We start from the raw sequence: 113063 nt of genomic DNA, 5'->3' as shown, positions 1-113063 counted from the left end.
TGCTACCGCCGGCGCCGTAGAGGGTCTGACGACCGCAAGCGGGGCCGGACGCGGCGGCGCGTCGTTCAATTCCTCGTCGAAGCGCTCGGCACCGCCCGCTGCGGCCCTGTCACCCTCGTCCCACTGCGCTTCCGGGGGCAGCTCCTCCCACGGCGGAACGTCGCCCGCCGGCGGGGAAACCGCCGGCCCCTCGGGCGGCGCCACCGGCGCTGCGGGCGCAGGAGGCGCGGCGGAGGAAGACGGTGCCTGCGGCACAGGCGCGGCCGACACAGGGGCCGGGGCGGCCGTCGTCGCCGCGGGCGGAACGGGCCGGTTCGTCGCCGCGACCGCATTTGGCGGCATCCCGGCGCCGGCGCTTTGCATCTGGGGCGTCACCGCGGCGGGAGCCGGCGCCCGCGCCGGCAGCGGCCGGCGCTCGCCCCCCGCGCCCCCGTCCGCGCCGGTCGGCGTGCTTCCCAAGGCCGGCGGCTGCTCCGGGCGGAACGCGTGCAGACGCAGCAGCGTCATCGTGAAGCCGGTGTATTCGTCCGGCGCCAACGGCAGCTCTTCCCGGCCATGGATCGCAATCTGGTAGGCGAGCTGCAGAAACTCGGCGTCGAAGGCCGCGGCGTGGACTTCGACCCGGCTTCGTTCGAGCGGGTCGGTAATCGCTGCCGGCGCAAACTGATAGAGCGCGACCCGGTGCAGCAGTGAAGCCAGCGCCTGCAGCGCGGCGTCGAACGAGAGGCTGCGCGCCTCCATGCCGTCGGCCACGGCGAGCAGCGCCGCCATGTCGGCTGCGGCGAGCGCCTCCAGCACGGCGTGCAGGTGATCATCACCGACGGTGCCGAGCATGTGCGTGACCTGCTCTTCAGCCACCTTGCCGGCGCCGTGAGCGATCGCCTGATCGAGCAGCGAAAGGGCATCGCGCATCGAGCCGTTGGCCGCTTTGGCGATATGCCGCAGCGCGGGCGGCTCGAACGGTACCGCCTCGGCGGTCAGGACGCGGTCCAGGTGCTCGACGATATGCCCCTGCGGCATCTGCTTGAGGTTGAACTGCAGGCAGCGTGACAGCACCGTCACCGGGATCTTCTGCGGATCGGTGGTGGCGAGGATGAACTTGACGTGCTCCGGCGGCTCTTCGAGGGTCTTCAGCATCGCGTTGAACGCATGCCCGGTGAGCATGTGCACTTCGTCGATCATGTAGACCTTGTAGCGGCCCTGCACCGGCGCGTATACCGCCTTGTCGAGCAACGCGGCCATGTCTTCCACCCCCCGGTTGGAGGCGGCATCCATTTCCACGTAGTCGGGGAAGCGGTCCGCATCGATCGCCCGGCAGGCTTCGCACTGGCCGCAGGGCTCCGCCGTCACGCCGGTTTCGCAGTTGAGCGCTTTAGCCAGGATGCGGCTGATGGTGGTCTTGCCCACCCCGCGCGTACCGGTGAACAGGTAGGCGTGGTGCAGGCGGCCGGTGGCGAGCGCGTGGCTCAGCGCACGGACGACGTGCTCCTGACCGACCAGCGTGCCGAAGGATTTCGGCCGCCATTTGCGTGCAAGGACCTGGTAGCTCATGGGTGGGGATTCTAGCAGAGCCCCCCTGCCCGTTCCCGGCGCGCTCCGCCGATGATTCGAATTGCCAATCGGCGCGATTGGCTCAATCCATTTGGTCTATCTCCGGTCGCTGCCTATCCTTCAGTCGTCGGCTCCGCGCCGCCTCAGGGGAGAACGCAATGGAACACCTAGCCGAAGAAGTTCGCGCGTGGATCGACACACTGTGCGCCGTTTGCGCGGAAATCGCCGAAGTGTCTTGACCCGGGTGTACGCCGTCGCCCGCCCGGGCCGGACGACGCGCTTGCGCTAGAGGAGCGTGCATGAACTCTGCCGATACAGACCGCGCCGCCTCCCGCCCCGTGGCGCCCCCTGCGTACTCCCGCGCCCACCGTGGCACCGCGGCCCGGCGCGGGGGCGACGATGGCGCGCGGCGCGCCTTCGCCGAACTCCTCGCGCTCGCGGACGTCAGCGTGGACGGCGAGCGGCCCTGGGACATCCAGGTGCATCACCCGGACACCGCCGCCCGCGTGCTCGCGCAGGGCAGCCTGGGGCTGGGTGAAGCCTATATGGACGGCTGGTGGGATTGTGCCCGGCTCGACGAGTTCTTCCGCCGCGTACTGGGCGCACATCTGGACGAAAAGGTCGGCACCACCTCGCTGATGGTCCAGAGCCTGCGCGCGCGCCTGTTCAATCTGCAGAACCTGCGCCGCGCCTGGCATGTCGGCCAGACCCATTACGACCTCGGCAACGACTTCTTCGAGGCCATGCTCGACCCGCACATGGCCTACACCTGCGGCTACTGGGCCGGCGCGGGTTCGCTCGAGGAAGCGCAGCGCGCCAAACTCGACCTGGTCTGCCGCAAGCTCGAACTGCGCCCCGGCATGCGCCTGCTCGACATCGGCTGCGGATGGGGCAGCCTGATGAAGTTCGCCGCCACGCATTACGGCGTGCAGTGCGTGGGGCTCACCATCTCGCGCGAGCAGGCCGAATTCGGGCGCGCGCGCTGCGCGGGTTTGCCGGTGGAGTTCCGCCTCGCCGATTACCGTGAATTCCGCCCGGCAGAAGGCGAGCACTTCGACCGTGCGGCCTCGCTCGGCATGTTCGAGCACGTCGGCCACAAGAATCATCCCGCGTATTTCGATGCGGTACGGCGCTGCCTGCCCGATGACGATACGCAGGCCCTGTTCCTGTTGCACACGATCGGCAAGAACCTGCGCCGGATGCCGACCGATCCGTGGATAGACCGCTACATCTTTCCGAACGGCGACCTGCCCACGCTCGGACAGATCACCGACGCGGCGGAAGACCGCTTCATCATCGAAGACGTCCACAACTTTGGCGCCGACTACGACCGCACGCTGATGGCCTGGCACGCACGCTTCGAGACCGCCTGGCCCCGCTTCGCCGAACGCTATGGCGAACGCTTCCACCGGATGTGGCGCTACTACCTGCTCGCCTGTGCCGGCACCTTCCGCGCCCGCACCACCCAGCTGTGGCAGATCGTGATGTCGCCAACGGGCACGCCCGGCGGTTATCGGCGCCCGTTGATTTAGCCGATACCTATCGAATAATTAAAATCATTCAATTGGAACTATAAATACCGGACAGCCATAGTCGACTCATCGGAAGCGTCGCTTCACACCCCGGAGTCGAACATGGTTGCCAAGGTCGCCCGTCTGCACTTCATGCCCGCCAGCCCGGCCAGCGCAGCGCGCGCACTCGCCGGCTGGTTGATCGCCCTGACCGGTCTGGCGCTGCTGGCCACCCGCCTCGCCGGAGAAATCGGCGGCGGCGCGATCGGCGGCCCGATCGGCGACGCGCTTGCAGGTGGCGCCATGTCCGCAGCAGCAACCGCGCTCGGCGCCCTTCCCTTGCTCGTGATGCGGCGCATCGGCGCCGGCGTGCAAGGATTGCTGCTCGGCTTCGGCGCCGGCGTGATGCTTGCCGCAAGCGTGTTCTCGCTGTTGCTCCCGGCCTTCGATGCGGCCCATGCGCTCGGAACCACCGGTCCCGCCGCGGTCGGCGTCGTGGCGGCGGGCCTCGCGCTCGGCGCGGCCCTGCTCCTCGTCATGGACCGCGCCCTGCCTCACTCGCACGCCCCCGACGGCACGCGGAGCGCCACCGCGGTATGGCTCTTCGTGTTTGCGATCGCGGTGCACAACATTCCTGAAGGGCTTGCGATCGGCGTCGCCACCGGCATGAATGTCACCGAAGCGGGCAGCGCGAATGCGGTCGCCACCGGGATCTCGCTGCAGAACGTGCCGGAAGGCCTGATTGTGGCGATTGCGCTGGCCGCCGCCGGCTACGGCCGCCTGTTCGCGTTCGCGGTCGCGGCGATTTCAGGCCTCATCGAACCAGTCGCCGCAGTGGCCGGCTCCATGCTCGTCTCGACCGCCACCGCGCTGCTCCCTTGGGGTCTCGCCGGTGCCGCGGGGGCGATGTTGTTCGTGGTCAGCCACGAGATCATCCCCGAGTCGCACCGGCGCGGGCACGAAACGCTCGCCACCGCGGGCTTGGTGGCCGGCTTCATCGCGATGTTGATGATGGATCGCCTGCTCGGCTGAAACGCCGCGCGCAACAAAAAGGGCGCCCCGCCAGGGCGCCCTTTTCATGTGTTCAGGGTGGCGAGCCTGACCCCCGGCACTTGCAGGGAACGGCTGTGGCTGCTGCCTTCCGGCCCTGACCAGGTTCACCGCGCTGCAATGCGGGGAGACCCGCCACGGCCGGCATTGTAGCAGTTCGCCCCTGCCGCGGGGCGCCCGTCGATGCAATAAGCACGCCCGAATTGAAGCCGGCCCTTGGCAAGGCGCTTGCTTTATCTCTCCCGAACGCAGCATGCGCTCACCGCCGCGGCGGTCCCATCCACGCGGCGCTACGCACCGTCACTTACTGAATGAAAGGAAAAAAGCCATGTCCCGCATCGGTATCTTCTACGGCAGCAGCTCCGGCGTAACCAAGGCGGCAGCCGAAAAGCTGGCCGGATTCCTCGGCGAAGACCGTTGTGACCTCTACAGCATGGAAGAGGACTTCGTCGACTTCGACGAGATGCTCGACTACGACTTCCTGCTGTTCGGCTGCTCCACCTGGGGCTCGGGCGAGGTGCAGAACGACTGGCGCGATCCGCTGCTGGACCTCGACAACGACAAGCCGGACTTCTCCGGCAAGACCATCGCCGTGTTCGGCGCCGGCGACTATGTGTCGCATGGTGAACAGTTTGTCAGTGCGCTTGGTATTCTTTACGACAAATTCAAGGCCCGCGGCGCGACCCTGGTCGGCAGCTTCCCCACCGAGGGCTACACCTACAAGTACTCCTTCGCGGAACGCGACGGTCAGTTCGTGGGTCTGCCGTTCGACGACATCAACGAAGCTGACAAGACCGAAGCGCGCCTGCAAGCCTGGGTCGAGGTCCTGCAAGCCTACCTGCCGGAAGCCGAAGAGGCCTGATCACACCGGCCCGCGCAGGCCGCCACCACGGCGGCCGCGCTCCGCCGGCATATACTCGGGCTTCGTTGATTTTCCGGCTGCGTGCCGCCCTTCCCCGGAGCCCCGATGAACCAGCCCGACACCCTGTTCCAGACCCGCTATGGCGACGCGGCCGCGCGCGCGCCGGCGGCCTGGTCTCCCGTCATCGAACACCTGCTCGGCCACCGCTCGGTCCGCGCCTACCTGCCCGACCCGGTCTCGGAAGACGAACTGGTGGCGATCGTCGCCGCTGCACAATCGGCGGCGAGTTCGTCCAACCTGCAGGCATGGAGCGTGGTGGCGGTGCGCGACCCGGCCACGCGCGCCGCGCTGGCGGAATGCGCAGGCGGCCAGGCCCACGTCCGCGATGCGCCGCTGCAACTGGTGTGGCTCGCCGATCTCGCCCGCCTCGAACACCTCGCGCTTGCCAACGAAAGGCCCTCGGCGGCACTCGACTACCTCGAGATGTTCCTGGTCGGTGTCATCGACGCCGCGCTCGCGGCGCAGAACGCCGCCGCGGCGGCAGAATCGCTTGGCCTTGCCACCGTGTATATCGGCGGCATGCGCAACCAGCCCGAACGCGTGGCCGAACTGCTGCGGCTGCCGTCCAAGGTCGTGGCGGTGTTCGGCATGTGCGTAGGTCGGCCCGATCCCGCTCAGCCCGCCGAGATCAAACCGCGCCCGCCGCAGTCGGTGGTGCTGCACCACGAAACCTACACGCCGCTCCCCGCCCAGGACGAAGGCATCGCCGCCTACAACGGCGCGATGGCGCAGTTCTACGAGCGCCAGAACATGAAGGTGCACGGCACCTGGGCGGTTCACTCGGCCAAGCGCGTCGCCGGGCCGGAAAGCCTGTCGGGGCGCGACCGCTTGGTCGAGGCGCTGCACAACCGCGGCTTCACGCTCAAGTAGCAGACGCGGGCGCGGCCGCTCGCCTCAGCCCGCGCCGCGCATCGGCAGCAGGCCGCGGCAGCGCGGATAGGTACTGCAGCCCCAGAACGCGCCGCGCTGACCCTTGCGCGCAGTCATCGGCGCGCCACAGCTGGGGCAGGTCGGCGTCGTCCAGTCGCCGGCAGTGGCAAAGTCGAGCAGGCGTTGGGCGGACTCCGCCGGCAGGCGCTGCAACATCGCCAGGAAAAGCTTGCCATCGAGCAGCGTGATCCGGTTTTCCGCGGCAAACGCCCGCGCCTCGTCGGTGAAACCGCGCGGCGCCATGAAGAAGGCCTTCTCCACCTTTTCGTGCGCCATCACGCCGCGCAGCTCGCGTACCGGCTTCACCCCGACCTGCCGGCTGTGCGCCTTGCACTGCACGATCGCCGTAAGCCGGGCCGGGTCGGCGTCGTCCTGGAACAGGCGCACATCGACGCCTCCGTCGGCGCCCAGCCGGGTGGTCTCCGCCCGGATCCCCTTCTCGCGGTAGAACGCGCAGCACAGGTCCTCGAAACGCTTCCACTCCATGCGGTCGAGCACCTCGGCCGACCAGGCGGTCGGGCGTGGAGGCCGCGTCTCCGACAGCGGAGGTGACGGATATACCGACGCGAGTGCGCGATCGAGTTCGTCGGGCTCCGGGCCGCGGCTTCCAGGCGAAGCAGTGGGTTCGCGACGTGAAGTGGTGATCTCGACGCCGCCGTCCTGCGTCTCCCTCGGTCCGCCTGTCAGGACCGCGGCGAACAGCAGAAGGGTCAGCGTCACCACCGCTACCGCGAGATACGCCCCGCTGATCGCCAATACGGCCAACACTGCTGCAGCGACGAGCCCGCCCAGAACGAACAGGACCGGAGCCCCACCCGGAGCGCCACCCTTCCGTCCTGCCTCATGCGGCTCCCGATCCCGACCCGCCATCTCCGCACCCGTCCTCCAAAACGACCGGCCGTAGCGCAATCGCTCCAGGTCCGGTTAGCCAGGATGATGGTACGGGGGCGAAATTATTTACCTCGAATAACTAATTCACACCCCGGTCCGTACCGGCATGCCGGGCGGTCCCCAGGCGGCGCTATTCCAGCAACTCCGTGTCGGAATGCGCATAGGCCGGGCTGCAGCAGCACAGGATGTGCAGAGCCGCCGCTTCACCGGCCTGGATGCAGTGTGCGGTACCGGGGGGAATCAGCACCGTGTCGCCCGCCTCGACGGCGAAGCGGTCCTCGCCCAGGGTCATGATCCCGCTGCCCGCGGTGACGTGGTACAGCTCCTCGCTGCGCCGATGGCGGTGAAGCACGGTGCGCATGCCGGGCGCAACCACCGCTTCAGCCAGACTCTGGTTGCGCGCCCCGTGCAAAGCCGGGTGCAACAGCTCGCGGATCTCGGAACCGTCCTTCGTGACATAGGCGGGACAGTCGGCAAGACGGGTCTTCATCGGCACGCACTCCTTGCAACGGGACGACGGATTGTGCCGCCTCGCCGGCCTTCAGCCCACGGCCGCCAGCGCCGGCGCGCGCCGGCCCCCGCGGTAGCTGGCGAGGAAGTCGCGCAGCGCCGCAGCCGGCATCGGCTGCGCGTAGAGATAGCCCTGCAGCTCGTCGCAGCCGTGGGCGAGCAGGTAGGCGGCCTGGGCCGGACGTTCGACGCCCTCGGCCACCACGCGCAGACCCAGACTGCGGCCCAGCGACAGCACCGCACCGGTGATCGAACGCGCATCATCCGCGCGGTCGCATTCGCCGACGAAGGAGCGGTCGATCTTCAGCACATCAACCGGAAAGCGCTTCAGGTAAGCGAGCGACGAGTAGCCGGTACCGAAGTCGTCGATCGCGATCGTGACGCCCAGCGCCTTCAGCTCGCCCAGAATCGCCACCGTTTCCTCCACATTGCCGACGAACAGGCTTTCGGTCAGCTCCAGTTGCAGCCGCCCTGGCGGCAGGCCGCTTTGCTCCAGCGCCGCGCGCACCAGCGCCGCCAACTGGCCGTCGCGGCGGAAGTGGCGCGCCGAAATGTTCACCGCCACGCCAGGGGCCGCGCCGCCCTGCCCCGACCAGCGCACCGCCTCGGCGCAGGCGGCGTGCAGCACGCGCGCGGTCAGCAGCACGATCAGGCCCGTCTCTTCCGCCAGCGGAATGAAGCGGTCTGGCGCGACCGTGCCGGATTCCGTGCTGTGCCAGCGCGCCAGCGCCTCGCAACCGCAGACGTCGCCGCTCGCATCGAACTTGGGTTGATACGCCACCTGCAACTCGTCGCTATCGTTCTCCAGCGTGCGCCGCAACGCCGACTCCAGCGCCAGCCGCTCCTGCACGGCGGCATTCAGACCCGCCTCGTAGAAGCGGAACTGGCCCTTGCCCGCCGCCTTGGCCTGGTACATCGCCGCATCGGCGTGGCGCAGCAGGGTTTCCAGATCGGCGCCGTCGCGCGGATAGACCGCCACGCCCATCGAGCAGCCCACGCTGAGGTCGCGCCCTTCCAGCGCCAGCGGCTGGCGCACCGCATCGTGCACGCGTTCGAGCACCTGCACCGGGTCGGCCTGGGCGGCCGCGCTACTGATGATGAGCACGAACTCGTCGCCGCCGTAGCGCGCCAGCGTATCGGTCTCGCGCACGCAGGCCTGCAACCGCCGCGCCATCTCCACCAGCAGGCGGTCGCCCACCGCGTGGCCCATGCTGTCGTTCACGAACTTGAAATTGTCGAGGTCGATGAAGGCCACCATCAAACGCTCGTCACGGCGACGTGCCGCGCCCATCGCGCGGTCGAGGCGGTCCTGCAGCAGATAGCGGTTGGGCAGGCCGGTGACCGGGTCGTGGGTGGCCTGATGCTCAAGCTGGGTGCGGTGGCGGCGGCGCTCGGAGATATCCTCGACCGAACCCTCGTAGTACAGGAAACGCCCGTCGGCACCGTGCACCGCGTGCGCGTTCTCGCTGATCCAGATGCGCTCGCCGTCGCGGCGATACACCTCGGATTCGAAATCGACCACGCGCGCCCGCGCCCGGATCAGCGCCTTGAAGTCGTCGCGCCGGCCGCGTTCCACATAGAGCCGGCCGGCGATATCGGACAGTCCGGCCATCAGCGCGGCGGGCGTGGGGTAACCGTAGAGGTCGGCCAGCGCCTGGTTCGCGGCGAGGTAGTGGCCGTCTTCCGTCGTCTGGTACATGCCGAGCACGGCGTTGTCGAAGATGCTGCGAAAGCGGAGTTCCGCTTCGGCGGCCTGCGCCGCGGCGGCATCCCGTTGGCGGTGCAGTGCCCTCAAGCGCAGCGCAAGCCCCAGCGCCAGCGCGCAGGCGCCCGCCAGCAGGGCGGGTAACAGCAGAGCGGCCACCCTCAGCCCCGCACGCCGGCGCGCTCACCCCAGCGCGGACGGGCGGAGGGCAGGCCGTGCAGGGCGTGCTCGATGCCGGAACGCTCCTGCGCGAGCCACACGTACACCGCATCCACCGCCTCCGTGCCGAGGCGGAAGCAGGTCGCCGCGTCCATGCCGACGCGCTCGCCCTGCAGCACGCGCTCTCGCAGGGCCTGCAGGAACGCGCCGACCGGACGCGCGGCGCCAGCGCCGGCGCCCTGCGCCGCGCGCGCAAGCAGGCCGCCCGCGCGTGACACCAGGAAATGCAGCCGCACCCGCGCCACCGGGGCGCAGCGGCCGCGCGCCGCCACCGCGCTGCCCAGCGCGCGTGCCTGGCCGAGACATTCGGCCAGCGCCGGCAGATCCGCCACCGCCTTGCGCACCGCGGGCGCCAGATTGGCCGCGCCTTGCTGGGCGATGCGGGCCTCGCCCAGCGCTCCCAGCCAGCCGAGCACCACGGCGATCAGCCGGCAATGGCGCAGGAAGCTCTCCTCCGGGCTCAAGCGCGGCAGTTGCTCCACCAGCTGTTGCCAGTCGCGCTGCAGAGCCTCGAGTTCGGCGCTGCCGAAGCACGGCAGGCGCTCGAAGTCCTCGCGCGTGGCGTCCTCGACCAGCGCATCGAACAAGGCCGCCACCGCCGCCTGGCGGGCTGGCAGGCGGTTGGCGAAGCTCGCATCGCCTGCCAGCCAGGCGCCGCTCATGCCGCGGTGCTGCTGCACCTGGGCGATCAGTTCGGTCAGCCGCCCGACGCTGCCGAGCGCCGCCAGCGCGCGGCGGCCGCCGGCGGCCGCGCCGGCCCCGAACACCCGGTGCAACGCCCACAGCGCCGCCGCGCCGCCCAGCGCCGCGGCCATGCCCATTTGCCATTCCATCATTGCTGCGTCCCGTTGCTGATCCTGTTTCCACCGCCGCCCGGCCCAGGCGCGGCCGATAGAGCGCGCCGCGACTATTCGTAGCGGTACGCGCCCAGCCGCTCTTCGAGCCGGCCCACCAGTTCGTCCTGGTAGCGCGCGAGTTCACCACTTTCGCCGATTCGGAGCGCGTTGTCGTCAGCCAGCCGCGCGACCTGTTCCACATCGCCCGCAATCCGCTCGCCGGCGATGCTCTGCTCGGCGCTCGCCTCGGCGATCTCGCGGATGCGCAGCTGCGTCTGGCCGGCGGCGTCGCGGATGGTCGCGAGCAAGCTTGCGGCGGCCTGCGCCCGCGCGCAGCTGTCGCCGGCACTGCGGCGGGTGTCGCCGATCACACGCGCCAGCCGGTCGACCTCGGCCAACACCTCCTGGATCAGACTGCCGATCTCGGCGGTCGCCGCAGCGCTGCCGTCGGCAAGCTGGCGCACTTCGTCCGCCACCACGGCGAAGCCGCGCCCCGCCTCGCCCGCCCGCGCCGCCTCGATCGCGGCATTGAGCGCGAGCAGGTTGGTGCGTGCGGCGATGCCGCCTATGGTCGCCGCGATACCCTCGATCCGGCGCGAACGCTCCGCCAGGGCCGTGGCCACGTCCGCTGCGGCATCCACGTCGGCAGCCACCGCCCCCATCGCGGCGGCAACGGCGCCCGCCTCCGCTTCGCCGCGTGCCGCCTCGCGCGCAGCGCCTTCGGCCGCCTGGGCGGCGTCGGCCGCCGCATCGCGGGTGGCGGCCAGACTGGTGATCAACTGTTCCAGCGTCGCCGCGGACGACACCGTGATGTCGCGCTGGCTGCGCACGCCGGCCTCGCCGGCCGCCACATCGGCCAGCGTTTCGCGCGAGACGTTGCGCAGTTCGGCACCGGCGCGATCCAGTTCGGCCAGCACCTGGGCAATGCAACGCACGGCCGCGTTGAGGTGCTCGGCGAGCGGCGTCAGCGCGTCATCGGCCGGCGTAGTGAGCCGGGCGGTGAAGTGGCCGCCGGCGCAGGCCGCGGCAAAGGCATCCAGCTCCGCGAGCCGGCGCTCGAACCGCCCCCCCGCGCGCAGCGCCGCCACCAGTGCGGCCAGCATGCCGAGTGCGCCCACGGCCTGCAGCGCGATGCCCTCGGCGAGGAACAGAACACTCGTTGCGGCCACCGTGGCACCCCACAATCCGAGCAGCCCGCGCGCAGGTCGCCACGGAACTGCGCGGGCGCGCGCCGCCGTCGCCATCGCCATCGTCGTCATCCCTTGCTCCTGTGGTGTGGCGGGCGTACCCGCCGGTTTCACGCGCCAGCGACCTCCGCGACAGCCCCTTCCGCCACCATGCGCCGCAGCGCGGGCAGACAGGAGCCGCAGGCGGTACCGCACTTGAGTGCGCCTTGCAGCGCGTCGAGGTCGGCGCCCCCGCCGATCGCCTCGCGGATCTGCTGCTCGCCGATGCCGAAGCAGTTGCACACCGTGCGCTCGGCCCTGGCAAGCCCGGCGGGCGGGCGCGACAGCGGCGCGAACAGCCACGGCCGCAGCGGCTCGGCGGGTTCGCCTGCAACGATCGCGGCAATCAGCCAGTCGGCCGCCGCCACTTCGCCCACGAGGCGGATAGCAACCAGCGTGCCATCGGCGATGCGGGCGCGCTTGTCGATGCCCCGGCGGCTGTCGCGGAAGGCGAGCACCGCGTGGTCGTCGGCCACGCAGCCGAACAGCTGGTCGATATCGGCGAGCCGTTCGGCGGGTGCCGGCGCGGTGTCGGCGACCTGCAGCACCACCACGCTGCGCTCGCGGCCCGCCAGCGACAGCGCGGCATAGCCGAAGGCGGCCAGCTGCGGCTGCAGCGCCGCCATCCATGCCACCGCCTCGGCGCCGTCGCGCGCCTGCGCGGCCCACGCCGCGCGCCAGCCGAAGTCCACCGGGGCGATCGACACCGCCGCCTGCTTCAGCGCTGGCTGCTTGGACACCGGATCGGTTGCCGCCGAGGTCACCAGGTTGGTGCCCGACTGTGCCAGCGTGGCGCCGCCCCAGTGCATCGGAATCCATGCCTGGCCGGGGGCCACGCCGCTGTCGGCGGCCACCGGCAGCACCAGCGCGCCGCGCCGGCTGGCGACCTTGACCAGCTGGCCGGCGGCGAGGCCGCGGCGGTCGAGATCGGCCGGGTTCACCGCCACCTCGGCGCGCGGGGTGTGGCCCCACAGCGCGGCGACCTTGCCGGTGCGGCTCATGCCGTGCCACTGGTCGCGCAGGCGGCCGGTGGTGAGCACGAAGGGGTGAGCGGCATCGGTCGGTTCCGGCAACGGCGCGTGGCGCACCGGGAAGCCGACCGGATTGAAGCGGGCGCGGCCGTCGGCGGTGTTGAAACGGCCGTCGGTAAAGAGGCGCAGCGTGCCGCCGCCGGCGCCTTGCGGGTACGGCCACTGCTGCGGGCCGAGCGCTTCGAGCACGCCGTAGGACAGGCCGCTCATGTCGCAGTCGCGGCCGGCGGACAGGCTGACGTGCTCGGCGAACACCGCCGCCTCGTCGGCCCAGTCGAAGCCCGCCGCAGCAGCAGGCGCGAGGCGGGTCTGCAGGCGGCGCGCGAAATCGGCGGCGATCGCCCAGTCGGGGCGGGCTTCGCCGGGCGCCGGCACCACGCCGCGCACGCGGCTGACGCGGCGCTCGGAGTTGGTGACCGAGCCGGACTTCTCGCCCCAGCTCGCCGCCGGCAGCAGCAGGTCGGCATAGGGCACGGTTTCGGTGTCGGCGAAGGCTTCCTGGACGACGACGAATTCGGCCTTGTCCAGCGCGGCGCGCACCTTGTCCTGGTCGGGCAGCGATTGCGCCGGGTTGGTGCACGCGATCCATACCGCCTTGATCCGGCCTTCGCCGATCGCGTCGAACATCTGCACCGCGGCCAGGCCCGGCGCTTCCGGCAGTGCCGGCACGCCCCACAGGCGGGCGAGATCAGCGCGGTCGTCGGCGTTGGCGGGGTCGCGGTGGGCCGGCAGGATGGTGGCCATGGCGCCGACTTCGCGGCCGCCCATGGCGTTGGGCTGGCCGGTGAGCGAGAACGGGCCGGCGCCGGGGCGGCCGATCTGGCCGGTGGCCAGATGCAGATGGATCAGCGCGCTGTTGTTGGCGACGCCGTGGTGCGACTGGTTGAGGCCCTGGCACCACAGCGACACCGCGCCGCGCGCCTTGCCGAAGCGGCGCGCCGCCTCGACGATCTTGTCGGCGGGCACGCCGCACAGGCCGGCGACCTTGGCCGGCGAACAATCAGCGAGTTGCTCGCGCAATGCGTCGAAGCCGCTGGTGTGGTCGCGGATGAAGTCGCGGTCGATCAGGTCTTCCCACAACAGCACGTGCAGCATCGCGTTGTAGAGCAGCACGTCGGTGCCGGGAGCGATCTGCAGATGCAGGTCGGCGAACTCGGCGGTTTCGGTGCGGCGCGGGTCGATCACGGTGATGAAGAGGTCGGGGTTGGCGCGCTTCGCCTCCTCGATGCGGCGGAACACGATGGGGTGGGCCCACGCGGGGTTGGCGCCGGTGATCAGCAGGTGGTCGGCGAGCGCGAGGTCTTCGTAGCTGGCCGGCACGCTGTCGGTACCGAGCGTGCCCTTGTAGCCGGCCACCGCGCTCGACATGCACAGCCGCGAGTTGGAATCGATGTTGTTGGTGCCGACCAGCGCACGCGCGAGCTTGTTGAAGACGTAGTAGTCCTCGGTCAGCAGCTGGCCGGAGATGTAGAAAGCGACCGCGTCCGGGCCGTGCTCGCGGATGATCGCGGCGAAGCGGTCGGCGGCGGTGTCGAGCGCCTCGTCCCAGCCGACGCGGCGGCGGCTGTCGGCGCGGGTGCTGCGCAGTTCGGGGTACAGCGCGCGGCCGCCGGGCGCGGCGGCCAGGTGCAGCGTGGAGCCCTTGGTGCACAGCCGGCCGAAGTTGGCCGGATGCGCCGGGTCGCCGCGCACGCCGGTGATGCGGCCGCCGTCGCGCTCGACGATGACGCCGCAGCCGGTGCCGCAGTAGCAGCACACCGAGCGGGTTTCGTTGGCCTTCAGGCCCAGGTCGGCCAGGTTCATGTGGGGCTCCATGTCTTCATTCCTTTGCGTCTCGCCGTCGCCGCGCGCTCAGCCCGGGCAGGCGGCGCCCGCCAGCTGGGACTGCGTGAAGCGCTGGCCGAACATCATGTGGTCGCGCAGCGCCGAAACGTCGCCGCCCTCGCGCACCAGCTGGAAGTACCAGGCGCCGTCGGCGGTGTCGCCCACCATCACCGCGCCGGCAAGCCGGTTCTCCTTGAGCACCAGCTTCTTGTAGATGCCGCCGGCACGGTCGTGCAGCACGATCTCGTCGCAGCCTTCGCCGCCCATGAAGTCGCCGGCGGAGAACACATCGACGCCGGTGACCTTGAGCTTGGTCGAGGTTACCGAGCCGGTGTAGCGGCCGATGCCGTGGCCGGCGAGATGGTTGGCGCAGACGCGGGCCTGCTCGAACAGCGGCGCCACCAGGCCGTAAGCGGTACCGCGATGATTGACGCATTCGCCCACCGCATAGATGCGCGGATCGGTCACTGTCTGCAGCGTGTCGTGGACGACGATGCCGCGTTCGCAGCGCAGCTTGGCCGCTTCGGCCAGCGCGGTGTTGGGGCGGATGCCGGCGGCCATCACGACCAGATCGGCCGGGAGCGTGCTGCCGTCCTGCAACTGCACGGCAGCAACGCGCCCGCCCGCCCCCGGCAGCAGCGCCGCGGTCTGTGCCTGCAGGCGGAAGCGCATGCCCTTGGCTTCGAGCGAAGCCTGCAGCAGCTCTGCCGCCGGCTGGTCGAGCTGGCGATCCATGATCCAGCCGCCCAGATGCACCACCGTGACGTCCATGCCGCGCAGCACCAGGCCATTCGCCGCTTCGAGGCCGAGCAGGCCGGCGCCGATCACCACCGCGTGGCGGTGCTGGCGGGCCGCGTCGATCATCGCCTCGGTGTCGGCGATGTCGCGGTAGGCGATCACCCCGGGCAGTTCGCGGCCGGGCACCGGCAGGATGAAAGGCGCCGAGCCGGTGGCGAGCAGCAGGCGGTCGTAGGCGGCCTCGGTGCCGTCGTCGGCGCGCACGATGCGGCGGGCGCGGTCGATCTCCACCACGCGGCGGCCTGCATGCAGCGTGATGCCGTGGGCGCGGTACCAGCCGATGTCGTTGAGCATGATCTCCGGCAGGCTCATTTCGCCCGCCAGCACCGGCGACAGCAGGATGCGGTTGTAGTTGCCGTGCGGCTCGGCGCCAAACACGGTGATCTCGAACGCATCCGGCGCGTGCTTGAGCAGCTCTTCCAGCGTCTTCACGCCGGCCATGCCGTTGCCGACCATGACGAGTTTCTGTTTGCGCATTGCGCTCTCCTGGCTCACGCGGCGAGCGCGCGCACGTCGGACTCATCCATCGCCAGTCCGGGCACTCGGGCAAGCGCGGCGACCTCGCCGACGACGATGATGGCCGGCGAGCTGAGGCCTTCGGCAGTGACGCGCAGCGGCAGGTCGGCCAGCGTGCCCTTGACGTGGCGCTGGCCCGGCAGCGTGCCCGAGGCGATCGCCGCGGCCGGGGTGTCCGGCGGCATGCCGGCGGCGATCAGGCGCGCAACGATGTTGAGCAGCCGGCCCAGCCCCATGTAGATCACCAGCGTGGTGCCGCACTTGGCCAGCGCCGCCCAGTTTGGCTCGTCGCGGCCGTCGCCGGCGGTGCCGGTAACCAGCGTGACGCCGTGGGTATGGGCGCGGTGGGTGACCGGAATGCCGACCGCCGCCGGCACCGCGATGCCGGAGGTGAGACCCGGCACCACCTCGACCTCGATGCCGAGCGCTTCGAGGTATTCGGCCTCTTCACCGCCGCGGCCGAACAGGAAGGGGTCGCCGCCCTTGACGCGCGCCACCGCGCAGCCGCGGCGGGCGTAGCGCGCCATCACGCGGTGGATGAAGTCCTGCGCGGTGGACTTCATGCCGCCGCGCTTGCCGACGCGCAGCACGCGCGCACCCGGCTTGGCGAGTGCCAGCACTTCCTCGGTCACCAGCGCATCGGCAAGCAGCACATCGGCCTGGCCAATGGCGCGCACCGCACGAACAGTCAGCAGATCAGCCGCGCCGGGCCCTGCCCCGACAAGCGTTACCTTGGCCATGATCGAACCCTCCAACGTCAAACTTGAGGCGAAAAAAAACGGCGTCTCGCCGTTTCCACAGGTTCCGCAGAACCGGGAAACGGCGGACGCCGTTGTCCGCATGCCTTGCATCAGCACAGTGCCGGAGCCTCGTTGCCCCGGCCTTTGCGTGTGTGAATGCAAGAGCGGTGCCAGAGTGGGAATCAACCGACAACTGATTGATTCTATTTAATATTTCAGACACAAACGGACAGCCTGAGGGCTCTCTGGCATGCCCGCGCAGCACCGGGCTGGTGCATCGCCCGCGATGCTGCACCACAACATCGCATGGCCGCGTAAACGACAGGCGGCCGGCCCCCGCAGGGAACCGGCCGCCAGTGGGTCGGGGTGCTCAGGCCGCGACGCGCAGCTGCTTCTGGTACAGGAACTCCATGATCGCGGCGCGGCATTCGCCGAACTGCGGGTCGTGTGCCAGCGCCAGGCGGTCGCGCGGGCGCTCCAGCTTGACCTCGAGGATCTCGCCGATGGTGGCCGCCGGGCCGTTGGTCAGCATCACCACGCGGTCGGACAGCAGCACCGCCTCATCCACGTCGTGGGTGACCATCACCATGGTGGCCTTGGTGGCGGCGAGGATCTTCATCAGCTCGTCCTGCAGGTTGGCGCGGGTCAGCGCATCGAGCGCGCCGAACGGCTCGTCCATCAGCAGGATGCGCGGCTGCATCGACAGCGCGCGGGCGATGCCGACGCGCTGCTTCATGCCGCCGGAGATCTCGTGCGGATACTTGTTCTCGGCGTGGGTCAGGCCGACCAGCGCGAGCGCCTCGTGGGTGCGCTGCTTGAGCTTGGCCTTGCCTTCCTTGCGGGCGAAGACGCGTTCCACCGCGAGATAGACGTTGTCGAAGCAGGTCAGCCACGGCAGCAGCGAGTGGTTCTGGAACACCACCGCGCGCTCCGGGCCGGGACCGGCGATCTCGCGACCGTCGCACAGCATCACCCCCGAGGTCGGCCGGGTGAGACCGGCAATGAGGTTGAGCAGCGTCGATTTGCCGCAGCCGGAGTGGCCGATCAGGCTGATGCTCTCGCCCTCGTGGATGTCGAGGTGGATGTCGCGCAGCGCGGTGAACTTGCCCTTCTTGGTCTCGAAGGTCTGGCCGACCTTTTCGATCTGGACGATCTTCTTGCTCATGGTCGCGACTCCTTAACGGCTTTCGTAGTTGAAGCGGCGCGCGATCAGCATCAGCGCCTGTTCGAGGATGAGGCCGACGGTGCCGATCACGAAGATGGCGATGATGATGTGCTCGACCTTGAGGTTGTTCCATTCGTCCCACACCCAGAAGCCGATGCCGACGCCGCCGGTGAGCATTTCCGCGGCGACGATCACCAGCCACGCGGTGCCGATCGACAGGCGGATGCCGGTGAGCATGTAAGGCAGCACCGCCGGGAACAGGATCTTGGTGAAGACTTTCCACTCCGACAGGTTGAGCACGCGGGCGACGTTGAGGTAGTCCTGCGGCACGCGGGTGACGCCCTGCGCGGTGTTGAGGATCATCGGCCAGATCGAGCAGATGAAGATGGTCCAGGTCGCCGCCGGGTCGGCGCGCTGGAACACCAGCAGGCCGATCGGCAGCCAGGCGAGCGGCGACACCGGGCGCAGCAGGCTGATGATCGGGTTCATCATCTGCGACAGCACCGCGAAGCGGCCCAGCATGAAGCCGGCCGGAATGCCCACCAGCGCGGCGATGCCGAAGCCGATGCCAACGCGCTGCAGCGAGGAGAGCACGTTCCAGCCGATGCCCTGGTCATTGGGACCGGCCTGGTAGAACGGGTCGGAGAACAGCACCACCGCCGCGTTCCAGGTCTTGGCCGGGCTGGGCAGGCCGCCACCGTTCATCGTGCCCAGGTGCCACAGCCCCACCAGCAGCGCGAGGCCGATGACGGGCGGCAGCACCGCGCGCACGATCGCGCCCAGCCATTCGCCGGCACGGCTGGTGCGCGGCTCGGCGGCGGGTGCCGCCTGCACCGGCGCGGGCGCCGGTTTGTCGTTGCGGGCCGCCACGCTACGCGCCGGACCGCTCTCCAGCGGGGCCGCCACGGCCGCCGCCTCTTCCACCGTCACAGTTGCAGTCGCCATTTGCTCGCTCCTTGACTCAGGCCTTGATCTTGAAACCGGCGGCGTACTTCGCCGGATCCTTGCCGTCCCACACCACACCGTCGATCAGCTTGCTGCTGCGCATGTCGCTCTTGGGCAGGGCCACGTTGGCCGCGGTGGCGGCCTGCTTGTAGATGTCGATGCGGTTGATCGCCTTGGCGACGCCGAGGTAGTCGGGGTCCTTGTCGATCAGCCCCCAGCGCCGATGCTGGGTGAGGAACCACATGCCGTCCGAGAGATAGGGGAAGTTCACCGCGCCGTCGTTGAAGAATTTCATCGCGTTGGCGTCGTCCCAGGTCTTGCCGAGGCCGTTCTCGTAGCGGCCGAGCATGCGGCCCAGGATCACGTCCATGTCGGTATTGACGTAGGAGCGTGCCGCCACCGTTTCCGCGGTGGTGCGGCGGTTAGCGATCGACGCATCGATCCAGCGCGAGGCGTCCAGGATTGCGGCGGTGAGCGCGCGCGCAGCGTTGGGGTTCTTGGTCACCCAGTCGCCCGTGGTGCCGAGCACCTTCTCCGGGTGATCGACCCAGATATCCTGCGTGGTGACGGCGGTGAAGCCCACGCCGTCGACAATGGCGCGCTGGTTCCAGGGTTCGCCGACACAGTAGCCGTGCATGTTGCCGACCCGCGCGTTGGCCACCATCTGCGGCGGCGGCACCACGATGGACTTCACGTCCTGCAGCGGGTTGATGCCGTTGGCCGCCAGCCAGTAGTTGAGCCACATGGCGTGGGTGCCGGTGGGGAAGGTCTGCGCGAAGGTGTAGGTGCCGGCCGGGCTCGCCGCGACCACCTTCTTCAGCGAGGCGCCGTCGATGACGCCCTTCTCCTTCAGCTGGTTCGACAGCGTGATCGCCTGGCCGTTGTTGTTCAGCGTCATCAGCACTGCCATGTCCTTCTTCGGCCCGCCGATGCCGAGGTGCACGCCGTAGACCAGGCCGTACAGCACGTGCGCGGCGTCGAGTTCGCCGGAGACCAGCTTGTCGCGCACCGCGGCCCAGCTCGCTTCCTTGCTCGGCACGATCTTGATGCCGTACTTCTCGTCGAACTTCTGCGCCGCGGCCATCACCACCGACGAGCAGTCGGTCAGCGGAATGAAGCCGACCTTGATTTCCTTCTTCTCGGGCGCGTCGGAACCCGCCGCCCACACGCCACCGGGGAAGAGCCCGGACAGCAGCGTCGCGGTACCCGCCGCGGCGCTGGCCTTGAGAAAGCCCCGGCGGGACAGTTCGGGGGTGGTGAAGGTCTGCTTGGTCATCTCGCGCTCCTAGGCGAAGTCCAAAAAACAAAAAGGCGTCCATTTCCGTCCCCACATCCGTGCGGAGAAGAAATGGACGCCGTTGTCCAGTGTTCGGTCATCGAACGCCGAACCGTCGTTGGTTCAGCTTGCTACCTCTTTAGCAGCAAGCGTGCCAACCGCGTGGTGCACAGCAAAAGCGCGCAACCACGCGGTTTTAAGGGAGATTTTGAGGAAGCACCGACAACCGGGGCGCACTGCTGCAGTGCGACAAGTCGACAATTCGCACAATGCGAGTGCGGTCAATCGGAGGATCTGCACCACAGGCCGAAGGCCCGCGGCGCAGCGCGATCGCCTATTCGGATCGCAACACGTCGGCGAGCGCCAGCGTGGCTTCGGCCACCTCGACGAGGCGGCGGTTCTGGTTCATCGCGGTTTGCCGCAGCAGCTTGTAGGCCTCTTCTTCGCTGAGACCGCGGCTTGCCATCAGCAGGCCTTTGGCGCGTTCGACCACCTTGCGCTCGTTGAGCGCCGCGCGCACGGTGTTGAGTTCGTCGCTCATGGTCTGCAGGCGCTGGGCCTGATCCTGCATCAGCTCGAATACCGAGCGGCCGAGCTGCGGCCCCAGCCCATCGGCCGCGTGCAGCGCTTCCGGCGCGGCCGGCGCGCCTGCCGGTGCCGTCACACCGGCGCGCTCCACCAGTGCCGACAGCGCCGCCGGCGGCAGCACATCCGGTCCGCCGGCGGCCTCGAGGGTGTCGAGCAACGCGGCGTGCTCGGCGAGTTCGGTGCGCGCGGCAGCCAGCGTGTTCTCGCACAGCTGCAGCAGCGCGTTGGTGGCGCAATCCTCCACCTGGCGCATCACGTCGATGCGCGCGGTGGCGCAGTCGAACCAGCGCTGGCTGGTGTCGTCCACCGGGCGCCCGGCGGGCGTCGTCGTGGCGATGCGGCGCATGCGCTCCAGTTCGGCGATCTCCGGCGCGACCTGGGCGTTGCGCCAGATCGTGCGCAGCGTGGGATCGGCGAACTCGATGAAGAGCTGGAAGCAGCGCTCCTGCGCCTCGATGAGGTGCAGCATGCGCTGCTGCTCGCCGGCCTCGAAGCGCCCGGCGGCCAACGCGGCGGCACCGACCGCGCGCTCCTGCCCGGCCAGCTCCTTGCCCTGCATGAAATTGAACAGCGACACCAGCGCACGCGAAATCGCCGGGTCGACCGCGGTGTCCGCGGCCTCGAACACCACCGCCAGCAACCCGGCGATCAGTTCGCTGAACGAATGCGTGGCCTGCTCCGGCCCCAGGCGCAGCCCTTCGATCTGTTCGCGCAGCGCCGGCAGGGCGTTGAGCGCGTGCAGCACGTAGGCGATACGGCTGAAAAGACGCATGCCGCCGGCCATGCGTGCGGAATCCGTGGCGAGGCGGTCGAACAGGTCGCGCACCTGGATCTCGACCGCCTCGGTGGCGGCAACCTGTTCGCTGCGCTTGTCGGCGAAACGGCTGCCGCGCGAGGCCAGGAACACATTGGAAGCGCCACGCTCCTTCTGCAGCATGTGCACCAGCTCGCTGACACCCTTGACCAGGCCGCAGGTCACTTCGAGCTGCTCCAGCCCGTGGATCTCGCAGCGCTTGGCCGCGACCAGGAAACCCAGCGCGGACTTCATCGCTTCTCTCCTTGCTTCAGCATCATAGGCAATCCCGGCGCGCGCTCCGGGCGCGTATACGCCCTCGGGCCGGGAACGACAACGGTAACCTTGCGGCCAAGCGTGCATGCAGGTTGCATGCCACCCATAGTGGCCGTGCGTCCCCCCGCCGCCCGCGCGGGGCTTCAGGCGCTAACGTCGGCGCGCTGGCGGCGGGCCTCGAACAGGCAGATGCCGCTCGCCACCGACACGTTGAGGCTTTCGACCGAGCCGTGCATGGGAATCTGCGCCAGCTCGTCGCAGGTGTCGCGGGTCAGGCGGCGCAGACCGTCGCCTTCGGCCCCGAGCACCCATGCGAGCGGGCCGCGCTGGTCCACCTGGTAGACGGATTTCTCCGCCTCGCCGGCCGCGCCCACCACCCACACGCCGGCTTCCTGCATTTCGCGCAGCGCGCGCGCCAGATTCGTCACGGTGATGTAGGGGACCGTGTCGGCCGCACCGCTGGCGACCTTGGCGGCGGTGGCGTTGAGGCCGACCGCGCGGTCCTTGGGTGCGACCACCGCGTGGGCGCCGGCGGCATCTGCCACGCGCAGGCAGGCGCCGAGGTTGTGCGGGTCCTGCACGCCGTCGAGGACCAGGATCAGCGCGTTCTCGTCGAGGTTGTCAAGCACGTCGGCGAGCTTGATCTCACGCCGGGTGGCGTCGATGCGCGCCACCACGCCCTGATGGCGCCGCGTGCCCACCAGTGCGTCGAGCCGCTCGTGTTCGCTCGGCACGATGCGGGTGCCAACCGCCTCCGCAGTCGCGAGGAATTTCTTGACCCGCGCGTCCTTGCGGTCGCCGGACAGATAGACCTCCAGCACCGCCTCGGGCGCGTGGCGGAGCTTGGCCGATACCGCGTGAAAACCGTAGATCAGGCGCGTGGCCGAGGATTCTGCTGGTTTAGCCAATGCGCTTACCCTTCTTTGCTGTTGCCGGCTTGGCGGGCTCCGCCTTGTCGCCGGTTTCGGTTGTCGTGGTGGCCCTGGCCCTGCTGCGCGCAGCGGCCTTCGCGCCCGTTGCCGCGCCGGCGGCTACGGCTGCCGGCGCCTTGGCCTTCGCGCCTTTCTTGGTAGTCAGTGCCTTCGGCGTCGGCGCGTCCTCCGCATCGGGCCGGGCCGCGGCGGTCGTCTTCGGCGCGGCACGCTTGCGCGGCGCCGCCCCGGCGGAGGGCGCTTGTTCTGTCGCCGGTGCCTCCGCCGGCGCAGCAGGCTTGGCGGCACGCGTCCTGGTCGCAGGCTTCGCCTTCGCCTCGGGTACCGGCGCGGGCGCCGCAGTCTTGCGACGGGTCTTGGCCGGCGCGGCGGGCTCCGCCGGCACACTTTCGCCTGCCGACGCCACGCCGTCTTCCTGCCCGGCCCGCTTGACCGTCTTCCTGGTCTTCGCCTTGGGCGCCGACTCGGCGACCACCGCGTCCGCCGGCGTCTCCGCCTGGAAAGCAGCCGTGCCGGCCGTCACCGCGGCGGTTTCGGCCACAGCCCCTGCGCTGCGGCGCCGGGTCCGCGTCGCGGAGGCCTTCGCCGGCTCTGCCGCGGCCGTCGGGGTCGCCTCCGCTGCCACCTCGACGACCGGCGCCTTCCGCGCGCGCTTCGTCTTCGCCGCCGCCGTCTGCGGGGGCGGCGATTCTACCGTTTCCGTGGCGCGCTGCGGCGCCTTCTCCACGGCCGGTTTGCGCTTGCGGCCGCCAGCGGGGGCGACGGGAGCAGCGGCGTCCTGCGGCACCTCGACGAGCGCTTCGGTTGCAGGGGCGGCTGCCTTTCGCGCCGGTTTGGCAAGCAGCGGCCCCTCGACCAGGCGGAAGTCGATCTTGTTGGTTTCCATATCGACCCGCACCAGTTGCACACGCACCCGATCGGACAGGCGGAACTGCTTGCCGGTACGCTCGCCCAGCATCGCGTGGCGGGCTTCGTCGTAGTGGAAATAATCGGCGCCGAGTTCGGACACATGCAGCAGGCCTTCGATGAAGATGCCATCGAGCGCGACGAACAGGCCGAAGGGCACGACCGCCGAGACGCTGCCTTCGAACTCCTCGCCGACCTTGTCCTGCATGTAGTAGCACTTGAGCCAGGCAACAACGTCGCGCGTGGCTTCGTCGGCGCGGCGTTCGGTCGTCGAACAGTGCAGCCCGATGTCGTCCCAGTCGCCCGCGGCGTAGTGCTCGCCGGCGAGCACGGCCTTGATCGCGCGATGCACGAGCAGGTCGGGATAGCGGCGGATCGGCGAGGTGAAGTGGGTGTAGGCCTCGTAGGCGAGGCCGAAGTGCCCGACGTTGTCGGGGCTGTACACCGCCTGCCGCAGCGAGCGCAGCATCACCGTCTGCAGCAACTGGGCATCGGGCCGGTCCTTGACCTTGTCGAGCAGCGCGGCGTAGTCCTTGGCGCGCGGTTCGTCACCTCCGCCCAGCGGCAGGCCGAATTCGGACAGGAAGGTGCGCAGCTTTTCGAGCTTTTCCGGGGTCGGTCCTTCGTGCACCCGGTACAGCGCGGGATGATCGTTCTTGTGCAGGAAATCGGACGCGCACACGTTGGCCGCGAGCATGCACTCCTCGATCAGGCGGTGGGCGTCGTTGCGGGTTTCGGGGACGATGCGCTCGATCTTGCCGTTGTCGTCGAAGATCATCCGCGTCTCGGTGGTCTCGAAGTCGATCGCACCGCGCTTGGCGCGCGCCTTCAGCAGCACCCGGAACAGCTTGTCCAGGTTCTCCAGGTGCGGCAGCAGCCCGCCGATTTCGTCGAGCGCGGTGGCGTCGTTGTCGTAGAGCGCCGCGGCAACCTTGGTGTAGGTGAGGCGCGCGTGGGAGAACATCACCGCAGGATAGAAACGGTAGGCCTTGATCTCACCGGTCATCGAGATGCCCATGTCCGCGACCATGCACAGGCGTTCGACCTGGGGGTTGAGCGAACACAGTCCGTTGGAGAGCTTTTCCGGCAGCATCGGAATGACCCGGCGCGGGAAGTACACCGAGTTGCCGCGCTCGTACGCATCCCGATCGAGCGCACTGCCTGCTTCGACGTAGTGCGAGACATCGGCGATCGCGACCACCAGGCGGAAACCGCGGCCCTGGCGTTCGCAATACACGGCGTCGTCGAAATCCTTGGCAGTCTCGCCATCGATCGTCACCAGCGGCAGCGCCGTGATGTCCTCGCGCCCCGCCCAATCCTTCTTGCGCACAGCGGTCGGCAGCTTGCGCGTGTCGGCCTTCGCTTCGCTGGAGAATTCGAACGGCAGGTCGTGCTTGCGCAGCGCGATCTCGATCTCCATGCCGGGATCAGCGTAATTGCCCAGCACCTCGGTAACGCGGCCGATCGGCTGCGCGTACTTGGTGGGCTGCTCGATCAGTTCGACCGTGACCACCTGCCCCGGCTGCACCTTCTTGCCGCCGGGCGCCACCAAGATGTCCTGCGCCAGACGGCGGTTTTCCGGCACTACGATCATCACGCCGTGCTCGTTGAGCACGCGGCCGACCACGCGGCTGTTGGCGCGCTCCAGGATCTCGACGACCTTGCCTTCCGGTCGCCCGCGACGGTCCTGGCCCGCGATGCGGACGATGGCGCGGTCGCCATGCAGCACCTCGCGCATTTCCTTGGGGCCGAGGAAGATGTCGGGCTGTCCATCATCCCGGACGAGGAAGCCGAAACCGTCCGGATGGCCCTCCACCCGCCCGCGGATGAGATCCGCCTTGTCCGGCAGCAGGAAGGCGTCGCGCCGGTTGCGCATCAGCTGGCCGTCACGCTCCATCGCGCGCAGCCGGCGTTCGAAATGCTCAAGCTCGTGCGGCTGGATGTCGAGCGCGCCGGCAAGTGCGGCGAAGGACATCGGCACGCCCTGTTCTGCCAGCGTCTGCTCGATGTACTCGCGACTCGGCAACGGGTAGTCGTACTGCAACGACTCGCGCTCGAAAAAGGGGTCGGCCTGGCGGACGCGACTCAGGGCCCGGGCGCGCGGAGCCTGTCCAGCGAATCTCGGTTTCGGCGCCGCAGCGGGCGCCCCCGAGCGGGGTACGCGAGGCGGACGGACCCCGGTGTTTTCGTGCTTGGTCGTCTTGCCCTTGGCGGTATGCGATTTTTTTCTGTTCTTGCTCATTGACATTCTTCTATTGGTACTTATAATGCGCGGCTCTTGCCCAGATGGCGGAATTGGTAGACGCACTAGTTTCAGGTACTAGCGCTGCGAGGCGTGGAGGTTCGAGTCCTCTTCTGGGCACCAGTTTCACAGGAAAGCCGCTCTTCGGAGCGGCTTTTTCTTTGTCTGCCTCCTGCGCAGCGCGAGACGCGAAACGTGCGCAGGCCAGGAAGGCGCGGTCAGCGACCGGCCAGACGCCGTCGGACAGCACGAACGGCTTCCAATCTGGAGAGTTTGCAGCTACAATCTTTGCTCTTGCCCAGATGGCGGAATTGGTAGACGCACTAGTTTCAGGTACTAGCGCCGCGAGGCGTGGAGGTTCGAGTCCTCTTCTGGGCACCAGTTCTTCGCAAAGACCGACCTTGAGTCGGTCTTTTGCTTTGTAGCGTCCATTTGCGGCGACGCGCGACTCCACCCGCACGTAACAGCACCGCCCGAGGCAAACCGCCCCGCAAAACAACAAGCCGGTCTCGCGACCGGCTTCGACTGCATCGAACTCAGGCACCGAAGGGATGGCGCCGCAGGATGGTTTCGTCCCGCTCCGGTCCGGTCGAGATGACGTCGATCGGAATTTCGCAGATTTCCTCGATCCGGTGGAGATAGGCGCGCGCCTCCTGCGGCAGCGCGTCCCAGCTCTGCGCACCGAAGGTGGTGCCCGACCAGCCCGACAGCGTTTCGTAGATCGGTTCGCAGCGCGTCACTTCTTCCGACCCCATCGGCAACAGGTCGATCCGCTTGCCGTCCAGCATGTATCCGGTGCACAGCTTCAGCTCGGCCAACCCGTCGAGGACGTCAAGCTTGGTGATGCACAGCCCGGTCACACCATTGATGATGATGGAACGCTTGAGCGCGGCGAGGTCGAGCCAGCCGCAGCGGCGCTTGCGCCCGGTGACGGTGCCGAATTCGCGCCCCTTGGTCGACATCTGCTGGCCCGGCGTACCCGGGGTTTCAATGTCCAGTTCAGTCGGGAACGGGCCGCCACCGACGCGCGTGCAGTACGCCTTGGTGATCCCAAGCACATAATGGAGACGGCCAGGCCCGACGCCGGACCCGGCTGCCGCCTGCCCCGCCACGCAGTTGCTGGAAGTGACGAACGGATAGGTGCCGTGGTCGATATCGAGCAGCGTGCCCTGGGCGCCTTCGAACAGCAGGCTGCCGCCCGCCTTGTTCACCGCGTACAGCTCCGCGGAAACGTCCGCCACCATCGGCAGGATTTCCGCCGCGTCGGCCATTGCCTCGTCGAACACCTCGTCGAAGCCCACCGGCTCCGCCCCAAGGTGCTGGGTCAGCACGAAGTTGTGGTATTCGAGGTTCGCCTTCAGCTTGGCTGCGAAGCGTTCGCGATCGAAAAGGTCGTACACCCGCAACGCGCGGCGGGCGACCTTGTCTTCATACGTGGGGCCGATGCCCTTGCCCGTGGTGCCGATCTTGTCGCAGGCGGCCTTTGCAGCCTCGCGCGCCCGGTCGAGCGCGGCATGGTAGCCGAGGATCAGCGGACAGCCCGGACTGATCCGCAGGCGCTCGCGTACCTTGATTCCGCCCGCCTCCAGCACGCGGATTTCGGACAGCAGATGGTGGGCGTCCAGCACCACGCCATTGCCGATGTAACACGCCACGCCTTCCCGCACGATGCCCGACGGCACCAGGTTGAGCTTGTACTCCTTCTGCCCGATCACCAGCGTGTGGCCGGCATTATGGCCGCCCTGGAAACGCACGACACCGCGCGCATGATCCGTCAGCCAGTCGACGATCTTGCCCTTGCCCTCGTCGCCCCACTGGGTGCCGACGACCACTACGTTCTTTGCCATTCCTTACTCTCCCTGAAGCGGCTCGACGACCCACGCGCCTTGCCGCATCACCAGCTGCCGATCGCAGCCAGCGTCATTCCATGTTCCTTCGTGTCCCGGCAGGCGGGACATCACCGCCTCACCGGCGGCGCGTAATCCCTCGACCGCGGCCGCGAGACCCGCGGCACCTTCCAGCGGCGCGAGAATGGCCCCGGGCACGACTGCCGCCGGCAGACGCAGCGCGAGTTCCCGCAGATCAAGACTGAAGCCGGTCGCCGGGCGGGCGCGACCAAAGGCTTCACCGACGCGGTCGTACCGCCCGCCGAGCGCCAGCGCCGCGGGCGAGCCACCGCCATACGCGGCGAACACCACCCCGCTGTGATAGTGGTAGCCCCGCAAGTCGGCCAGATCGAAACTGATCGGCAGGTCTTCCAGCGCCGCGGCGAGCCGCCGCAGGTCGTCGAGCGCGGCGCGGATCTCCACCGACTCGGGCATGCACGCTGCCGCCTCGTCTATGACCTCCGCCCCGCCGTACAACGCAGGCAGGCGCAGCAGTGCGGTCCGGACCGGCTCGGCAACACCGACGGTGATCTCCTTGAGGCCCGGCACGTCCTTGGCCTGCAGCAGATCGAACAGCTCCTCTTCGCGCTCGGGCACCATCCCCGCCAGTGCCGCCAAGGCATGGAACAGACCGACATGACCGATATCGATGCGACTCGCCGGCACTTCGGCCAGGCGCAGCACGTCCGCCAGCAGGCGGACGATTTCGATGTCGGCATCGATGCCTGCGTGGCCGTAAAGCTCCGCCCCCAGTTGCAGGGGCTCGCGCGTCGCCGTCAGCGTCGATGGAAGCGTATGCAACACGCTGCCGCAGTAGCACAGACGGGACACGCCAGCGCGGTTGAGCAGGTGCGCATCGATGCGCGTGACCTGCGGCGTCATGTCGGCCCGTACGCCCATGGTCCGGCCCGATACCTGATCGACCAGCTTGAAGGTGCGCAGCTTCAGGTCCTGACCGGCGCCCGTGGTCAGAGAGTCCAGGTACTCGAGCAGCGGCGGCATCACCAATTGATAGCCCCGGACGCGGAATGCGTCCAGCAGGCGGCGGCGCAACGCCTCGAGGCTGGCTGCCTCGGACGGCAGCGCGTCCTGAATGTGATCGGGCAATACCCAGCGCATGTAAGACTCAGTTGAAAACGAACAGGAGAACGAGCCCGAGCAACATGGACGACAATCCGATGAAGCGGATTTGACCGTCAGCCATGCTGGCGAGCCGCAAAAAAGTTTCGCGCCAGGCGGCTGGCGCGACAAAAGGCAGGATGCCTTCGATGATCAACATCAGCGCGAAGGCCATCATCACACTGGAACCCATCCGGCGATCAGTTCCTTCGCGCGCCTCCGGAGTTCTTCATGAACTTGAAGAAGTCCGAACTCGGATCCACCACCATGACGTCGTCCTTGCCATCGAAGCTGGCTCGATAGGCCTCGAGGCTGCGATAGAAGGAATAGAAGTCGGGACTCTGGCCAAAGGCCTCGGCATAGATCTGGGTAGCCTTCGCGTCGCCCGCACCCTTGACCTGCTGCGCTTCGCGGTAGGCTCCGGCGATCAGCACCTCGCGCTGGCGGTCGGCATCGGCACGGATCTTCTCCGCCTCGGCCGCACCCTGGGAGCGCAGTTCGTTAGCCACCCGTTTGCGCTCCGCCTCCATGCGCCGATACACCGACTCCGAGACCTCGTTCGGCAGATCGACCCGCTTCAGGCGCACATCAAGAATCTGGACACCGATCTTGCGTGCATCCTGGTCGGCCTTGGCGCGCATGTCTTCCATGATCTGGTCGCGCGCGCCCGACACGACGTCGTGCACCGTGCGCTTGCCGAACTCTTCGCGCAGACCGGAATTGACCGTCTGGTTAAGGCGCGTCCTGGCGCGGGTTTCGTCACCCGCCACGGATTCGTAATACAGCCGCGGATCGATGATGCGCCACTTCACGAAGTGGTCGACCAGCACGTTCTTTTTCTCCGACGTGATGAAACGCTCCGGCTCCGGCGTGTCCATCGTCAGGATGCGCTTCTCGAAATAGCGCACGTTCTGGATCAGCGGCAGCTTGAAGTTCAGGCCCGGGGCGTCGATGACCTCCTTGACCTGGCCGAGCTGGAACACGATCGCGTACTGGCGCTGATCGACGGTAAACAGCGACATCGACGCCAGCACGATGGCAAAGAGCACCACACCGGCAATCACGGAAAGCTTGTCGCGCATCAGCGTTCTCCCCGGTCGCGGTTGCGGGTCAGTTCACGGGTCCGGGTATCGGGCAACCCGGAAGACGGGGATGGCGGCGGCACGGAGGCCGTCGGCTCACCCGCGCCTGTGGTGCCCGCGGCCGCCTGCTGAACGAGCTTGTCGAGCGGAAGGAACAGCAGGTTGCCGTTACCCTTCGCGTCGATCATGACCTTCGACGTGCTGGACAGCACCTGCTGCATGGTTTCGAGGTACAGGCGTTCGCGGGTCACGTCCGGCGCGCGCTTGTACTCGGCGAGGATCTGGCTGAAACGACTCGCCTCGCCCTCTGCGTTGGCAACCACGCGCGCCTGGTAGGCGTTGGCTTCCTCGATCAGGCGCGAGGCCGTGCCGCGCGCACGCGGAATCACGTCGTTCGCGTAGGCTTCGCCTTCGTTCTTCTGGCGCTCCCTGTCCTGACCCGCCTTCACGGCGTCGTCGAAGGCGGCCTGCACCTGCTCCGGGGGCTGCGCATTCTGCATCGTGACCCGGCTGATCAGGATGCCGGTCTGGTAGCGATCGAGGATGCGCTGCATCAGTTCGTGCGCGGTCGCGGCAATCTCTTCGCGCCCTTCGTACAGCACGAAGTCCATCCGGCTCTTGCCGACGATTTCGCGCATGGCCGTCTCGGCCGCCTGCGCGACGGATTCGTCGGGGAAACGGTTGTTGAAGACGTAATTCTCCGGACTGTTCAGCACGTACTGAACGGCGAACTGGATGTTGATGATGTTCTCGTCGTCGGTGAGCATCAACGACTCGCGCAGGACCTTGTTGCGCTCCGATCCGCGATAGCCCACCTCGACGGTACGCACCCCGGTGAGGTCGACGATCTCATGGGTTTCGAACGGATAGGGCAAGCGCCAGCGCAGGCCGGGCTCGGTTGTCTCGGTGAACTTGCCAAGACGCAGGACCACGCCGCGCTGGTTGGCGTCAACGGTGTAAAGCCCGCTCGCCAGCCACACGATCAGCACCAGCGCGACGAGCGCACCGAGGCCACCACCGAACTGCCGAAATGAAAAATTGGGTAGTTGCGGGCCGTCTCCGCCCCCGCCGCCAGAACCCCGGCCCTGACGCTTTCCCCCGAACATGCCAGAGAGACGCTGATTGAAGTCGCGCCAAACTTCTTCCAGGTCAGGAGGCCCCTGATTGCCACCGCGATTGCCGTCGCCGCGGTCGCCATTGTTACCGCCCTGGCCACCCCAACGTGGGTCGTTAAGAGACATGAGAACGCCTGTTAGCACTATTGAATAGGTTGGTTGCCGACTGGATCTGCCGCACCGGAACCGGGCGGCGCGTCGCGGCACGCAAGCTCGGCCAGCGCCTCGCGGAGCAGTTCGAGCCCTTCGCCCGTCCTGGCGCTCAAAAAAACGCGCCTGATTCTATCACAGTCCCCCCGCTCGACCGCCGGAGCGGCATGCGTGAGGTCTATCTTGTTCCACACCAGTATCTGCGGCACCTCGGCGGCACCAATTTCTTCCAGCACGCGATTGACAGCCTCGATCTGCGCATCCCGATCCTCGCTTGCCGCATCGACCACGTGCAGCAGGACGTCCGCATGCGCCGTCTCTTCAAGCGTGGCTTCGAACGCCGCCACCAACGCATGCGGCAGGTCGCGGATGAATCCGACCGTATCGGAAAGCACGACGTTCCCGCCGCCGACAAAAAGACGTCGTGACGTCGTATCCAGCGTGGCAAACAACTGGTCCGCCGCGTAGGCGCCCGCCTTTGTCAGCGCGTTGAACAACGTCGATTTGCCGGCATTGGTATAGCCCACGAGAGACACCGTCAGCGCATCGTTACGCTCGCGCGCGCGACGCCGGACCCGACGCTGCTTTTCGATCTGGGCGAGCCGCGACTTCAACAGCTTCACACGGCCACCGAGCAACCGGCGGTCGGTTTCGAGCTGTTTTTCGCCCGGGCCGCGCAGGCCGATACCGCCCTTCTGGCGCTCCAGGTGGGTCCAGCCTCGCACGAGGCGGGTAGACAGATGCTGCAACTGGGCAAGCTCGACTTGCAGCTTGCCCTCGTGACTGCGCGCACGCAGGGCGAAGATGTCGAGGATCAGTGCCGTGCGGTCGATGACCCTGCAGGAGAGCGAACGTTCGAGGTTGCGCTGCTGGGCCGGGGAGAGCGCGTGGTTGAAGATGACGAGGTCGCCGCCGTGCGCCTGCAGCGCCTCGGCGATCTCCTGCACCTTCCCGCTACCGGCAAACAGCGCGGAATCCGGTGCGCTGCGCCGTCCGCGCACCACCGCCTCGACGGTGGCGCCGGCGCTGGTGGCGAGCAGTTCGAGTTCGGAAAGCCGTTCCTCGATGGCGCCTTGCCCGAGGTCCAGCTGCACAAGCACGGCGCGCTCGCCGGTCGCTGGGCGATCAAACATCAGGGGACATTCCGGCGCCCGAAGAAATCACACGGGCCGGGCGGGCACTCCGGCTAGAACTCCGCGGCGCAATGCCGGAAATCAGTTCCCGCCCTCGCCATCCTGCTGCTGGATGGTGACCGGGCGCGCCGGCACCACGGTGGAAATGGCGTGCTTGTACACCATCTGGGTAACAGTGTTCTTCAGCAGGACGACGTACTGGTCGAACGACTCGATCTGCCCCTGCAGCTTGATGCCGTTTACGAGGTAGATCGAAACCGGCACATGTTCGCGCCGCAAGGTGTTGAGAAACGGGTCTTGAAGCAGTTGGCCCTTGTTGCTCATCGTTGAACCTCTATAGTTGTGTTTTTATGAATGTATAGGATTTCATGCTGCACCGCCACAATGACAATGCATCAATCATCCCTGGTGTGGAAATATTCCTCGACAATCACGCCTTTGTCGCATAGGGATTGTGCGCGGTCCGGAACTGGATCCGCAAGGGCGTCCCCTGCAACTTGAAGGCCTCCATGAAGGTCCGCTCGAGGAAGCGGACGTAGGAGTTGGGAATGTGATCGAGCGCGTTGCCGTGGATCACGATGACGGGCGGGTTCATGCCGCCCTGGTGAGCGTAGCGGAGTTTGGGCCGGGCGCTGCCATGGCGGGGTGGGGCCTGCTTGGCGACCGCGGCTTGCATGGTGCGCGTGAGGCGCGGTGTCGAGAGGTTGGACATCGCGGCCGCGTAAGCCCCGTCCACCGACTTCAACAGCGCGGCGATGCCCTCCGCGCGCAGGGCCGAAATCTGATGGAAGCGTGCGAAGGACAGGAACGCGAGCTTGCGCGCCATATCCTCCTTGAGACGCGCGCGGCGATAGTCATCGACCGCATCCCACTTGTTGATCGCGACCACCAGCGCGCGCCCGGTATCGAGTACGAAGCCCGCGATATGCGCGTCCTGGTCCGAGATATCCTGAGCCGCGTCGAGGACCAGCACCACGACATTGGCTTCCTGGATCGCCTGCAGGGTCTTGATCACCGAGAATTTCTCGACGGCCTCGAACACCTTGCCGCGGCGCCGCAGGCCGGCGGTGTCGATCAGCGTGTACTGCTTGCCGCCGCGCTCGAAGGGAATCGCGATTGCATCGCGGGTGGTACCCGGCATGTCGAAGGCGATCACACGCTCTTCGCCCAATAGGGTGTTCACCAGGGTGGACTTGCCCACATTCGGGCGGCCGACGATGGCGACGCGCGGACCGGCATCTTCGGCGGCTTCGACCTCGTCGTCAGCCGGGAACGGCGCAAGCACGAGTTCGACGAGCGCCTTGACGCCGTCGCCGTGCGCGGCGGACACCGCCAGCGGCGCACCCAGGCCAAGCGCATGGAAATCCGCCGCGACGGTCGCGCGGTCCAGCCCTTCCGCCTTGTTCACCACGACCACCACGGGGCGGCCGGCGCGGCGCAGGTGCGCGGCGATCTGGTCGTCGTGCGGGGTACGCCCCGCGCGGCCATCCACCAGGAACAGCAGCACATCAGCCTCGGCGATGGCCTGTTCGGCCTGCCGCGCCATCTCGTGCATGATCCCGTCCTTGGCCACGGGGTCGAAACCGGCGGTATCCACCACGAGGTAATCACGGTCGCCAACGCGGCCGACACCGTAATGGCGATCGCGCGTCAGGCCCGGCTGGTCGGCAACGAGCGCGTCGCGCGTCTTGGTGAGCCGGTTGAAGAGGGTCGATTTGCCGACATTGGGCCGACCGACGAGGACGATCGTTGGTTTCACTTCGGTGTATCCGCCTTAACGCACTTCATAGGCCACTACGTCGCCCGACCGGGTCTGGACGACGAAGCCGCGTCCATAGCCGCGCAGATCGGCGACGATGGGACTGCTGTCGGCGCGATCGCGCGCCGCAAATGCGCCGTCTTCACGGCGCAGGACATGAACGTAGCCTTCGACGTCGCCGACCGCCACGTAATCCCCCACGATCAGCGGACGCGACACGCCGCGCCGGGCGAGCGCATCCTGTTTCCAGACGCTCGCACCGCTATAGACATCCAGCGCCTGCACCGCGTCCTTGTCATCGGTGATCACGGCGAAGCGCGTGTCCCGATCCATGCCGACGCTGCTGGAAAACTCCCGCGTCCACAAGGCGTTGCCATTGCTGGCATCGAAGCAGGCCGCGCGCCCCTGGTAGGTCACCGCGCAGACCTCGCGCCTTCCCACCACCGGAACACCAGCGACATCCGCCACGCGCTCAAGCTCGGTAGCGCCGCGCGGGGAAGCCACCGTCAGCTCCCACAGCGCGCCGCCATTGGTCAGATTGACCGCGACCAGCTTGCCGCCGGGGAAGCCGGCAAGCGCCACGCCGCCTTCCATGATCACGCCGGAGAAACTCCGCAGCGCCAGCGGAGGGTTGGCCCGCTGGTATATCCAGCGACGCGCGCCATCCTTGGCCGCCAGCGCAATCAGCCGCTGATCGGAGGCGCGGACCAGCACCAGGTCGTCGCTGACGGCCGGCGCCGCCAGCACCTCGGCACCCACCGGGGCGCGCCAGCGCTCGGCACCCGTCGCACCGTCGTAGGCGATGACCACGCCGGCCGTGCTGACCACCACGGCGAGTTTGCCGTTGCTGCCTACACCGGCAGAGAGACGGGTGTCCGCGTCGGCGCGCCACACTTCCTTGCCGCCTTCGATACGGACCACACGGCCCTTGTGACTGGCCGCGAACACACTGCCATTCGCCACCGCAGGCTGGAAAACGTAGGGGCCGCTATCGCCCACGCCCACGCTCCACGCGGTGCGCAGATCGGCGCTCGGCTTCAGGTCGGTGAGCTTTGCGGGCTTGGGCGTCGAAGACGCGAAGGGATTAAGCGAGGAGCAGGCCGTGGTCAGCAGAACCGCGGCGAGCACAGGCAGCATACGCAGGGCGCGCACTTTCATTGATCAAGCTTCCAGCGATTCGAGTTTGACACGGACGACCTCGCGCAGCATTGCCGCCTCGTCGCCCTCTGCTTCCAGCGCGGTGATAGCCGCCTGATAGGCCGCACGCGCATCCGCCGCCTTGCCCTGGGCCGCGAGCGCATCGCCGCGCAGGTCGGCGAACCGGGCACGATATGCCTTGCCGGGTTCGCGCTGCAGTTGCGCCAACGCCTGGTCATGCGCGCCCTGCTGCAGCAGCACGGCGGCAAGCCGCAGGCGGGCGAGATCGCGCAGGCTCTCGTCCTTGCCCTGCCCCGCCGCCCACTCCAGCGGCGCGCGCGCGTTGTCGAGATCACCCTTGGAGAACTGCAGCCCGGCGGACACCAGCGCACCCAGTTGCGCGTACACCGTTCCACCGAACTGGTCGATCAGCCGGCCGGTCAGTTCGCGCGCCTTTTGGGCGTCCTGCTGGGTCACCGCCTGCTGGACGGCGAAGTAAAGGCCGCCGGCCTCGGCCGCCTGACGGTTCTGGTACCAGCGCCAGCCTTGCCACGCCACCGATGCCACCGCGGCGGCCACCGCCAGGGCGGTCACCAGCTTGCCATACCGCGCCCACCACGCCTTCAGCTCGGAGATCTGTTCCTGCTCTTCGAGGTCATACACCGCCATCGTCATCTCCCTGGTCGGAATACAGCACGCCGCCCACCGCTTCGGCCAGGGCAGCAAGAGTCACGCGCTGCTGGCCGCCAGGGCCGCGCAACGGCTTCACACCCACTTCGCCGGCGGCCGCTTCGTCCTCACCGATCACCACCGCGATCGAGGCGCCACTACCGTCCGCCTTCTTCATCTGCGACTTGAAGCTGCCGCCGCCGCAGTGCAGCACCGCGGAAAAGCCGTGGCCGCGCAGCGCTTCAGCCGCCTGGAAGGCAAGGCGTTGGGCCGCCTCGCCGAGATGCACCACATAAACATCGGGCGCCTGGCGCTCGGGTTCGCCGCCACTTTCCTGCCACAGCGCCAGCAGGCGCTCCACCCCCATCGCAAAGCCCGCGGCAGGCTGCGGCTTGCCCCCGAGTTGCGCCACGAGGCCGTCGTAGCGTCCGCCTGCGCAGACCGTGCCCTGCGCGCCCAGCCGTGTGGTGACCCACTCGAACACGGTGCGGTTGTAGTAGTCCAGCCCCCGCACCAGGCGGTGGTTGATGCGATACGGAATACCCGCGTCCTTGAGGAACAGCTGCACGGCGTCGAAATGCGCGCGGCTTTCATCACCGAGATAATCGGCAAGGCGGGGCGCGGCTTCGACGACCGGCTGCAGATCGGGGTTCTTGGTGTCGAGGATGCGCAACGGATTGGTATAGAGGCGCCGCTGACCGTCCTCGTCCAGCTTGTCGCGGTGCTGTTCCAGGTAGGCAATCAACGCCGCGCGATGCTGGGCGCGCTCCTCGGCGGCGCCGAGCGAGTTGATCTCGAGGCTGACATCCTCGAGGCCGAGGTCGTCCCACAGTCGGGCGCACATGATGATGTGCTCGGCATCGATGTCCGGGCCGGCAAAGCCGAGCGCTTCGACGCCGATCTGATGGAACTGGCGGTAGCGGCCTTTCTGCGGCCGTTCGTGGCGGAACATCGGGCCGTGGTAGTAGAGCCGCTGCGGCCCGTGGCCAGCCACCAGGTTGTGCTGGATGGCCGCGCGCACGCAGGACGCAGTGCCCTCCGGGCGCAAGGTGAGGTGCTCGCCGTTGAGCGCATCCTCGAAGGAATACATCTCCTTCTCGACGATGTCGGTGACCTCGCCGATGGCGCGCTTGAACAGCGGCGTCGGCTCGACCAGCGGCATGCGGATCGGCCGGTAGCCGTAGCTCTTCAGCCAGTCGCGGACGATATCTTCGAAGTGTTCCCAGGTTTCGGCCTCGTCGGGCAGGATGTCGTTCATCCCGCGCACGGCCTGCAGCGTCTGACTCATCGTGTGATCGTTGTCGGTGTTGTTGTCGCGGGCCTCAGCCCGCCTTCTTCTGGTAGCGGGTCGCCACGTAGTTGTCCACGATGGCCTTGAACTCCGCCGCGATGTTGTCGCCGCGCAGGGTCACCGTCTTCTCGCCATCGACGAATACCGGCGCCGCCGGGCTTTCGCCGGTACCCGGCAGAGAGATGCCGATGTTGGCGTGCTTGCTTTCGCCCGGGCCGTTGACCACGCACCCCATCACAGCAAGGGTCATGGTCTCCACGCCGTCATACTGCTCGCGCCACAGCGGCATCTGCTCGCGCACATACCCCTGGATGCCGGACGCCAGCTCCTGGAAGAAGGTGCTGGTGGTGCGGCCGCAGCCCGGGCAGGCGGTCACCATCGGCGTGAACGCGCGCAGGCCCATGGTCTGCAGGATTTCCTGTGCCACCACCACTTCCTGGGTGCGGCTGCCGTTCGGTTCCGGCGTCAGCGAGATCCGGATCGTGTCGCCGATGCCGCCCTGAAGCAGCACCGAGAGCGCCGCGGTGGAAGCCACGATGCCCTTGCTGCCCATGCCCGCCTCGGTCAGCCCGAGATGCAAGGGATAATCGCAGCGGCGCGCCATGTCGCGATAGACGGCGATCAGGTCCTGCACGCTGGACACCTTGGCCGACAGGATGATGCGGTCGCCGGCGAGGCCGTACTCCTCGGCCTTGGCCGCGGACTCCAGCGCCGACACGACCAGCGCCTCACGCATCACGGCGCCGGCATCGCGCGGCTCTGCCCGGGTGGCGTTCTCGTCCATGATGCGGGCCAGCACCGACTGGTCGAGGCTGCCCCAATTCACTCCGATCCGCACCGGCTTGTCGTACTTGCAGGCCATCTCCACGATGGCGGCGAACTGCGGGTCGCGCTTGGCGCCAGCGCCCACGTTGCCGGGATTGATGCGCAGCTTCGCGAGCGCCTCGGCACACGCCGGGTTGTCCATCAGCAGCTTGTGGCCGTTGTAGTGGAAGTCGCCGACCAGCGGCACGTCCATGTTCAACGCCAGCAAGCGGTCGCGGATGTGGGGCACGGCCTTGGCGGCGGCCTCGTTGTTCACCGTGATGCGGACGAGTTCCGAACCGGCGCGCGCGAGTTCCGCGACCTGCATCGCGGTACCCAGCACGTCGGCGGTGTCGGTGTTGGTCATGGACTGCACGACGACCGGCGCAGCGGAGCCGACCGAGACGCCGCCGATGCGCACCTGCCGCGTCGGCCGGCGCGGCAGCGAGCCGAAGGGAAAAGCCTGTTCCACCATCATTGCACCGTGAGCCGGGCAACCGCGACGCGCGTATGCGGCTGCAGGTCAATCTCGCGGCCGTTGAATTCCAGCCGCACATCCTTGGCATTACCCACCACCAGCGCGAACGGCGGGCGCCCCTGCACGGAACGCGTGCTGCCGGTCGACCCCAGCCCCGAGTAGATCACCGCACCACTGCCATCACGGACCTCCACCCAGGACTCGCCGCCAAAGCGGAACAGGAGCTGAGGTGTCGCCGGCTGGGCGCCGCCATCGGCGGCGCTGAGCGGGGCGGACGCGGGCGCCGCGGAGGCCGGCGCGGCGGAGGCCGGCGCAGGCGCAGGAGGCACAGGCGCGGACGCGGGCGCGGAACCGGTGCCGGGTTGCTGCTCGACGGGCGCGGGCGCGGGCGCGCCGCCCGCCGGAACCGGCGCAGGCTCCGTCGGCACGGGCTCGACCGCCACATCGCCGGCGGGAGGCAAAACGGTCTCGCCGACGTCGGAGTTCAATCCCGGCGGCGGATCGGTGCGGAACCAGTCGAAATACCACCCGGCCAGCACCGCGAAGAGCAGGATCACGGCCAGCGTCGCACCGAGGCGGGAAGCGCGCCGCTCGGCGCCGCCTTGCGGCATTTCGCCCGCGGCGTTGGAGACCAGAGCCAGTTCCACCGGGGCACCGGCCTCGGCGCCGTCCAGTGTGGCCAGCAGCGGCGCCGGGTCCAGCCCCAGGTGCCGCGCATAGTTGCGCATGAAGCCGCGCACGAAGGCCGGCCCCGGCAGGGCCGTGTAATCGCCCTGTTCGAGCGCCTCCACCTGGCGCAGCGACAGTTTCAGCGACTGAGCCACCTCGGCCCGCGACTCGCCGCGCGACTCGCGCGCGAGGCGCAACTGCTGGCCGGGTGCCGGCACACCTTCGGGCGCCGGATTGATCGGATCGGCGTTGCTCACTCGTACTTACCTTGCGACATCAACTGGAATTCAGGCGACTTCGAAAAGCGGCTGCGCAATTGGGCCGCATAGCTCGCCTCGGCGTCGCGGTTGCCAAGGCGGCGCTCGGTTCGCAGCCCCAGCCAGGCCGAAGCGGCCGTCGGCCCCTTCATCTGGTGCAGCCGGACGAGGTGGCCGCGCGCAGCCTCCAGATCGCCGCGCCGGTAGGCGAGCGTGGCGAGCTGGAACAGCGCCTCGCCGTTCTGGGGATCGGCCTGCACCGCACGGACGAACTGCGCCTCCGCCGCGGCATCCTGGCCCAGCCGGAGATGGCACAGGCCGGCGTTGTTGTACGGACGCGTGGGGTAGCGGTAATACGGGTTGCGGGCAGCGCGGGCGAGATGCTCCAGACCTTCCTGCTCGCGCCCCTGCTGGCACAGGAACCAACCGTAGCTGTTGTTGAAGTCCGGATCGCCCGGCGCGGCCGAGAGCGCTGCCTGGAAGTTCTCGCGCGCCGCGGCGACGTCGTCGATCGCCATGTAAACAAGGGCGCGCAGGTGGTAGGCGGGGGCGTAGCCCGGCTTCTCGTGCAGCGCAATCGCGGCTTCATCCAGCGCCACGTCGTTGCGGCCCACATCGAAGTACGCAATGCCGAGATCGACGTGAACTTTCGCTCGCGACTCAGCCTCGCTGGAAGGTGGCAACTCGGACAACGGCCGGCTCGCGCCGGTGCCCGATCCGGAACTCACGGCCGGGCCGGGGCGCGTCGTCGACGTCACGCACCCGGAGAGCGCGAGCATCATCAGCAGCAGGGACGCGGCTTTACGCGCCATCAGCGAACCTCCATCGACTGCTTGAGGCGCACGGTGCGCCGGGTCTTGTCCTGCACCTGACCAGCCAGCTGGCCACAGGCCGCATCGACATCGTCGCCACGCGTCTTGCGGGTGGTGGTGACGATGCCGGCGTCGAGCAGGATACCGGCAAAGCGCCGGATGCGTTCCGCATTCGAGCGCTGGAATCCCGAGTTGGGGAAGGGATTGAACGGGATCAGGTTGAACTTGCAGGGCACGTCGCGCACCAGTGCGATCAGTTCGCGGGCGTGCGCTTCCTGGTCGTTCACGCCATCGAGCATCACGTATTCGAAGGTGATGAAGTCGCGCGGCGCGCGCTCGAGATATCGCTGGCAGGCCGCCATCAGCTCGCGCAGCGGATACTTCTGGTTGATCGGCACCAGGCGGTCGCGCAGCGCGTCGTTGGAGGCATGCAGCGACACCGCCAGCGCCACCGGGCATTCATCGCGCAGGCGGTCGATCGCCGGCACGATGCCGGAGGTGGACACCGTCACCCGCCGGCGCGACAGGCCATACGCGTGATCGTCGAGCATCAGCCGCAGCGCGGTGACGACGTTGTCGAAATTGGCGAGCGGCTCGCCCATGCCCATCATCACCACGTTGCTGATGATGCGGCCGTTGTCCTTTTCGCCGGCTTCCAGATCCGCCGCGGCATCACGCGCGGCACCCAGCAGTTTGTTGGCCAGCCACAGCTGGCCGATGATTTCCGCCGCCGTGAGGTTGCGGTTGAAGCCCTGTTTGCCGGTGGAGCAGAACGCGCAGTCGAGCGCACAGCCGGCCTGTGAGGAGACGCACAGCGTGCCGCGGTTGGTTTCGGGGATGAACACCGTTTCCACCGCATTTGCATTGCCGACGTCGAGCAGCCACTTGCGCGTGCCGTCGCTGGAGACCGAATCTCGCACCGGCACCGGCGGCCGGATCACCGCGATCTCCTTGAGCTTGGCCCGCAGCGACTTGGCCACGTCCGTCATCTGGTCGAAATCGTCGCAGCCTTCCCGGTGCATCCAGCGCATCACCTGACGGGCGCGGAAGGGCTTCTCGCCCAGACCGGCGAACCAGTCGACGAGACCATCGACATCGAAATCGAGCAGATTGACGGGGGTATTCATGTTTGCCTCCAACGCAAACGGCCCGCCCGCGCCTTTCGCGGTGAAATTACCGCGAAGCGGGCGCGACGGGCCGTCAGGATGGACCGCTTAGCGGGAATAAACGTTCATGCCCGGGAAGAAGAAGGCCACTTCCACGGCAGCGGTTTCGGGGGCGTCGGAACCGTGCACGGCGTTGGCGTCGATGGAGTCGGCGAAGTCGGCGCGGATGGTGCCGGCGTCGGCCTTCTTCGGGTCGGTGGCGCCCATCAGTTCGCGGTTCTTGGCGATGGCGTTCTCACCTTCCAGGCACTGGATCATCACCGGGCCGGAGGTCATGAACGAGACCAGATCCTTGTAGAAGGGGCGCTCCTTGTGCACGGCGTAGAACTGGCCGGCTTCCTGCTCGGACAGGTGCACCATCTTGGCGGCGATGATCTTCAGGCCGGCGTCTTCGAAGCGCTGGTAGATCTTGCCGATCACGTTCTTGGCAACGGCGTCGGGCTTGATGATGGAAAGAGTGCGTTCGATGGCCATGGAAAAACTCCGAGGGTGTTTGACAAAACGCGGAATTTTAGCAGGTTTCCGCTACACCTCGGCGACAGCCTGTCGCGCCGGCCGGGTCAGGCGCTGGCGCGCCCGGCCTGCTGGCGCAGCCAGCCGATGACCAGGGGCATCAGCGACAGCACGATGATTCCCAGCACCACGATGGACAGGTTGTTTTTGACCACCGGCAGGTTGCCGAACCAGTAACCGGCCATGATCAGCGGACCGACCCACAGCGCCGCACCGAGGACGTTGAAGGCGATGAAGCGGCGGTATTCCATCTGCCCCATGCCGGCGACGAAGGGCGCGAAGGTGCGGATGATGGGCATGAAGCGCGCGATCACGATGGTCTTGCCGCCGTGCCGTTCGTAGAACGCGTGCGTGCGCTCGAGCGCCTTGCGGTTGAAGAAGCGGCTGTCCGGCCACTGTGAAATGCGCTGACCGAAGCGGCGTCCGATGGTGTAGTTCAGCGAATCGCCCAGCACCGCGGCCACGAACAGCACGCCGATCAGCACGGCCGGATCCATGCCGCCGCCCGCAGCCAGTGCGCCCGCCATGAACAGCAGCGAATCACCCGGCAGGAAAGGCATCACCACCAGGCCGGTTTCGCAGAACACGATCAGGAACAGGATCGCGTAAATCCAGCTGCCGTAGTCGGCTAGCAACTCGGCGAGGTGTCGGTCCAGGTGGAGAAAGAGGTCGATGAAGGAAGCGAGGAATTCCATATAGCGCCAGCAAGGGAGTTTCCGTCGATGTTACCCGAGCGGCACACACAAACGCACGGGGATACACGGCGAAACAGCAAGCACGTTCCCCGTGGACAAAAAAGCCCGGCCTAAGGCCGGGCTTCGAAATGCAAACGTCGGGGGCGTTACATCATCCCCAGCGTGCGGGGCAGCCACAGGGAAATGGCGGGCACATAGGTAACAAGCACCAGGAATACCAGCATGGACAGAAGCCACGGCCATACTGCGACTGTGAGTTCCGTGATGCCCATCTTGGTGATGCCGGAGGCCACATAGAGGTTGAGGCCCACCGGGGGGTGGCACATGCCCACTTCCATGTTCACCACCATGATGATGCCGAAGTGAACCGGATCGATCCCGAGCTTGATCGCAATGGGGAACAGGATCGGCGCGAGGATCAGCACGATGGACGAGGGCTCCATAAAGTTGCCCGCGATCAGCATCAGGATGTTGGCCATGATCAGGAAGCCGATCACGCCCACGCCGGTGCCGATCATGAAGTCGGCCATCTGCTGCGGGATGTTCTCGTGCGTCAGCAAGAAGGAGAACAGCACCGCATTGGTGATGATGTACAGCAGCATCGCGCTCATATTGGCGGAGTTCAGCAGGACCTTCGGCACGTCCTTCATGCTGAGATCCTTGTAGACGAACACCGCCACAAAGAAGGCGTATGCCGCGCTCATCGCCGCCGCCTCGGTCGGGGTGAAAATGCCGGTATAGATACCGCCCATCACAACAACGATCAGGAACAGGCCCCAGGCCGAATCCTTGAACGCCTTGGCCCGCTGACCCCAGGTGGCCTTCGGCATGCGCGGATAGTTGAAGCGGCGCGCGCGATTCCACGTCACGAAACCAAGGAACGCAGCCAGCAACAACCCCGGGATGACGCCCGCCATGAACAGCGCGCCCACCGAAGTGTTGGTGGACACCGAGTACATGACCATGACGATGGACGGCGGGATCAGGATGCCGAGCGCCCCCGAAGTGGTGATGACGCCGGCGCCGAACTTGTTCGGGAACCCCTGCTTCACCATTGCCGGCAACAGGATTGCACCGATCGCAACGACCGTCGCCGGGCTGGAGCCCGACACCGCTGCAAAGAGCGCGCAGGCGAGCACGCCGCCCAGGCCAAGACCGCCGTGCCAGTGTCCGACCATGGCCGTGGCGAAGTTGATCATCCGCCGCGCCACGCCGCCGTGGGTGAGGAAGTTGCCTGCAAGGATGAAGAACGGAATCGCCATGATCTCGAACTTCTCGATGCCAGTGAAAAGCTTCAGGGCGACCGACTCGATCGGCACCTGCGTCATGGTGAAGAGGAAGGTCAACACCGTGAGGCCGAGCGAGATGGAGATCGGCATGCCCGTCAGCATCAGGACGAGCAGCAGGACGAAGATGATTGCGGCGCTCATTGCTTGCCTCCCTTGTCGCTGTCACGGCCCTCGCCGATCTGCGGATGCTTGAGGTCGTGCGGGTGCAGGTTGTCACCGAGTTCATAGGGATTGGCGTCGGCGGGGAGATGCTCCTCATCGATCCCCTCGACATGGCCGTGATCGTGGTGCGGCAGCTCCCCGGTCTTGATGAAGGACGCCATCACCTGCAAGAAGCGGAAGCACATCAGGTAGGAGCCGAGCGGAATCGCCGAATAGACAATCCAGGTCGGCCACTCCAGGTCGGGCGTGGTCGGCCCCTCGTACAGGTCCCCGGTATCCATCCCGAACCACGTGAGGAACTGGTAATGGGCGCCGTTTTCAAGAACGAAGGCTGCGCCAAGCGTTCCGACAATGCCCGTAAACAGGGCGCCTGCACCCAGACCGATGACGATGAACTTGGCACGGTTTCGGTCCGACAACCGGTTGATCAGCACATCTACGCCAACGTGGATGCCGGTGCGCACACCGTAGGCAGCACCGAACTTGGCCATCCACACGAACATGATGATGGTCAGCTCCTGCGCCCAACCCAGGTTGAGGGACAGCAGCCAGTCCTGCAGGCCGGGGATGTCGAGGCCGGAACCGTAGCGGTGCACCACCGATACGAAGATGATCGCCGTCGCCGCCCCCATGAGGAAGGTGATGAGCCATTCCTCGAGGTGATCGAGAATTTTCAGCATGAGAGGTCTCCCGTCACGAAAACGCCCGCGAGCGCACGAGGAGCCAGCGGGCGTCCGATGATGGACAGCGAGTTGATTACAGCTTGGCCGGATCGAAGCCGGTTTCCTTGTAGATGGACTGGATCAGCTCGGCACCGATCCGCGACTCCATCTTCTTGTGCACCGGAACCAGCGCCTTCTTGAAGGCAAGGCGTTCATCCGCGCTCAGCTGGGTGACCTCGGTCTTGCCGGACTTCTTCACCATTTCGAGCGACTGATCGTTCTCTTCCTTGGCGATCTTGTTAGCGTACTCGGTCGACTCCTTCATCGCCTTCTCGAGCGAAGTGCGCACGTTGGCGGGCAGGCCGTCCCAGAACTTCTTGTTGGTGATGACCGCATAGCCGAGATAGCCGTGATCGGTGATCGCCAGATGCTTCTGAACCTCGTGCATCTTCTGGGTGTACAGGTTGGAGATCGGGTTCTCGGTGCCGTCAACCACGCCGGTCTGCAACGCCTGGTAGACCTCGGAGAACGCCATCACCTGCGGCAGCGCCTTCAGCTCGCGCATCTGCTCTTCCAGCACCTTGGAGGACTGGATGCGCATCTTCTTGCCCTTCAGATCTTCAGGCTTCTTGATCGGCGAGTTGGCAGAGAACGACTTGAAGCCGTTATCCCAGTACGCCAGCCCCTTGATGCCCTTGGGCTCGAGCTTGGAGAACAGCTGCTGGCCGACCTGACCGTAGGTCACCTTGTGCAGGTCTTCGTAGCTGTCGAAGATGAAGGGCAGGTCGAAGACCTCGAACTCGCGCACGCCCAGCGGGCCGAACTTGGCGAGCGAAGGCGCCAGCATCTGCACGGCGCCGAGTTGCAGCGCCTCCATTTCTTCCTTGTCCTTGTACAGCGTGCTGTTCGGGTAGACTTCCACCTTGACAGCGCCAGCGGTGTATTTCTCCGCAAGTTCCTTGAACTTGTCGGCCGCCTTGCCCTTGGGGGTGTCCTGGGCGACGACGTGGCTGAACTTGATCACGATGGGATCGGCGGCAGCGGCAGTGGTGGACAGGCCGACGGCCACCAGGCCGAGCAACAGGGCGCGGACTTTCATGAGTCTCTCCTCCGGATGAAGAATCTGGCTTTGACTGCTTATTGATCCGGCGCTACCTGCGGTGTTGCCGGATACACCCGGACAGCGGAAGGGCTGCCGAAGTATTCGACAAGTATCGAACCCGTCCGATCGCAGCTGCTATTGTGGAAGTCCGCAAGAACCAACTTACGCCAAACAGGTTATGCCATCGCGTCCGCATACTGCGTCGCAACATACCCTTTCACGCCGATGCCCACGCCGCCCCCTCCTCAGCCAGCCGCACCGCCCTCCGAGGAGGGCCGGCGCAGCCGCTGGGTTGCGCGCCTTCCCTACCTCGCCCTCGCGCTGTTCCTGGGGGCCATCGCGGCCCTCGTCTGGCTGACGCGCGAATACGACGAAGAGGAGCAGCGCGCCACGCTCATCAATGATGCGTTGTGGATGGAGCAGAATCTGCGCTTCCAGCTTGACCGCAATGCAGCACAACTGCAGCAGATCGCACCCGATTTGCTGCGCACGGAACGGCTTTCCGGCCCCACGGAAGCGCAGTTGCGCCAGCTTCTCAGCCCCGACCGCGGCCTCGTCCAGATTCTGTGGCTCGATGCGGAGGGGCGCGTTCGCAATTCGATGCCGCCCCAGTCGGAAGACAAGCTGATCGGCGAAACCAGCGGCGCGGTGCCCTCCCCGGACATCTCGCGCCTCGCCCGCGCCGTCGGCCGACCCGTGTACGGCCCCGCCTACCCGGTGCTGGGCGACCAGACGCAGTTCGAGGCCCACGTCCCGGTCTGGGGCGACGAAGGTTTTCTCGGCACCGTCGTCGGCGTGTATTCGCTATCCGACCTCGTCGTGCGCGAGCTGCCGTGGTGGTTCTCCGAACGCTACCGGGTTGCAGTGCTCGACCCCGACGGGCGCGAAGTCGCTTCGAAGTCCAAGGTCGCGCCGCTCGACCCGGGCCGCGCCTACACCATTGCTTTCGATCCGCCCGGGCACGGCCTGACCCTGCAGATCACGCCCTACAAGGGTGAAACGCGCTGGATTCCGGTGCTGCTGTCGGCCTCGATGCTGCTGTTCGCGGTCATCATCGTCTGGAGCGTCTGGCAGCTGCGCCGCCAGCTCGCCGCGCGCCAGGCGGCCGAACAGGCGGTACGCGCCGAATCGGCCTATCGCCGTGCGATGGAGGACTCGCTCATCACCGGGCTGCGCGCCCGCGATCTCAGCGGCCGCCTCACCTATGTGAACTCCGCGTTCTGCCGCATGACCGGCTATACGGCAGAAGAACTGGTCGGCTGCAAGCCGCCCATGCCCTACTGGGACCCCGACCACATCGCCGAGACGCAGAAGCTGCACGAGCAGATCATGGCTGGCGGCACCTCCCCCGAAGGCGTGGAGGTGCGCCTGCGGCGCCGGAACGGCGAGCGGCTGGACGCGCTGGTGTTCGAGGCGCCGCTGATCGACGCCCACGGCCGTCACACCGGCTGGATGGGCTCGGTGCTCGACATTACCGAGCAGAAGCGGGCGCGTGAACTCGCGCTGCAACAGGAAGAACGGCTGCAGGCAACTTCCCGGCTGGTGACGATGGGCGAAATGGCCTCCACACTCGCCCACGAGCTGAACCAGCCGCTCGCGGCGATCGCCAGTTACAACACCGGTTGCCTGAACCGCCTCGAGGCCGACGAATTCGACCGCGACGAACTGCGCGACATCCACGAGAAGATCGGCCGTCAGGCGCGCCGCGCCGGCGACATCATCCGCCGCGTGCACGATTTCGTGCGCCGCGCCGAGCCGCGCCGCGAGGCGCTCGACCTCAACGAGGTGATCCGCGAGGCGCTCGGTCTCGTCGAACCGGACGCGCGCAAACGCCGCATCCATCTGGTGGCCGACCTCGCCGCCGATCTGCCGGTGGTGCACGCGGACGCGGTGATGATCGAGCAGATCATCGTCAACCTGGTGCGCAACGGCATGGATGCCATGCAGGACACGCCGGAGCCGAACCGCAGCGTGCGGATCGGCACGCGCAGCGCGGGAGCCGTGGTGACGGTACGGGTAACCGATCACGGCACCGGCATCGACGCCGAGACCGCGCGCCACCTGTTCCAGCCCTTCTTCACCACCAAGCAGGAGGGGATGGGCATGGGTCTCAACATCTGCCGCTCGATCGCCGAGCTGCACCACGGCCGCCTCGGTTTTGAGCCAGCTCCCGACGGCGGTACCATCTTCACCCTTACGCTCCCGGTGGACTCCTGAATGACCCAGGCCTGCGCCCACATCATTGACGACGACGAAGCCATCCGCGACGCGCTGCAATGGTTGTTCAAGACGCGCTCGGTGAACTGCCGGGCCTGGAGCAGCGGCGAGGCTTTTCTGGGGGCATGGCGCCCCGAATGGCGCGGCTGCATCGTGCTCGATATCCGCATGGACGGGATGAGCGGGCTCGAATGCTTCGACGCACTGATCGAGCGCGGCTGCCAGTTGCCGGTCATCTTCATCACGGGCCATGGCGACGTGCCGATGGCGGTTGGCGCGCTGAAGAAGGGCGCGTTCGACTTCATCGAGAAGCCGTTCAACGACAACCAGCTTGTGGACCTGGTCGAAAAGGCGATCCAGCGCGACGCCGAGCGTCAGCGCGTGGCGGCCGACCGTGAAACCGTCGCCGCCCGGCTCGCCACGCTGACCGCGCGCGAGCGCGAGGTGATGGACCTCATCCTCGAAGGCAAATTCAACAAGGTCATCGCCGACGACCTGCAGATCTCGATGCGCACCGTCGAAGCCCACCGCTCGCGGGTATTCGACAAGATGGAAGTGCGCTCAGCGGTCGAACTGGCCCAGATGCTGACCCTGCTGCGCAGCTGACGCCGGCACCCACGCCGGCACCACGCCCTGCTCCCCCTCCGCGCACTGGAACTGCGCGGCGATGCCAATACCGCCGATCCAGGCCGGCTCGCCCGCCACCCACAACACCGGCAGCCGCGGGCGCAGCCACGGCGGTATGCCCGCCTCCTGGCACAGGTTCTTGAAGCTGCGCGTGGGCCGCGCTGGCCCGAGGCGCATGCGCAGACCGGGTGCGGGCCGCGCCAGCATCGCCTCGCCGGCTGCCACGCGAAGCGCCGCACCCCCGCCCCCCTGACTCAGCCTCACCTGCCCCGCCCCCCAACCCAGGCTGGGTTCGCCGCACCACAGGTGCGCGCGCAGCGGCGCTTCATCATCACGCTCCAGCCACACCCGGCCCTGATAAGCGCAACACCACAGATCACCCAGCGGGAGACGTAGCGGGCCCGGTGCCTCGCGCAGCTGGCGCAGCGTCTCGCCCAGGCGGGCCCTCGACGGCGCCCGCGCCCCCATCCGCGCGGTCTGCCAACGCAACAGATTGGCGGCCCGCGCCGCCGGCAACGACGCGAAGACGTCCGCGGCAAGCACCGGACCGCCACACGCGTTCTCGTCCAGCCGCGCGAGATCGTCCAGCAGGTCGGCGCCTTCGCGCAGCAGCGCCGCGGTCCGCGCCAGCGTGGGCGCCACAGCCGGAAACTGCGCCTGGACGACCGGAAGCACCTTGTGTCGCAAGGCGTTGCGGGTGAAGCGGCAGTCGGCGTTGCTTTCGTCCTCGATCCACTCCAGGCCGGCGGCCCGCGCATAGGCCACGATCCCGGCGCGGCCGATGTCGAGCAACGGGCGCAGCTTGCCCGGCATTGCGTGCTGACCGGGCTCCACCGCCGCCATCGCCCCCAGTCCCCGCAGGCCGCTGCCGCGGAACAGGCGGAACAGCACGGTCTCGGCCTGATCGTCCTGATGGTGGCCGAACACAAGCCAGTCGCACGGCTGGGCGACGAGTTCTGCATGGCGCCGCGCACGCGCGGCCGACTCCAGCCCCTGCCCGGTGTCCGTGGGCACCTCGACCCGCCGTATCGCCAGCGTAAGCCCGCGCGCGGCACACAGCTGCGCACAGAACTGCGCCCAGGCGTCGGCATGCGGACTGAGACCGTGGTGCACATGCACCGCGGTGAGGGTGAAACCGAAGCGGGGTTGCAGCCGCGTCAGCAGATCGAGGGTGACGACCGAATCCACGCCTCCCGACAGCGCGCAGCACAAACGGCTCGCCGGACCGATCGCCGCGGCGCGCAGCACCTCGGCAAACGGTCCGGCGAGTTCCACGGCCACGGCCGGGAGAGTCAGGCGGCGATTTCCTTGAAGCGGCCGTAACCCATCAGCTTTTCCATCCGCTGCTCGACGAGTTCCGACGGCGACAGCGTGTCGACCTGGCGCAGGGCTTCGGCCAAGGCCCGCTTGAGAGATTGCGCTGCGGCGCGATGGTCGCGGTGAGCACCGCCGACCGGTTCGTTGACCACCTTGTCGACCAGGCCGAGCGACTTGAGCCGGGCGGCAGTGATACCCATCGTTTCGGCCGCCTCGGAGGCCTTTTCGGCACTCTTCCACAGGATGGAGGCACAGCCCTCGGGCGAAATCACCGAGTAGGTGGAGTACTGCATCATCATCACCTGGTCGCCCACCGCGATCGCCAGCGCGCCGCCGGAGCCACCCTCGCCGATCACCGTGCAGATCAGCGGCACTTTCAGTTCGGCCATCACGTACAGGTTATGACCGATCGCTTCAGACTGCCCGCGCTCCTCGGCGCCGATGCCGGGATAGGCGCCGGGCGTATCCACGAAGGTAAAGACCGGCAGGCCGAACTTCTCGGCGAGCTTCATCAGCCGCATCGCCTTGCGGTAGCCCTCGGGACGCGGCATGCCGAAGTTGCGCGCGATCTTTTCCTTCGTATCGCGCCCCTTCTGGTGGCCGATGATCACGCAGCTCTGGCCGTTGAAGCGGGCGAGGCCACCGACGATCGCCTTGTCGTCGGCGTAGGCGCGGTCACCGTGCAGTTCCTCGAAGTCGGTGAAGATGTGCTGCACGTAATCCAGCGTGTAGGGGCGCTGCGGATGGCGGGCGACCTGGGCGATCTGCCACGGGGTCAGCTTGGCGTACAGATCCTTCGTCAGCGCCTGGCTCTTGACCTCGAGGCGTGCGATTTCTTCAGAGATATCGACCGCGGAGTCGTCCTGCACGAAACGCAGTTGCTCGATCTTTTCCTCGAGCTCGGCAATCGGTTGTTCGAAATCCAGAAAGGTGGTCTTCATCGACCGTCCCAGCAAAAAAATGAGCGGTATTGTAACGCCTGCAACCAAAAAGCCGTCGCAGGCGTTACAACTCACCGTCAGGCGGCCCCACCCTCCGCCTGCGCCGCGCGCCGCATGCTGAGCCACACGGTCACCGCGAGGATGGTGGCAACGACGCCGAGCGAGACCGCGACGGGGATCTTGATCCACTCGACGATCAGCATCTTGGTGCCGATGAACACCAGAATCAGTGCCAGCCCGTACCGCAGCAGCGAGAAGCGGTTACCCAGGTCGGCCAGCAGGAAGTACATCGCGCGCAAGCCGAGGATGGCGAACAGGTTCGACGTCAGCACGATGAAGGGGTCGGTTGTGATCGCGAAGATGGCGGGAATGCTGTCCACCGCGAAGATCACGTCCGAGACCTCCACCAGCACCAGCGCCAGCAACAGCGGCGTGGCATGGCGCACACCCTGGCGGACGACGAAGAAGCGCTCACCCTCGAGTTGCTCGGTGACCGGGTAATGATTGCGGATCCAGCGCACCAGCGGATTGCGTGCGAGGTCGGGTTGATGCTCCGTGACCCAGGCCATCTTCACGCCGGTGACAACCAGGAAGGCGCCGAAGATGTACAGCACCCAGTGGAACTGCGTGATCAGCCAGCTGCCCCCGAAGATCATGCCGGTCCGCATCACGACTGCGCCCACGATGCCGTACAGCAACACCCGCCGCTGCAACTCCAACGGCACCGCGAAGAAGCTGAAGATCATCATCCAGACGAAGACGTTGTCGACCGCCAGCGACTTCTCGACCAGGTAGCCCACCAGGAAAGACAACGCCTTGTCGTTGGCCACCGCCCGGCCAGCGGTGGCGTCCAGATACCACCACAGTCCGGCATTGAAGATCAGCGCGACGGTCACCCACGCGAGCGACCATGCAGCAGCCTCGCGCAGCGACACCCGATGCTGATGCCCGCTCTTGAAGACCACCAGGTCCACCAGCAGCATTGCCACCACGATGAAGGCAAAGCCCGCCCACATCCACCACGTACCGATTGATTCCATTTGCGACTCCGTGCAAGAAACGAAAAAGGCCTGCTCCCGAAGGACACAGGCCAGCCTCGCATCAAGCAGACAGTCGCGGCGCACCTTGCCCTTCGGCAAGGTCTCGCTTGCAACGTAAGTTGCCCGGAGCACCGGGGGATGTATCCGATCCGGACACACCCACCGTGATGACGGTACCGCGGCGAAAAGCTACTCCCCTTGATGAATGGGAGTCTATTGCGGCGCGGCGCAATGTCAAGGCCGCGCGCATGACAGGCCGGCGCGATTCGTGCATGATTGCATTCGTTCCAACACAAGAAAGGCCACGCGAGGCGCCTTGCCTCGCTCTATGAGTAAGCACTCCACCCCGCTTCCCTGGTCCCGCTCCTTCCTTCCGGTCGACCCGCTTTCCGGGCACCGCGCCGCTTCTCGCCGCGCCCCCACCCTCACCACCCCTGCCGCCACTCGCTCGCACGCGCCCGCACCGGCCCTGCGCAGCAGCCGGAATGCCAGACTGCGCGCGCCGAACCGCGCCGCACTGAGCTGACGGAGCGCACATGGAAGTCTTCATCCTCATCGCGCTGATCATTCTCAACGGCGCGTTCGCGATGTCCGAAATCGCCCTCGTCACCGCGCGTCGCGCCCGTCTTGCCAAGCTGGCCGAAGAGGGCGACGCCTCGGCCGCAGTGGCGATCAAGCTCGGAGAAGAGCCCACCCGTTTCCTCTCTACGATCCAGATCGGCATCACCTCGATCGGCATCCTCAACGGCATCGTCGGCGAGGCCGCCCTCGCCGCCCCGCTGGCCGCCTGGCTGCAGGACCTGGGTCTGGCCCAGCGCCCCAGCGAGATCGGCGCCACGGTGCTGGTCGTGATGGTCATCACCTACATTTCGATCGTGGTGGGCGAACTGGTGCCCAAGCGCGTGGGGCAGCTTAACCCGGAGGCGATCGCGCGCCTGGTGGCCAAGCCGATGAACACCCTGTCCATCGTCTCGCGCCCCTTCGTCCGCCTGCTGTCGGGATCGACTGCGGTGCTGCTCCGCATCCTCGGCCAGCGCGACGAAAGCGCGCCGGGCGTGACCGAGGAAGAAATCCACGCGCTGCTCGAAGAGGGTTCGGTGGCCGGCATCATCGAGAAGAACGAGCACGCGATGGTGCGCAACGTGTTCCGCCTCGACGACCGCCAGATCGGTTCGCTGATGGTGCCGCGTTCGGATATCGTCTGGCTCGACGTGACCCGTCCGCTGGAATCCAACCTCGCCCGCATGGCCGAATCGGATCACTCCCGCTTCCCGGTCTGCCGCGGCGGCCTCGACGACATCCTCGGCATCATTTCGTCAAAGCAGCTCTTCAACCAGACGCTCAAGGGCGGCAAGGCGGATCTGACCCGCCATCTGGAGACGCCGGTCTATGTGCCCGAGTCGCTGACCGGCATGGAACTGCTGGACCAGTTCCGCGCCTCCAGTTCGCGCATGGTGTTCGTCATCGACGAATACGGCGAAGTGCAAGGCATGGTGACGCTGCAGGACGTGATGGAAGCCGTCACCGGGGAGTTCCAGCCGCACCGTCTGGAGGACGCCTGGGCGGTTCAGCGCGAAGACGGCTCATGGCTGCTCGACGGCCTGATTCCGCTGCCCGAGCTGAAGGATCGCCTTGAGCTGAAGAGCGCTCCGGAAGAGGAGAAGGGGCGCTATCACACGCTGAGCGGCATGATCATGTGGCTGCTCGGGCGCTTGCCCCGCACGGGGGACGTCACCGTATGGGAACAGTGGCGGCTGGAGGTGGTTGACCTCGATGGCAAGCGCATCGACAAGATCCTCGCCACCCGGATTCCGAACCCCGAAGCGGGCGCGCCGCCGCAACCGGCAACGGACACGCCCGAAGCGCCGTAACGCCCCTCAGGCGTGCTGCGCCGGCCGATGCGTGGCCGGCGCAGGCGCAAACCGCGCCACCACGTGGCCGGCCATGCCTTTGGCGAGTTCCTCTTCCCCAAAAAAGACGCGGCCGATGTTCTCCCGCACCAGCAGTTCGGCGTCGTCTTCGCTGTGCGTGCGCAGGATGATCTCGATGCCGGGGTTCAGGGTCCGGGCGGTCTCTGCCATCTTGCGCACGTCGATCGTCTTCGGCGTGGCAACGACCAGCATCGCCGCATGTGCAATGTGCGCCTGGATCAACACCGCGGGGTCGGCGGCATCTCCGAACACGGCGGCAACACCGCTCTTGCGCAACTGGTCTACCCGCTCGCGGTTCTGCTCCGCCACCACGTAGGGGATGTCTCGCGCCTGCAAGGCCTCGGCAATGCGGCGACCAACCCGCCCGTAGCCGACCAGTACCACCTGCCCTTCCAGAAAATCCCGCTCGGTGCTCATCGGCAATTCCGTCAGCGGGTCGGCGCGAAGCGCAAGCCGCCGCGCCACGCTCCAGTTGTCGAGCATCCACTTTCCGGCCGGCCGCACGGTGGCGAACACGAAGGGATTGGCTGCGATCGAGATCAAGGCCCCCGCCAGGATCAGGCTCTGCCCGGCGGCGGGCAACAGCCCAAGCGCCATGCCAAGGCCGGCCAGGATGAAGGAGAACTCGCCGATCTGGGCAAGGCTGGCGGCAACCGTGAGCGCGGTGTTAAGCGGATAGCGGAAGGCGATCACGAGCGCAGCGGCGGCGATCGACTTGCCTACGATGATCACGGCGACCACGCCCAGCACGTGCAGCGGATACTCGACGAGCACGCTGGGATCGAACAGCATCCCGACCGAAACGAAGAACAGCACGGCAAAGGCGTCCCGCAACGGCAGCGACTCCTGCGCCGCGCGGTGGCTGAATTCCGATTCGCGCATCACCATGCCGGCGAAGAAGGCACCGAGCGCAAAGGACACGCCGAAGAGCTGCGCCGCGCCGAACGCAATGCTGACCGCAGCGGCAATCACGCCCAGCGTGAACAGTTCGCGCGACCCGCTACCGGCCACCTGCCACAGCAACCAGGGCAACACGCGCCGGCCGACAAGCAGCATCAAGGCCACGAAAGCGCCAACCTGCAGCAGGGTCAGTCCCACGGTGCGCCACAGCGGCTGCGAGGGCTCGACTTCGGCGGCACCGCCGAGCAAACCGGCGAGGGGTGGCAGCAGCACCAGCACCACGACCATCGCGAGGTCTTCAACCACTAGCCAACCTACCGCGATGCGGCCATTCACGGTCTCGAGGATGCCCCGCGTCTCCAACGCCTTCAACAAAACGACGGTGCTGGCCACGGAAAGCGAGAGTCCGAATATCAGCCCCGCCCCCAGATTCCAGCCCCACAAGGCGGCCATTCCCATCCCGAGCAGCGTTGCCACCGCCATCTGGACCACCGCTCCGGGCAGCGCAATGCGGCGGACCGCGAGCAGATCTTCCAGCGAAAAATGCAAGCCGACGCCGAACATCAGCAACATCACGCCAATCTCGGCAAGTTGCCCCGCGATCCCAACGTCGGCGACGAAACCCGGAGTGGCCGGACCGATCAGGATGCCTGCAAGCAGGTATCCGACAAGGGCGGGCAGGCGCAGGCGGTCGGCAATGAAGCCGAGCAACAGCGCAAGGCCGAAACCAACGGCGAGGGTTGCGATCAGCGAGACGTCATGGGGCATGGGCAACGGCACCGGTGAAGCGCCCCGTCACCGGCACGCCAGGGAGCCCGGCGTGGCGCAACGAACGAAGCGGCTAGCAGAAAAAGAAAGGGCAGGTGCCGCAACGGCACCTGCCCCTGGCGACGGACGACGATCCGATCGATCAGTCGTTGCTGGCGAAACCCAGCAGGTGGAGCAGGCTCGTGAAGAGGTTGTAGATCGACACGTACAGCGACACCGTAGCCATCACGTAGTTCGTTTCGCCACCGTGGATGATGTTGCTCGTCTCGAACAGGATCAGGCCCGACATGAGCAGCACGAACATCGCCGACACTGCCAGCGACAGGCCCGGCATTTCGAAGAACACCGCGCCCAGGCCCGCCAGGAAGGCAACCAGGATGCCTACCATCAGGAAGCCGCCCATGAAGGAAAAGTCCTTCCGGGTCGTCAGGGCGTAAGCCGACAGGCCGAGGAAGATCGCTGCGGTACCGCCCATGGCCTGCATCACCACCTGACTACCGTTGGGCAGCGCCAGGTAGTACGACAGGATCGGGCCGAGTGTATAGCCCATGAAGCCCGTCAGCGCGAACACGAACAGCACGCCCAGACCGCTGTTACGGAACTTGGTGGTCAGGAACAGCAGCCCGAAATAACCCACCAGCGTGATCAGGATGCCCGGGTGCGGCAATCCCAGCGAAAGGGACACACCCGCGGTGAGCGCCGAGAACGCGAGCGTCATCGACAGCAGCATGTAGGTGTTGCGGATGACCTTGTTGGTCGACAGCGTCGAGGCTTCCGACCGGCCAAGGGCAGTTACACGGTTTTCCATGGAAATTTCACCTCCGAAATCAGTTGCAGTCTATCGGTTGCCGGACGTTGTCAGAAGCGCATCAGGCCGGCGCCTGCGAAATTGCCAGGGCAGCGCGCGGGTTTCGCTGCCGTCTCAAGCGTTGCGCCAGCACCCGACCCACCCGGTCGGCCGCCTCATCTACCGCAGCACGAACGTCGAGCTGGGTGATGGCGAACACCACGTCGGGCAGGTTACGCAGGCGCAGCTGGACCACGCACCGTTTGTCTGCCCCGCCGCGCGGGCCGTTCACATCGGCCAGCTTGATGCGTGCCCACTGGATGTGGTCGCGAAAACGCCCGATCGCGAAACTCATCCGTCGGGTCACATACTCCTGAAGGCCCGGCGCCGCCTCCACACCGTCACAACGCAGATCGATTCGCATGAGGTTCTCCTTGTCTTGCACTCGTCGGCCTACGTAAGACACAGGCCGGATGCTAAGCCTGTGACTGTTCGATAAAATCCGAGTTCAACAGAATTTCAATCCGTTTTTCTCGAATAAAACCGTGCTGAACTACAAGCAGCTTCACCACTTCTGGACCGTCGCCCGCGCGGGCGGCGTCGTGCGGGCCAGCGAGCGCTCCGGACTTGCACCGCAAACCCTGTCCGGGCAGATCGCGACGCTGGAAGCCTCGCTCGGCGTGACGCTGTTCCGTCGCCAGGGGCGGGGGCTCGCCCTCACCGAAACCGGGCGCATGGTACTCGATTATGCCGAAGAGATTTTCCGCCTGGGCGCCGAACTGGAGGACGCGCTGAGCAGCCGAGCGGCCGGGAGAGCGGTGCCGTTCCGTGTCGGCGTCGCGGACGTGGTGCCGAAGGCGATCGCCTATGTGCTGCTCGCACCGTCGATGCATCTGCCGGAGCCAATGCGCATCGTCTGCCGAGAAAACAAGCTCGATCAGTTGCTGGGCGAACTCGCCACCCACAAACTCGACGTCGTACTGGCCGACAGCCCTCTGCCACCCAACATGGACGTACGGGGGTACAGCCACAAGCTGGGCGAATCTCCGCTCGGTTTCTTCGCCACCCCGGCGCTTGCCGCGACGCTGCAGGGTCCGTTTCCTGCCTGCCTCGACCGCGCACCGCTGCTGGTGCCGGGCACGGAAGCCGCGGTGCGAGGTCCGCTGCTGCGCTGGCTGGAGACGCACAAGGTGCGCCCGCGCATCGTCGGCGAATTCGACGACGCGGCGCTGATGCGTGCTTTCGGAGAAGCGGGCGCGGGCGTTTTTCCCAGCGCGATGCTGATCCACGACGAGGTGTGTCGCCAGCACGGCGTGAGTTGCCTGGGAACCGCCAATGAAGTCACCGAGTCCTTCTACGCCATCTCGGTGGAGCGGCGCCTGACGCACCCCGCGACGCGCGCGATCAGCAGCGCATCGCCGCTGGCCGGAGAAGGCACCACAACGGAGGGCTAGCGGGGCTGACGGACTGGAACTGCTAGAATGCGCGCCTTTTACGCACGCGGTGCAGTGGTGCCGGGAGTGGGACTCGAACCCACACACCTTGCGGCGGCGGATTTTGAATCCGCTGCGTCTACCGATTCCGCCATCCCGGCACGGGAAGGACGCGCATTATTACTGATCCCCCTGCTGCCCGGCAACCTGCCCTTCTTAGCATGACGCTTTCGCTTCAAGATTTCGACTACGACCTGCCGCCGGACCTGATCGCGCAGGCGCCGCTGGCTGAACGCAGCGCCAGCCGCCTGCTGGTGGTGGATGGCGACGCCCTCGCCGACCGCCGCTTCGTCGACCTGCCGGACTTCATCCGGCCGAGGGATCTCCTCGTGTTCAACGACACGCGGGTGCTGCATGCACGCCTGTTCGGCGTCAAGGCGACCGGCGGCCAGGTCGAAGTGCTGGTCGAGCGCCCGATCGGTGCCCACGAGGCGCTGGCCCAGATCCGCGCCAGCAAGTCCCCCAAGCCCGGCAGCACGCTGCGGCTTGCGGATGCGGTGGACGTGACCGTGCTCGGCCGCAGTGGCGAGTTCTTTCATCTGCGCTTTCCCGACGACGAGAACGTCGTGGACGTGCTGGAACGCTACGGGAAGCTGCCGCTGCCGCCTTACATCCAGCGCGCCGCGGGCGACGCCGACGAGGCGCGCTACCAGACGGTGTTTGCCCGCGCGCCCGGATCGGTCGCCGCGCCCACCGCGGGGCTGCATTTCGACGACGCGGTCCTCGACCGACTGCGCGCGCGCGGTGCCGGCTGTGCCTGGGTCACCCTGCATGTCGGCGCCGGCACCTTCCAGCCGGTGCGCGTGGACGATCTCGCCCAGCATCGCATGCACAGCGAGCGCTACGTCATTCCGCAGGAAACCGTGGAAGCGATTGCGCGGACGCGGGCGAACGGCGGCCGTGTCGTCGCGGTCGGAACGACCAGCATGCGGGCGCTGGAAGCCGCCGCCCAGGCCGGCCCGCTTGCCGCCGGCAGTGGCGAGACCGACATTTTCATCCTGCCGGGCTTCCGCTTCCGGGTGGCAGACATGCTGGTCACCAACTTCCACCTGCCGAAGTCCACGCTGCTGATGCTCGTGTCCGCCTTTTCCGGCACCGACGTCATCCGCCGCGCCTATGCCCACGCGGTGGCGTCGCGCTACCGCTTCTTCAGCTATGGCGACGCCATGCTCCTCACGCGCAACGATCATGCAATTTGAACTTCTCTCCACCAGCGCCGGCGCACGTCGCGGCCGCCTGACTCTGGCTCACGGAGCCGTCGAAACGCCGGTCTTCATGCCCGTCGGCACCTACGGCACCGTCAAGGCGATGACGCCCGCAATGCTGAGCGACGTCGGCGCGCAGATCTGTCTGGGCAACACCTTCCACCTCTGGCTGCGGCCCGGGCTCGACATCGTGGGCGCCCACGGCGGCCTGCACCGCTTCATGGGCTGGGACAAGCCCATCCTCACCGACTCCGGCGGCTTTCAGGTGTTCAGCCTCGGGGCGCTGCGCAAGATCAGCGAGGAAGGCGTCAAATTTGCCAGCCCGATCGACGGCGCCAGGCTCTTCCTGACGCCCGAAATCTCGATGCAGATCCAGACCGTGCTGAACTCGGACGTGGTCATGATCTTCGACGAATGCACGCCCTACCCCGCCACCCGCGACGAAGCAGCGAAGTCGATGCGGCTGTCGCAACGCTGGGCACGGCGCTCGCGCGACGAGTTCGACCGGCTGGAAAACGCCAACGCGCTGTTCGGTATCGTGCAGGGCGGCATGTACGAGGACCTGCGCGACGAATCGCTCGGCGCGCTGCAGGACATCGGCTTTCACGGCTTCGCCATCGGCGGACTGTCGGTCGGCGAACCGAAGGACGACATGGCCCGCATCCTCGCCCACACCGCACCGCGGCTGCCCGCCGACAAGCCGCGCTACCTGATGGGCGTCGGCACGCCCGAAGACATCGTCGAGGGCATCGCCAACGGGATCGACATGTTCGACTGCGTGATGCCCACGCGCAACGCACGCAACGGCTGGCTGTTTACCCGCTACGGCGACCTCAAGATCAAGAACGCGGTCCACAAGGCCGATACCCGCCCGCTCGACCCGTCCTGCAGTTGCTACACCTGCCGCAACTTCAGCCGCAGCTACCTGCATCACCTGCACCGCGCGGGCGAAATCCTCGGCAGCATGCTCAACACGGTGCACAACCTGCACTACTACCAGACGCTCACCGCGGAACTGCGCGATGCGATCGCCGCGGACCGCTTCGCCGACTATGTCACCCGTTTCCGCAGCGAGCGCGCCACCGGAGCGCACTGAGTCCGCCCGGCGTCACGCGCCGGCGATCTCGAAGCTGTCGCGCACGTCGGCCAGATAATCGGCCAGTTCGTCCGGGTGGATGCCGAGTTCGCGCACCACCTCGGCGCCGATGCGCGGCCACTGCGCGTCATGGACGCCGTGCAGCAAGTGGTAGCAATGGATCGCCATGTGCAGGATGGCGACCAGGCTGCGCACCGCGCCCAGCTCCTCGCGCGGCACCTCGCCGTAGTGCAGGATGGCCTGGGCGACGAAATCCGGTAGCCCCCAGTGACGCGCGACCAGGTATCCGATGCTCGCGTGGTCCACGTTGTAGCGCTGGTCCTCCTCGCGCAGGCTGGGCAGATCGAGCCCTTCGTTCTCCATCAGCTTCTGGCAATAGCTGGGAAAGCGCTGCATCAGCACCGGCACCCCGCAGTCGAGGAAGATGCCCGCCATGTAGGCCTGGTCGGGGAAGATGTTGCACACCGAGACGCGATCCTCGGCAACCACCGCGGCAAAGCGGGCGATTTCGCGCGCCCGCACCCAGAAGCGCTCCAGCGGCGCCGCCCGCTCCGCCGGAAACGCGGTGGTGAGCGCGACCACCCGGACCAGGTTCACCGTCTGCTTGAGCCCCAGCCGCACCAGCACCTGCTCGAGGGAATCCGGCGAACGGCCGGTGTGGAACAGCCCGCTGCGCGCCACCTTGAACAACATCGCTGCGATGCCGGGGTCGCTTGCCACCAAAGCCGCCAGCCCGCGCGCGTCGTAGTTTCCATCCCGCAGGCGCTCCGCCAGCTCCACCAGAACCCGCGGTTGCGGCGGAATGCGGATGCCGCGCGCGACCAGCTCCTGCAGTTCCTTCTCTTCATCCATCACGACCCGGCTCCACGATTGTGCAGTGCACATTGTGGACCGGACAGCGCGCGAGGCAAGCACGGAAAACCCGGCATCCGCCCATCTTGCCCGCCGCCCCGCGGAGGCGGGACGGGGGCCGTCCCGGACCTGCAATGCGCTGCTGCTATAATCGCGGACCTTTCGCAATCCCCCGGAGTACATGGTGCTGATTTCCAACGCATACGCACAGGCCGCGGCCTCGCAGGACCCCACTGGCGGCCTCATGGGCATGCTGCCGCTGATCCTGATGTTCGTGGTGCTCTACTTCCTGATGATCCGGCCGCAGATGAAGCGCGCGAAGGAACACAAGTCGATGGTGGAAGCGCTCGCCAAAGGCGACGAAGTGGTCACCCAGGGCGGCATCGCCGGCCGTGTGGCCGAGATCGGCGAGAACTTCATCCACCTCGAAGTCGCCGACAAGACCAACATCGTGGTCCAGAAGCAGGCCGTCGCTACCGTGCTGCCGAAGGGCACGCTGAAGACCCTCTGAGGATCGCCACCCGGAGCACGGCCATCCTGCAACCGCAGGGCCGCGCTCCGCGCCTCCTCCCGGCCGCGCCGCGGCCTCACCTCTCCGTCTCCCTCCGACGATGAATCGCTATCCGCTCTGGAAGAACATCCTCATCGGTCTCGCCCTGCTGTGGGGCCTGATCTACACCTTGCCGAACTTCTACGGCGAGGTTCCGGCGGTCCAGGTCTCCAGCGCAAAGGCCACTCTCAAGCTCGAACCGGCCAGCGTGACCGACCGCGTCGCCGCGATCCTGCAGGGTGCCGGCATCGAGCACGACGGCATTTTCGCGGACGCCAACAGCGTGCGCGCCCGCTTCGCCAGCACCGAACTCCAGCTGCGGGCCAAGGACGCGATCGAACGCGCGTTCAACACCGACCCGCAGGATCCCTCCTACGTCGTCGCACTCAACCTGCTGTCGGCCTCGCCATCCTGGCTCACTTCCATCCACGCGCTGCCGATGTACCTTGGCCTCGACCTGCGGGGCGGCGTGCATTTCCTGCTGCAGGTGGACATGCCCGGCGCGCTGCTCAAGCGCCTGGACGCGCTGTCGGGCGACCTGCGCACGCTGATGCGCGACAAGAACGTGCGCCACGCCGGCATCACGCGCGAAGGCACCGCGGTCGTCATCCGCTTCCGTGAAGCGGCGCAGCGCGAGGCCGCCCGCTCGGCCATCCAGGGCAGCACCGCCGACCTGCAGTTGGTCGACCGCGACGACGGCAGCGAGGACCTCAAACTGATCGCGACGCTGACGCCCCAGGCGCAGCAGACCATGCGTGAATACGCGATCAAGCAGAACATCTCGACGCTGCACAACCGCATCAACGAACTCGGCGTCGCCGAGCCGGTGATCCAGCAACAGGGCGCGGAACGCATCGTCGTCCAGCTGCCCGGCGTGCAGGACGTCGCCAAGGCCAAGGACATCCTCGGCCGCACCGCGACGCTGGAAGTGCGCATGGTCGACGACACCCCGGGCGCACTGGAACAGGCCCTCACCGGCAACGTGCCCTTCGGCACCGAGCTGTACCGCGAGCGCGGCCGCGGCCCGCTGCTGGTGAAGAAGCAGGTCGTCCTCACCGGCGAGCGCCTTACCGACGCCCAGCCGGGCTTCGACGGCCAGACCAACGAAGCCGCGGTCCACCTCACGCTCGACGCCGCAGGCGCCCGCATCTTCCGCGACCTCACGCGCGAGAACGTCGGCAAGCGCATGGCCATCCTGCTGATCGAGAAGGGCAAGGGCGAGGTGGTCACCGCCCCGGTGATCCGCACCGAGATCGGCGGCGGCCGGGTGCAGATTTCCGGCAGCATGAACACCGTCGAAGCCAACGACGTCGCGCTGCTGCTGCGTGCAGGCAGCCTCGCCGCGCCGATGGAGATCATCGAGGAACGCACCGTAGGCCCTAGCCTCGGCGCCGAGAACATCGCCAAGGGCTTCCACTCCACGCTGTGGGGCTTCGTCGCGATCGCGGTGTTCATGTGCATCTACTACGCAGTGTTCGGTCTGGTCTCCACGCTGGCGCTCGCCGCCAACCTGCTGCTGCTGGTGGCGCTGCTGTCGCTGCTGCAGGCCACGCTGACGCTGCCCGGCATCGCCGCGATGGCGCTGGCGCTCGGCATGGCGATCGACGCCAACGTGCTGATCAACGAGCGCATCCGCGAGGAACTGCGCAACGGCGTCAGCCCGCAGGCCGCGATCGCGACCGGCTATGACCGCGCCTTCAGCACCATTCTGGACTCCAGCGTCACCAGCCTGATCGCCGGTATCGCGCTGCTGGTGTTCGGCTCGGGCCCGGTGCGCGGCTTCGCGGTGGTTCACTGCCTGGGTCTGCTGACCTCGATGTTCAGCGCGGTCCTGGTGTCACGGATGCTGATCAACCTGATCTACGGCCGTCGCCGCAAGATCGACAAGCTTGCCATCGGCCAGGTGTGGAAGCCCGGCAACGTCGCCGGCAACTGAGCGGACCCGAGGAACGCAACATGGAATTCTTCCGCATCAAGAAAGACATCCCGTTCATGCGCCACGCGCTGGTGTTCAACGTCATCTCGTTGATCACCTTCCTGCTGGCCGTGTTCTTCCTTGCCACCCGCGGCCTGCACCTGTCGGTGGAATTCACCGGCGGCACGCTGGTCGAGGTCAGCTACAGCGAGGCCGCCGAACTCGAACCGATCCGCCAGTCGCTCGCGGCCGACGGCTACACCGACGTGCTGGTGCAGCACTTCGGCAGCACGCGCGACGTGCTGATCCGCCTGCCTAACAGGGAGGGCACCGACAGCAAGGGGGTCGCCGAGCGCGTGATGGCCACGCTGGAAAAAAGCGCCGGACCCAAGGCCGAACTGCGCCGGGTCGAATTCGTCGGCCCGCAGGTCGGCAAGGAACTCGCCAGCGACGGTGCAATGGCGCTGCTGCTGGTCGTCGTCGGCATCGTGATCTACCTCGCGCTGCGCTTCGAATGGCGGCTGGGGGTGGCGACGATCATCGCCAACCTGCACGACGTGATCATCATCCTGGGCTTCTTCGCCTTCTTCCAGTGGGAGTTCTCGCTGGCGGTGCTGGCGGCGACGCTCGCCGTGCTCGGCTATTCGGTGAACGAATCGGTGGTGGTGTTCGACCGCGTGCGCGAGACCTTCCGCAAGAAGCGCAATCTCAGCACCGAGCAGGTGGTGGATCACGCCATCACCAGCACGATTTCGCGCACCATGATCACCCACGGCAGCACCCAGATGATGGTGCTGTCGATGCTGATCTTCGGCGGCGAGACGCTGTTCTACTTCGCGCTCGCGCTGACGATCGGCATCTGCTTCGGCATCTACTCCTCGGTGCTGGTCGCCAGCCCGCTGGCGATCTGGCTGGGCGTGTCGCGCGAGCAGTTCGTCAAGCCGAAGAAGGAAAAGGAAGAGGCGGTGGTATAGCGCCACGGCCGGGGCGATGCTCCGGCCGCGCCAGAAAACAAGAAGGGCGCCGACGGCGCCCTTCTTGCTTTCCAACAACTCGCTGCGGAGCGGATCAGACCGCGAACACCTGCTTCACCCGCAGGCTCTCGCCGCGTTCGATCAGGCCGATCAGGCGGTCGATGTTCGGATGCTTGCCGGGGTTCAGGCGGGCATCCTCGCTGTGTTCGCCGTAAAGCTCCAGCCCCTTCTTCGCCGCTTCCGGCGTAATCGCACCGTAAAGCTGGGCGAGGTGGTTGTACACCGCCAGCGAACCGGCCTGGCCGGGCTTGTTCTCGATGGTGGCGACCACCGCATCGGCGGCGTCGACCAGGTTCATTGCCGCGAGGTGGGACACCCCCGGCAGCGTCTTCAGCGTATCGGCAAAAGCCATGTGTGCTCCTTCAGGATGGAAAACGCCACCCTCGGGTGGCGTCGCGGCAATGCCGGCGCGGCGGCCGGCAGGCGTCGGTCAGATGCGGCGGGCAAGCTCCGCGGCCTTGCCGACGTAGCTCGCCGGCGTCATCGCCAGCAGGCGGTCGCGCTCGCTCTGCGGAATCGCCAGCGTACCGATGAACTCCTGCAGCGCCTCGCGGGTGATGCCCTTGCCGCGCGTCATCGCCTTCAGCTGTTCGTACGGGTTCTCGATGCCGAAGCGGCGCATCACGGTCTGCACCGGCTCGGCCAGCACTTCCCAGCACTCGGCCAGGTCGGCGGCAAGGCGGGCCGGTTCGGCCTCCAGCTTGCCCAGGCCGCGCAGCGCGGAATCGAGCGCCAGCACGGTATGGCCGAAGCCCACGCCCATGTTGCGCAGCACGGTGGAGTCGGTGAGGTCGCGCTGCATGCGCGACACCGGCAGCTTCTCCGAGAAGTGGCGCAGCACCGCGTTGGCGATGCCGAGGTTGCCTTCGGCGTTCTCGAAGTCGATCGGGTTGACCTTGTGCGGCATGGTCGACGAACCGACCTCGCCCTCCTTCAGCTTCTGCTTGAAGTAGCCAAAGGAGATGTACATCCAGATGTCGCGGCAGGCGTCGATCAGGATGGTGTTCATGCGGCCGATGGCGTCGAACAGTTCGGCCATCGCGTCATGGGGTTCGATCTGGATGGTGTAGGGGTTGAACTCGAGGCCGAGCGATTCGATGAAGCGCTTGTTGAAGCCTTCCCAGTCGAATTCGGGCCACGCCGACAGGTGCGCGTTGTAGTTGCCGACCGCGCCATTGAACTTGGCAGTGAGCGACACATTGGCGATCTGCGCGCGGGCGCGGATCAGGCGGGCCGCGATGTTGGCCATCTCCTTGCCCAGCGTGGTCGGGCTGGCGGGCTGGCCGTGGGTGCGCGACAGCATCGGCAGGTCGGCAAGCTGGTGCGCCAGTTCGCGGAAGCGGGCGATCACCTTGTCCACCGCCGGCAGCAGCACCTCGTCGCGCCCGGCCTTCAGCATCAGCGCGTGGGAGGTGTTGTTGATATCCTCCGAAGTGCAGGCGAAATGGATGAATTCCGACACTTTCATCACTTCGGCGTTGTGGCCGAGGCGCTTCTTCAGCCAGTACTCCATCGCCTTCACGTCGTGGTTGGTGGTGGCTTCGATCGCCTTCACCGCTTCGCCGTCGGCCGGCGCAAAGGCGGACACCACGCTGTCGAGTTCGGCGATCGTCGCCGCCGAAAACGGCGCGATCTCGGCCAGCGCGCTGTCGGCCGCGAGCGCCTTCAGCCACTCGACTTCAACCTTGACCCGGTTGCGGATCAGGCCATGCTCTGAGAAGTGGTCGCGCAGGCCTTCCACCTTGCCGTGGTAACGGCCATCGAGCGGGGAAAGGGCGGTGAGGGCGGAGGGTGCGGCGAGGGACATGACAGGACTTCCGGACAAAATGCTATTTTACCGCTCCGGCCCTTTCCCGAGGCGGCCAACACAAAAAGACGCTGTGGTCAGGCAGGTTTCTTGCAAGTACCCACACCCGGCATCATCCGGCTCGCAGTAGCCGGGCCGCTACCCCCAACGGTGCCGCCGGCGCCAACAGTACGGAGCAGCCACGCGTGAGCAAATCGGAAACCTACCGCATCGAGGTCGAAGCCGTCGCCGAATACGTCGAGGCCCAGTCCAACCCCGAGGACGATCACTACGTCTTCGCCTACAACATCACCATCCGCAACACCGGCACGGTCGCTGCCCGCCTCGTCAGTCGCCATTGGGTCATCACCGACGGTACCGGGCACGTGCAGGAAGTGCATGGTCAGGGCGTGGTCGGCGAACAGCCCCTGCTCGCGCCGGGCGAAAGCTTCCGCTACACCAGCGGCTCGGTGCTCGAAACCGCGGTCGGCACCATGCACGGCAGCTACCAGATGGAAGCATCGGACGGGCATCGTTTCGACGCGCCGATCCCCGCTTTCATGCTGGCGATGCCGCGCGTGCTTCACTGAGGCGGCCGCGCCTCCGTTCCGCCGCGACCGGCGGCGTTGTCGCGACTGCCCTGAACGGGCATACTCCCGCCCGCCTAGCATGTAACCGGGAGTAATCCTCATCGTGGGCAGCCTACGCAGCGACCCTAATTCCGGCCGCGCCGGTCCGCAGGGCACCATGCTGTTCAGTGCCGGGGAACTGGACGACGTCATCGCATCCCCGTCGGCCGACCAGGAAGGCGACCTGGAGCGCGCCGCCCTCATCGGCATCACGCCCCCTTTTCTCGACCAGCGCTTCGTTCTCAAGACCGGGCGGACGCTGATCGGCCGTGGCGAGGACAACGACATCGTGCTGCCCGACGGCAGCGTGTCCGCCCAGCACGCCTGGATCCTCAACGAAAACGGCCGCCACCGCCTGATGAACATGCTGTCGACCAACGGCACCTTCATCAACGATCACAAGGCGCATGAAGCGCCGCTCAAGGACGGCGACCGCATCCGCCTCGGCCGCGCCGAATTCGTGTTCCGCGCCGGCACCGCCGGCCCGGCGCCCGAGGCGGTCCGCGCGCCTGCGGTGCCGCTATGGGTATGGGGTGCCGCGGCGATGGTCGTCGGCCTCGCGGTCGCCGCGGTGCTGGCACTCTGAGCGCCCGATGAAGACCCACCTCGGCCGCCACACGCTGCACGGCGAACTCGGCCGGGGCGCGATTTCCGTCATCTATCGCGGCTACGACCCCGACATCGGTCGCATGCTGGCGATCAAGACCCTGCGGCGCGAATACGCGGAGCGCGAAGACTACCGGGAGCGCTTCCTCGCGGAAGCGCGCGTCGCCGGCACACTGTCCCACCCTGGCATCGTCACCATCTTCGACGTCGGTGTCAGCGACGGCGAACCCTTCATCGCGATGGAACTGCTGCAGGGCCCGACCCTGGCGGCCTTCGTCGAACAGCGCGGCCGCCTCCCGGTCTGCACCGTCATCCGCATCGCCATCCAGATTGCCGACGCGCTGGACTATGCGCATCGTCAGGCCGTGGTGCATCAGGACATCAAGCCCGACAACATCGCCGTCACCAGCCTGAACGGCAACGTCAAGGTGATGGACTTCGGCATCGCGCGCCTGCGCAGTGGCAGCGCCGCCAGCCGCGGCACCGCCCATGTCATTGCCGGCACGCCGGACTACATGTCGCCCGAGCAGATCCGCGGCAAGGGCATCGACGGCCGCAGCGACTTGTATTCGCTCGGCGTGGTGCTGTACTGGCTGCTCGCCGGACACACGCCTTTCCATGGCGACGAGGTGAACGAGCTGCTGCGCCGCATCCTCAACGACGCCGCGCCGCCCTGCCGCCCGCTCGATCCCGACACCCCTGACGCACTGCTCGACGTGGTCCGCACGCTGCTCGCCAAGGACCCCGCCGAGCGTTATCAGAGCGGCGCCGAGTTGATCGACGACCTGCGCCGTATCGACGACACCGTGGCCGAGCGCGAGGACGCCTGGGCCGGTCGTCGCATCGTGCCGATCCGCGTGCGCTGGACGGCGGTGATGGGCGCGCTCGTCGCCATTACCGTGGCGCTCGGGCTGGGCGTCGTCTACTACAAGCAGAACCGGGCGATGGAGCGCCTCGCCCTCGACTACGGGCTGACCCTGACCCAGATGCTGGCGGTGGAAAGCGCCGAAGACCTGCTGCTGGACGACGGGATCGCGATGCAGGCGCTGGTGAACGAGATGGCGCGCAACCGCGAGATCGTGCATCTGGCGATCAGCAATCGCGGCGGCCGGGTCGTGGCCAGCACCGACGCCGAACGGGTCGGCCAGCCGGCGGCAAAGCCCCCGACCGAACAGCGTCTGATGGAGCGCGGCCAGCAGGAGGTCTATTCCGCCTCCGATGCCGAAGGCAACCCCTACCTGCTGTTCGAATCCCCTATCCAGTACGAGCGCCACGAACTCGGCCGCCTTGAGGTGGGACTGAGCACCGACGCGCTCACCGCGGCCAATCGCACCACGCTGGCGGCGATGATCGCGGCGATGCTGGTCACGCTCGGCACGGTGTTCGTCGGCGCCTATATGTTGTCGCGGCGCCTGCTGGTGCCGATCGAGACCCTGCGCGTCGCGCTCGGGCGCATCGCGCAGGGCCGCTTCGACAGCCGCATCCGCATGCATCGCAGCGATGAGTTCGAGCGGGTCTTCAGCGCCTACAACGCAATGGCCGATTCGCTCGAGGCACGCATGCTGCAGGCCCGTTCCGGCCAGGCAGAGGGCCGTCCGAGGCGGCGCGGCGCAAGCGCGGCCGCCCCCGAACCGACCGAATTCGTGCCCTGAGGCCTCAGCCGTTGCCGGCCGCGCCCAGCGCCTGCAGCCGGCGCTTCAGCTCCAGCGCGCGCGTGCGGTAGCCGCGCGCGGGCTCGAAACCCGGGTCCAGCTTCAAGGCCTTGTCCCACAGGGCGATCGCCTCATCGAGCTGCTGGTTGCGATAACGCACCACCGCGGCCTCGTGATATTCCGCCACCAGCTTGCCGCGCACCGCCTGACGCTGGCGCGCCGCCGGCTGCAGATCGGGCTCCAGCGCCAACGCCTGTCCCAGGCTGTCGTAAGCCGCCTCGTGCTGCCTGCGATCGAGCTGGGCGAGCCCGCGCTGCTGGAATGCCAGTGCGCGCGCACGCCGCGCCAGCGGGTCCAGCCAGCCGTTCCAGCCGCTTCCACCCGGGCTTTCCGCCCGCGCCTGCTCGATTGCCGCGTTGGCGCTGTCGATCCGGCCCGCGGCCAGTTCGGCCTCGATACGCTTCTGGAATTGTTCGGCGCGCTCCTCCGCCGGTACCACGTCGGCTTCGGTAGCCGGCGGCGGCGCACTGGCGGCCACACCGCCGCGCCCGGCCGGAATCTTCAGGCTCTGCCCGGCCACCACGCTGCGCGCGCGTTCGATACCGTTGTAGCGCGCCAGCGCCACAAAGCGCAGCGGATCACCCAGGTGACGGCCGGCGATTTCCCCCAGCGTTTCGCCCGGACGCAGCGTGTAGGTGGTGTAGTTGCGGCCCAGCAATGCGACCGGATCGGTGTCGATCTGCTGCAGCAGGCTGCGCGCGGTGGGATTGCCCGGTTCACGCCGCAGATAGCCCACCAGGGCCTCGCGCCCTTCGGCCAGCTGGCCGTCCTGCAGGCGGTCGATGATCCAGCGCAGGTCGCGCACCGGCGCGCTGCGTGCTCCCGCCTGCGGGGTTTCTGCCGCTGGCGCGGCCGGCTGCACGGCGCCCTGGGAGTCGGTCCCGTTCCCACCGCTGCCGAGTCCGGCGCAGCCGTGTAGCGCGAGCAGGAAAACGAAGGGCGCAAGGCGCGGGATTCTATCCATGGTTACCGGACATCAATTGAAAAAGCGGGAAAACAGCAGCAGCAGCGCCAGCCCGAGCGCACCGTACAAGGGCCAGAGCTGGCGATGGTTCACGGCCTGCGTGCGCCGTTCCGGCTGCAGCACGGCGATGGTGACGTTGTCGCTCTCGGGGCCGCCGCGCTGCGCCGCCGCTGCAACGGCGTTCGTGCACGCAGCAGCCAGGTCGGACGCGCTCAGCAGCGGGGCCATCTCTTCCGTCGACGTCGTCGCCCAGAAACCGTCGGTGCACAGCACGAAGCCGGTGGCCGCGTCGATGCGGAGCTGGCCATGGGTGGCGCGCAGCGGCTCGTCACCCCCCAGGCCGCGCAGCAGCTTGTTGCGATCGGGGTGATCGACGACCTCCGCTTCGCTGATGCGGCCGCTGCGCACGAGTTGCTGGACGACGGTGTGGTCCTCGGTGCGCCACAGCGGGCGACCGTCGCGGAACACATAGATGCGGCTGTCGCCGACATAGCTCCACCACGCGCGATGCGGCGACACCAGCAGCGCCGCCAGCGTGGAGCACGGCCGCAGTCCGCGCGCCTGGCCGGCCAGCCGGATTTCGGCATGTGCCTGCTGGCACACACGTTCCAGAAAGCTCGCCGGGGCGTGGGGCAGGCCGTCGAGCGCCGACCACGCCCGCTCCGCCACTTCCATGACGACGTGCGAGGCCAGCTCACCGCCTTGGTGGCCGCCCATGCCGTCGGCGACGACCAGCAGGTGATTGCGGCCGTCACGGCTGGTGAAGCACGCAGCACGATCCTGCTGTTCGGCGCGTCCGCCGATATGGCAAGCGAAAGCCGCCCGCCTGCTTGGCCTTACCATCCCCCCTCCGGTGATCGGCGCCTGGGGCGGTCGCAGCGGCGCGACCGCACCCGCACGCTGCCGCGCCCGGGCGCCATGACGATATCACGCCACCCGGCCGCGCCGGAGCGCCGCTCAGCTCCGATAATCGGCGTTGATCTTGACGTAGTCGTAGGAGAAATCGCAGGTCCACACGGTCGCGCTGGCGCCGCCGCGGGCCAGGTCGATGCGGATCGTCAGTTCCGCCTCTTTCATGATGCGGGCGCCGTCCTCCTCGCGATAGCTCGCGGCGCGGCCGCCGTGCTCGGCGACCAGCACGGACTCTTGCGGGCTGCCCAGCCACACCCGCAGCGCAGCGACGTCCAGATCGCCGATGCCGGCATAGCCGATCGCCGCGAGGATGCGACCGAGGTTGGGATCGGAGGCGAAGAAGGCGGTCTTGACCAGCGGCGAATGCCCCACCGCATAAGCCACCTTGCGGCACTCCTCGCGGTCCTTGCCGCCTTCGACCGCGATGGTCATGAACTTGGTGGCGCCCTCGCCGTCGCGCACGATGGCCTGCGCAAGACGGATCGCGACATCGACCACGGCATCGCGCAGCGCCCGGTAGTCGGCGGAGGCGGGGTCGGTGATTTCGGCATGGCCCGCCTGGCCGGTGGCGATCAGGATGAAGGAGTCGTTGGTGGAGGTGTCGCCATCGACGGTGATGCTGTTGAAGGACAGGTCGGCCGCCTCCTTCACCAGTTCGTCGAGCAGGGCCTGGCTGACGGCGGCGTCGCAGGCGAGATAGCCGAGCATCGTCGCCATGTTGGGCTTGATCATGCCGGCGCCCTTGCTGATGCCGGTGAGCGTGACCGTGCGGCCGCCGATCTCCACGGTGCTCGACACCGCCTTCGCCAGCGTATCGGTGGTCATGATCGCGTGGGCCGCATCGAACCAGGCGTCGGCGCGCAGGTCGGCGATCGCGCGCGGCAGGCCGGCGACCAGGCGATCGACCGGCAGCGGCTCGAGGATCACGCCGGTGGAAAACGGCAGCACCTGGCCGGCGTCGATGCCGAGTCCGCGTGCGAGCGCATCGCAGGTGGCGTTGGCCGCCGCCAGCCCGGGCTCGCCGGTGCCGGCGTTGGCGACGCCGGTGTTGATCACCAGCGCGCGAATAGGATTGCCGGCGGCGAGGTTGGCCTTGCACACCTGCACCGGCGCAGCGCAGAAGCGGTTGGTGGTGAACACACCGGCAACACGCGCTCCAGCGGCCAGCTCGATCACCGTCAGGTCACGGCGATTGGCCTTGCGGATGCCCGCTTCGGCCACGCCGAGTCGGACGCCGGCAACCGGCAGGAGGTCAGCGGGATTCGGGGTATTCAGATTGACTGCCATGCGGATGTCTCCGGACTGGTAAGAGCAGCCGGCGGCGGGCCGGCTGGGTGGATACGGGCGCCCGCGATCATAGCCGATCCGGTCGCTACTGCTGGCGGGCCCCCGGCAGGCCGCGCGCGGCGGCAAGGGAAACCTGCTGGCTGAACAGCAACATGCTGGCCAGACTGTCGTCGTCGATCGGCGTCCGGGCGCGGGGGCGGTCCGCGTAGAACAGCCCGATCAGGCGTCCCTGCACCTGGATCGGCGCGATGCAGCCATGCGCGGCGCCGGCCACCAGTTCGAGCCGCCCCGCGTCCAGGCCCGCGGGGTGCTGCCCGGGGCCCAGCCGCATCAATCGCGGTGAGCGGAAGAAGGCGTTGAGCAGATCGTCCGCCGCCTGGTCCAGCGTGAATACGAAACGCTGCGACAAGGCCTCCGCACCGCGCCCGAGCGCCGCCTTGCCGACCAACTGCTGGCGGTTGGGCGCGAGCAGCGCGAACAACACCCGCTCGAAGCCCACCGCGCGGTAGATGCCCTCGAGCACGAGCTCGAGCACCTCGCCCACCGACGCCCCCGCCGCGACCCGTCCGGATATTTCCCGCAGGATCCGCAGCTGCAGCAGCGGGTCCGCCTCCTTCAGCGGTTCGGCGGCGGCGGTATCCAGTACGGCCGGAGCCGGCAGCGGAATCATCCGCCCGGCCTCGCTGGCGCCGTAAAAGCTCGCGATCTGCGCGGCCTCCGCGGCACTGGCCGCCAGCAGCGGCCGCAAGACTTCCACCGGCTCGCCGGTGAACACCGCGAGGCTTTCGAACATCGCCTCCATTGCCGGACTGTCCCAGCCCTTCTCGGCCGTGGCGGCAAGACGATGGGCGTGCGCCACCGCCAGTTCCTCCACCGTGGGACGCGGGCGCGCTTCGAGCACCTCGACTAGCAGGCTGCCCAGGCGCCATTCGCGTGCCAGGCCCAGCGAAAGCTGGCGCAGGCCGAAGCCGAGCACCGCCTGCTGCGCCTCCTCCGGCCCCAGGTTGCCGGCGCCGAGCAGGCCATCCAGCCGCTGCGCGGTGGCGCCGCCAAAACACCAGAACGCCATCTCGCCCACGCGGGCCAGCAGCGCGGCGATGAAGACTTCCTCGCCCACGCGCTCCTTGCGCAACTGCAGCAGCGCGCGCGCCTGTACCGCGGCATGGAAGGAACGCGCCATCTCGGCCACCACGCGCTGGCGCACGCCCCCGGTCAGCAGCGCATCGACCAGCATGATGCCGATCGCGATCTCGACGACGACATTGAAGCCGAGCACCACGATGGCGCGGCTGATGGTGCTGATTGGCTGGCGGGTGGGGTTGTAGTAGGCGCTGTTGGCAAGCTTGAGCACCTTGGTGGTGAGCGCCGCATCCTGCAGGATGACCTGGGCGAGGCGCCCGGCGGAGGCCTGCTCGTCGCCGGTGACGCGGTGCACCGCCGCCACCGTGGCGCCGAATCCCGGCATCTCCTGCTCGCGGATATGCACCACCCATTCCTGCGCGCCACGTGGTTCGCGTGCCTGCTGCGGACGCTGTGCGCCGCTCTTGTCGTCGGGTCTGTTCGCCATGATCCCTCTCCCCGCCGCCGCAAATGCAGACGGCCCGCAAGGGGCCGTCCTTCAAAGCTGTGGCGACGCCGCACGGTCAGCTCAGTTTGCCATGGCAATGCTTGTATTTCTTCCCCGATCCGCACGGGCAAGGGTCGTTGCGGCCCACCTTCGGCCCGCCCTGCACCGGCGTCTCCGCCGTGCTGGCCGCGGCCGCCGCCAGCGCTTCGTCGTAATCGGCGTGGTGATACTGCACGTTTTCCATCTCGGGCGGCGCTTCCGCCTCGTCCAGTTGCGCTTCGGTGCGGATCTGCACCGTCATCAGCAGCTTGGAGACATCCGCCCGGACCGTGTCGAGCAGGGTCTCGAACAGTTCGAACGCTTCGCGCTTGTACTCCTGCTTGGGATTCTTCTGCGCGTAACCGCGCAGATGGATGCCCTGGCGCAGGTGGTCGAGCGCCGCCAGATGCTCACGCCAGTGGGTATCCAGGCTCTGCAGCATCACGTTGCGTTCGAACTGGTGCCAGGCCGCGGCATCCACCTGGGCGATCTTGGCCGCGTAGGCTTCCTCGCCGGCATCGATGATGCGCTTCAGGATCGCTTCGTCGTCGAGGTTGGGCTCGGCCTTCACCCACTCCAGCAGCGGCAGCTTAAGCAGGTAATCCGAGGCCAGCGCCTGCTCCAGGCCGGCGATGTCCCACTGGTCTTCCACGCTGTCGACCGGCACATAGGTGCGGAACAGGTCGTGCAGCACACCCTGACGCATCGCCTGGATGGTTTCGGAGATGTCCTCGGTTTCGAGCAGTTCGTTGCGCTGCTGGTAGATGACCTTGCGCTGGTCGTTGGCGACGTCGTCGTATTCGAGCAGTTGCTTGCGGATGTCGAAGTTGCGCTGCTCGACCTTGCGCTGGGCGGATTCGAGCGAGCGCGTCACCATGCCGTGCTCGATCGCCTCGCCTTCGGGCATCTTCAGCCGGACCATGATCGCGTTGAGACGCTCGCCGGCGAAGATCTTCATCAGCGGATCTTCCAGCGACAGGTAGAAGCGGCTGGAGCCAGGGTCGCCCTGGCGGCCGGAACGGCCGCGCAACTGGTTGTCGATGCGGCGCGACTCGTGGCGTTCGGTGCCGATGATGTGCAGCCCGCCGGCGGCGATCACCTGTTCATGCACCTTGCGCCATTCCTCGCGCAGCGCGGCGATGCGGCTTTCCTTCTCGGCGGCGGGCACGCTGTCGTCGTCGCGCACCTGCGACACCGGTTTCTCGATATTGCCACCGAGCACGATGTCGGTACCGCGGCCAGCCATGTTGGTGGCGATGGTCACCACGCCGGGACGGCCGGCCTGGGCGACGATCTGCGCTTCGCTGTCGTGCTGCTTGGCGTTGAGCAGCTGGTGGGCGATCTTCGCCTTGTTCAGCAGGCCGGAAAGGTATTCGTTGGTCTCGATGGAAGTGGTACCCACGAGCACCGGCTGGCCGCGCTTGACGCAGTCGGCGATGTCGGCGATCACCGCCTCCCATTTTTCCTTGGCGGTGCGGTAGACCTTGTCGTTCTCGTCCTTGCGCACCATCGGCCGGTTGGTGGGGATCACCACCGTTTCCAGACCGTAGATGTGGTGGAACTCGAAGGCTTCGGTGTCGGCGGTGCCGGTCATGCCGGCGAGCTTGCCGTACATGCGGAAGTAGTTCTGGAAGGTGATCGAGGCGAGCGTCTGGTTCTCGGCCTGGATGCGTACGCCTTCCTTGGCCTCGACCGCCTGGTGCAGCCCGTCGGACCAGCGCCGGCCCGCCATCAGGCGGCCGGTGAATTCATCGACGATGACGACTTCGCCGTTCTGCACCACGTAGTGCTGGTCCTTGTGGTACAGCGCATGGGCGCGCAGCGCGGCGTAAAGGTGATGCACCAGCAGGATGTTGCCCGGCTCGTACAGCCCGGCGCCTTCCGGCAGCAGGCCGATGCGCACCAGGATCTGTTCCGCATTCTCGTGGCCCTGCTCGGTGAGCAGCACCTGATGGGCCTTGAGGTCGACCGTGTAGTCGCCCGGCTCGATCACGCTGTCCTTGTCGTCCAGCCCGCCTTCCTGGCGCTTCAACAGCGGTGCCACCTGGTTCATCTTCAGGTAAAGGTCGGTGTGGTCTTCGGCCTGGCCGGAGATGATCAGCGGCGTGCGCGCCTCGTCGATTAGGATGGAGTCCACCTCGTCGACCACGGCAAAGTTGAGGCCGCGCTGCACCCGCTCGCCGGTCGCATAGACCATGTTGTCGCGCAGGTAGTCGAAGCCGAATTCGTTGTTGGTGCCGTAGGTGATGTCCGCAGCGTAGGCGAGCTGCTTCTCCGCATGGCCCATGCGCGACAGGTTGCAGCCGGTAGTGAGCCCAAGAAAGCCGTAGATGCGCCCCATCATCTCGGCGTCGCGGCTGGCCAGGTAGTCGTTGACCGTGATGACATGCACGCCCTTGCCGGGCAGCGCGTTGAGGTAGGCGGCGAGCGTTGCGACCAGGGTCTTGCCTTCGCCGGTGCGCATTTCGGCGATCTTGCCGTCGTGCAGCACCATGCCGCCGATCAGCTGGACGTCGAAGTGGCGCATGCCGTGCACCCGCTTGCCGGCTTCGCGCACGACGGCGAACGCTTCCGGCAGCAGATCGTCCAGCGTCGCACCGTCCGCCAGCCGCTGGCGGAACTCGCCGGTCTTGCCCCGCAGGGCCTCGTCGGAAAGCGCTGCGATCTCCGGCTCGAGCGCGTTGATCTTGCGCACGTTCTGGGAATACTGGCGAATGAGACGGTCGTTGCGACTACCGAAGAGTTTCTTGAGCAGACCGGAGATCATGAGATGGGGGCGAGGTCGATTCGGCAAAGCGGCGAGTTTATCATGTCGCGTTAATCGCCCCATGACGCGCCACTGGCGCCACCAAAACGCCCTCCGCGCCGCACCATGACCCGACTCCTGCAACGCTACCTCGGCAGCGGCGACGCCCTCGCCCGCCTGCAAGACCACGCCGCCCGGCTGCGCCGCCTGCAGGGCGTGCTGGAACGCCTGCTGCCGCCGGCGCTGGCCGACGCGTGCCGCGTCGCCAACATCAAGGACGACGCGCTCGTCATCGCCGCACAGGGCGGGGCGGCCGCCAGCCGGCTCAAGCAGATGCTGCCCAGCCTGCAGGCCCAGTTTCTCCAGGCCGGTTATCCGCTGCAGTCGATCAAGGTGAAGGTGGCGACGCCACAGCAGGCGGAATGGCGCCGGCCGCCGCCGGAGCGCCACATCTCGCAGACGGCGCGCAGCAGCATCACCGACTTTGCCGCCACGCTGCCGGCGGATTCGCCGCTGCGCGCATCGCTGGAACGGCTGGCGCGACGCAGCAGCTGAAGCGTCAAAGGGTGGGGGCGAGCACCCGTTCGACCAGAAGCAGCGCGAAGAACACCAACACCACGACCAGCCCGAAGCGCAGGCTTTTCCACGCCCACGCCTTGTAGCGCGGCTTGCCGGTGGCGAGCCACAGCAGCAGCGAGCCGCCGGTGCCCAGCACCACGAGCAGGATGGCGAGCCGCATGATCAGCATTGCGCCCGTCCGGTTTTTGATGGGTGCGGAGCGCTCACGCGGCCGCCAGCACCGGCGCGAACTGGTGGGCCACCGCCGGCGGCGTCGCGGCCTCGCGTTCGAAGCTGACGATCTCCCAGGCGCTGCGGTCTTCGAGCAGCACACGCAGGATCTGGTTGTTCAAGGCATGGCCGGACTTGTGAGCCGAATAACGCGCCAGCAGCGGATGGCCGCACAGATAGAGGTCGCCGATCGCATCGAGCACCTTGTGCTTGACGAACTCGTCCGCGTAGCGAAGCCCGTCGGCGTTGAGCACCCGGTACTCGTCCATCACGATCGCGTTTTCCAGGCTGCCACCCAGCGCCAGCCCGTTGGCGCGCATGAACTCGACATCCTGCATGAAGCCGAAGGTGCGCGCCCGCGCGACATCGCGCACATAGGAGTGGGTGGCGAAGTCGATGCTGACCGCGGTCGAGGTGCTGTCGATGGCCGGATGATTGAAGACGATCGAGAAGTCGAGCCGGAAACCGTCGTAGGGTTCCAGCCGCACCCATTTGTCGCCCTCGCGGTACTCCACCGGCTTCTTGACCCGCAGGAAGCGCTTGGGCGCCTTCTGCTCCTCGATGCCGGCGGACTGCAGCAGGAACACGAAGGGGCCGGAGCTGCCGTCGAGGATGGGAATTTCCGGCGCATCGACGTCGATATGCAGATTGTCGATACCCAGCCCGGCCAGCGCGGACATCAGGTGCTCGACGGTGCCGACCTTCTGGCCGCCCTTCTCCAGCCCGGAGCACATGCGGGTGTCGCAGACGGCGTACGGATCGGCGGGCAGGTCGAGCGGCGGATCGAGGTCGACGCGATGGAAGACGATGCCGGTATCCGGCGCAGCAGGCCGCAGCACAAGGTTGACCTTGCGCCCGCCATGGAGGCCGACCCCGGTCGCCTTGACCGTGGACTTGAGCGTACGTTGCCGGATCATTTGTTGTTTTCCTTCATCACGCCAATAGTTTAGCACGTGCCATGGAGGGCTTCCGGCAGCGGGGGCGCTATCGCGGCGATAGGAAAAAGCGACGGGCATCCCGCGCGCGCCGGAGGCGGCGGCACGCACGGGATGCCCGTCGGCTGCGGCTGGACGCCGCAGTGCTTAGTCGGCCTGACGGCGCAGGAAAGCGGGGATGTCGTAATTGCCCATGCCGTTGCTCGCCATCGCATCCACGGTGGTGCGGGCGCCGCCGCGGCCGGTGCGGAACACCTCCGGCATCGCGGGGTTGGCATCGACACCGCCCATCGGGCCGTAAGTGCCGGTGCCCTGCACAACCTGCATCACCGGCTGGCGCGCGGCGCGCGGGGTGCCCAGGCCGGTAGCGACCACGGTGATGCGGATGTTGTCGCCCATGCTCTCGTCGAACACGGTGCCGTACTTGACGAAGGCTTCCGGCGCGGCGAAGGCCTGCACCGTCTTCACCGCGTCGCGCACTTCCGACATCTTCAGCGACTTGCTGGCGGTGATGTTGATCAGCACGCAGCGCGCGCCGGACAGCTCGGTGCCCTCCAGCAGCGGCGACACGGCGGCCTGCTCGGCGGCGATGCGGGCGCGGTCCATGCCGGAGGCTTCGGCCGACCCCATCATGGCACGGCCCATTTCGGCCATCGCGGTGCGCACGTCCTGGAAGTCGACGTTGACCAGACCCGGCACGTTGATGATCTCGGCGATGCCGCCGACGGCCGAGCGCAGCACGTTGTCGGCAGAGCGGAAGCACTCCTCGAAGCCGGCATCGTCACCGAACACGTCGAGCAGCTTGTCGTTGAGCACCACGATCAGCGAATCGACGTGGCGGGTCAGTTCCTCGACGCCGCTTTCGGCAACGCGGATGCGGTTCTCGAAATCGAAGGGCTTGGTCACCACGGCAACGCACAGGATGCCCATTTCCTTGGCGATTTCCGCCACGACCGGCGCGGCGCCGGTACCGGTGCCGCCACCCATGCCGCCGGTGATGAAGCACATGTGGGCACCTTCGAGCGCGGCGGCGATCTGCTCGCGCGACTCCTGCGCCGCGGCGCGGCCGGCTTCCGGCTTGGAACCGGCGCCAAGACCGGTGACGCCGAGCTGGATCTTGGTCGACGCCAGGCAGCGCGACAGCGCCTGCGCATCGGTATTGGCGGAGATGAACTGCACCCCCTGCACTCCCTCGCGGATCATGTGATCGACGGCGTTGCCACCGGCGCCCCCGATGCCGATCACCTTGATGATCGTTCCGGTCGGTTCTTTCTCAACGATTTCAAACATTTGCCTCGCCTCCATGGAAAACGGCCCTGCTATTCAACCGACACCCGACCGACCCGTATCTAGTATTAACCATAAAGTCTACTACTAAATATCGGGCCGAACACAGGTACTCATTCAAAATGACTGCATTTATGTCTGCGGTCAGAAATTCTTTTCGAACCAGGCCTTCATGCGCCCGAAGATCTGCTTCACCGAACGCGTGTCGCGCGCCTGGATGCCGCGCCGGCGCTGCGCCGCGCCTTCCATCACCAGGCCCATCGCGGTGGCGTAGCGTGGCTGGCAGACGACGTCGGCCAAGCCCCCGTCGTACTGCGGCGAACCGATGCGCACCGGCATGTGGAACACGTCCTCGCCCAGCTCGGCCATGCCGCGCATCACCGACGAACCGCCGGTCAGCACGATGCCGGACGACAGCAGTTCCTCGTAGCCGCTGCGGCGCAACTCCGCCTGCACCAGCTCGAACAGCTCCGACACGCGCGGCTCGATGACGTCGGCCAGCGCCTGGCGCGACAGCTTGCGCGGCGGACGATCGCCCACGCCCGGCACTTCGATCATTTCCTCGGCGTCGGCCATCTGGTGCATTGCCACGCCTTGGTGGATCTTGATGTCCTCCGCCTCGGCGGTCGGGGTACGCAGCGCCATCGCGATGTCGTTGGTGATCTGGTCGCCGGCGATCGGCAGCACCGCGGTATGGCGGATCGCGCCCTGGGTGAACACGGCGATGTCGGTGGTGCCACCGCCGATGTCCACCAGACAGACGCCGAGCTCCTTCTCATCCTCGGTCAGCACCGCGTAGCTGGAAGCCAGCGGCTGCAGGATCAGGTCCATCACCTCAAGGCCACAGCGGCGCACGCACTTGATGACGTTCTGCGCCGCCGACACCGCGCCGGTGACGATGTGCACCTTCACTTCCAGCTTGACGCCGCTCATGCCGATGGGTTCGCGCACGCCGCCCTGGCCGTCGATGATGAATTCCTGGGTGAGGATGTGCAGGATCTGCTGCTCGGCCGGGATCGGCATCGCGCGCGCGACCTCGATCACGCGCTCGACGTCGAGCGGCGTGACCTCCTTGTCCTTGATCGCGACCATGCCGTTTGAGTTGAAGCTCTTGATGTGGCTGCCGGCGATGCCGGTGTACACATCGCGGATCTTGCAGTCGGCCATCAGCTCGACCTCCTGGATCACGCGCGAGATCGCGTCCACCGTGGCCTCGATGTTCACCACCACGCCGCGCTTCAACCCGCTGGTCGGCTGGGTGCCGAGGCCGACGACATTGAGCCGGCCGTCCGGCCGCACCTCGGCCACCATGCAGGTGATCTTGGCGGTGCCAATGTCCAGCCCGACGATCAGTTCCTTGTATTCCTTGCTCATTGCTTGCCTTTTCCTGCGATGACGCCGTCCGCCGGCGTCAATGCGAATCCGCCCGGGTAGCGGAGGTCGGCCACCGCCACCGTGGTTCCCACGTGTTGCTGCAGTTGCGGCCACGCGGCGATGAAACGCTTCAGTCGCCGGTCGAGCACGCCCTGCTCCGACTCGCGTCCGAGCAGGATCACCATTCCGTTGTCCGTCGTCAGCTGCCAGGCCTCGCGCGCCGACAGGCTGACCCCCACCACATGCAGGTTCAGCGGCTGCAGCATCGCCCCCAGTTGCTGATAGCGCGCGAGCAGGCGCTGCGAGGTGCCCTGCGGGCCCGCCAGCGCGGGCATCGGATCGGTCGTCGTCGCGGCGAACAGCTCGCCGTCGGAATTGACCAGCCGCGGCTCCCCGCCTTCCACCGGCTTCCAGGACGCCACCGCGCGCTGCTCCACCAGCCGCAGCTCGATACCGTCGGGCCAGCGGCGGCGCACTTCGGCGCGGCGCACCCAGGGCACCGACTCGAACGCCTCGCGCACCGCCTCCAGATCGACGGTGAAGAAGTTGCCGCGGATCGCCGTGCGGGCGACGTATTCCAGCTGGGCCTCGGTCACTTCCTCCGCCGGCGACAGCAGGATCACCTCGCGCAGCGGGAACAGCGGCCGCGACACGAACCACGCCACCAGCGCCCAGCCGAACGCCACCGCGGCGAACAGCATCAACAGGTCGGAGATCAGGTGCAGCAGCGCAGGCCGGTGCCACAGACCGCGCTCCACGCGCGCGCGCTCGCGCTCGCGCGCCGCCCCACGCGGGGCAGCAGCGGCGGAGGCGCGCGTGCGGAACTCAGCCAAGACGGGCTCCCGCGAGAATCGCCAGACACAGCGCTTCGAACGACATGCCCGCCACACGTGCCGACATCGGCACCAGCGAATGGCCGGTCATGCCGGGCGAAGTATTCATCTCCAGCAAATAGGGCCGCCCTTCGGGGGTCAGGATCAGGTCGGCGCGGCCCCAGCCGCGGCAGCCAAGCACGCGCGCGCTCTTGAGGATCAGCGCCTGCAGCGCCTCTTCTTCGGCCTGCGGCAGGCCGCAGGGGCAGTCGTAGCGGGTGTCGTCGGTGAAGTACTTGTGCTGGTAGTCGTAGTTGCCGTCGGGGGCGACGATGCGCACCAGCGGCAGCGCGCGGTCGTCGAGGAAAGGCGCGGTCAGCTCCTGGCCGGAGATGAACTCCTCCGCGATCACCAGGCTGTCGTAACGCGCAGCCAGTTCCCACGCGGCGCGCAACTGGCCGGCCTCGGTCACCTTGGTCGCGCCCATGCTGGAGCCTTCATGCACCGGCTTGACGAAGATCGGCAGGCCGAGGTCGCGCGCGATCGCGTCGAAATCGCTGTCGGCGTCGAGGATGGCGTAGCGCGGCGTCGGCAACCCGCAGGACAGCCACACCATCTTGGTCCGCCATTTGTCCATCGCCAGCGCCGAGGCCATCACGCCGCTGCCGGTGTAGGGGATGCCCATCAGTTCGAGCGCGCCCTGCACCGTACCGTCTTCGCCGCCGCGGCCGTGCAGCGCGATGAAGACGCGGTCGTAGCCCTCTTCCTTGAGGATGTGGAGGTCGCGCTCGGCCGGGTCGAAGGCGTGCGCATCGACCCCGGCACCCTGCAGCGCGGCCAGCACCGCCGCGCCCGACATCAGCGAAACATCGCGCTCGGCGGAAGAGCCGCCGAACAGCACCGCCACTTTTCCAAACCGCTGCTTCACGCCTGCTCCTCGTTGCTGGCGAGCTTGCCCGGCACCGCGCCGATGCTGCCCGCACCCATCGTGATCACCACATCGCCGTCGCGCACCGCCTCCAGCACCGCCTGCGGCATGCCGCCGATGTCCTCGACGAACACCGGCTCCACCTTGCCTGCCACCCGCAGCGCTCGCGACAGCGCGCGGCCGTCGGCGGCGACGATCGGCGCCTCGCCAGCGGCATAGACCTCGGCCAGCAGCAGCGCATCCACCGTCGACAGCACCTTGACGAAGTCCTCGAAACAGTCGCGGGTGCGGGTGTAGCGGTGCGGCTGGAAGGCCAGCACCAGGCGGCGGCCCGGGAAGGCGCCGCGCGCCGCGGCCAGCGTCGCTTCCATCTCCACCGGGTGGTGGCCGTAGTCGTCGATCAACGTGAACGTGCCGCCGGACGGTGCGGCGACTTCGCCGTAGCGCTGGAAGCGACGGCCGACCCCGCTGAACTCGGCCAGCGCCTTGACGATCGCATCGTCCGGCACCTGCACTTCGGTCGCCACCGCGATCGCCGCGAGCGCATTGCGCACGTTGTGCAGGCCCGGCAGGTTGAGCACGACATCGGCCAGCCGGGTGGTGCTGCCATTGACCCGCAACACGTCGAAGATCATGCGGCCGCCTTCGGCGCGGATGTTCTCGGCGCGGATGTTGGCGGTTTCGGACAGGCCGTAGCGCACCACCTGCTTGGACACCAGCGGCATGATCGAGCGCACGTGCGGATCGTCCTCGCACAGCACCGCGACGCCGTAGAAGGGCAGCCGCTGCAGGAAGTCCACGAAGGCCTGCTTGAGGCGGGCGAAATCGTGGCCGTAGGTGTCCATGTGGTCGGCGTCGATGTTGGTCACCACCGAGATCACCGGGCTCAGCATCAGGAAGGAGGCGTCGGATTCGTCCGCCTCGGCGACCAGGAAATCGCCCTTGCCGAGGCGCGCATTGGCGCCGGCGGCATTGAGGCGGCCACCGATCACGAAGGTCGGGTCCATCGCCCCTTCGGCGAGGATGCTGGCCACCAGCGAGGTGGTGGTCGTCTTGCCGTGGGTGCCGGCGATGGCGATGCCGCTCTTCAGCCGCATCAACTCGGCCAGCATCTGCGCGCGCGGCACGATCGGGATGTGACGGGCACGCGCCGCGATCACCTCCGGGTTGTCGTTCTTCACCGCGGTGGATACCACCAGCGCATCGGCCGCTTCGACGTTGGCGGCGTCGTGGCCGAGCACGACCTTCGCGCCCATCGCCTTCAGGCGGCGGGTCGCGGCGCTGTCGCCGAGATCCGAGCCGCTGACGCTGTAGCCGAGGTTGACCAGCACCTCGGCGATGCCGCTCATGCCGGCGCCGCCGATACCTACAAAGTGGATGCGTTTGACTTTATGTTTCATGCCTTGCGTCCCTCCGCCAGTTCCTCGCAGGCACGGGCGACCGCCTCGGTCGCGCGCGGCTTCGCCTGCGCGCGGGCGTGCTCGGCCATCTGCAACAGTTGCGGACGGTCCAGACTGGCGAGAATGCCGGCCAGTCGTTCGGCGTCGAGTTCGTTTTGCGGCAGCAGGTAGGCGCCGCCGTGTTCGGCCAGGAAACGCGCGTTGCCAGTCTGGTGGTCGTCCACCGCGTGCGGGAAGGGCACCAGCAGGCTGGCCACGCCGACCGCCGCAAGTTCGGCCACGGTGAGCGCGCCGGCGCGGCAGATCACCAGATCGGCCTCGGCGTAAGCGGCGGCCATGTCCTGGATGAAGGGGCGCAGGTCGCCTTCCACGCCGGCCGCCGCATAGGCCGCACGCAGCGCATCGATCTGCTTTTCACCAGCCTGGTGCACCACCTGCGGGCGGAACTCCAGCGGAATGCGCGCGAGCGCCTTGGGCACGGTGTCGTTGAGCACCGCGGCGCCGAGGCTGCCGCCCACCACCAGCACGTTGAGCGGGCCGCTGCGGCCGGCGAAGCGCGCGGCCGGCGCCGCCACGGAGGCGATGTCCTCGCGCACCGGGTTGCCCACCCAGCCCGCCTTCTTCAGCACCGACGGAAAGCCCGACAGCACGCGGTCGGCGACGCCGGCGAGCACGCGGTTGGCGAGCCCGGCAACCGAATTCTGTTCGTGCAGCACCAACGGCCGGCCGAGGAGCGCCGCCATCATGCCGCCGGGGAAGGTGATGTAGCCGCCCATGCCGAGCACGACATCGGGCTTGATGCGGCGCAGCTGACCGAGCGCCTGCCAGAAGCCGACCAGCAAGTTGACCGGCAGCAGCAGCTTGCGCACCAGCCCCTTGCCGCGCAGCGCGCCGAAGCGCACCCAGGCGGTGTCGTAGCCGCGGCTCGGGACGATGCGCGCCTCCATGCCGTCCGGATTACCCATCCAGACGATGCGCCAGCCCTTCGCACGCAGCGCTTCCGCCACCGCGATGCCGGGGAAGATGTGGCCGCCGGTACCGCCCGCCATCACCAGCAGGGTCTTCATGCGCCACCCCGCTTCAACTGACGGACTTCCCAGTCGATCCGCAGCAGGATCGCCAGCGCCACGCAGTTGGCGACGATGCCGGAACCGCCGAAGCTCATCATCGGCAAGGTCAGGCCCTTGGTCGGCAGCAGGCCCATGTTCACGCCCATGTTGATGAAGGACTGCACCCCCATCCACAAACCCATGCCCAGCGCGACCAGGCCGGAGAAGTAGCGTTCGAGCTTGATCGCCTCGCGGCCGATCGCGAAGGTGCGCTGTACGAGGATGGCGAACAGCGCCACCACCATCACCACGCCGGCAAAGCCGAGTTCCTCGGCGATCACCGCGAGCAGGAAGTCGGTGTGGGCTTCCGGCAGGTAGAACAGCTTTTCGACGCTGCCGCCGAGGCCGACGCCGAACCATTCGCCGCGGCCGAAAGCGATCAGCGCGTGCGACAACTGGTAGCCCTTGCCGAAGGCGTCCTGCCACGGGTCCATGAAGCCGAAGATGCGCTCGCGCCGGTAGGGCGAGGTCCAGATCAGGATGATGAAGCCGATCACCGCGACCACCGCCAGCAGCGCAAACACGCGCACATTCACGCCGCCGAGGAAGAGCACGCCGAAGGCGATGGTGGTGATCACGACGAAGGCGCCGAAGTCGGGCTCGCGCAGCAGCAGGAAGCCGACGAACAGGATCACCGTCATCATCGGCAGGAAGCCGCGGGTGAAGCTGCCCATGGCGTCGAGCTTGCGTACCGTGTAGTCGGCCGCGTAGAGGGCGACGAAGACCTTCATCAGTTCGGACGGCTGCAGGTTGACCGGACCGAGCGACAGCCAGCGCTGGGCGCCATTGACCTCGCGGCCGATGCCAGGGATCAGCACCACGATCAGCAGCACCACCCCGCCCACGAACAGGGCTGGCGCAAGCCGCTGCCACTTCGCCATCGGCAGCTGGAACGCGGCCAGCCCGCAGCCGATCCCGATGGCGAGGAAGATCGCGTGGCGCAACAGGAAGTAGTGCGACTGGTTGTTGGTGAACCGACTGCCCTCGGCGATCGCGATCGAGGCCGAATACACCATGACCAGGCCGAGCAGCAGCAGGCCGACCGCCGACCAGATCAGCAGCAGATCGAGTTCGCGCGCGGGTGCGCCCGGCCGCGCAAGGCGGCTGACCACGCGCGCCGTCTCGCCGCCGCCGACAGGCGCCGGCCGCGACGGGAACCAGGCCGAGAACAGGGCGCCGAGCTTCATCGCGGGCTGACCTCGGGCAGGCGACGCACCGCGGCGATGAACACTTCGGCGCGGTGGGCGTAGTTGCGGAACATGTCGAGGCTGGCGCACGCGGGGGACAGCATCACTGCGTCACCCTGCCGCGCCAGCGCATTGGCGCGCAGCACCGCGGTGTCGAGGTCGGCGGCGTGTTCCAGCGGCACGCCGCATCCGGCCACGGCGGCTTCGATCAGCTTCGCGTCGCGGCCGATCAACACCACCGCGCGCGCATGGCGCGTGAGCACCGGCGCGAGCGGCGAAAAGTCCTGGCCCTTGCCATCGCCGCCGGCGATCAGCACCACGCGACCGCCGAGTCCGTCGAGCGCAGCCACGGTGGCGCCGACGTTGGTGCCCTTGGAGTCGTCGTAGTAGCGCACGCCGTCGGCGCGCTCGGCCACCAGTTCCACCCGGTGCGGCAGGCCGCGGAAGGCACGCAGACCGGAGAGCAACTGCGCCGGCGCGAGGCCGAGGCCGGTTTCGCACAACGCCAGCGCGGCCAGCACGTTGGCGGCGTTGTGGCGGCCGGCGAGCGCGAGTTCGTCGAGCGCGAGCAGCCGTTCGCCGCCGCGCACCAGCCAGCAGCGCCCGGCGTCTTCGACCAGGCCGTAATCGGCCGGATTCTGCGGTGCATCGGTGCCGAAGCGCACGACCTTGCGGCCGGACAGCACCATGGCGGCGACGCGCGCGTCTTCGCGGTTGAGCACCTGCGCTCCACGCCCCTGGAAGATGCGCGCCTTGGTGGCGGCGTAATCGGCGAGATCGGCGTAGCGGTCGAGGTGGTCGTCGGTGACGTTGAGCACCGTCGCGGCATCGGCGTCGAGCGCCTGCGCGGTCTCGATCTGGAAGCTGGAAAGCTCCAGCACCCAGCATTGCGGCAGCGCCTGACCGGCGTCGAGTCGCGCCATCAGCACATCGAGCGCGGCCGGGCTGATATTGCCCGCCGCCACCGCATCCAGCCCGGCCGACTGCGCGAGCGCGGCCGTCAGCGCGGTGGTGGTGGTCTTGCCGTTGGTGCCGGTGATCGCGAGGATGCGGGTCGCATCGCGCGCGCCGAGATCAGTGAGGGCCTGGGCGAACAGCGCCATCTCGCCGGTGATCTGCAGGCAGCGGCGGCGCGCGCTCGCGATCACGCCCACGCGCGGGTCCAGCCCCGGGCTGACTGCGACCACGTCGATTCCTTCCAGCACTTCGTCACCGAAGCTGCCGGTGATGACTGCGGCCTGCGGCGCGGCAGCGCGCAGCGCCTCCAGCCCCGGCGGCGTCGTGCGGCTGTCGGCCACGCGCAGACGCGCGCCGCAGCGCGCGCACCAGCGGGCGATGGCCAGACCGGACTCGCCCAGCCCGAGCACGAGCACGTGGCGGCCAGCAAGCGAGGAGGAGAAGGACGGCTGCGTCATCTCAGTTTCAGCGTCGACAGGCCGAACAGCACCAGCATCAGGGTGATGATCCAGAAGCGCACCACCACCTGGGTTTCCTTCCAGCCGCTTAGTTCGTAGTGGTGATGCAGCGGCGCCATGCGGAAGATGCGCTTGCCCCCGGATGCCTTGAAGTACAGCACCTGCACCATCACCGAGAGGGTTTCGGCGACGAACAGGCCGCCCATGATGAAGAGCACGATTTCCTGCCGCACCACGACCGCGATGGTGCCGAGCGCGGCGCCGAGCGCGAGCGCGCCGACGTCGCCCATGAAGACTTCGGCTGGATAGGCGTTGAACCACAGGAAGCCGAGACCGGCACCGCAGATCGCGCCGCAGAACACCGCGAGTTCGCCCGCACCGGCGATGTAGGGCACGCCGAGGTACTTGGAGAAGCCGGCGTGGCCGGCGACGTAGGCGAAGATCGCCAGTGCGCCGGCGACCATCACCGTCGGCATGATCGCCAGCCCGTCGAGGCCGTCGGTGAGGTTGACCGCGTGACTGGTACCGTTGATGACGAAGTAGGTCAGCGCGATGAAGCCGTAGACGCCGAGCGGATAGGCCACCGCCTTGAAGAAGGGCACGATCAGTTCGGTTTCGGCCGGCGTGGTGGCGCTGAGACCGAGGAAGATCGAAGCGCCGAGCGCGATCGCCGAGGTCCAGAAATACTTCCAGCGGCTCGCGAGGCCCTTCGGGTCGCGGTGCACCACCTTGCGCCAGTCATCCACCCAGCCCACCGCGCCGAAGCCGAGCGTGACCAGCAGCGTGACCCACACGTAGGCGTTGCGCAGATCGCCCCACAGCAGGATGGTGATGCCGATGGCGATCAGGATCAGCGCGCCGCCCATGGTCGGCGTGCCGGCCTTGGTGAGGTGCGACTTGGGGCCGTCGTCGCGCACCGCCTGGCCGATTTTCTTGGCAGCCAGCCAGCGGATGACGCCCGGCCCGGCGGTGAGCGAGATCGCCAGCGCGGTGAGCGCGGCCAGCACCGTCCGCAGCGTGATGTAGCCGAAGACGTTGAAACCGCGGATGTCCTGGCCGAGCCAGAGGGCGAGTTCGAGCAGCATGTTACGAGTTCGTGTCCTTTTGGGGGGCGCCATTGTGCAGTGCCGCAAGCGCGTCCGCCACCCGCTCCATCTTCATGAAGCGTGAGCCCTTCACCAGCACCACGGCGTCGGCGTCGAGCCGGGGTGCGAGCGCCCCGACCAGCGCCTCCACGCTGTCGAAGTGATGCGCGCCTTCGCCGAAATTGCGCACCGCGATCGCGCTCGCCTCGCCCAGCGCGTACAGGCCGTCGATGCCCTTGCTCTTGGCGTAGCCCCCGATTTCGTCGTGCACCTGGGCGCTGGTCTGCCCCACTTCGCCCATGTCGCCCAGCACCAGGAAGGTGTGACCCGGCGTGCTCGCGAGCACGTCGATGCCGGCGCGCACCGAATCCGGGTTGGCGTTGTAGGAATCATCGAGGATGACCGCGCCCTGCGGCCCGGCCCTGCGCTGCAGGCGGCCGCGGGTGCCTTCGTAGAGCGCCAGGCCTTCGAGCGCGGCTTCGAACACCACGCCCGCGGCAAGACAGGCGGCGGCGGCGCCGAGCGCGTTGCTTGCGTTATGCAGTCCCGGCACCTGCAGTTCAACCTCGCCCCGTCCCTGGGGCGCGGCGATGTGGAGCTGGGAACCAAGGCCGTGCAGGGTACATTCCCCGGCAACGTCGGCCGGCTGGTCGATACCAAAGCTCACAATCGGGCGCCCGGCATTGAGGTCGCGCCAATAGCCCGCGTGCGGGTCGTCGGCGTTGACGACCGCGACGCCGGCGGCACCCAGGCCCTGGTAGATCGCGCCCTTCTCCTGCGCCACTTCCCCCAGCGTGCCCAGGCCCTGCAGGTGCGCGCGCTGCGCGTTGTTGACGATGGCCACCGTCGGCCGTGCAAGCCCGGTGAGGTAGGCGATCTCGCCCGGATGGTTCATGCCCATCTCGATGACCGCCGCGCGGTGGTGGTCGCGCAGTTCGAGCAGCGTCAGCGGCAGACCGATGTCGTTGTTGAGGTTGCCGCGCGTGGCGAGCACCGCCTCGTCGCCGGCGCCATCACGCCGCGCCTGAGCGCGCAGGATCTCGGCGCACATTTCCTTGACCGTCGTCTTGCCGTTGCTGCCGGTGACGCCGATGACCGGAATCGCAAAGCGGGCACGCCACGTCGCGGCGAGGGTGCCGAGCGCGAGCCGGGTGTCGTCGACCACCAGCAGCGGCAGGCTGGCGTCGCCGAATTCGGTAAAGCCACGCGCGTCGACCATGGCCGCGGCGGCGCCCGCCTTGAGCGCGGCGGCGACGAATTCGTGACCGTCGAAGCGCTCGCCACGCAGGGCAACGAAGAGCTGCCCGGGGATGATGCCGCGGCTGTCGGTGCCGACACTGGAAAAGCGCACCGCGCCTTGCGCCACCGCGTGATGTGCGGACAGCGCGCGGCTGGCGTCGAGCAGGCTCATCATGCCGTCGTTCTCCTGTCGTTCCACACTGCCAGCGCCGCCTTCGCCTGCTCGACGTCGGAGAACGGCAGACGCTGACCGTGGATCTCCTGATATGGTTCGTGGCCCTTGCCGGCCAGCACGACGACGTCGTCGGGCCCGGCCTCGCCCACCGCGATGCGGATCGCTTCGGCGCGGTCCACGACGCAGTCGGCCGACGCACCCGCCCCGGCGGCAATGGCGTCGATGATCTTGCGCGGGTCTTCGCTGCGCGGGTTGTCGCTGGTGACCACGACGCGGTCGGCCAGTTGGCGGGCGACTTCTCCCATCAGGGGGCGCTTGCCGGGATCGCGATCGCCGCCGCAGCCGAACACGCACACGAGGCGGCCGCCGCGGCTGCGCACGGTGCCGCGCACCGCCTCCAGCACCTTGGCGAGCGCATCCGGCGTGTGCGCGTAGTCGATCACGATCAGCGGCTCTCCAATCCCGCCCACCAGTTGCATGCGACCTTCCGGCGGATTGAGGCGGCCGACCACGGCCAGCGCTTCCTCTACCGCGACCCCGCGCATGACGAGCGCGCCGATCACCGCGAGCAGATTGGAGACATTGAACGGGGCGACCATGCGCACCTGCAGGTCGGACTGGCGCCCCGCCCAGTGCAGCGAGAACTGCAGGCCCGAGGGCGAGGCCTGGAGCCGGTCCGCCACCAGCACACGGGCGCCCGGCACCGCGTCCGCGTTGGAGGCGACGCAGGTGTAGCCGATCACATCGACCTGCCCGGCGGCGACGAGGCGGCGGGCCTGCGTCAGGCCGAAGGCGTCGTCCAGATTGATGACGGCGCGGCTGATGCCCGGCAGCGCGAAAAGACGCGCCTTGGCTTCGGCATAGGCGTCCATCGTGCGGTGGTAATCGAGATGGTCGCGGGTAAGGTTGGTGAACACCGCCACGTCGAACTCGACGCCGTTCACCCGCCCTTGGTCGAGTCCGATGGACGACACTTCCATGGCCGCGGCGGCTGCGCCTTCGCCCAGCAGGCGAGCGAGCGTGGCATGCAGTTCGAGCGCATCGGGCGTGGTATTGAGACTGGCGCTGAGCTGGTCCGGAAACCCGCTTCCGAGGGTACCGACGATGCCGCAGCGGCTGCCGAGTTCGCCCAGCGCGCGCGCGAGCCACTGCGTGACCGTGGTCTTGCCGTTGGTGCCGGTCACGCCGGCCATCCACAGCCGCGCGGAGGGCCGGTCATAGATCTCGTGGGCAAGCGCACCTGCGAGTTCGCGCAGCCTGGGCACCGCGAACCCTGGAACCGGAAGTTCTCCCGGGTGAAAGCCGTCGCCCTCTTCCCACAACACGGCAGCGGCGCCGCGCTCGATGGCGGAGGCGATGTAACGGCGGCCGTCGGTGACATGCCCCGGCCACGCCGCGAACACGGCCCCCGGCCCGACACGACGCGAATCGGCCGTGATGCCGGCGGGCCGGACGCCGCTGGCGCGGAGCTGATCGAGCAGCACGAAGGCAGGGTTGCTCACATGCTCTCCCGGACCGCCGCGGGCGCGGGTTCGTTGGGCTTGCGGGCCAGCTGCAGCGGCGTCAGCGGCGCATCCGGCGCCACGCCGAGGGTGCGCAGCGAGCCTTCCATGATGCGCGCGAAAACCGGCGCGGCCACCGTACCCGCGTAGTAGTTGCCCGCGCTCGGCTCGTCGATCATCACTGCCACGACGAGGCGCGGATTGGAGATCGGCGCGATGCCGACGAAGGACGCGATGTAGCGCTTGGTGTAGTGCCCGCCTTCCAGCTTCAGCGCGGTGCCGGTCTTGCCCCCGACGCGGTAGCCGGGCACCTGTGCCTTGGTGGCAGTGCCGCCGGGCAGGGTGACGGTTTCGAGCATGTTGCGCAGCGTCTGCACCGTCTGCGGCGAGAAGATGCGGGTTCCGCCGCTGGGCGGCCCGTCCAGCTTGGTGAGCGACAGCGGTACGAGTTCGCCGTCGCGTGCGAACACCAGATAGGCGCGCGCCATCTGGATCAGGGTGACCGAGATGCCGTGGCCATAGGACATGGTCGCCTGCTCGATCGGGCGCCAGGTCTTGGCCGGGCGCAGACGGCCGCCGGTTTCGCCCGGAAAGCCGAGATTGAGCGGCGAACCGAAGCCGAGCTGGTGATAGAGCTGCCACATCTCGGCCGGCGTGAACTGCAGCGCCATCTTGACAGTGCCGATGTTGGACGACTTCTGGATCACCTCGGCGACGGTCAAGGGGCCGCTGCGGTGCGAATCCGAGATGGTCGCGGTGCCGATGGTCATGCGTCCGGCGGAGGTGTCGATCACCGTGGTCGGTTTCACCTTGCCGGTTTCGAGCGCCAGACCGGCAATGAACGGCTTCATGACCGAGCCGGGCTCGAAGCTGTCGGTAAACACGCGGTTGCGCAGCTGCGCGCCCGTGAGGTTGCTGCGGTTGTTCGGGTTGTAGGTAGGCGCGTTCGCCAACGCAAGGACTTCCCCGGTGCGCGCGTCGAGCACCACGGCGGCCCCCGCCTTCGCCTTGTTGAGCTGCATGGCCTCGCGCAACGCGCTGTAGGCGATGTACTGGATCTTGCCGTCCATCGCGAGCGAGATATCGTCGCCGTCGCGCGGCGGCCGGATCGATTCCACGTCCTCCACGATGCGGCCGCGGCGGTCCTTGATCACGCGTCGCGAACCGGGCATGCCGGCCAGCATCTTCTCGTAGGCCAGTTCGATGCCTTCCTGGCCGCGGTCCTCGACCCCGGTGAAGCCGAGCATGTGCGCGGTCACGTCGCCACCGGGGTAGTAGCGGCGATATTCCTGCTGCTGGTGTACGCCGGGCAGCTTGAGCGCGGCGATGCGGTCTGCGACCTCGGGCGGCAGCTGGCGCTTGAGATAGACGAAGTCACGGCCCGGGGCGAGCTTGTCGTTCAGCTCGCGCACATCCATTTCGAGCAGCGTGGCGAGCTGGCGTGCGGCGGCGGGTTCGAGGCGGGCGTCGGCCGGGATCGCCCAGATCGAGCGCACGGGCGTGCTCACCGCCAGCATGTCGCCGTTGCGATCGGAAATGCGTCCGCGCGTGGCGGGGACTTCCAGCACGCGGGCATAGCGCATTTCGCCCTTGGCCTGCAGGAAGCTGTTGTTTACACCTTGCAGGTAGAGCGCGCGCCCGATCAGCGCCAGCGAGCACCCCATCAGCATGACGAGCACGAAGCGCGCGCGCCACGCCGGCAGCTCGCGCTTGAGCAGCGGATTGTGGTTGAAGGTGACGGTGCGCTGCTTCTTCACTGTGCCTCCAGCACCACGATCTGCCCCGGCACCGGCGGGCGCATGCCGAGCCGTTCGCGGGCGAGCTTTTCGACCCGCGCGTGCGCTGCCCAGGTGCTTTGCTCCAGTTGCAGCTGCCCCCACTCAACGTCGAGGCTGTGGGCGCGCGCCATCTCGCGCTCCAGCTCGATGTAGAGCTTGCGCGACTGGTGCTGCGCGGCCACCACGCCGAGCGCGCTGGCGACCACGAGTGCGACGAGCATTGCGTCGAAGCGGATCATGCAGCCACCCCGCAGCGCTCGGCCACCCGCATCACTGCGCTGCGCGCGCGCGGATTGGCCGCCACTTCAGCCTCGCCCGGCCGCTGCGCCTTGCCGACGAGTTGCAGCCGGGGCGGCGGGAGGTCGGCCGCGCGCACCGGCAGCCGCGACGGCAGCTGCGGCGGACGCGCTTCGTCGCGCAGGAAGCGCTTGACGATGCGGTCCTCGAGCGAATGAAAGCTGATCACCACCAGCCGGCCGCCCTCGCGCAGGCGCGCAACGCAGTCCGGCAGCACGGTCGTCAGCTCTTCGAGTTCCTGATTGATGAAAATCCGTAGAGCCTGGAAGCTGCGCGTCGCTGGGTGCTGCCCCGGCTCGCGTGTACGGACCGCCTTTTCCACGATCGCGGCAAGCTGTCCAGTGGTTGCGATAGCCCCCCCTGTCCGAGCAGCTGCAATCGCCTTTGCAATCGCATAAGCAAACCGTTCTTCCCCATAGTCTCTGATGACCTCCGTGATCTCGGCGACGGAGGCTTCCGCCAGCCATTCCGCGACGGTGCGTCCGCGGCTTGTGTCCATGCGCATGTCCAGCGGCGCGTCGAAGCGAAAGCTCATGCCGCGGCTGGCATCGTCGAGCTGCGGCGACGACACGCCAAGGTCGAGCAGCACGCCGTCGACGGCGCTGACGCCCAAACGGTCGAGCACGACCGCGAATTCGCTGAAAGGGGCATGGACGAGTTCGAGGCGCGGATCGGCGATCGCCTGACCCGCCGCGATCGCCGCGGGGTCGCGATCGAAAGCGATGAGCCTGCCGCCCGCGCCCAGCCGGGCGAGCACCGCGCGGCTGTGGCCGCCGCGGCCGAAGGTGCCGTCCACGTAAATGCCTTCCGGCTTGATCGCCAGCGCATCCACCGCCTCGGTGAGCAGCACGCTGACGTGTTGCAGTTGGGCGCTCACAGGACGAAGTTCTCCAGTCCGGCGGGCAAGGGGTTGTCGACCAGCGCCAGCATCGCCTCCTGCTGCTTCTGCCAGCCGGCATCCGACCAGAGTTCGAAGTGCGTGCCCTGCCCGACCAGCCAGACCTGCTTGTCGAGCGCGGCGAACTGGCGCAGCGATTGCGCGACCAGCACACGCCCGGCGGCATCCAGCGTTTCTTCCTGGGCAAAACCGACCAGCATGCGCTTGAAGCTGAGCGTGGCCTGATCCATGCCCGGCAGGCTGGTGATCTTTTCGCGGATGGGTTCCCACGCGGTGAGCGGATAGACGAGCAGGCAGCGGTGCGGATGGACGGTCATGACCAGCGGCGCACCGTCGGGCGTGAGGGCGTCCCGATGCCGCGCCGGGATCGCAAGACGACCCTTCGCATCGAGACTGAGCGCTACCGCCCCCTGGAACATCCTTCCCCCTGAACGCCGCCGCAAAGCATCGGAAATGACACTTTGCCCCACTTTTTTCCACCCGCCCCCACTCTAAGGGAAACAAAAAACCCGGTCAAGCCTGAGCCGCCGGGTTTTTCGTTGTTACACAATGACTTACCAAGTCTGCGCGGCGATGTATAAATCCTGAAAAATCAATGGCGCTAGCGCATGCTCATGCGAAGCGGGATGAACTTCCGCCATAGAAGGAGGCGAAGTGGGAGGGAGTGGGAAATCGGGGTCGAAAAACCCGCGGAAGTGGGGCGCGAGCGCCTATGACATGCCACGAAAGGCGAATTGGGAAGTTCGCCGATAAGCCGGGTTCTGTCGAACGACCGCGGCAAGCCGCAGTCGCCGGGCAGTCATTCCTCTGGGGGCCGCGTTACCGCGGCGCTCTAGCAGCCTACCCGGGAGCGACGCGAGCCACGCCAATGCTCCCCTATTTGGCCTTGCCCCGGATGGGGTTTACCGTGCCAGTCCTGTTGCCAGTCCTGCGGTGGGCTCTTACCCGCCGAAGCTTGCGCTCCGACCGGCGCCGCGCTTGCGCGCGTCACCGCACCGTTTCACCCTTACCTGTGCTCCGCGAAGAGCGAACTCCTCGACAAGAGCCATCGGCGGTCTGCTCTCTGTTGCACTTTCCGTCGCCTCACGGCGCCCGGCCGTTAGCCGGCATCCTGCTCTGCGGGGCCCGGACTTTCCTCCACGCACACGTGGCACGCAGCGACTGCCTGGCGAACTTCCCGGCGCGGATTATACCCGCGCCGACCGCGAGCCCGGCTCCAAATCACCGCACCGGGGCGGCCTCCTGCGCCGGAACGAAGGCCGGCGCGCCGTCGCGCAGCCGGAAGCTGCCCACCAGCGGACCGAGCGGGGCATCGGCCGGCTTGTCCCAGTCCTGCACCAGGCAGCGCTCGGTACTGGCCAGATACCAGCGATTGCCTTGCTGCAGCGCCCACAGCCGGTCGCCGGCCTCGTACACCAGGACTTCCGTCAACACCTTGCTGCCAGGATGGATCGCGACGCGCTTCTGGCACTGCGGCAGTCGCGACGCGACGATGGCCTGCTTGATCTCGCTGTCCCAGAAATAGCTCTGTTCGCGCACCAGGATCAGCGCATGCTGACTACCCTCGATCGAGTACGCGGTTGCCGAGTTCTCGCATGCGGCCAGCAGCGGCAGCGCGGCCAGCAACAGGACCCGCCGCAGCCGGGTGATCACGCCAGCCTCCAGCCCACCGATTCGCCCGCGCGCAGCGGCACCAGCGGATCGTCATCCAGATAGGGAAACCCGCCCGGCACCGACCACGACTCGCGCACCAGCGTGATCTTGTCGGCATTCGGCGCGAGACCGTAGAAGGCCGGGCCGTTGAGGCTCGCGAAGGCTTCCAGCCGCTCCAGCGCGCCGGCCGCGTCGAACACTTCGGCGTACAGCTCGATGCCGGCATGGGCGGTGTAGCAGCCGGCGCAACCACACGCCGCTTCCTTTGTGCTGCGCGCATGGGGCGCGGAGTCGGTACCCAGGAAGAAACGCGGGTTGCCCGAGGTGACGGCCTCGACCAGCGCGACACGGTGGGTTTCGCGCTTGAGCACCGGCAGGCAGTAGTGGTGGGGCCGAATGCCGCCGGCAAAGATGGCGTTGCGGTTCAGCAGCAGATGATGGGCGGTGACCGTGGCGGCCACATTGGCACCGGCCGCCCGGACGAACTGCGCCGCCTCCGCGGTGGTGATGTGCTCGAACACGACCTTGAGCGCCGGGAAGCGGCGCACCAGCGGCGACAGGGTCTTCTCCATGAATACGCGCTCGCGGTCGAACACATCGACCTCGCCCCCGGTTACTTCGCCATGCACGCACAGCACCAGGCCGCAGGCCTCCATGCGTTCGAGCACCGGATAGATCTTGTCGATCGCAGTCACGCCGGCGTCGGAGTTGGTGGTGGCGCCGGCCGGATAGAGCTTGGCGGCGATGACCGCGCCGGATGCCCGCGCGCGCTCGATTTCGTCCGGCGCGGTGTTATCGGTCAGGTACAGGCTCATCAGCGGCTCGAACGCGAGCCCGGCCGGCACCGCTGCGCGGATGCGGTCGCGATAGGCCAGGGCCTGCGCGGTCGTGGTGACCGGCGGCCGCAGGTTCGGCATGATCAGGGCGCGGCCGAAGCGCTCCGAGGTGTGCGGCACGACGGCGGCCAGGGCGGCGCCGTCACGCACGTGGAGATGCCAGTCGTCGGGGCGGGTGAAGGTTATCGATTGCATGTGAGACTCGCTGGGGGATGCGGAATTATAGGCGCGATCGGGGCGGCAGCCGCGCTCAGCCCTCGCCCTCCGCCTCGCCTTTCAACTCGAGCGCACGGGCGTACAAGGCATTCTTCGCGGCGCCGGTGATATCCGCCGCGAGGCGCGCCGCGCGCTTGACCGGCAACTCCGCCAGCAGCAACGTCAGCACCCGTTCGGTTTCGGCATCAAGCCCCTCGCGGGCCGGCGCCCCTTCCACCACCAGCACGAATTCACCGCGCACCCGGTTGGTGTCCGCCGCGAACCAGGCAGCAGCCTCGCCGAGGGAGAAACAAGCGATCTCCTCGTGCAGCTTGGTCAGTTCGCGCGCAACGAGCACCCGCCGCGCCGGCCCGAACTCGCGCGCCAGGTCCGCGACGCATTCCTCGACCCGGTGCGGGGCCTCGTAGAACACCAGTGCGGCGCGTTCGTCGCGCAAGGGCGCAAGCCGGGCGCACCGCGCCGCCTGTTTGGGCGGCAGAAAGCCCACGAAGCGAAAACCATCCTCGCCAAAGCCCGCTACCGACAACGCCGCCACCGCGGCGCAAGGCCCCGGCACCGGCACCACCGGAAAACCGGCCGCCCGCACCCGCGCCACTGCCCGGGCCCCCGGGTCCGACACCGCGGGCGTCCCCGCATCGGTGATCAGCGCGATGTTCTCGCCCTGGCTCAGACGTTCGATCAATTGCCCGGCCGCCGCCTGCTCGTTGTGCTCGTGGAGCGCAAGAAGCTTCGAGCGGATGCCGTAGGCATCGAGCAGACGCTGGCTGTGGCGCGTGTCTTCGGCGGCGATCGTATCCACCGCGCGCAGCACGCCAAGCGCGCGAAAGCTCATGTCCTGCAGGTTTCCGAGCGGCGTCGCCACCACATACAATGACGGTGTCCTTGAAAGTACCGCGGTGGGCGTGGAAGGAAATTCGGACATGAAGACGGATCGGAAAGCGGAAAGAAGCGGAATTGTCGGCGCGGCCGCCAGCCCCATGCAAGCCCGCGGACGCGAAGGGGAGGAGCGGGCCGCTGCCCATCTGGCGGCGCAAGGCGTCCGCATCCTCGCGCGCAACCGTCACTGCCGCGGCGGCGAACTCGACCTCGTCGGCCTGCACGGCGACATGCTGGTGTTCGTCGAGGTCCGGATGCGTGCGAATCCACGCTTTGGCGGCGCCGCCGCCAGCATCACCGCCGAAAAGCGCCGTCGCGTCATCCTCGCCGCGCAATGGTGGCTGGCGGGCGAGGGCCGGCGCCACGCGCACCGCCCGTGCCGTTTCGACGTGGTGCTGCTCGAAGGGCCCGCGACCACGCCGCCAACCTGGCTGCAAGCCGCGTTCGACGCGGACTAGCCTTGGCACAGCCTGCTTGAGTAAGAAGGTGCAACCACCCCGAGCCGACCCTGAGAGCACTCACGCCGCCATGCTAGACTGCAGCCCCTCCCAGAGCATCGCTTCAGCACGACGAATGGACCTGATCGACCGCATTTCCCGCCAGTTCGAAGACAGCGCGCAGACGAAGCTCGCCGCTGTCGAGTGGATGGCGGCACCGATCGCCCAGGCGGTGGAAATGATGACCGCCAGCCTGATGAACAACGGCAAAATCCTCGCGTGCGGTAATGGCGGATCGGCAGCCGACGCGCAGCATTTCGCCGCGGAACTGCTCAACCGCTTCGAGATGGAGCGCCCGCCGCTCGCCGCCGTGGCGCTGACTACCGACACCTCGACGCTGACCTCGATCGCCAACGACTACGACTTCGTCCAGATCTTCTCCAAGCAGGTCCGCGCGCTCGGCCAGCCGGGCGATGTCCTGCTGGCGATTTCCACCAGCGGCAATTCGCCCAACGTCATCGACGCCATCCAGGCCGCCCATGAGCGCGAAATGCACGTGGTCGCGCTCACCGGCAAGGGTGGCGGCCGCATCGGCGAGATGCTGAGCCCGACCGACGTTCACCTCTGCGTGCCGGCAGACCGTACCGCCCGCATCCAGGAGGTTCACCTGCTGACCCTGCACTGCCTGTGCGACGGAATCGACTGCCTCTTACTAGGAGTGGAAGAATGAAGACGACGAGCCGAGCCCGGGCGGCTTCCGGCGCCCGCCGCTATCTCCTCGCGGGCCTGATCGCCGCCGCCCTGCCTGCGCTGCAGGGCTGCTTCCCCGTGGTTGCCACCGGCGTCGGCGCCGGCGCCGCGATGATCGCCGACCGCCGGACATCCGGCGCTTATGTGGAAGACGAAGGCATCGAATGGAAGATCGCCAACCGTCTGCGCGAACGCTTCGGCGATGCGATCCACGTCAACGTCACCTCGTACAACCGCAACGTCCTGCTGACGGGCGAGGTGCCCACCGACACCATCCGCAGCGAAATCGAGCGCAGCGCAGCGGCGGCAGACCATGTGCGGGGCATCGTCAACGAGACCGTGGTGGCGGGCAATTCGTCGCTGTCGGCCCGAGCCAACGATTCGCTGATCACCTCGAACGTGAAGGCCCGCTTCGTCGATTCGCAGCGCGTCAGCGCTCACCACGTCAAGGTGGTGACCGAAGCCAACGTGGTGTTCCTGATGGGGCTGGTAACCCGTGAGGAAGCGGATGCCGCGACCGAAGTGGCGCGCACCAGCCAGGGCGTGAAGCGTGTCGTGCGGGTGTTCGAATACATCAACCAGGCCGAGGCGGACCGCCTCGACTTCAAGAACCGGCGCACCAATTAAGGCGGGACGCGCCCGCCCCTTTCAGCGGGCGAGCGCGTCGAGCAGCTTCTGGTGCACGCCGCCGAAGCCGCCGTTGCTCATGACCAGCACATGGTCCCCCGGCCGCGCCGTCGCGGCCACCGCCTGCACCAGCGCGCCGAGGTCCTCATGCACCTGGGCGCGCTCACCCAGCGGTGCCAGCGCGGCGGCCGCATCCCAGCCCAACCCGCCGGCGTAGCAGAACACCGCGTCCGCCTGCGCGAGACTCCCGGGCAACTGAGCCTTCATCACACCCAGCTTCATGGTGTTCGAGCGCGGCTCGAGCACCGCGAGGATGCGGCCTTCCGGCTCGCGCCGGCGCAAGCCTTCAACGGTAAGCGCGATCGCGGTGGGGTGATGGGCGAAGTCGTCATACACCGCAACCCCACGCGCGCGACCCCGCAGCTCCAGCCGCCGCTTGATGCCCTCGAACCGGGCGAGGCTCGCGATCGCCTGTTGCGGCGGCACACCCACATGACGCGCCGCCGCGATCGCCGCCAGCGCGTTCTCGCGGTTGTGGCTGCCGGCAAGCGGCATCTCCACCCGCCCCAGCTCATCATCCCCCAGCCGGAACACCGCCTCGGCATCGCGCGCACCTGCGGCGGCCGACCACTGCGCCGCGTCGTTGAACCATTCCAGTTCGGACCAGCAACCGCGTGCCAGGACCCGCTTCAGGGCATCCTCGCGTGCGTTGGCGACGATGCGCCCCTGCCGCGGCAGCGTGCGAACGAGGTGATGAAACTGCGTTTCGATCGCGGCCAGATCAGCGAAGATGTCGGCGTGGTCGAACTCCAGGTTATTGAGGATGGCGGTGCGCGGCCGGTAATGAACGAACTTCGAACGCTTGTCGCAGAAGGCGGTGTCGTACTCGTCGGCCTCGATGACGAAGAAGGGCGAATCGGTCAGGCGCGCCGACACCCCGAAGTTCTTCGGCACGCCGCCGACCAGAAAGCCCGGCGACAAGCCTGCGTCCTCCAGCATCCAGGCCAGCAGCGAGGTCGTGGTCGTCTTGCCGTGAGTCCCCGCGACGGCAAGCACCCAGCGCCCCGCCAGCACGTGCTCGGCCAGCCATTGCGGACCGGAGACATAGGGCAGACCGCGGTCGAGAATCGCCTCCAGCAGCGGATTGCCGCGGGAAATCGCGTTGCCGATGACGAAGACGTCGGGCGCAAGATCCAGCTGAGCGGGGTCGTAGCCCTCGCTGAGCGCGATGCCCTGCTCCTCGAGCTGGGTGCTCATCGGCGGATAGACGTTGCTGTCGCAGCCGGTAACGGTGTGCCCGGCCGCGCGCGCGAGCAGTGCCACCCCGCCCATGAAGGTGCCGCAGATACCGAGAATGTGGATGTGCATGGGAACTCCGGGAGGCGGCCGCTGACGGCTCGTGGAGCGAGGCCGCCCGTGTAGAATGGCCGGCATTCTAACCGATGGCGCCGCCGCCTCCGCCGCGACCGGCCCGTCACGTGCGTCCGACTGGTTCCCAGGGTTTCCCACCATGCCTTCACGCACCTTCCCCCCCCGCTCCGGCACGCTGCGTCGCGAGATCGCGGCGCTTGCAGCCCGCATGATGGCCGAGGACGGCATCAGCGATTTCGGCTTCGCAAAGCGGAAGGCGGCGCGCCAACTGGGCGCCACCGACTCCGAGGCGCTCCCGAACAACACCGAAATCGAAGCCGAGCTGCGCGCCTGGCAGGCGCTGTATCAGGACGAGGAACAAGCCGAGCGCTTGCTGGAAATGCGCCGCGCCGCGGTGGAGGTGATGCACCTGCTCGAAGACTTCCGCCCCTACCTCACCGGCGGCGCGCTGGACGGCACCGCGGGACGTTACTCGGAACTGGAAATCGAGCTTTACCCGGAAAGCGCCAAAGAGGTCGAAATCTTCTTCCTCAACCGCGACTTCGCCTACGAGCACCGCGAACCCCGCCGCCCCGCGCCGGGCGCGCCCGAAGCGGTATTGAGCTTCGATTGGGACGACGTGCCGGTGCGGCTGTCCATCTTTCCGGCCGGCGCCGAACGCAACGCCCGCCGCCAGGACCGCGCACGCCTCGCCCAGGTCGAGGCGATGCTGGCCGCCCCCCGCTCACCGGCGGCGGAATGAGCATGCGCTCCCACGCCCGCACCCTGGTCATCGCGCTGGTTGCCGTGCTCGCCGCGGTTGCCGGCTATTTTGCAAGCCGTCCGGCCACGCCGCCCACGACCCGGCACTCCGCCGCCGCGCTCTACGCCCTTCAACTCCCGGACGCGGCAGGGCAGCCGCAGAGCCTGGCCGCGTGGAAGGACAAGGTGCTGGTCGTGAACTTCTGGGCCACCTGGTGCCCGCCGTGCCGCAAGGAAATCCCGGACTTCTCGGCGGCCAGCCGGACATTCGCCGACCAGCCGGTCCAGTTCGTCGGCATCAGCGTCGATACCCCGGACAAGGTGCAGGCATTCGCCGACGAATTCGAGGTCCCGTATCCGCTGCTGATCGCCGGCCCCGCGCAGCTCGAACTGACCGCCGCGTTCGGCAATACCAGCCAAGCGCTTCCCTTCACGCTGCTGATCGACCGCGACGGCAATGTACGCGCAAGCAAACTCGGCACCTTGAACCGCGCCGAACTCGAAGGCAAAATCCGCACCCTGCTGGCCCCCTGAGCCGGGGCCGATACACTTCGGCGCTGGACAACTTGCGGCCATCTGCGGCAAACTTGCCCGCATGACGCGCTCAAAACGCAGCCAAAAAACGGAAACGCCTCCGCCGCCGCAAGGCCGCATCCTGGCGCTTCACGGCCCCAATCTCAATCTGCTCGGCACTCGCGAACCGGACATCTACGGTCGCACCACCCTCGCGGACGTCCATGCCGCGATGGAAGCGCGCGCGCGCGCCGATGGCGTCGTGGTCGAATCCTTCCAGAGCAACCACGAAGGACAACTGATCGACCGGGTGCAGGCAGCGGCAGCCGAGGGCGTCGACTTCATCATCATCAACCCCGCGGGCTACACGCACACCAGCGTGGCGCTGCGCGACGCGCTCGCCGCGGTCAGCATCCCCTACGTGGAGGTTCACCTCTCCAACATCCACGCCCGCGAGCCTTTCCGCCATCACTCGTACTTCTCCGATCGCGCCGCCGGCGTGATCTGCGGGCTGGGTGCGTACGGCTATCTGGCAGCGACCGAGTTCGTGCTCGGGCGCCTGCGCGAAAGACACCTCTAATCATCGATTGCGGCCGCCGTCCCCCGGGGCGGCGCCGTCATGTCCGGAGTACAGCATGGATCTGCGCAAACTCAAGAAACTGATCGACCTCGTCCAGGAATCGGGGATTTCCGAACTGGAGGTCACCGAAGGCGAAGAGAAGGTGCGCATCGCCAAGCACCTGTCCGCCCCTGTGCAGGCCACCTATTACGCGCCGCCGCAAGCCGCGGCACCTCAAGCCGCCGTGGCCGCACCGGCCGTCGAAGCGCCGGCTGCCGCCGATGCGCTGCCCGCCGGTCACATCGTCAAGTCGCCGATGGTCGGCACCTTCTACCGCTCGTCCGCCCCCGGCGCCAAGCCCTTTGCCGAACTCGGCCAGTCCGTCAGCGAAGGTGACGCGCTGTGCATCATCGAGGCAATGAAGCTGATGAACGAGATCGAGGCCGACGCGAGCGGCACGATCAAGGCCGTGCTGGTTGAAAACGGCCAGCCGGTCGAATACGGCCAGCCGCTCTTCGTAATCGGCTGACAGGCACCATGTCCGGCAACACTCTGATCGCCAGCCGCGGCGCCCCGCTGCCGGCCGGCGATGCAGCGGCGCATCCCCACCGCCCCGCGACCGCGCGCGGCACCGGCAACTTCGCCGCGGAGACCACTCATGTTTGAAAAGATCCTGATCGCCAACCGCGGCGAAATCGCCCTGCGGGTCCTGCGCGCCTGCCGCGAACTCGGCATCAAGACCGTCGCGGTGCATTCCGAGGCGGACACCGAAGCCAAGTACGTCACGCTGGCCGACGAATCGGTCTGCATCGGCCCGGCACCGTCCGGTCTGAGCTACCTCAACGTGCCGGCGATCATCTCGGCCGCCGAGGTCACCGACGCCGAAGCCATCCACCCTGGCTACGGCTTCCTGTCGGAAAACGCCGACTTCGCCGAACGTGTCGAGCAATCCGGCTTCGTCTTCATCGGCCCGCGCCCCGACACCATCCGCCTGATGGGCGACAAGGTTTCCGCCAAGGATGCGATGAAGGCCGCCGGCGTGCCCTGCGTGCCCGGTTCCGACGGCGCGCTGCCGGAAGAGCCCAAGGAAATCGTCAAGATCGCGCGCGCCATTGGCTACCCGGTGATCATCAAGGCTGCCGGCGGCGGTGGCGGGCGCGGCATGCGCGTGGTGCACACCGAAGCGGCACTGCTCAACGCGGTCACCACCACCCGTGCGGAAGCCGGCGCTGCCTTCGGCAACCCGACCGTCTACATGGAGAAGTTCCTGGAGAACCCGCGCCACGTGGAAATCCAGGTGCTGGCGGACCAGCACGGCAACGCGGTCTACCTCGGCGAACGCGACTGCTCCATGCAGCGCCGCCACCAGAAGGTGATCGAAGAAGCGCCGGCCCCGGGCATCGACCGCAAGCTGATCGCCAAGATCGGTGAACGCTGCGCCGAAGCCTGCCGCAAGATCGGCTACCGCGGCGCGGGCACCTTCGAGTTCCTGTACGAAAACGGCGAGTTCTACTTCATCGAGATGAACACCCGGGTGCAGGTTGAACACCCGGTCACCGAGATGATCACCGGCATCGACATCGTGCAGACGCAGATCCGTGTCGCCGCGGGTGAAAAGCTGCCGTTCCAGCAGCGCGACATCCCCTTCCGCGGTCACGCGATCGAATGCCGGATCAACGCCGAAGACCCGTTCAAGTTCACGCCGTCGCCGGGCCGCATCGACAACTGGCACACCCCGGGCGGTCCCGGCATCCGCGTCGATTCGCATGTGTACAACGGCTATATGGTGCCGCCGCACTACGATTCGATGATCGGCAAGCTGATCGCCTACGGCGACACCCGCGAGCAGGCGATCCGCCGCATGCGCATCGCGCTGTCGGAAATGGCGGTTGCCGGCATCAAGACCAACATCCCGCTGCACCAGGAACTGATGATGGACGCCCGCTTCGTCGAAGGCGGCACCAGCATTCACTACCTGGAACACAAGCTCGCCGAGCGCAGCGAAGTGAAGAAGGGCTGAGCGGCACGCCATGTGGATTTCGGTCATCCTGCAGGCTGAGGCGGCAAAGGCGGAGGCGCTGTCGGACGCGCTGATGGACGCGGGCGCGCTGTCGGTCTCGATCGAGGACGCCGATGCCGGCACCGAGGCGGAGAAGCCGCAGTTCGGCGAGCCCGGGCACCTGCCCACCAGCCTGTGGGACCACAGCCGCGTCATCGCGCTGTTCGACGCCGCAACCGAGCTGGCCCCAGCGCTCGCGCAGGCTGCCGGCGCGGCGGGTTTCGATGCGGTGCCTCCCTTCACCACCGAAGAGGTGGCCGAGCAGAACTGGGTGCAGCTGACGCAAAGCCAGTTCGACCCGATCCGCATCACCGACCGGCTGTGGATTGTGCCGTCGTGGCACGAAGCGCCGGACGCGAACGCGATCAACATCGAACTCGACCCCGGCATGGCCTTCGGCACCGGCTCGCATCCGACCACCCGGCTGTGCCTGGAGTGGCTGTGCGACACCGTGCAGCCGGGCACGAGCGTGCTCGATTATGGCTGCGGCTCGGGCATTCTCGGCATCGCCGCGGCGCGCCTCGGCGCGGGCGACGTCCTGGGCATCGACATCGACGACAAGGCGATCGAAGCCGCGCGGGACAACGCCAGCCGCAACGGCGTCACGCTGCGGCTGCAGCATTCCGCGGTTCCGGTGGGCGACACCTTCGCCGTCGTCGTCGCCAACATCCTCACCAACCCGCTGTGCGTGCTCGCGCCGGCGATCGCCGCGCGCGTCGCTGCGGGTGGCCGTATCGCCCTATCCGGCGTGCTCGAAACCCAATCCCAGCAGGTCATCGACGCCTGGGCGCCTTATCTTTCGCTACGGGTAGGCGCCGTGCTGGAGGGCTGGGTGCGGCTCGAAGGGCAACGGTAGGCAGCGATGCTGACCCGCTGCCCGGCCTGCCAGACGATCTTCCGGCTGCGCCCGGAGCAGCTTCGCGCGCGCCACGGCGAGGTGCGCTGCGGGCACTGCTTCAACCCCTTCAACGCCCTCGACCATCTGCTCGAAGGCCAGCAGGCCCAGGAAAGCGCTGCCTCCGAGCCGGGCTACGCAGAGCCGCCATCGCCGCCGCTCACGCCGCCGCTCACGCCACCAACGCAGCCCGCACCGCTTCAGCCGGCGCCCAGCGCCGCGCCCCCCGCGACGACTTCCGCGTTCAGCGATCTCGAATTCGACCTGCCGGACGGTTTCGACACCGCGGAAACGCCATTGCAGGCAGACGCTGACGAAAAACCCTTTACGGTCGAGCCCCCCGCCGCGCCCCACGTGCGCGAGCCGATGTTCGCGCCGGATGCGGACCATGCGCCGCAGCCAGCGCCTACCCCTGAACATCACGACGACGAGCATGGCGGTGCGCCGCGCGTGGACTTTTCCGCGATGGTCGCCGCCGCCGGAAGCCGCCTCGCCGGCAATCCGATCCCCGACCCCGTCTTTCCGCTCGAAGGCAACCGTCGCGATGCGCCCGAGCCCTCCGGACCCGCGGCCCACCGCATCGAACCCCTGGTCGAGGACATGCCGAGCCCCGAGCCGGTTGTCGCCTTCGAGCACGAGCCTCAGGACGAACCGGCGGCACGGGACAACGCCGAGCCGGCCGCGTGGATCGCGCCGGCGTCCGACCTGCCAACCACCGAGGACGCCTCAGGCCTGGACTCCGACCACCTGGACGCGCACTACGGGCCTCCGCCCGCCGCCGGCCCCGGATCCCGGCTGATTCCGGCGACCGTGCTCCTGCTCGCGCTCGTGCTCGTCGCCCAGTCGGCCTACCTGTTCCGCGGCCAGATCAGCCGCACGCTGCCGGGCCTGCGGCCGCTCTACGTTTCCGCGTGCGCACAGCTTGGATGCGACATGCCGTTGCCGCGCGATGCGATGCTGATCAACATCGAGAGCCCGGACCTGCAGTCCGAACCCGGCCGCCCCGGCCGCTACATCCTGCACGCCACCATCCAGAACCGTGCCGATTACCCGCAGGCCTGGCCCCATCTCGAGTTGACGCTCACCGACCCCGCCGACGTTCCGCTGGTGCGGCGGGTGCTGGCGCCCGAGGAGTGGTACGGCAGCAGCACGCTGCCGGAATCGTTCAAGGCACGCAGCGACGCAACGGTGCGGCTCAACTTCGAAGCGCCCGACATCGCCCCCACCGGTTACAGGGTGTACGTGTTCTACCCCTGAGTGCGGGCGGTCACCGGCCGGTAACTCCGCACGGAGATACTCGCCCGGTCAGCACCGCGCGCCGTCCCTCCCATCTTCGCGCCACCCGCGAGAACTCTGCCGACAACCATGGACCCGACCAACTCGAAACACGCGGAAAGCCCGTTCAAGGGCAAGACCGGCCTCCCCCGCATCTGGAACGCCTTCCGCTACTCGCTCGCCGGGTTGCGTGCCGCCCTCCGGCACGAAGACGCCTTTCGCCAGGAATGCCTGCTCGCCGCGGTGCTGATCCCGCTCGCCTTCGTCGCGCCCACCGACGGCGCGGGCAAGGCGCTGCTGGTCGGCAGCACGCTGCTGGTGCTGATCGTGGAGCTGCTCAACTCGGCGATCGAGGCCACGGTGGACCGCGTCTCGCTCGACCATCACCAGCTCGCCAAGCGCGCAAAGGACATCGGCAGCGCCGCCGTGCTGGTGGCGCTGCTCAATCTCGCGATGGTGTGGGGTCTGGTGCTGTTCGGATGACTCAGCGCGTGACGCGGGTCGTGCCGCCGTCACGCAGGATGCGGACCCGTTCGCCCGGCATGAACTGCTCGCCTTCGTCCTGCTGGACGACCGCCAGGTATTGACCGTTTTCCAGCTGCACGGTGACCTCGACACCCGGCTTGCGGGTCACGCCTTCTTCGATCGCGGAGCCGGCGAGGCCACCCGCCACGGCGCCCAGCACCGCGCCGATTGCCGAACCGCGGTTGCCGCCCACGGAGCTGCCGGCGATGCCGCCGACCGCAGCGCCCGAGACGGTTCCCACCGGGCTCTTGGTGCCCTCCAGCTGCACGCCGCGCACCGATTCGATGACGCCGAACTGCACCACCATCGCGCGTCGTGCCTCGGTGCGGGAGTAGGTGCCGCCGCCCAGGCCGGCCGCGCAGCCGCCCAGGCCCAGACTTGCGACCAGGATCAGCGCCAGGGTCCGGCGCCCCACCGGATTCACACTCACCATAGTGCCTCTCCAAAAGCGGCGAGATAGCGCGCCGCAATGTCCGCCCGCGTGGGCGCATGGTTCTGCCCGCCGCGGTGAGCGATCTTGATCGCGCCCATCACCGCCGCCAGGCGGCCGGTGCGCACCCAATCCCACCCTTGCGACAGGCCGTGCAGCAAGCCGGCACGGTAGGCATCGCCACACCCGGTCGGATCCACCACTGCATCGGCCTCCACCGCGGGGATGATCACCGCCGCGCCATCGGCGTGGACCCGGGAGCCCTCTGCGCCGAGGGTCACGACCAGGCCATCGACCTCATTGGCCAGCTGCTCGATCGAGCGGCCGGTTTTCTCGCTCATCAGGCGCGCCTCGTAATCATTGACCGTGCAGTAGGTAGCCAGTTGCAGGCAGCGCAGCAGTTCATCGCCGGACAGGATGGGCAGCGCCTGACCTGGGTCGAAGATGAAGGGCACACCTGCCGCCGCCAGCCCTTCGGCATGGCGCAGCATGCCGTCGCGGCCGTCGGGCGACACGATCGCAAGCCTGACGCCCTCCGCCTGCCCGGCATCGTTGAGGTGCGACTGCATCATCGCCCCGGGGTGAAAGGCGGTGATCTGGTTGTCGTCCAGGTCGGTGGTGATGAAGGCTTGCGCGGTAAAGGTGCCCGGCACGCCCCGCACGTAGTCCTGACGCAGGCCCAGTGCCTGCAGGCGCTCGCGGTAAGGCCCGGCATCGTCGCCGACGGTGGCCATGATCAGCGGCTCGCTGCCGAGCAGCTTCAGGTTGTAGGCGATGTTGCCCGCGCAGCCACCGAACTCGCGCCGCAGCTCGGGCACGAAGAAGGACACGTTGAGGATGTGGATCTGCTCGGGGAGGATGTGGTTCGAGAACCGGTCCTGAAAGACCATGATCGAGTCATAGGCCATCGAACCGCATACGAGGATGGACATAAGAAACCTAGCCGGAACGCAATGCCGCCATTATAGGCGGGGCGGACCGGCCGCCGCAGGCGATCAGGCCGCGGCGACGTGCGCGGCGCCGATCAGGCGCGCCTCGTGGCGATCGACCACGCGTTCGATCACCGCCGCCAGGCGCTGGGCAACCGCAGCCCAGTCGGCATCGGCCACGCTGTCGCGCGCACGGGCGGCGAGCGCAAGGCGCAGGGCGTCGTCGGTGCCGACCCGCAGCACGGCTTCGACGAAGCCCTGCTCGTCGCCAAGCGGTGCGAGGCAGCCGTTGTCGCCGCCGCGGATGCGCTCGGCCGCCGCTGCGTAGTCGAAGCCGATCACCGGCAGCCCGCTCGCCAAAGCCTCGGTAGTGACGTTGCCGAAGGTTTCGGTGGTGCTGGGGAACAGGAACAGGTCCGCGGACGCGTAGTGGGCGGCAAGGTCGGCCCCGGTCCGCATGCCGGCGAATACGGTTTCCGGACTGGCGGCGGCCAGCGCCGCGCGGGCCGGACCGTCGCCCACCAATACCAGCCGCACGTCGGCGCGTCGCTGGCGCAGGGCGTCGAACGCGCGCAGGGCCAGCCCGAGATTCTTCTCCGCAGCCAGCCGCCCCACCACCGTCAGCACCAGGGTTTCGGGACGGGCGCCCCAGCTCGAACGCAGGGCTTCGCTGCGCCGCGCCGGGGCGAACAGGGCGGTGTCGACACCGCGTGCCACCACGTCCACCTTGCGCACCCCGCGCGCCGCGAGTTGCGCGGCCAGTTCCGCGGTGGGCGCCAGACACAGGTCACCCTTGTTGTGAAAGCGCCGCAGATAGGCCTCCACCGGCTGCTTCAGCCACCCCATGCCGTAGTAGCGGCTGTAGCTGTGGAAGTTGGTGTGGAACTCGGTGATGACCGGCAGCCGCAGCTTGCGCGCCGCCGCCACCGCCGACCACCCGAGCGGCCCTTCGGTAACCACCTGCACCACATCCGGCCGCCGGAGCGACCACATGCGCGTCAGCGTGCTGCGAGCCGGCAGTCCCATCTTCAGATGGTTGTAACGCGGAATCGGCAGACCACGCGCCAGCACTTCCTCATAGCCTTCGCCGCGTGCCGGCTGATCGTCCGCCCCCTGGCGCGGACGCACCAGTTGCACGCGGTGCCCCAGCCGCAACAGTCCATCGACCATGCGCCCCGTCGTCATCGCCACGCCGTTGATCTCCGGCGGAAAGGTTTCGGTCACCAGCGCGATGCGCAACTGGCGACTTGCACGGGCGAGATCCTGCAGGCTGAGCGGCGCGTCCATGGCGGCATCGTCGGCCCGGCGAGCGACAGCGACGTGACCGCCCCGTGACACTTGGATGAAGCCGGCCACCGCCCGGACGGGCCGTCATCGCGCCGTAACGGACGCGTCACCGCGGCGCAACGACCGCTTTCGAGAATGCATCCATCACGCACAGGACGAGGACCGTCATGCTCCAGAAAAGCCAGCAGCCCGCCACCCGCCCCGGCCGCAACCTCCACGTCGGCCTGGCCAGTTGCGAGACCGAGATCCTCGAAGCGCAGAAGCTGCGTTACCGGGTGTTCGCCGAAGAAATGGGCGCCCGCCTGGCCACACGCACACCGGGGGTGGATCGCGACATCTACGATCCCTTTTGCGAACACCTGATCGTGCGCGACGAGGATGCCGGCCGCATCGTCGGCACTTACCGCATTCTGTCGCCCGCCGCGGCGCGCAAGGTCGGTGGCTATTACTCGGAGAACGAGTTCGATATCACCCGCCTGCAGCATCTGCGCAGCCGCATCGTCGAGATCGGCCGCTCGTGCATCGACGCCGACTACCGCAGCGGCGCGGTCATCGCCCTGCTGTGGGCCGGACTCGCGCGCTACATGCAGGAAAACGGCTACGACTACCTGATCGGCTGCGCCTCGGTGAGCATGGCCGACGGCGGGCACGCGGCGGCCAGCTTGTATAATCGGCTCAAGGAAACCCACCTGGCGCCGCTGGAATACCACGTCTTTCCGCGCTGCCCGCTGCCGCTCGAACTGCTGCGCTCCGACCTGCCCGCCGAAGCGCCCCCGCTGATCAAGGGCTATCTGCGCGCCGGCGCGTGGGTCTGCGGCGAACCCGCGTGGGATCCCGACTTCAACACCGCCGACCTGCCCATCCTGATGCCGATGAGCAAGGTCGATGGCAAATACGCCAAGCACTTCCTGGGACGCAAGGACTGAATACCGAAACCCACCCCCGCCGCGCCACTGGTCGCGCCGCCAGCCCCACGGCGCTGCGCGGCTGGCGTTATGTGCGGCTGGCCCTCCACATCCTGCAGGGCGTCCTGACGATCGCGCTGCTCTACCCGTTCTGCGCCCCGGCGCGGCAGCGCAACCTGCGCCAGCGCTGGTCGCGCCGGCTGCTGCGCACGGTGGGCGTGGAGGTGCGTATCGAGGGCGCCGCGGTTGCGCCGGGCGCACTGCTGGTTGCCAACCACGTCTCGTGGCTGGACATCTACGCCATCAACAGCCTGACCCCCTCGGCCTTCGTATCGAAGGCGGAAGTGCGCGACTGGCCGGTGATCGGCTGGCTCGCGGCGCGCAGCGAAACGGTATTCCTGCGCCGCGGCAGCCGCGGCCACGCGCGCATCATCAATGGCGAAATCGCGGCGCTGCTGGATGCGGGCCGGAACGTGGCGATCTTTCCCGAAGGCACCACCAGCGACGGCAACCGCGTGCTGCCTTTCCACGCCGCGCTGCTGCAGGCCGCGGTGGAATCCGCCCACCCGGTGCAGCCGGTGGCGGTGTCGTATCACGACGCCGACGGCAGGCGCACCACCGCGGCGGCTTACGACGGCGAGCTGAGCCTGGGCGCCTGCCTTGGCAACATCGTGTCGCACCGCCGGCTGCAGGTCCGCATCCGGGTGGGCCCGGCGATCGACACCGCCGGCGCGGACCGCAAGACGGTGTGCCGGGACGCGCGCGCGGCGATCGTTACGCTGTGCGGGCTGACGGAAGCCGGCACAGCGATGGAACGCAAGACAGGCGCCGCGGCAATGCCGGCGCCCCCCGCCGCGGCAGAGGAAGCGGTACAGGTACGCTGACGGCGCGGCTCAGCCCTGCACCTGGAACACCTCGCCGTCTTCCAGCCGGAAGGCGGTCAGCTTGCCGCCCCAGACGCAACCGGAATCCAGCGCGATGATGCCGTCGCCCCGGTAATAGCCCAGCGCCGACCAGTGCCCGCAGACGATGGTGTGGGTGCGGTGGAAGCGGTCGGGGGCGCGAAACCAGGGCAGCGTGCCGGCAGGGGCCTCGTCGGGTGGGCCCTTGGCGCGCAGTGCGAGGTGGCCGTGGGGCGTGCAGAAGCGCATCCGCGTCATCGCATTGATGATCACCCGCAAGCGATCCCAGCCTTTCAGATTGTCGGCCCAGCGGTCGGGCCGGTTTCCGGCCAGGTGGAGCAGAAAATGGCGCGCGTCGGGACCGGTGAGCGCAGCCGAAACCTCGGCTGCGAGTTCCTGCGCGCGTGTGATGGTCCATACCGGCAGCAGGCCGGCATGCACCATCGCGTGGTCGCCCTCCACGTGCAGCAGCGGCTGGCGCGCGAGCCAATCGAGCAGCACGTCGCGGTCCGGCGCTTCCAGCACCTGGTACAGCGTGTCGTCCTTGTCGCGCCGCTCGACCCCGGCGGCCACCATCAGCAGATAGAGGTCGTGGTTGCCGAGCACCACGGTGGCTGCGCTGCCCAGTTCATGCAGGTAGCGCAGCACCATCAGGGACTCCGGGCCGCGGTTGACCAGATCGCCCACCACCCAAAGGCGATCGTGCGCGGGGTCGAAGCGGATCAGATCGAGCAGCCGCTGCAGCGGCTCGTAACAGCCCTGGATGTCGCCGATCGCGTAGGTCGCCATCGCCGGGCGTTCAGCGCGGACTTA

The 113063-nt window shown here is 67.7% G+C and carries 105 protein-coding genes, 3 tRNA genes, 2 other RNA genes and 1 pseudogene (2 of these 111 cut by a window edge); 33 read left to right on the top strand and 78 right to left on the bottom strand.

Annotation, left to right across the window (positions count from 1 at the left end; genetic code table 11):
* Nucleotides 1-1551, bottom strand: partial view of a DNA polymerase III subunit gamma/tau gene (gene dnaX / locus dqs_RS05085; RefSeq protein WP_065339848.1) — the 5' portion only. The gene continues 438 nt to the left of window position 1, outside the view; the window shows 1551 of its 1989 coding nt (coding positions 1-1551); it begins with the start codon at nucleotides 1549-1551; its stop codon lies off the left edge, out of view.
* A 299-nt stretch (nucleotides 1552-1850) separates the two neighbouring features.
* Here dnaX and cfa point away from each other — a divergent pair, with 299 nt between their 5' ends.
* Both cfa and dqs_RS05075 read left to right on the top strand, forming a co-directional pair.
* On the top strand, nucleotides 1851-3083 hold the full coding sequence (cfa, locus tag dqs_RS05080; RefSeq protein WP_084018243.1) for a cyclopropane fatty acyl phospholipid synthase: 1233 nt from the start codon (nucleotides 1851-1853) through the stop codon (nucleotides 3081-3083).
* A gap of 102 nt (nucleotides 3084-3185) precedes the next feature.
* A complete protein-coding gene (locus dqs_RS05075) occupies nucleotides 3186-4094 on the top strand; it encodes a ZIP family metal transporter (protein WP_065339847.1) in 909 nt (302 codons plus the stop codon).
* A gap of 56 nt (nucleotides 4095-4150) precedes the next feature.
* Here dqs_RS05075 and ffs read toward each other — a convergent pair.
* An RNA gene (gene ffs / locus dqs_RS05070) (signal recognition particle sRNA small type) lies at nucleotides 4151-4249 on the bottom strand.
* A gap of 191 nt (nucleotides 4250-4440) precedes the next feature.
* On the opposite strand from ffs, the gene dqs_RS05065 reads away from it, so the two are divergent.
* Together dqs_RS05065 and dqs_RS05060 are read left to right on the top strand one after the other, a co-directional pair.
* On the top strand, nucleotides 4441-4974 hold the full coding sequence (locus dqs_RS05065; protein WP_011764688.1) for a flavodoxin: 534 nt from the start codon (nucleotides 4441-4443) through the stop codon (nucleotides 4972-4974).
* A 105-nt stretch (nucleotides 4975-5079) separates the two neighbouring features.
* Nucleotides 5080-5904, top strand: coding sequence for an NADPH-dependent oxidoreductase (locus dqs_RS05060; protein WP_011764687.1), 825 nt, complete (start codon nucleotides 5080-5082; stop codon nucleotides 5902-5904).
* Nucleotides 5905-5928: 24 nt separating this feature from the next.
* On the opposite strand, the gene dqs_RS05055 is transcribed toward dqs_RS05060, so the two are convergent.
* From dqs_RS05055 to rnr, 14 genes and pseudogenes are all read right to left on the bottom strand, one after another.
* The gene (locus dqs_RS05055; protein ID WP_236778733.1) at nucleotides 5929-6684 is read right to left on the bottom strand and encodes a restriction endonuclease; all 756 of its coding nucleotides are present in this window, start codon (nucleotides 6682-6684) and stop codon (nucleotides 5929-5931) included.
* 301 nt (nucleotides 6685-6985) lie between these two features.
* Nucleotides 6986-7345, bottom strand: coding sequence for a cupin domain-containing protein (locus tag dqs_RS05050; RefSeq protein ID WP_065339845.1), 360 nt, complete (start codon nucleotides 7343-7345; stop codon nucleotides 6986-6988).
* A 51-nt stretch (nucleotides 7346-7396) separates the two neighbouring features.
* Complete coding sequence (locus dqs_RS05045; protein ID WP_065339844.1) at nucleotides 7397-9229, bottom strand: putative bifunctional diguanylate cyclase/phosphodiesterase; 1833 nt, start codon at nucleotides 9227-9229, stop codon at nucleotides 7397-7399.
* A 2-nt stretch (nucleotides 9230-9231) separates the two neighbouring features.
* The gene (locus dqs_RS05040; protein ID WP_011764683.1) at nucleotides 9232-10125 is read right to left on the bottom strand and encodes a nitrate- and nitrite sensing domain-containing protein; all 894 of its coding nucleotides are present in this window, start codon (nucleotides 10123-10125) and stop codon (nucleotides 9232-9234) included.
* 71 nt (nucleotides 10126-10196) lie between these two features.
* Entirely contained in the window at nucleotides 10197-11384 is a 1188-nt protein-coding gene (locus dqs_RS05035; protein ID WP_065339843.1) for a methyl-accepting chemotaxis protein, read from the bottom strand.
* 38 nt (nucleotides 11385-11422) lie between these two features.
* Nucleotides 11423-14197: a nitrate reductase gene (locus dqs_RS05030; protein WP_084018240.1), complete on the bottom strand. Its 2775-nt coding sequence runs from the start codon at nucleotides 14195-14197 to the stop codon at nucleotides 11423-11425.
* A gap of 81 nt (nucleotides 14198-14278) precedes the next feature.
* Nucleotides 14279-15481: pseudogene (locus tag dqs_RS05025) on the bottom strand (NAD(P)/FAD-dependent oxidoreductase); the annotation flags it as partial.
* A 14-nt stretch (nucleotides 15482-15495) separates the two neighbouring features.
* Nucleotides 15496-16260 (bottom strand): uroporphyrinogen-III C-methyltransferase, encoded by a 765-nt coding sequence (gene cobA, locus dqs_RS05020; protein ID WP_011764679.1) that lies wholly within the window; start codon nucleotides 16258-16260, stop codon nucleotides 15496-15498.
* A 370-nt stretch (nucleotides 16261-16630) separates the two neighbouring features.
* A complete protein-coding gene (locus dqs_RS05015) occupies nucleotides 16631-17425 on the bottom strand; it encodes an ABC transporter ATP-binding protein (RefSeq protein WP_065339841.1) in 795 nt (264 codons plus the stop codon).
* Nucleotides 17426-17437: 12 nt separating this feature from the next.
* Nucleotides 17438-18370 carry a nitrate ABC transporter permease gene (gene ntrB, locus dqs_RS05010; RefSeq protein ID WP_065339840.1) on the bottom strand — a complete coding sequence of 311 codons (933 nt, stop codon included), beginning with the start codon at nucleotides 18368-18370 and terminating at the stop codon, nucleotides 17438-17440.
* A gap of 16 nt (nucleotides 18371-18386) precedes the next feature.
* Complete coding sequence (locus tag dqs_RS05005; RefSeq protein ID WP_065339839.1) at nucleotides 18387-19646, bottom strand: ABC transporter substrate-binding protein; 1260 nt, start codon at nucleotides 19644-19646, stop codon at nucleotides 18387-18389.
* Between the two features lie 334 nt (nucleotides 19647-19980).
* A complete protein-coding gene (locus tag dqs_RS05000; RefSeq protein WP_065339838.1) occupies nucleotides 19981-21282 on the bottom strand; it encodes a nitrate regulatory protein in 1302 nt (433 codons plus the stop codon).
* Between the two features lie 164 nt (nucleotides 21283-21446).
* Nucleotides 21447-22211: a 23S rRNA (guanosine(2251)-2'-O)-methyltransferase RlmB gene (rlmB, locus tag dqs_RS04995; protein WP_065339837.1), complete on the bottom strand. Its 765-nt coding sequence runs from the start codon at nucleotides 22209-22211 to the stop codon at nucleotides 21447-21449.
* On the bottom strand, nucleotides 22204-25185 hold the full coding sequence (rnr, locus tag dqs_RS04990; protein ID WP_065339836.1) for a ribonuclease R: 2982 nt from the start codon (nucleotides 25183-25185) through the stop codon (nucleotides 22204-22206). The genes rlmB and rnr overlap by 8 nt, the downstream gene beginning before the upstream one ends.
* A 236-nt stretch (nucleotides 25186-25421) precedes the next feature.
* Between rnr and dqs_RS04985 the strand changes: the two genes are divergently transcribed.
* Both dqs_RS04985 and dqs_RS04980 read left to right on the top strand, forming a co-directional pair.
* Nucleotides 25422-25506, top strand: a tRNA-Leu gene (locus dqs_RS04985).
* Nucleotides 25507-25679: 173 nt separating this feature from the next.
* Nucleotides 25680-25764, top strand: a tRNA-Leu gene (locus dqs_RS04980).
* A gap of 155 nt (nucleotides 25765-25919) precedes the next feature.
* Here the strand turns inward: dqs_RS04980 and dqs_RS04975 are convergent.
* From dqs_RS04975 to dqs_RS04880, 20 genes are all read right to left on the bottom strand, one after another.
* Nucleotides 25920-27230 (bottom strand): adenylosuccinate synthase, encoded by a 1311-nt coding sequence (locus dqs_RS04975; RefSeq protein WP_011764672.1) that lies wholly within the window; start codon nucleotides 27228-27230, stop codon nucleotides 25920-25922.
* A 3-nt stretch (nucleotides 27231-27233) separates the two neighbouring features.
* Complete coding sequence (locus tag dqs_RS04970) at nucleotides 27234-28388, bottom strand: ATP phosphoribosyltransferase regulatory subunit (RefSeq protein WP_065339835.1); 1155 nt, start codon at nucleotides 28386-28388, stop codon at nucleotides 27234-27236.
* A 7-nt stretch (nucleotides 28389-28395) separates the two neighbouring features.
* Nucleotides 28396-28581, bottom strand: a complete 186-nt coding sequence (locus dqs_RS04965) for a DUF2065 domain-containing protein (RefSeq protein ID WP_065339834.1) — start codon at nucleotides 28579-28581, stop codon at nucleotides 28396-28398.
* A 7-nt stretch (nucleotides 28582-28588) separates the two neighbouring features.
* Nucleotides 28589-29470, bottom strand: a complete 882-nt coding sequence (gene hflC, locus dqs_RS04960) for a protease modulator HflC (protein WP_011764669.1) — start codon at nucleotides 29468-29470, stop codon at nucleotides 28589-28591.
* Entirely contained in the window at nucleotides 29470-30711 is a 1242-nt protein-coding gene (gene hflK, locus dqs_RS04955) for an FtsH protease activity modulator HflK (protein ID WP_011764668.1), read from the bottom strand. The genes hflC and hflK overlap by 1 nt, the downstream gene beginning before the upstream one ends.
* Nucleotides 30712-30728: 17 nt before the next feature.
* A complete protein-coding gene (gene hflX, locus dqs_RS04950; protein WP_065339833.1) occupies nucleotides 30729-31868 on the bottom strand; it encodes a ribosome rescue GTPase HflX in 1140 nt (379 codons plus the stop codon).
* Between the two features lie 81 nt (nucleotides 31869-31949).
* Nucleotides 31950-32192 carry an RNA chaperone Hfq gene (gene hfq / locus dqs_RS04945; RefSeq protein WP_011764666.1) on the bottom strand — a complete coding sequence of 81 codons (243 nt, stop codon included), beginning with the start codon at nucleotides 32190-32192 and terminating at the stop codon, nucleotides 31950-31952.
* A gap of 106 nt (nucleotides 32193-32298) precedes the next feature.
* A complete protein-coding gene (gene der, locus dqs_RS04940) occupies nucleotides 32299-33627 on the bottom strand; it encodes a ribosome biogenesis GTPase Der (protein WP_011764665.1) in 1329 nt (442 codons plus the stop codon).
* A gap of 15 nt (nucleotides 33628-33642) precedes the next feature.
* Nucleotides 33643-34785, bottom strand: coding sequence for an outer membrane protein assembly factor BamB (gene bamB / locus dqs_RS04935; RefSeq protein WP_011764664.1), 1143 nt, complete (start codon nucleotides 34783-34785; stop codon nucleotides 33643-33645).
* Between the two features lie 3 nt (nucleotides 34786-34788).
* Nucleotides 34789-35433 (bottom strand): tetratricopeptide repeat protein, encoded by a 645-nt coding sequence (locus dqs_RS04930; RefSeq protein WP_065339832.1) that lies wholly within the window; start codon nucleotides 35431-35433, stop codon nucleotides 34789-34791.
* Nucleotides 35420-36721, bottom strand: a complete 1302-nt coding sequence (gene hisS, locus dqs_RS04925) for a histidine--tRNA ligase (RefSeq protein WP_011764662.1) — start codon at nucleotides 36719-36721, stop codon at nucleotides 35420-35422. Before hisS ends, dqs_RS04930 begins: the two co-directional genes overlap by 14 nt.
* Nucleotides 36722-36755: 34 nt before the next feature.
* Nucleotides 36756-38003 carry a flavodoxin-dependent (E)-4-hydroxy-3-methylbut-2-enyl-diphosphate synthase gene (ispG, locus tag dqs_RS04920; RefSeq protein ID WP_065341644.1) on the bottom strand — a complete coding sequence of 416 codons (1248 nt, stop codon included), beginning with the start codon at nucleotides 38001-38003 and terminating at the stop codon, nucleotides 36756-36758.
* Entirely contained in the window at nucleotides 38003-38932 is a 930-nt protein-coding gene (locus dqs_RS04915; RefSeq protein WP_065339831.1) for a helix-turn-helix domain-containing protein, read from the bottom strand. Before dqs_RS04915 ends, ispG begins: the two co-directional genes overlap by 1 nt.
* The gene (pilW, locus tag dqs_RS04910) at nucleotides 38929-39744 is read right to left on the bottom strand and encodes a type IV pilus biogenesis/stability protein PilW (protein ID WP_011764659.1); all 816 of its coding nucleotides are present in this window, start codon (nucleotides 39742-39744) and stop codon (nucleotides 38929-38931) included. Before pilW ends, dqs_RS04915 begins: the two co-directional genes overlap by 4 nt.
* Entirely contained in the window at nucleotides 39744-40871 is a 1128-nt protein-coding gene (rlmN, locus tag dqs_RS04905; RefSeq protein WP_011764658.1) for a dual-specificity RNA methyltransferase RlmN, read from the bottom strand. Before rlmN ends, pilW begins: the two co-directional genes overlap by 1 nt.
* Nucleotides 40872-40958: 87 nt before the next feature.
* Nucleotides 40959-41384: a nucleoside-diphosphate kinase gene (gene ndk / locus dqs_RS04900; RefSeq protein WP_011764657.1), complete on the bottom strand. Its 426-nt coding sequence runs from the start codon at nucleotides 41382-41384 to the stop codon at nucleotides 40959-40961.
* Between the two features lie 86 nt (nucleotides 41385-41470).
* Nucleotides 41471-42118 carry a DedA family protein gene (locus tag dqs_RS04895; protein WP_065339830.1) on the bottom strand — a complete coding sequence of 216 codons (648 nt, stop codon included), beginning with the start codon at nucleotides 42116-42118 and terminating at the stop codon, nucleotides 41471-41473.
* A 146-nt stretch (nucleotides 42119-42264) separates the two neighbouring features.
* Nucleotides 42265-43548 (bottom strand): TRAP transporter large permease, encoded by a 1284-nt coding sequence (locus dqs_RS04890; RefSeq protein WP_065339829.1) that lies wholly within the window; start codon nucleotides 43546-43548, stop codon nucleotides 42265-42267.
* Nucleotides 43545-44249, bottom strand: a complete 705-nt coding sequence (locus dqs_RS04885) for a TRAP transporter small permease (RefSeq protein ID WP_065339828.1) — start codon at nucleotides 44247-44249, stop codon at nucleotides 43545-43547. The genes dqs_RS04890 and dqs_RS04885 overlap by 4 nt, the downstream gene beginning before the upstream one ends.
* Before the next feature lie 76 nt (nucleotides 44250-44325).
* The gene (locus tag dqs_RS04880) at nucleotides 44326-45330 is read right to left on the bottom strand and encodes a TRAP transporter substrate-binding protein (RefSeq protein WP_065339827.1); all 1005 of its coding nucleotides are present in this window, start codon (nucleotides 45328-45330) and stop codon (nucleotides 44326-44328) included.
* 228 nt (nucleotides 45331-45558) lie between these two features.
* Between dqs_RS04880 and dqs_RS04875 the strand changes: the two genes are divergently transcribed.
* Nucleotides 45559-47550: a sensor histidine kinase gene (locus tag dqs_RS04875; protein ID WP_179948013.1), complete on the top strand. Its 1992-nt coding sequence runs from the start codon at nucleotides 45559-45561 to the stop codon at nucleotides 47548-47550.
* Entirely contained in the window at nucleotides 47551-48156 is a 606-nt protein-coding gene (locus dqs_RS04870; RefSeq protein ID WP_011764651.1) for a response regulator transcription factor, read from the top strand. It begins immediately after the preceding gene.
* Here dqs_RS04870 and tilS read toward each other — a convergent pair.
* From tilS to dqs_RS04855, 3 genes are all read right to left on the bottom strand, one after another.
* Complete coding sequence (tilS, locus tag dqs_RS04865) at nucleotides 48112-49458, bottom strand: tRNA lysidine(34) synthetase TilS (RefSeq protein ID WP_065339826.1); 1347 nt, start codon at nucleotides 49456-49458, stop codon at nucleotides 48112-48114. The genes dqs_RS04870 and tilS overlap by 45 nt on opposite strands.
* Before the next feature lie 11 nt (nucleotides 49459-49469).
* On the bottom strand, nucleotides 49470-50435 hold the full coding sequence (locus dqs_RS04860) for an acetyl-CoA carboxylase carboxyltransferase subunit alpha (protein WP_011764649.1): 966 nt from the start codon (nucleotides 50433-50435) through the stop codon (nucleotides 49470-49472).
* Nucleotides 50436-50512: 77 nt separating this feature from the next.
* Nucleotides 50513-51475, bottom strand: a complete 963-nt coding sequence (locus dqs_RS04855; protein ID WP_065339825.1) for a TerC family protein — start codon at nucleotides 51473-51475, stop codon at nucleotides 50513-50515.
* A gap of 536 nt (nucleotides 51476-52011) precedes the next feature.
* Here dqs_RS04855 and dqs_RS04850 point away from each other — a divergent pair.
* Nucleotides 52012-53346, top strand: a complete 1335-nt coding sequence (locus tag dqs_RS04850; protein WP_065339824.1) for a hemolysin family protein — start codon at nucleotides 52012-52014, stop codon at nucleotides 53344-53346.
* A 6-nt stretch (nucleotides 53347-53352) separates the two neighbouring features.
* On the opposite strand, the gene dqs_RS04845 is transcribed toward dqs_RS04850, so the two are convergent.
* The 3 genes from dqs_RS04845 to dqs_RS04835 all read right to left on the bottom strand — a co-directional run bounded on the left by dqs_RS04845 (nucleotide 53353) and on the right by dqs_RS04835 (nucleotide 56285).
* Complete coding sequence (locus tag dqs_RS04845) at nucleotides 53353-55074, bottom strand: cation:proton antiporter domain-containing protein (protein ID WP_065339823.1); 1722 nt, start codon at nucleotides 55072-55074, stop codon at nucleotides 53353-53355.
* Between the two features lie 142 nt (nucleotides 55075-55216).
* A complete protein-coding gene (locus tag dqs_RS04840) occupies nucleotides 55217-55882 on the bottom strand; it encodes a Bax inhibitor-1/YccA family protein (RefSeq protein WP_011764645.1) in 666 nt (221 codons plus the stop codon).
* A 61-nt stretch (nucleotides 55883-55943) separates the two neighbouring features.
* On the bottom strand, nucleotides 55944-56285 hold the full coding sequence (locus tag dqs_RS04835) for an HPF/RaiA family ribosome-associated protein (RefSeq protein ID WP_011764644.1): 342 nt from the start codon (nucleotides 56283-56285) through the stop codon (nucleotides 55944-55946).
* Between the two features lie 121 nt (nucleotides 56286-56406).
* Here dqs_RS04835 and nhaR point away from each other — a divergent pair, with 121 nt between their 5' ends.
* Nucleotides 56407-57315 carry a transcriptional activator NhaR gene (gene nhaR, locus dqs_RS04830; protein ID WP_065339822.1) on the top strand — a complete coding sequence of 303 codons (909 nt, stop codon included), beginning with the start codon at nucleotides 56407-56409 and terminating at the stop codon, nucleotides 57313-57315.
* A 55-nt stretch (nucleotides 57316-57370) separates the two neighbouring features.
* On the opposite strand, the gene dqs_RS04825 is transcribed toward nhaR, so the two are convergent.
* Nucleotides 57371-57455 (bottom strand) — tRNA-Leu (locus dqs_RS04825).
* Between the two features lie 60 nt (nucleotides 57456-57515).
* On the opposite strand from dqs_RS04825, the gene queA reads away from it, so the two are divergent.
* Together queA and tgt are read left to right on the top strand one after the other, a co-directional pair.
* Nucleotides 57516-58553, top strand: a complete 1038-nt coding sequence (gene queA, locus dqs_RS04820) for a tRNA preQ1(34) S-adenosylmethionine ribosyltransferase-isomerase QueA (RefSeq protein WP_065339821.1) — start codon at nucleotides 57516-57518, stop codon at nucleotides 58551-58553.
* Complete coding sequence (gene tgt, locus dqs_RS04815) at nucleotides 58543-59655, top strand: tRNA guanosine(34) transglycosylase Tgt (RefSeq protein ID WP_065339820.1); 1113 nt, start codon at nucleotides 58543-58545, stop codon at nucleotides 59653-59655. Before queA ends, tgt begins: the two co-directional genes overlap by 11 nt.
* A 12-nt stretch (nucleotides 59656-59667) precedes the next feature.
* On the opposite strand, the gene dqs_RS04810 is transcribed toward tgt, so the two are convergent.
* The gene (locus dqs_RS04810) at nucleotides 59668-60507 is read right to left on the bottom strand and encodes an HDOD domain-containing protein (RefSeq protein WP_011764640.1); all 840 of its coding nucleotides are present in this window, start codon (nucleotides 60505-60507) and stop codon (nucleotides 59668-59670) included.
* Between the two features lie 184 nt (nucleotides 60508-60691).
* Here dqs_RS04810 and yajC point away from each other — a divergent pair, with 184 nt between their 5' ends.
* The 3 genes from yajC to secF all read left to right on the top strand — a co-directional run bounded on the left by yajC (nucleotide 60692) and on the right by secF (nucleotide 63946).
* Nucleotides 60692-61018: a preprotein translocase subunit YajC gene (gene yajC, locus dqs_RS04805; protein WP_041643311.1), complete on the top strand. Its 327-nt coding sequence runs from the start codon at nucleotides 60692-60694 to the stop codon at nucleotides 61016-61018.
* 100 nt (nucleotides 61019-61118) lie between these two features.
* Entirely contained in the window at nucleotides 61119-62993 is a 1875-nt protein-coding gene (secD, locus tag dqs_RS04800; RefSeq protein WP_065339819.1) for a protein translocase subunit SecD, read from the top strand.
* 20 nt (nucleotides 62994-63013) lie between these two features.
* Nucleotides 63014-63946 carry a protein translocase subunit SecF gene (secF, locus tag dqs_RS04795; protein ID WP_065339818.1) on the top strand — a complete coding sequence of 311 codons (933 nt, stop codon included), beginning with the start codon at nucleotides 63014-63016 and terminating at the stop codon, nucleotides 63944-63946.
* Nucleotides 63947-64040: 94 nt separating this feature from the next.
* Here secF and dqs_RS04790 read toward each other — a convergent pair whose 3' ends face one another.
* Both dqs_RS04790 and purB read right to left on the bottom strand, forming a co-directional pair.
* Entirely contained in the window at nucleotides 64041-64358 is a 318-nt protein-coding gene (locus tag dqs_RS04790; protein ID WP_011764636.1) for a DUF2322 family protein, read from the bottom strand.
* Nucleotides 64359-64436: 78 nt separating this feature from the next.
* Nucleotides 64437-65813, bottom strand: coding sequence for an adenylosuccinate lyase (purB, locus tag dqs_RS04785; protein ID WP_065339817.1), 1377 nt, complete (start codon nucleotides 65811-65813; stop codon nucleotides 64437-64439).
* Nucleotides 65814-65998: 185 nt separating this feature from the next.
* Here purB and apaG point away from each other — a divergent pair, with 185 nt between their 5' ends.
* From apaG to dqs_RS04770, 3 genes are all read left to right on the top strand, one after another.
* Nucleotides 65999-66382, top strand: a complete 384-nt coding sequence (gene apaG, locus dqs_RS04780; protein ID WP_011764634.1) for a Co2+/Mg2+ efflux protein ApaG — start codon at nucleotides 65999-66001, stop codon at nucleotides 66380-66382.
* A 157-nt stretch (nucleotides 66383-66539) separates the two neighbouring features.
* Entirely contained in the window at nucleotides 66540-67007 is a 468-nt protein-coding gene (locus dqs_RS04775) for an FHA domain-containing protein (RefSeq protein WP_065339816.1), read from the top strand.
* A 7-nt stretch (nucleotides 67008-67014) separates the two neighbouring features.
* Nucleotides 67015-68679, top strand: a complete 1665-nt coding sequence (locus dqs_RS04770) for a protein kinase domain-containing protein (protein WP_065339815.1) — start codon at nucleotides 67015-67017, stop codon at nucleotides 68677-68679.
* Nucleotides 68680-68683: 4 nt separating this feature from the next.
* Here dqs_RS04770 and dqs_RS04765 read toward each other — a convergent pair whose 3' ends face one another.
* The 5 genes from dqs_RS04765 to secA all read right to left on the bottom strand — a co-directional run bounded on the left by dqs_RS04765 (nucleotide 68684) and on the right by secA (nucleotide 76275).
* Nucleotides 68684-69703: a LysM peptidoglycan-binding domain-containing protein gene (locus dqs_RS04765; RefSeq protein WP_065339814.1), complete on the bottom strand. Its 1020-nt coding sequence runs from the start codon at nucleotides 69701-69703 to the stop codon at nucleotides 68684-68686.
* Nucleotides 69704-69715: 12 nt separating this feature from the next.
* The gene (locus dqs_RS04760; RefSeq protein ID WP_011764630.1) at nucleotides 69716-70546 is read right to left on the bottom strand and encodes a PP2C family protein-serine/threonine phosphatase; all 831 of its coding nucleotides are present in this window, start codon (nucleotides 70544-70546) and stop codon (nucleotides 69716-69718) included.
* Nucleotides 70547-70660: 114 nt separating this feature from the next.
* Complete coding sequence (gene argJ / locus dqs_RS04755) at nucleotides 70661-71902, bottom strand: bifunctional glutamate N-acetyltransferase/amino-acid acetyltransferase ArgJ (protein WP_065339813.1); 1242 nt, start codon at nucleotides 71900-71902, stop codon at nucleotides 70661-70663.
* An 85-nt stretch (nucleotides 71903-71987) separates the two neighbouring features.
* Nucleotides 71988-73469, bottom strand: a complete 1482-nt coding sequence (locus dqs_RS04750; RefSeq protein ID WP_065339812.1) for an HDOD domain-containing protein — start codon at nucleotides 73467-73469, stop codon at nucleotides 71988-71990.
* A gap of 76 nt (nucleotides 73470-73545) precedes the next feature.
* Nucleotides 73546-76275 carry a preprotein translocase subunit SecA gene (gene secA / locus dqs_RS04745; RefSeq protein ID WP_065339811.1) on the bottom strand — a complete coding sequence of 910 codons (2730 nt, stop codon included), beginning with the start codon at nucleotides 76273-76275 and terminating at the stop codon, nucleotides 73546-73548.
* A gap of 105 nt (nucleotides 76276-76380) precedes the next feature.
* On the opposite strand from secA, the gene dqs_RS04740 reads away from it, so the two are divergent.
* A complete protein-coding gene (locus tag dqs_RS04740) occupies nucleotides 76381-76809 on the top strand; it encodes a DciA family protein (protein WP_011764626.1) in 429 nt (142 codons plus the stop codon).
* Between the two features lie 4 nt (nucleotides 76810-76813).
* On the opposite strand, the gene dqs_RS04735 is transcribed toward dqs_RS04740, so the two are convergent.
* From dqs_RS04735 to rsmI, 21 genes are all read right to left on the bottom strand, one after another.
* On the bottom strand, nucleotides 76814-77002 hold the full coding sequence (locus dqs_RS04735; RefSeq protein ID WP_011764625.1) for a hypothetical protein: 189 nt from the start codon (nucleotides 77000-77002) through the stop codon (nucleotides 76814-76816).
* A gap of 34 nt (nucleotides 77003-77036) precedes the next feature.
* Nucleotides 77037-77960, bottom strand: coding sequence for a UDP-3-O-acyl-N-acetylglucosamine deacetylase (lpxC, locus tag dqs_RS04730; protein ID WP_011764624.1), 924 nt, complete (start codon nucleotides 77958-77960; stop codon nucleotides 77037-77039).
* A 165-nt stretch (nucleotides 77961-78125) separates the two neighbouring features.
* Complete coding sequence (gene ftsZ, locus dqs_RS04725) at nucleotides 78126-79268, bottom strand: cell division protein FtsZ (RefSeq protein WP_011764623.1); 1143 nt, start codon at nucleotides 79266-79268, stop codon at nucleotides 78126-78128.
* Between the two features lie 141 nt (nucleotides 79269-79409).
* Nucleotides 79410-80639, bottom strand: a complete 1230-nt coding sequence (gene ftsA, locus dqs_RS04720) for a cell division protein FtsA (protein ID WP_011764622.1) — start codon at nucleotides 80637-80639, stop codon at nucleotides 79410-79412.
* A complete protein-coding gene (locus tag dqs_RS04715; protein ID WP_065339810.1) occupies nucleotides 80636-81472 on the bottom strand; it encodes a cell division protein FtsQ/DivIB in 837 nt (278 codons plus the stop codon). Before dqs_RS04715 ends, ftsA begins: the two co-directional genes overlap by 4 nt.
* Entirely contained in the window at nucleotides 81465-82379 is a 915-nt protein-coding gene (locus dqs_RS04710) for a D-alanine--D-alanine ligase (protein WP_011764620.1), read from the bottom strand. The genes dqs_RS04715 and dqs_RS04710 overlap by 8 nt, the downstream gene beginning before the upstream one ends.
* On the bottom strand, nucleotides 82376-83779 hold the full coding sequence (murC, locus tag dqs_RS04705) for a UDP-N-acetylmuramate--L-alanine ligase (RefSeq protein ID WP_065339809.1): 1404 nt from the start codon (nucleotides 83777-83779) through the stop codon (nucleotides 82376-82378). Before murC ends, dqs_RS04710 begins: the two co-directional genes overlap by 4 nt.
* A complete protein-coding gene (gene murG, locus dqs_RS04700) occupies nucleotides 83776-84846 on the bottom strand; it encodes an undecaprenyldiphospho-muramoylpentapeptide beta-N-acetylglucosaminyltransferase (RefSeq protein WP_065339808.1) in 1071 nt (356 codons plus the stop codon). The genes murC and murG overlap by 4 nt, the downstream gene beginning before the upstream one ends.
* Nucleotides 84843-86075, bottom strand: coding sequence for a putative lipid II flippase FtsW (gene ftsW / locus dqs_RS04695; protein ID WP_011764617.1), 1233 nt, complete (start codon nucleotides 86073-86075; stop codon nucleotides 84843-84845). The genes murG and ftsW overlap by 4 nt, the downstream gene beginning before the upstream one ends.
* Nucleotides 86072-87490, bottom strand: coding sequence for a UDP-N-acetylmuramoyl-L-alanine--D-glutamate ligase (gene murD, locus dqs_RS04690; RefSeq protein ID WP_065339807.1), 1419 nt, complete (start codon nucleotides 87488-87490; stop codon nucleotides 86072-86074). Before murD ends, ftsW begins: the two co-directional genes overlap by 4 nt.
* Nucleotides 87487-88575, bottom strand: coding sequence for a phospho-N-acetylmuramoyl-pentapeptide-transferase (mraY, locus tag dqs_RS04685; protein WP_011764615.1), 1089 nt, complete (start codon nucleotides 88573-88575; stop codon nucleotides 87487-87489). Before mraY ends, murD begins: the two co-directional genes overlap by 4 nt.
* Nucleotide 88576: 1 nt before the next feature.
* On the bottom strand, nucleotides 88577-89989 hold the full coding sequence (locus dqs_RS04680) for a UDP-N-acetylmuramoyl-tripeptide--D-alanyl-D-alanine ligase (protein ID WP_065339806.1): 1413 nt from the start codon (nucleotides 89987-89989) through the stop codon (nucleotides 88577-88579).
* On the bottom strand, nucleotides 89986-91491 hold the full coding sequence (locus tag dqs_RS04675; protein WP_065339805.1) for a UDP-N-acetylmuramoyl-L-alanyl-D-glutamate--2,6-diaminopimelate ligase: 1506 nt from the start codon (nucleotides 91489-91491) through the stop codon (nucleotides 89986-89988). The genes dqs_RS04680 and dqs_RS04675 overlap by 4 nt, the downstream gene beginning before the upstream one ends.
* On the bottom strand, nucleotides 91488-93248 hold the full coding sequence (locus dqs_RS04670; RefSeq protein ID WP_011764612.1) for a peptidoglycan D,D-transpeptidase FtsI family protein: 1761 nt from the start codon (nucleotides 93246-93248) through the stop codon (nucleotides 91488-91490). Before dqs_RS04670 ends, dqs_RS04675 begins: the two co-directional genes overlap by 4 nt.
* Nucleotides 93245-93508: a cell division protein FtsL gene (ftsL, locus tag dqs_RS04665; RefSeq protein ID WP_011764611.1), complete on the bottom strand. Its 264-nt coding sequence runs from the start codon at nucleotides 93506-93508 to the stop codon at nucleotides 93245-93247. Before ftsL ends, dqs_RS04670 begins: the two co-directional genes overlap by 4 nt.
* Nucleotides 93505-94443, bottom strand: a complete 939-nt coding sequence (gene rsmH, locus dqs_RS04660) for a 16S rRNA (cytosine(1402)-N(4))-methyltransferase RsmH (protein WP_084018231.1) — start codon at nucleotides 94441-94443, stop codon at nucleotides 93505-93507. Before rsmH ends, ftsL begins: the two co-directional genes overlap by 4 nt.
* Nucleotides 94440-94883: a division/cell wall cluster transcriptional repressor MraZ gene (gene mraZ / locus dqs_RS04655; RefSeq protein WP_011764609.1), complete on the bottom strand. Its 444-nt coding sequence runs from the start codon at nucleotides 94881-94883 to the stop codon at nucleotides 94440-94442. Before mraZ ends, rsmH begins: the two co-directional genes overlap by 4 nt.
* Before the next feature lie 315 nt (nucleotides 94884-95198).
* An RNA gene (gene rnpB / locus dqs_RS04650) (RNase P RNA component class A) lies at nucleotides 95199-95641 on the bottom strand.
* A gap of 44 nt (nucleotides 95642-95685) precedes the next feature.
* Complete coding sequence (locus dqs_RS04645; protein ID WP_011764608.1) at nucleotides 95686-96117, bottom strand: hypothetical protein; 432 nt, start codon at nucleotides 96115-96117, stop codon at nucleotides 95686-95688.
* Nucleotides 96114-97148: a dihydroorotase gene (gene pyrC, locus dqs_RS04640; protein ID WP_065339804.1), complete on the bottom strand. Its 1035-nt coding sequence runs from the start codon at nucleotides 97146-97148 to the stop codon at nucleotides 96114-96116. Before pyrC ends, dqs_RS04645 begins: the two co-directional genes overlap by 4 nt.
* Nucleotides 97149-97203: 55 nt before the next feature.
* Nucleotides 97204-98091, bottom strand: coding sequence for a 16S rRNA (cytidine(1402)-2'-O)-methyltransferase (gene rsmI / locus dqs_RS04635; protein ID WP_011764606.1), 888 nt, complete (start codon nucleotides 98089-98091; stop codon nucleotides 97204-97206).
* Here rsmI and dqs_RS04630 point away from each other — a divergent pair.
* From dqs_RS04630 to dqs_RS04620, 3 genes are all read left to right on the top strand, one after another.
* Nucleotides 98090-98503 carry a YraN family protein gene (locus dqs_RS04630; RefSeq protein WP_011764605.1) on the top strand — a complete coding sequence of 138 codons (414 nt, stop codon included), beginning with the start codon at nucleotides 98090-98092 and terminating at the stop codon, nucleotides 98501-98503. The two genes, rsmI and dqs_RS04630, sit on opposite strands and share 2 nt — an antisense overlap.
* 115 nt (nucleotides 98504-98618) lie before the next feature.
* Complete coding sequence (locus tag dqs_RS04625) at nucleotides 98619-99212, top strand: phosphoheptose isomerase (RefSeq protein WP_065339803.1); 594 nt, start codon at nucleotides 98619-98621, stop codon at nucleotides 99210-99212.
* Complete coding sequence (locus tag dqs_RS04620; RefSeq protein ID WP_065339802.1) at nucleotides 99209-99859, top strand: BON domain-containing protein; 651 nt, start codon at nucleotides 99209-99211, stop codon at nucleotides 99857-99859. Before dqs_RS04625 ends, dqs_RS04620 begins: the two co-directional genes overlap by 4 nt.
* A 21-nt stretch (nucleotides 99860-99880) precedes the next feature.
* Here the strand turns inward: dqs_RS04620 and mpl are convergent, their stop codons facing one another.
* Nucleotides 99881-101227, bottom strand: coding sequence for a UDP-N-acetylmuramate:L-alanyl-gamma-D-glutamyl-meso-diaminopimelate ligase (gene mpl, locus dqs_RS04615; protein WP_065339801.1), 1347 nt, complete (start codon nucleotides 101225-101227; stop codon nucleotides 99881-99883).
* Nucleotides 101228-101438: 211 nt separating this feature from the next.
* Here mpl and dqs_RS04610 point away from each other — a divergent pair, with 211 nt between their 5' ends.
* The 9 genes from dqs_RS04610 to dqs_RS04575 all read left to right on the top strand — a co-directional run bounded on the left by dqs_RS04610 (nucleotide 101439) and on the right by dqs_RS04575 (nucleotide 107755).
* A complete protein-coding gene (locus dqs_RS04610; protein WP_232502251.1) occupies nucleotides 101439-101972 on the top strand; it encodes a hypothetical protein in 534 nt (177 codons plus the stop codon).
* Nucleotides 101969-102505, top strand: a complete 537-nt coding sequence (locus tag dqs_RS04605; protein WP_157108144.1) for a TlpA family protein disulfide reductase — start codon at nucleotides 101969-101971, stop codon at nucleotides 102503-102505. The genes dqs_RS04610 and dqs_RS04605 overlap by 4 nt, the downstream gene beginning before the upstream one ends.
* Before the next feature lie 61 nt (nucleotides 102506-102566).
* On the top strand, nucleotides 102567-103064 hold the full coding sequence (gene aroQ, locus dqs_RS04600; RefSeq protein WP_011764599.1) for a type II 3-dehydroquinate dehydratase: 498 nt from the start codon (nucleotides 102567-102569) through the stop codon (nucleotides 103062-103064).
* A 55-nt stretch (nucleotides 103065-103119) separates the two neighbouring features.
* Nucleotides 103120-103572 carry an acetyl-CoA carboxylase biotin carboxyl carrier protein gene (accB, locus tag dqs_RS04595; RefSeq protein ID WP_011764598.1) on the top strand — a complete coding sequence of 151 codons (453 nt, stop codon included), beginning with the start codon at nucleotides 103120-103122 and terminating at the stop codon, nucleotides 103570-103572.
* An 8-nt stretch (nucleotides 103573-103580) separates the two neighbouring features.
* Complete coding sequence (locus dqs_RS21190; protein WP_011764597.1) at nucleotides 103581-103709, top strand: hypothetical protein; 129 nt, start codon at nucleotides 103581-103583, stop codon at nucleotides 103707-103709.
* On the top strand, nucleotides 103702-105063 hold the full coding sequence (accC, locus tag dqs_RS04590; RefSeq protein ID WP_011764596.1) for an acetyl-CoA carboxylase biotin carboxylase subunit: 1362 nt from the start codon (nucleotides 103702-103704) through the stop codon (nucleotides 105061-105063). Before dqs_RS21190 ends, accC begins: the two co-directional genes overlap by 8 nt.
* Nucleotides 105064-105073: 10 nt before the next feature.
* Nucleotides 105074-105958: a 50S ribosomal protein L11 methyltransferase gene (prmA, locus tag dqs_RS04585; protein WP_011764595.1), complete on the top strand. Its 885-nt coding sequence runs from the start codon at nucleotides 105074-105076 to the stop codon at nucleotides 105956-105958.
* 6 nt (nucleotides 105959-105964) lie between these two features.
* Nucleotides 105965-107254 carry a DUF3426 domain-containing protein gene (locus tag dqs_RS04580; protein ID WP_065339799.1) on the top strand — a complete coding sequence of 430 codons (1290 nt, stop codon included), beginning with the start codon at nucleotides 105965-105967 and terminating at the stop codon, nucleotides 107252-107254.
* A 108-nt stretch (nucleotides 107255-107362) separates the two neighbouring features.
* A complete protein-coding gene (locus dqs_RS04575; RefSeq protein WP_065339798.1) occupies nucleotides 107363-107755 on the top strand; it encodes a diacylglycerol kinase in 393 nt (130 codons plus the stop codon).
* 1 nt (nucleotide 107756) lies between these two features.
* On the opposite strand, the gene dqs_RS04570 is transcribed toward dqs_RS04575, so the two are convergent.
* From dqs_RS04570 to dqs_RS04560, 3 genes are all read right to left on the bottom strand, one after another.
* On the bottom strand, nucleotides 107757-108230 hold the full coding sequence (locus tag dqs_RS04570) for an outer membrane lipoprotein (protein ID WP_065339797.1): 474 nt from the start codon (nucleotides 108228-108230) through the stop codon (nucleotides 107757-107759).
* Nucleotides 108224-109159, bottom strand: coding sequence for a carbohydrate kinase family protein (locus tag dqs_RS04565; RefSeq protein WP_011764591.1), 936 nt, complete (start codon nucleotides 109157-109159; stop codon nucleotides 108224-108226). The genes dqs_RS04570 and dqs_RS04565 overlap by 7 nt, the downstream gene beginning before the upstream one ends.
* A gap of 63 nt (nucleotides 109160-109222) precedes the next feature.
* The gene (locus dqs_RS04560; protein ID WP_065339796.1) at nucleotides 109223-110443 is read right to left on the bottom strand and encodes a glycosyltransferase family 4 protein; all 1221 of its coding nucleotides are present in this window, start codon (nucleotides 110441-110443) and stop codon (nucleotides 109223-109225) included.
* 167 nt (nucleotides 110444-110610) lie between these two features.
* Here dqs_RS04560 and dqs_RS04555 point away from each other — a divergent pair, with 167 nt between their 5' ends.
* On the top strand, nucleotides 110611-111369 hold the full coding sequence (locus dqs_RS04555; RefSeq protein WP_065339795.1) for a GNAT family N-acetyltransferase: 759 nt from the start codon (nucleotides 110611-110613) through the stop codon (nucleotides 111367-111369).
* A 71-nt stretch (nucleotides 111370-111440) separates the two neighbouring features.
* On the top strand, nucleotides 111441-112232 hold the full coding sequence (locus dqs_RS04550) for a lysophospholipid acyltransferase family protein (RefSeq protein ID WP_065339794.1): 792 nt from the start codon (nucleotides 111441-111443) through the stop codon (nucleotides 112230-112232).
* A gap of 9 nt (nucleotides 112233-112241) precedes the next feature.
* Here the strand turns inward: dqs_RS04550 and dqs_RS04545 are convergent, their stop codons facing one another.
* Together dqs_RS04545 and dqs_RS04540 are read right to left on the bottom strand one after the other, a co-directional pair.
* Nucleotides 112242-113039 (bottom strand): symmetrical bis(5'-nucleosyl)-tetraphosphatase, encoded by a 798-nt coding sequence (locus tag dqs_RS04545; protein WP_065339793.1) that lies wholly within the window; start codon nucleotides 113037-113039, stop codon nucleotides 112242-112244.
* Between the two features lie 21 nt (nucleotides 113040-113060).
* A protein-coding gene (locus dqs_RS04540) for an NAD-dependent epimerase (RefSeq protein ID WP_011764586.1) crosses the window boundary here: on the bottom strand, nucleotides 113061-113063 show its 3' portion. Its footprint extends 1005 nt past the window's final position; the window shows 3 of its 1008 coding nt (coding positions 1006-1008); the start codon falls outside the window, past its right edge; the stop codon is at nucleotides 113061-113063.

The sequence above is a fragment of the Azoarcus olearius genome (assembly GCF_001682385.1).
Classification (GTDB): domain Bacteria; phylum Pseudomonadota; class Gammaproteobacteria; order Burkholderiales; family Rhodocyclaceae; genus Azoarcus; species Azoarcus olearius.
Note: the sequence above shows the minus strand (reverse complement) of the source record. Positions and strands in the feature narration are given on the sequence as shown.

Excerpts from the sequence above, each read along its gene's own strand:
- cfa (WP_084018243.1), top strand. The coding sequence starts at position 1,851 with ATGAACTCTGCCGATACAGACCGCGCCGCCTCCCGCCCCGTGGCGCCC.
- dqs_RS05075 (WP_065339847.1), top strand. The coding sequence starts at position 3,186 with ATGGTTGCCAAGGTCGCCCGTCTGCACTTCATGCCCGCCAGCCCGGCC.
- dqs_RS05065 (WP_011764688.1), top strand. The coding sequence starts at position 4,441 with ATGTCCCGCATCGGTATCTTCTACGGCAGCAGCTCCGGCGTAACCAAG.
- dqs_RS05060 (WP_011764687.1), top strand. The coding sequence starts at position 5,080 with ATGAACCAGCCCGACACCCTGTTCCAGACCCGCTATGGCGACGCGGCC.
- dqs_RS05050 (WP_065339845.1), bottom strand. The coding sequence starts at position 7,345 with ATGAAGACCCGTCTTGCCGACTGTCCCGCCTATGTCACGAAGGACGGT.
- dqs_RS05040 (WP_011764683.1), bottom strand. The coding sequence starts at position 10,125 with ATGATGGAATGGCAAATGGGCATGGCCGCGGCGCTGGGCGGCGCGGCG.
- dqs_RS05035 (WP_065339843.1), bottom strand. The coding sequence starts at position 11,384 with ATGACGACGATGGCGATGGCGACGGCGGCGCGCGCCCGCGCAGTTCCG.
- dqs_RS05030 (WP_084018240.1), bottom strand. The coding sequence starts at position 14,197 with ATGGAGCCCCACATGAACCTGGCCGACCTGGGCCTGAAGGCCAACGAA.
- cobA (WP_011764679.1), bottom strand. The coding sequence starts at position 16,260 with ATGGCCAAGGTAACGCTTGTCGGGGCAGGGCCCGGCGCGGCTGATCTG.
- dqs_RS05015 (WP_065339841.1), bottom strand. The coding sequence starts at position 17,425 with ATGAGCAAGAAGATCGTCCAGATCGAAAAGGTCGGCCAGACCTTCGAG.
- ntrB (WP_065339840.1), bottom strand. The coding sequence starts at position 18,370 with ATGGCGACTGCAACTGTGACGGTGGAAGAGGCGGCGGCCGTGGCGGCC.
- dqs_RS05005 (WP_065339839.1), bottom strand. The coding sequence starts at position 19,646 with ATGACCAAGCAGACCTTCACCACCCCCGAACTGTCCCGCCGGGGCTTT.
- dqs_RS05000 (WP_065339838.1), bottom strand. The coding sequence starts at position 21,282 with ATGAAGTCCGCGCTGGGTTTCCTGGTCGCGGCCAAGCGCTGCGAGATC.
- dqs_RS04975 (WP_011764672.1), bottom strand. The coding sequence starts at position 27,230 with ATGGCAAAGAACGTAGTGGTCGTCGGCACCCAGTGGGGCGACGAGGGC.
- dqs_RS04970 (WP_065339835.1), bottom strand. The coding sequence starts at position 28,388 with ATGCGCTGGGTATTGCCCGATCACATTCAGGACGCGCTGCCGTCCGAG.
- dqs_RS04965 (WP_065339834.1), bottom strand. The coding sequence starts at position 28,581 with ATGGGTTCCAGTGTGATGATGGCCTTCGCGCTGATGTTGATCATCGAA.
- hflC (WP_011764669.1), bottom strand. The coding sequence starts at position 29,470 with ATGCGCGACAAGCTTTCCGTGATTGCCGGTGTGGTGCTCTTTGCCATC.
- hflK (WP_011764668.1), bottom strand. The coding sequence starts at position 30,711 with ATGTCTCTTAACGACCCACGTTGGGGTGGCCAGGGCGGTAACAATGGC.
- hflX (WP_065339833.1), bottom strand. The coding sequence starts at position 31,868 with ATGTTTGATCGCCCAGCGACCGGCGAGCGCGCCGTGCTTGTGCAGCTG.
- hfq (WP_011764666.1), bottom strand. The coding sequence starts at position 32,192 with ATGAGCAACAAGGGCCAACTGCTTCAAGACCCGTTTCTCAACACCTTG.
- bamB (WP_011764664.1), bottom strand. The coding sequence starts at position 34,785 with ATGAAAGTGCGCGCCCTGCGTATGCTGCCTGTGCTCGCCGCGGTTCTG.
- dqs_RS04930 (WP_065339832.1), bottom strand. The coding sequence starts at position 35,433 with ATGGCGGTGTATGACCTCGAAGAGCAGGAACAGATCTCCGAGCTGAAG.
- hisS (WP_011764662.1), bottom strand. The coding sequence starts at position 36,721 with ATGAGTCAGACGCTGCAGGCCGTGCGCGGGATGAACGACATCCTGCCC.
- ispG (WP_065341644.1), bottom strand. The coding sequence starts at position 38,003 with ATGGTGGAACAGGCTTTTCCCTTCGGCTCGCTGCCGCGCCGGCCGACG.
- pilW (WP_011764659.1), bottom strand. The coding sequence starts at position 39,744 with ATGGCGCGTAAAGCCGCGTCCCTGCTGCTGATGATGCTCGCGCTCTCC.
- rlmN (WP_011764658.1), bottom strand. The coding sequence starts at position 40,871 with ATGAATACCCCCGTCAATCTGCTCGATTTCGATGTCGATGGTCTCGTC.
- ndk (WP_011764657.1), bottom strand. The coding sequence starts at position 41,384 with ATGGCCATCGAACGCACTCTTTCCATCATCAAGCCCGACGCCGTTGCC.
- dqs_RS04895 (WP_065339830.1), bottom strand. The coding sequence starts at position 42,118 with ATGGAATTCCTCGCTTCCTTCATCGACCTCTTTCTCCACCTGGACCGA.
- dqs_RS04890 (WP_065339829.1), bottom strand. The coding sequence starts at position 43,548 with ATGAGCGCCGCAATCATCTTCGTCCTGCTGCTCGTCCTGATGCTGACG.
- dqs_RS04885 (WP_065339828.1), bottom strand. The coding sequence starts at position 44,249 with ATGCTGAAAATTCTCGATCACCTCGAGGAATGGCTCATCACCTTCCTC.
- dqs_RS04880 (WP_065339827.1), bottom strand. The coding sequence starts at position 45,330 with ATGAAAGTCCGCGCCCTGTTGCTCGGCCTGGTGGCCGTCGGCCTGTCC.
- dqs_RS04875 (WP_179948013.1), top strand. The coding sequence starts at position 45,559 with ATGCCCACGCCGCCCCCTCCTCAGCCAGCCGCACCGCCCTCCGAGGAG.
- dqs_RS04870 (WP_011764651.1), top strand. The coding sequence starts at position 47,551 with ATGACCCAGGCCTGCGCCCACATCATTGACGACGACGAAGCCATCCGC.
- dqs_RS04860 (WP_011764649.1), bottom strand. The coding sequence starts at position 50,435 with ATGAAGACCACCTTTCTGGATTTCGAACAACCGATTGCCGAGCTCGAG.
- dqs_RS04855 (WP_065339825.1), bottom strand. The coding sequence starts at position 51,475 with ATGGAATCAATCGGTACGTGGTGGATGTGGGCGGGCTTTGCCTTCATC.
- dqs_RS04850 (WP_065339824.1), top strand. The coding sequence starts at position 52,012 with ATGGAAGTCTTCATCCTCATCGCGCTGATCATTCTCAACGGCGCGTTC.
- dqs_RS04845 (WP_065339823.1), bottom strand. The coding sequence starts at position 55,074 with ATGCCCCATGACGTCTCGCTGATCGCAACCCTCGCCGTTGGTTTCGGC.
- dqs_RS04840 (WP_011764645.1), bottom strand. The coding sequence starts at position 55,882 with ATGGAAAACCGTGTAACTGCCCTTGGCCGGTCGGAAGCCTCGACGCTG.
- dqs_RS04835 (WP_011764644.1), bottom strand. The coding sequence starts at position 56,285 with ATGCGAATCGATCTGCGTTGTGACGGTGTGGAGGCGGCGCCGGGCCTT.
- queA (WP_065339821.1), top strand. The coding sequence starts at position 57,516 with ATGACGCTTTCGCTTCAAGATTTCGACTACGACCTGCCGCCGGACCTG.
- tgt (WP_065339820.1), top strand. The coding sequence starts at position 58,543 with ATGCAATTTGAACTTCTCTCCACCAGCGCCGGCGCACGTCGCGGCCGC.
- dqs_RS04810 (WP_011764640.1), bottom strand. The coding sequence starts at position 60,507 with ATGGATGAAGAGAAGGAACTGCAGGAGCTGGTCGCGCGCGGCATCCGC.
- secD (WP_065339819.1), top strand. The coding sequence starts at position 61,119 with ATGAATCGCTATCCGCTCTGGAAGAACATCCTCATCGGTCTCGCCCTG.
- secF (WP_065339818.1), top strand. The coding sequence starts at position 63,014 with ATGGAATTCTTCCGCATCAAGAAAGACATCCCGTTCATGCGCCACGCG.
- dqs_RS04790 (WP_011764636.1), bottom strand. The coding sequence starts at position 64,358 with ATGGCTTTTGCCGATACGCTGAAGACGCTGCCGGGGGTGTCCCACCTC.
- purB (WP_065339817.1), bottom strand. The coding sequence starts at position 65,813 with ATGTCCCTCGCCGCACCCTCCGCCCTCACCGCCCTTTCCCCGCTCGAT.
- dqs_RS04775 (WP_065339816.1), top strand. The coding sequence starts at position 66,540 with ATGCTGTTCAGTGCCGGGGAACTGGACGACGTCATCGCATCCCCGTCG.
- dqs_RS04770 (WP_065339815.1), top strand. The coding sequence starts at position 67,015 with ATGAAGACCCACCTCGGCCGCCACACGCTGCACGGCGAACTCGGCCGG.
- dqs_RS04765 (WP_065339814.1), bottom strand. The coding sequence starts at position 69,703 with ATGGATAGAATCCCGCGCCTTGCGCCCTTCGTTTTCCTGCTCGCGCTA.
- dqs_RS04760 (WP_011764630.1), bottom strand. The coding sequence starts at position 70,546 with ATGGTAAGGCCAAGCAGGCGGGCGGCTTTCGCTTGCCATATCGGCGGA.
- argJ (WP_065339813.1), bottom strand. The coding sequence starts at position 71,902 with ATGGCAGTCAATCTGAATACCCCGAATCCCGCTGACCTCCTGCCGGTT.
- dqs_RS04750 (WP_065339812.1), bottom strand. The coding sequence starts at position 73,469 with ATGGCGAACAGACCCGACGACAAGAGCGGCGCACAGCGTCCGCAGCAG.
- secA (WP_065339811.1), bottom strand. The coding sequence starts at position 76,275 with ATGATCTCCGGTCTGCTCAAGAAACTCTTCGGTAGTCGCAACGACCGT.
- dqs_RS04740 (WP_011764626.1), top strand. The coding sequence starts at position 76,381 with ATGACCCGACTCCTGCAACGCTACCTCGGCAGCGGCGACGCCCTCGCC.
- dqs_RS04735 (WP_011764625.1), bottom strand. The coding sequence starts at position 77,002 with ATGCTGATCATGCGGCTCGCCATCCTGCTCGTGGTGCTGGGCACCGGC.
- lpxC (WP_011764624.1), bottom strand. The coding sequence starts at position 77,960 with ATGATCCGGCAACGTACGCTCAAGTCCACGGTCAAGGCGACCGGGGTC.
- ftsZ (WP_011764623.1), bottom strand. The coding sequence starts at position 79,268 with ATGTTTGAAATCGTTGAGAAAGAACCGACCGGAACGATCATCAAGGTG.
- ftsA (WP_011764622.1), bottom strand. The coding sequence starts at position 80,639 with ATGAGCAAGGAATACAAGGAACTGATCGTCGGGCTGGACATTGGCACC.
- murC (WP_065339809.1), bottom strand. The coding sequence starts at position 83,779 with ATGAAACATAAAGTCAAACGCATCCACTTTGTAGGTATCGGCGGCGCC.
- murG (WP_065339808.1), bottom strand. The coding sequence starts at position 84,846 with ATGAAGACCCTGCTGGTGATGGCGGGCGGTACCGGCGGCCACATCTTC.
- ftsW (WP_011764617.1), bottom strand. The coding sequence starts at position 86,075 with ATGAAGCTCGGCGCCCTGTTCTCGGCCTGGTTCCCGTCGCGGCCGGCG.
- murD (WP_065339807.1), bottom strand. The coding sequence starts at position 87,490 with ATGACGCAGCCGTCCTTCTCCTCCTCGCTTGCTGGCCGCCACGTGCTC.
- mraY (WP_011764615.1), bottom strand. The coding sequence starts at position 88,575 with ATGCTGCTCGAACTCGCCCTCTGGCTCGGCCAGGACATCCGCGGTTTC.
- dqs_RS04680 (WP_065339806.1), bottom strand. The coding sequence starts at position 89,989 with ATGATGAGCCTGCTCGACGCCAGCCGCGCGCTGTCCGCACATCACGCG.
- ftsL (WP_011764611.1), bottom strand. The coding sequence starts at position 93,508 with ATGATCCGCTTCGACGCAATGCTCGTCGCACTCGTGGTCGCCAGCGCG.
- mraZ (WP_011764609.1), bottom strand. The coding sequence starts at position 94,883 with ATGTTCCAGGGGGCGGTAGCGCTCAGTCTCGATGCGAAGGGTCGTCTT.
- pyrC (WP_065339804.1), bottom strand. The coding sequence starts at position 97,148 with ATGCAATCGATAACCTTCACCCGCCCCGACGACTGGCATCTCCACGTG.
- dqs_RS04630 (WP_011764605.1), top strand. The coding sequence starts at position 98,090 with ATGAAGACGGATCGGAAAGCGGAAAGAAGCGGAATTGTCGGCGCGGCC.
- rsmI (WP_011764606.1), bottom strand. The coding sequence starts at position 98,091 with ATGTCCGAATTTCCTTCCACGCCCACCGCGGTACTTTCAAGGACACCG.
- dqs_RS04625 (WP_065339803.1), top strand. The coding sequence starts at position 98,619 with ATGGACCTGATCGACCGCATTTCCCGCCAGTTCGAAGACAGCGCGCAG.
- dqs_RS04620 (WP_065339802.1), top strand. The coding sequence starts at position 99,209 with ATGAAGACGACGAGCCGAGCCCGGGCGGCTTCCGGCGCCCGCCGCTAT.
- mpl (WP_065339801.1), bottom strand. The coding sequence starts at position 101,227 with ATGCACATCCACATTCTCGGTATCTGCGGCACCTTCATGGGCGGGGTG.
- dqs_RS04610 (WP_232502251.1), top strand. The coding sequence starts at position 101,439 with ATGATGGCCGAGGACGGCATCAGCGATTTCGGCTTCGCAAAGCGGAAG.
- dqs_RS04605 (WP_157108144.1), top strand. The coding sequence starts at position 101,969 with ATGAGCATGCGCTCCCACGCCCGCACCCTGGTCATCGCGCTGGTTGCC.
- aroQ (WP_011764599.1), top strand. The coding sequence starts at position 102,567 with ATGACGCGCTCAAAACGCAGCCAAAAAACGGAAACGCCTCCGCCGCCG.
- accB (WP_011764598.1), top strand. The coding sequence starts at position 103,120 with ATGGATCTGCGCAAACTCAAGAAACTGATCGACCTCGTCCAGGAATCG.
- dqs_RS21190 (WP_011764597.1), top strand. The coding sequence starts at position 103,581 with ATGTCCGGCAACACTCTGATCGCCAGCCGCGGCGCCCCGCTGCCGGCC.
- accC (WP_011764596.1), top strand. The coding sequence starts at position 103,702 with ATGTTTGAAAAGATCCTGATCGCCAACCGCGGCGAAATCGCCCTGCGG.
- prmA (WP_011764595.1), top strand. The coding sequence starts at position 105,074 with ATGTGGATTTCGGTCATCCTGCAGGCTGAGGCGGCAAAGGCGGAGGCG.
- dqs_RS04580 (WP_065339799.1), top strand. The coding sequence starts at position 105,965 with ATGCTGACCCGCTGCCCGGCCTGCCAGACGATCTTCCGGCTGCGCCCG.
- dqs_RS04575 (WP_065339798.1), top strand. The coding sequence starts at position 107,363 with ATGGACCCGACCAACTCGAAACACGCGGAAAGCCCGTTCAAGGGCAAG.
- dqs_RS04570 (WP_065339797.1), bottom strand. The coding sequence starts at position 108,230 with ATGGTGAGTGTGAATCCGGTGGGGCGCCGGACCCTGGCGCTGATCCTG.
- dqs_RS04565 (WP_011764591.1), bottom strand. The coding sequence starts at position 109,159 with ATGTCCATCCTCGTATGCGGTTCGATGGCCTATGACTCGATCATGGTC.
- dqs_RS04560 (WP_065339796.1), bottom strand. The coding sequence starts at position 110,443 with ATGGACGCGCCGCTCAGCCTGCAGGATCTCGCCCGTGCAAGTCGCCAG.
- dqs_RS04555 (WP_065339795.1), top strand. The coding sequence starts at position 110,611 with ATGCTCCAGAAAAGCCAGCAGCCCGCCACCCGCCCCGGCCGCAACCTC.
- dqs_RS04545 (WP_065339793.1), bottom strand. The coding sequence starts at position 113,039 with ATGGCGACCTACGCGATCGGCGACATCCAGGGCTGTTACGAGCCGCTG.